General features: G+C 62.7%; 100 protein-coding genes and 1 tRNA gene (2 of these 101 running past the window's edge). 46 read left to right on the top strand and 55 right to left on the bottom strand.

Annotated elements, in window-relative coordinates; genetic code table 11:
• Positions 1-1,001 carry the 3' portion of a methionine adenosyltransferase gene (gene metK, locus BJ994_RS07595; RefSeq protein WP_167995917.1) on the top strand. Its footprint begins 199 nt before the window's first position, so only the last 1,001 of its 1,200 coding nucleotides appear in the window; its start codon lies off the left edge, out of view; it ends in the stop codon at positions 999-1,001.
• A gap of 16 nt (positions 1,002-1,017) precedes the next feature.
• Positions 1,018-3,150 carry a primosomal protein N' gene (locus BJ994_RS07590; RefSeq protein ID WP_167993021.1) on the top strand — a complete coding sequence of 711 codons (2,133 nt, stop codon included), beginning with the start codon at positions 1,018-1,020 and terminating at the stop codon, positions 3,148-3,150.
• 4 nt (positions 3,151-3,154) lie between these two features.
• Here the strand turns inward: BJ994_RS07590 and BJ994_RS07585 are convergent, their stop codons facing one another.
• From BJ994_RS07585 to BJ994_RS07570, 4 genes are all read right to left on the bottom strand, one after another.
• Positions 3,155-4,273 carry a glycosyltransferase gene (locus tag BJ994_RS07585; protein ID WP_167993020.1) on the bottom strand — a complete coding sequence of 373 codons (1,119 nt, stop codon included), beginning with the start codon at positions 4,271-4,273 and terminating at the stop codon, positions 3,155-3,157.
• Entirely contained in the window at positions 4,270-5,151 is an 882-nt protein-coding gene (locus tag BJ994_RS07580) for an alpha/beta fold hydrolase (protein ID WP_342450317.1), read from the bottom strand. Before BJ994_RS07580 ends, BJ994_RS07585 begins: the two co-directional genes overlap by 4 nt.
• Before the next feature lies 1 nt (position 5,152).
• The gene (locus BJ994_RS07575; RefSeq protein ID WP_167993019.1) at positions 5,153-5,989 is read right to left on the bottom strand and encodes an aldo/keto reductase; all 837 of its coding nucleotides are present in this window, start codon (positions 5,987-5,989) and stop codon (positions 5,153-5,155) included.
• Between the two features lie 66 nt (positions 5,990-6,055).
• Positions 6,056-7,054, bottom strand: coding sequence for a sugar-binding transcriptional regulator (locus BJ994_RS07570; protein ID WP_425339371.1), 999 nt, complete (start codon positions 7,052-7,054; stop codon positions 6,056-6,058).
• A 126-nt stretch (positions 7,055-7,180) separates the two neighbouring features.
• On the opposite strand from BJ994_RS07570, the gene BJ994_RS07565 reads away from it, so the two are divergent.
• From BJ994_RS07565 to glpK, 3 genes are all read left to right on the top strand, one after another.
• Entirely contained in the window at positions 7,181-8,929 is a 1,749-nt protein-coding gene (locus BJ994_RS07565) for a glycerol-3-phosphate dehydrogenase/oxidase (RefSeq protein WP_167993018.1), read from the top strand.
• A 136-nt stretch (positions 8,930-9,065) separates the two neighbouring features.
• A complete protein-coding gene (locus BJ994_RS07560) occupies positions 9,066-9,809 on the top strand; it encodes an MIP/aquaporin family protein (RefSeq protein WP_167993017.1) in 744 nt (247 codons plus the stop codon).
• Positions 9,810-9,861: 52 nt separating this feature from the next.
• Positions 9,862-11,379: a glycerol kinase GlpK gene (gene glpK / locus BJ994_RS07555; RefSeq protein WP_167993016.1), complete on the top strand. Its 1,518-nt coding sequence runs from the start codon at positions 9,862-9,864 to the stop codon at positions 11,377-11,379.
• A gap of 269 nt (positions 11,380-11,648) precedes the next feature.
• Here the strand turns inward: glpK and BJ994_RS07550 are convergent, their stop codons facing one another.
• Positions 11,649-15,107 (bottom strand): bifunctional proline dehydrogenase/L-glutamate gamma-semialdehyde dehydrogenase, encoded by a 3,459-nt coding sequence (locus BJ994_RS07550; RefSeq protein WP_167993015.1) that lies wholly within the window; start codon positions 15,105-15,107, stop codon positions 11,649-11,651.
• Positions 15,108-15,467: 360 nt separating this feature from the next.
• On the opposite strand from BJ994_RS07550, the gene leuS reads away from it, so the two are divergent.
• The 5 genes from leuS to holA all read left to right on the top strand — a co-directional run bounded on the left by leuS (position 15,468) and on the right by holA (position 23,638).
• Entirely contained in the window at positions 15,468-17,966 is a 2,499-nt protein-coding gene (gene leuS / locus BJ994_RS07545; protein WP_167993014.1) for a leucine--tRNA ligase, read from the top strand.
• A gap of 28 nt (positions 17,967-17,994) precedes the next feature.
• Positions 17,995-18,924 carry a DegV family protein gene (locus BJ994_RS07540; RefSeq protein WP_167993013.1) on the top strand — a complete coding sequence of 310 codons (930 nt, stop codon included), beginning with the start codon at positions 17,995-17,997 and terminating at the stop codon, positions 18,922-18,924.
• 119 nt (positions 18,925-19,043) lie between these two features.
• Positions 19,044-19,976, top strand: coding sequence for a ComEA family DNA-binding protein (locus BJ994_RS18115; protein ID WP_245192266.1), 933 nt, complete (start codon positions 19,044-19,046; stop codon positions 19,974-19,976).
• Positions 19,977-20,167: 191 nt separating this feature from the next.
• Positions 20,168-22,570, top strand: a complete 2,403-nt coding sequence (locus BJ994_RS07530; RefSeq protein ID WP_209066678.1) for a DNA internalization-related competence protein ComEC/Rec2 — start codon at positions 20,168-20,170, stop codon at positions 22,568-22,570.
• A 78-nt stretch (positions 22,571-22,648) separates the two neighbouring features.
• Positions 22,649-23,638, top strand: a complete 990-nt coding sequence (holA, locus tag BJ994_RS07525; RefSeq protein WP_342450316.1) for a DNA polymerase III subunit delta — start codon at positions 22,649-22,651, stop codon at positions 23,636-23,638.
• 64 nt (positions 23,639-23,702) lie between these two features.
• Here holA and rpsT read toward each other — a convergent pair whose 3' ends face one another.
• Positions 23,703-23,966 (bottom strand): 30S ribosomal protein S20, encoded by a 264-nt coding sequence (rpsT, locus tag BJ994_RS07520; RefSeq protein WP_167993011.1) that lies wholly within the window; start codon positions 23,964-23,966, stop codon positions 23,703-23,705.
• Between the two features lie 204 nt (positions 23,967-24,170).
• Positions 24,171-24,677, bottom strand: coding sequence for a type II toxin-antitoxin system PemK/MazF family toxin (locus BJ994_RS07515; RefSeq protein ID WP_167993010.1), 507 nt, complete (start codon positions 24,675-24,677; stop codon positions 24,171-24,173).
• A gap of 176 nt (positions 24,678-24,853) precedes the next feature.
• On the opposite strand from BJ994_RS07515, the gene lepA reads away from it, so the two are divergent.
• Positions 24,854-26,707 carry a translation elongation factor 4 gene (gene lepA, locus BJ994_RS07510; RefSeq protein WP_342450315.1) on the top strand — a complete coding sequence of 618 codons (1,854 nt, stop codon included), beginning with the start codon at positions 24,854-24,856 and terminating at the stop codon, positions 26,705-26,707.
• Positions 26,708-26,734: 27 nt separating this feature from the next.
• Positions 26,735-27,964, top strand: a complete 1,230-nt coding sequence (gene hemW / locus BJ994_RS07505) for a radical SAM family heme chaperone HemW (protein WP_167993007.1) — start codon at positions 26,735-26,737, stop codon at positions 27,962-27,964.
• A gap of 54 nt (positions 27,965-28,018) precedes the next feature.
• On the opposite strand, the gene BJ994_RS07500 is transcribed toward hemW, so the two are convergent.
• Together BJ994_RS07500 and BJ994_RS07495 are read right to left on the bottom strand one after the other, a co-directional pair.
• Positions 28,019-28,450 (bottom strand): DUF4870 domain-containing protein, encoded by a 432-nt coding sequence (locus tag BJ994_RS07500; RefSeq protein WP_167993006.1) that lies wholly within the window; start codon positions 28,448-28,450, stop codon positions 28,019-28,021.
• A 110-nt stretch (positions 28,451-28,560) separates the two neighbouring features.
• Positions 28,561-29,415: a DUF3097 domain-containing protein gene (locus tag BJ994_RS07495; protein WP_167993005.1), complete on the bottom strand. Its 855-nt coding sequence runs from the start codon at positions 29,413-29,415 to the stop codon at positions 28,561-28,563.
• Positions 29,416-29,557: 142 nt separating this feature from the next.
• Here BJ994_RS07495 and hrcA point away from each other — a divergent pair, with 142 nt between their 5' ends.
• From hrcA to BJ994_RS07480, 3 genes are all read left to right on the top strand, one after another.
• The gene (gene hrcA, locus BJ994_RS07490) at positions 29,558-30,574 is read left to right on the top strand and encodes a heat-inducible transcriptional repressor HrcA (RefSeq protein WP_167993004.1); all 1,017 of its coding nucleotides are present in this window, start codon (positions 29,558-29,560) and stop codon (positions 30,572-30,574) included.
• A gap of 67 nt (positions 30,575-30,641) precedes the next feature.
• Positions 30,642-31,769: a molecular chaperone DnaJ gene (dnaJ, locus tag BJ994_RS07485; RefSeq protein WP_167993003.1), complete on the top strand. Its 1,128-nt coding sequence runs from the start codon at positions 30,642-30,644 to the stop codon at positions 31,767-31,769.
• A gap of 15 nt (positions 31,770-31,784) precedes the next feature.
• The gene (locus BJ994_RS07480; RefSeq protein ID WP_167993002.1) at positions 31,785-32,540 is read left to right on the top strand and encodes a 16S rRNA (uracil(1498)-N(3))-methyltransferase; all 756 of its coding nucleotides are present in this window, start codon (positions 31,785-31,787) and stop codon (positions 32,538-32,540) included.
• A gap of 10 nt (positions 32,541-32,550) precedes the next feature.
• Here the strand turns inward: BJ994_RS07480 and BJ994_RS07475 are convergent, their stop codons facing one another.
• A complete protein-coding gene (locus tag BJ994_RS07475) occupies positions 32,551-33,504 on the bottom strand; it encodes a GerMN domain-containing protein (protein ID WP_167992999.1) in 954 nt (317 codons plus the stop codon).
• 390 nt (positions 33,505-33,894) lie between these two features.
• Here BJ994_RS07475 and BJ994_RS07470 point away from each other — a divergent pair, with 390 nt between their 5' ends.
• The 5 genes from BJ994_RS07470 (at position 33,895) to BJ994_RS07450 (ending at position 39,292) form a co-directional block, all read left to right on the top strand.
• Positions 33,895-34,941, top strand: coding sequence for a PhoH family protein (locus tag BJ994_RS07470; protein ID WP_167992997.1), 1,047 nt, complete (start codon positions 33,895-33,897; stop codon positions 34,939-34,941).
• On the top strand, positions 34,931-35,404 hold the full coding sequence (gene ybeY / locus BJ994_RS07465) for an rRNA maturation RNase YbeY (RefSeq protein WP_167992994.1): 474 nt from the start codon (positions 34,931-34,933) through the stop codon (positions 35,402-35,404). Before BJ994_RS07470 ends, ybeY begins: the two co-directional genes overlap by 11 nt.
• Before the next feature lie 17 nt (positions 35,405-35,421).
• A complete protein-coding gene (locus BJ994_RS07460) occupies positions 35,422-36,741 on the top strand; it encodes a hemolysin family protein (RefSeq protein WP_167992992.1) in 1,320 nt (439 codons plus the stop codon).
• Positions 36,738-37,667: a GTPase Era gene (era, locus tag BJ994_RS07455; RefSeq protein ID WP_167992990.1), complete on the top strand. Its 930-nt coding sequence runs from the start codon at positions 36,738-36,740 to the stop codon at positions 37,665-37,667. Before BJ994_RS07460 ends, era begins: the two co-directional genes overlap by 4 nt.
• 101 nt (positions 37,668-37,768) lie before the next feature.
• Positions 37,769-39,292, top strand: coding sequence for an LCP family protein (locus BJ994_RS07450; RefSeq protein WP_167992989.1), 1,524 nt, complete (start codon positions 37,769-37,771; stop codon positions 39,290-39,292).
• A gap of 6 nt (positions 39,293-39,298) precedes the next feature.
• Here BJ994_RS07450 and BJ994_RS07445 read toward each other — a convergent pair whose 3' ends face one another.
• Complete coding sequence (locus BJ994_RS07445; protein ID WP_167992988.1) at positions 39,299-41,248, bottom strand: M13 family metallopeptidase; 1,950 nt, start codon at positions 41,246-41,248, stop codon at positions 39,299-39,301.
• A 229-nt stretch (positions 41,249-41,477) separates the two neighbouring features.
• Between BJ994_RS07445 and leuA the strand changes: the two genes are divergently transcribed.
• From leuA to BJ994_RS07430, 3 genes are all read left to right on the top strand, one after another.
• Complete coding sequence (gene leuA, locus BJ994_RS07440; RefSeq protein ID WP_167992987.1) at positions 41,478-43,217, top strand: 2-isopropylmalate synthase; 1,740 nt, start codon at positions 41,478-41,480, stop codon at positions 43,215-43,217.
• A gap of 67 nt (positions 43,218-43,284) precedes the next feature.
• Complete coding sequence (recO, locus tag BJ994_RS07435) at positions 43,285-44,037, top strand: DNA repair protein RecO (RefSeq protein ID WP_167995912.1); 753 nt, start codon at positions 43,285-43,287, stop codon at positions 44,035-44,037.
• Positions 44,034-44,828 (top strand): isoprenyl transferase, encoded by a 795-nt coding sequence (locus BJ994_RS07430; RefSeq protein ID WP_167992986.1) that lies wholly within the window; start codon positions 44,034-44,036, stop codon positions 44,826-44,828. Before recO ends, BJ994_RS07430 begins: the two co-directional genes overlap by 4 nt.
• Here the strand turns inward: BJ994_RS07430 and BJ994_RS07425 are convergent.
• Positions 44,816-45,865: an alpha/beta hydrolase gene (locus tag BJ994_RS07425; RefSeq protein ID WP_167992985.1), complete on the bottom strand. Its 1,050-nt coding sequence runs from the start codon at positions 45,863-45,865 to the stop codon at positions 44,816-44,818. The genes BJ994_RS07430 and BJ994_RS07425 overlap by 13 nt on opposite strands.
• Before the next feature lie 66 nt (positions 45,866-45,931).
• On the opposite strand from BJ994_RS07425, the gene BJ994_RS07420 reads away from it, so the two are divergent.
• The gene (locus BJ994_RS07420) at positions 45,932-47,008 is read left to right on the top strand and encodes a quinone-dependent dihydroorotate dehydrogenase (RefSeq protein WP_167992983.1); all 1,077 of its coding nucleotides are present in this window, start codon (positions 45,932-45,934) and stop codon (positions 47,006-47,008) included.
• A gap of 34 nt (positions 47,009-47,042) precedes the next feature.
• Here BJ994_RS07420 and BJ994_RS18110 read toward each other — a convergent pair whose 3' ends face one another.
• Entirely contained in the window at positions 47,043-47,630 is a 588-nt protein-coding gene (locus BJ994_RS18110; RefSeq protein WP_167992981.1) for a DUF3043 domain-containing protein, read from the bottom strand.
• Between the two features lie 106 nt (positions 47,631-47,736).
• Between BJ994_RS18110 and BJ994_RS07410 the strand changes: the two genes are divergently transcribed.
• The 5 genes from BJ994_RS07410 (at position 47,737) to BJ994_RS07390 (ending at position 52,966) form a co-directional block, all read left to right on the top strand.
• Positions 47,737-49,140, top strand: a complete 1,404-nt coding sequence (locus tag BJ994_RS07410; protein ID WP_167992979.1) for a dipeptidase — start codon at positions 47,737-47,739, stop codon at positions 49,138-49,140.
• 212 nt (positions 49,141-49,352) lie between these two features.
• Positions 49,353-49,736, top strand: a complete 384-nt coding sequence (locus BJ994_RS07405) for a HesB/IscA family protein (RefSeq protein WP_167992977.1) — start codon at positions 49,353-49,355, stop codon at positions 49,734-49,736.
• A gap of 211 nt (positions 49,737-49,947) precedes the next feature.
• A complete protein-coding gene (ctaC, locus tag BJ994_RS07400) occupies positions 49,948-50,832 on the top strand; it encodes an aa3-type cytochrome oxidase subunit II (protein WP_167992975.1) in 885 nt (294 codons plus the stop codon).
• 4 nt (positions 50,833-50,836) lie between these two features.
• The gene (ctaD, locus tag BJ994_RS07395) at positions 50,837-52,564 is read left to right on the top strand and encodes an aa3-type cytochrome oxidase subunit I (RefSeq protein WP_167992974.1); all 1,728 of its coding nucleotides are present in this window, start codon (positions 50,837-50,839) and stop codon (positions 52,562-52,564) included.
• Positions 52,565-52,966: an aa3-type cytochrome oxidase subunit IV gene (locus BJ994_RS07390; RefSeq protein ID WP_167992973.1), complete on the top strand. Its 402-nt coding sequence runs from the start codon at positions 52,565-52,567 to the stop codon at positions 52,964-52,966.
• An 88-nt stretch (positions 52,967-53,054) separates the two neighbouring features.
• On the opposite strand, the gene ltrA is transcribed toward BJ994_RS07390, so the two are convergent.
• Complete coding sequence (gene ltrA / locus BJ994_RS07385; RefSeq protein ID WP_167992972.1) at positions 53,055-54,407, bottom strand: group II intron reverse transcriptase/maturase; 1,353 nt, start codon at positions 54,405-54,407, stop codon at positions 53,055-53,057.
• A 622-nt stretch (positions 54,408-55,029) separates the two neighbouring features.
• On the opposite strand from ltrA, the gene BJ994_RS07380 reads away from it, so the two are divergent.
• Positions 55,030-55,812 (top strand): GntR family transcriptional regulator, encoded by a 783-nt coding sequence (locus BJ994_RS07380; protein WP_167992971.1) that lies wholly within the window; start codon positions 55,030-55,032, stop codon positions 55,810-55,812.
• Positions 55,813-55,925: 113 nt separating this feature from the next.
• Here the strand turns inward: BJ994_RS07380 and qcrB are convergent, their stop codons facing one another.
• From qcrB to ctaE, 4 genes are all read right to left on the bottom strand, one after another.
• Entirely contained in the window at positions 55,926-57,611 is a 1,686-nt protein-coding gene (gene qcrB / locus BJ994_RS07375; protein WP_167992970.1) for a cytochrome bc1 complex cytochrome b subunit, read from the bottom strand.
• Between the two features lies 1 nt (position 57,612).
• Positions 57,613-58,638, bottom strand: coding sequence for a cytochrome bc1 complex Rieske iron-sulfur subunit (qcrA, locus tag BJ994_RS07370; protein ID WP_167992968.1), 1,026 nt, complete (start codon positions 58,636-58,638; stop codon positions 57,613-57,615).
• Between the two features lie 76 nt (positions 58,639-58,714).
• Entirely contained in the window at positions 58,715-59,509 is a 795-nt protein-coding gene (qcrC, locus tag BJ994_RS07365) for a cytochrome bc1 complex diheme cytochrome c subunit (RefSeq protein ID WP_167992966.1), read from the bottom strand.
• Positions 59,510-59,620: 111 nt separating this feature from the next.
• The gene (gene ctaE / locus BJ994_RS07360) at positions 59,621-60,259 is read right to left on the bottom strand and encodes an aa3-type cytochrome oxidase subunit III (protein ID WP_167992963.1); all 639 of its coding nucleotides are present in this window, start codon (positions 60,257-60,259) and stop codon (positions 59,621-59,623) included.
• Positions 60,260-60,408: 149 nt separating this feature from the next.
• Between ctaE and trpD the strand changes: the two genes are divergently transcribed.
• On the top strand, positions 60,409-61,467 hold the full coding sequence (trpD, locus tag BJ994_RS07355; protein ID WP_167992961.1) for an anthranilate phosphoribosyltransferase: 1,059 nt from the start codon (positions 60,409-60,411) through the stop codon (positions 61,465-61,467).
• Between the two features lie 15 nt (positions 61,468-61,482).
• Here trpD and BJ994_RS07350 read toward each other — a convergent pair whose 3' ends face one another.
• On the bottom strand, positions 61,483-61,764 hold the full coding sequence (locus BJ994_RS07350; RefSeq protein WP_167992958.1) for an Lrp/AsnC family transcriptional regulator: 282 nt from the start codon (positions 61,762-61,764) through the stop codon (positions 61,483-61,485).
• The gene (locus tag BJ994_RS07345; RefSeq protein WP_167992956.1) at positions 61,761-62,195 is read right to left on the bottom strand and encodes a DUF3054 domain-containing protein; all 435 of its coding nucleotides are present in this window, start codon (positions 62,193-62,195) and stop codon (positions 61,761-61,763) included. The genes BJ994_RS07350 and BJ994_RS07345 overlap by 4 nt, the downstream gene beginning before the upstream one ends.
• 84 nt (positions 62,196-62,279) lie before the next feature.
• Between BJ994_RS07345 and BJ994_RS07340 the strand changes: the two genes are divergently transcribed.
• Positions 62,280-62,552, top strand: coding sequence for a DUF2277 domain-containing protein (locus tag BJ994_RS07340; protein WP_167992953.1), 273 nt, complete (start codon positions 62,280-62,282; stop codon positions 62,550-62,552).
• A 136-nt stretch (positions 62,553-62,688) separates the two neighbouring features.
• Positions 62,689-63,111 (top strand): VOC family protein, encoded by a 423-nt coding sequence (locus BJ994_RS07335; protein ID WP_167992952.1) that lies wholly within the window; start codon positions 62,689-62,691, stop codon positions 63,109-63,111.
• A 510-nt stretch (positions 63,112-63,621) separates the two neighbouring features.
• On the opposite strand, the gene BJ994_RS07330 is transcribed toward BJ994_RS07335, so the two are convergent.
• The 4 genes from BJ994_RS07330 to BJ994_RS07315 all read right to left on the bottom strand — a co-directional run bounded on the left by BJ994_RS07330 (position 63,622) and on the right by BJ994_RS07315 (position 67,595).
• Positions 63,622-64,968 carry a hypothetical protein gene (locus BJ994_RS07330; protein WP_245192265.1) on the bottom strand — a complete coding sequence of 449 codons (1,347 nt, stop codon included), beginning with the start codon at positions 64,966-64,968 and terminating at the stop codon, positions 63,622-63,624.
• 139 nt (positions 64,969-65,107) lie between these two features.
• Positions 65,108-65,440 carry a helix-turn-helix domain-containing protein gene (locus BJ994_RS07325; protein ID WP_066275886.1) on the bottom strand — a complete coding sequence of 111 codons (333 nt, stop codon included), beginning with the start codon at positions 65,438-65,440 and terminating at the stop codon, positions 65,108-65,110.
• 5 nt (positions 65,441-65,445) lie between these two features.
• The gene (locus BJ994_RS07320; RefSeq protein ID WP_167992951.1) at positions 65,446-66,543 is read right to left on the bottom strand and encodes a tyrosine-type recombinase/integrase; all 1,098 of its coding nucleotides are present in this window, start codon (positions 66,541-66,543) and stop codon (positions 65,446-65,448) included.
• A 320-nt stretch (positions 66,544-66,863) separates the two neighbouring features.
• Positions 66,864-67,595, bottom strand: a complete 732-nt coding sequence (locus BJ994_RS07315; protein WP_167992950.1) for a DinB family protein — start codon at positions 67,593-67,595, stop codon at positions 66,864-66,866.
• Positions 67,596-67,716: 121 nt separating this feature from the next.
• Here BJ994_RS07315 and BJ994_RS07310 point away from each other — a divergent pair, with 121 nt between their 5' ends.
• Positions 67,717-68,346 carry a peptide deformylase gene (locus BJ994_RS07310; RefSeq protein ID WP_167992949.1) on the top strand — a complete coding sequence of 210 codons (630 nt, stop codon included), beginning with the start codon at positions 67,717-67,719 and terminating at the stop codon, positions 68,344-68,346.
• Between the two features lie 12 nt (positions 68,347-68,358).
• Here the strand turns inward: BJ994_RS07310 and BJ994_RS07305 are convergent, their stop codons facing one another.
• Complete coding sequence (locus tag BJ994_RS07305) at positions 68,359-70,371, bottom strand: prolyl oligopeptidase family serine peptidase (RefSeq protein ID WP_167992948.1); 2,013 nt, start codon at positions 70,369-70,371, stop codon at positions 68,359-68,361.
• A gap of 70 nt (positions 70,372-70,441) precedes the next feature.
• Between BJ994_RS07305 and BJ994_RS07300 the strand changes: the two genes are divergently transcribed.
• The 4 genes from BJ994_RS07300 to BJ994_RS07285 all read left to right on the top strand — a co-directional run bounded on the left by BJ994_RS07300 (position 70,442) and on the right by BJ994_RS07285 (position 73,491).
• On the top strand, positions 70,442-71,311 hold the full coding sequence (locus BJ994_RS07300; RefSeq protein ID WP_167992947.1) for a putative RNA methyltransferase: 870 nt from the start codon (positions 70,442-70,444) through the stop codon (positions 71,309-71,311).
• Positions 71,312-71,429: 118 nt separating this feature from the next.
• Positions 71,430-71,909: an NfeD family protein gene (locus BJ994_RS07295; protein WP_167992946.1), complete on the top strand. Its 480-nt coding sequence runs from the start codon at positions 71,430-71,432 to the stop codon at positions 71,907-71,909.
• 41 nt (positions 71,910-71,950) lie between these two features.
• On the top strand, positions 71,951-72,892 hold the full coding sequence (locus BJ994_RS07290; protein ID WP_167992943.1) for an SPFH domain-containing protein: 942 nt from the start codon (positions 71,951-71,953) through the stop codon (positions 72,890-72,892).
• Between the two features lie 251 nt (positions 72,893-73,143).
• Complete coding sequence (locus tag BJ994_RS07285; protein ID WP_026543576.1) at positions 73,144-73,491, top strand: RNA polymerase-binding protein RbpA; 348 nt, start codon at positions 73,144-73,146, stop codon at positions 73,489-73,491.
• A 115-nt stretch (positions 73,492-73,606) separates the two neighbouring features.
• Here BJ994_RS07285 and BJ994_RS07280 read toward each other — a convergent pair whose 3' ends face one another.
• The 18 genes from BJ994_RS07280 to BJ994_RS07195 all read right to left on the bottom strand — a co-directional run bounded on the left by BJ994_RS07280 (position 73,607) and on the right by BJ994_RS07195 (position 94,183).
• Positions 73,607-74,359: a glycosyltransferase gene (locus BJ994_RS07280; protein WP_167992941.1), complete on the bottom strand. Its 753-nt coding sequence runs from the start codon at positions 74,357-74,359 to the stop codon at positions 73,607-73,609.
• Between the two features lie 500 nt (positions 74,360-74,859).
• Complete coding sequence (locus tag BJ994_RS07275; RefSeq protein ID WP_167992939.1) at positions 74,860-76,473, bottom strand: amidohydrolase; 1,614 nt, start codon at positions 76,471-76,473, stop codon at positions 74,860-74,862.
• Between the two features lie 48 nt (positions 76,474-76,521).
• On the bottom strand, positions 76,522-79,335 hold the full coding sequence (locus BJ994_RS07270; protein WP_167992937.1) for a DEAD/DEAH box helicase: 2,814 nt from the start codon (positions 79,333-79,335) through the stop codon (positions 76,522-76,524).
• Positions 79,336-79,382: 47 nt separating this feature from the next.
• Positions 79,383-80,213, bottom strand: coding sequence for a twin-arginine translocase subunit TatC (gene tatC / locus BJ994_RS07265; RefSeq protein WP_167992934.1), 831 nt, complete (start codon positions 80,211-80,213; stop codon positions 79,383-79,385).
• Between the two features lie 5 nt (positions 80,214-80,218).
• A complete protein-coding gene (tatA, locus tag BJ994_RS07260) occupies positions 80,219-80,506 on the bottom strand; it encodes a Sec-independent protein translocase subunit TatA (RefSeq protein ID WP_167992932.1) in 288 nt (95 codons plus the stop codon).
• A gap of 38 nt (positions 80,507-80,544) precedes the next feature.
• Positions 80,545-80,877, bottom strand: a complete 333-nt coding sequence (locus BJ994_RS07255) for a hypothetical protein (protein ID WP_167992929.1) — start codon at positions 80,875-80,877, stop codon at positions 80,545-80,547.
• Between the two features lie 14 nt (positions 80,878-80,891).
• Complete coding sequence (locus BJ994_RS07250) at positions 80,892-82,877, bottom strand: WYL domain-containing protein (protein WP_167992927.1); 1,986 nt, start codon at positions 82,875-82,877, stop codon at positions 80,892-80,894.
• Between the two features lie 101 nt (positions 82,878-82,978).
• Positions 82,979-83,374, bottom strand: coding sequence for an FKBP-type peptidyl-prolyl cis-trans isomerase (locus BJ994_RS07245; protein ID WP_167992924.1), 396 nt, complete (start codon positions 83,372-83,374; stop codon positions 82,979-82,981).
• 9 nt (positions 83,375-83,383) lie between these two features.
• On the bottom strand, positions 83,384-84,319 hold the full coding sequence (locus BJ994_RS07240; protein WP_167992922.1) for an FKBP-type peptidyl-prolyl cis-trans isomerase: 936 nt from the start codon (positions 84,317-84,319) through the stop codon (positions 83,384-83,386).
• 122 nt (positions 84,320-84,441) lie between these two features.
• Positions 84,442-85,803 (bottom strand): Pup--protein ligase, encoded by a 1,362-nt coding sequence (pafA, locus tag BJ994_RS07235; RefSeq protein WP_167992919.1) that lies wholly within the window; start codon positions 85,801-85,803, stop codon positions 84,442-84,444.
• Positions 85,803-86,534 carry a proteasome subunit alpha gene (gene prcA / locus BJ994_RS07230; RefSeq protein ID WP_167992918.1) on the bottom strand — a complete coding sequence of 244 codons (732 nt, stop codon included), beginning with the start codon at positions 86,532-86,534 and terminating at the stop codon, positions 85,803-85,805. The genes pafA and prcA overlap by 1 nt, the downstream gene beginning before the upstream one ends.
• Positions 86,535-86,536: 2 nt before the next feature.
• Complete coding sequence (gene prcB, locus BJ994_RS07225; protein ID WP_425339405.1) at positions 86,537-87,358, bottom strand: proteasome subunit beta; 822 nt, start codon at positions 87,356-87,358, stop codon at positions 86,537-86,539.
• A gap of 6 nt (positions 87,359-87,364) precedes the next feature.
• The gene (locus BJ994_RS07220) at positions 87,365-87,574 is read right to left on the bottom strand and encodes a ubiquitin-like protein Pup (RefSeq protein ID WP_167992914.1); all 210 of its coding nucleotides are present in this window, start codon (positions 87,572-87,574) and stop codon (positions 87,365-87,367) included.
• A 38-nt stretch (positions 87,575-87,612) separates the two neighbouring features.
• Positions 87,613-89,196 carry a depupylase/deamidase Dop gene (gene dop / locus BJ994_RS07215; RefSeq protein ID WP_167995910.1) on the bottom strand — a complete coding sequence of 528 codons (1,584 nt, stop codon included), beginning with the start codon at positions 89,194-89,196 and terminating at the stop codon, positions 87,613-87,615.
• A 65-nt stretch (positions 89,197-89,261) separates the two neighbouring features.
• Positions 89,262-91,034 (bottom strand): proteasome ATPase, encoded by a 1,773-nt coding sequence (arc, locus tag BJ994_RS07210; RefSeq protein ID WP_167992911.1) that lies wholly within the window; start codon positions 91,032-91,034, stop codon positions 89,262-89,264.
• 99 nt (positions 91,035-91,133) lie between these two features.
• The gene (locus tag BJ994_RS07205; RefSeq protein ID WP_167992909.1) at positions 91,134-92,204 is read right to left on the bottom strand and encodes a tRNA (adenine-N1)-methyltransferase; all 1,071 of its coding nucleotides are present in this window, start codon (positions 92,202-92,204) and stop codon (positions 91,134-91,136) included.
• Positions 92,205-92,270: 66 nt separating this feature from the next.
• Positions 92,271-93,416: a site-2 protease family protein gene (locus tag BJ994_RS07200; protein ID WP_167992907.1), complete on the bottom strand. Its 1,146-nt coding sequence runs from the start codon at positions 93,414-93,416 to the stop codon at positions 92,271-92,273.
• Positions 93,413-94,183, bottom strand: coding sequence for an HAD family hydrolase (locus BJ994_RS07195; RefSeq protein ID WP_167992905.1), 771 nt, complete (start codon positions 94,181-94,183; stop codon positions 93,413-93,415). The genes BJ994_RS07200 and BJ994_RS07195 overlap by 4 nt, the downstream gene beginning before the upstream one ends.
• 147 nt (positions 94,184-94,330) lie before the next feature.
• Between BJ994_RS07195 and BJ994_RS07190 the strand changes: the two genes are divergently transcribed.
• Positions 94,331-95,173: a proteasome assembly chaperone family protein gene (locus BJ994_RS07190; RefSeq protein ID WP_167995909.1), complete on the top strand. Its 843-nt coding sequence runs from the start codon at positions 94,331-94,333 to the stop codon at positions 95,171-95,173.
• On the opposite strand, the gene mshC is transcribed toward BJ994_RS07190, so the two are convergent.
• Positions 95,170-96,453, bottom strand: coding sequence for a cysteine--1-D-myo-inosityl 2-amino-2-deoxy-alpha-D-glucopyranoside ligase (gene mshC, locus BJ994_RS07185; RefSeq protein ID WP_167992903.1), 1,284 nt, complete (start codon positions 96,451-96,453; stop codon positions 95,170-95,172). The genes BJ994_RS07190 and mshC overlap by 4 nt on opposite strands.
• Positions 96,454-96,510: 57 nt before the next feature.
• Positions 96,511-97,335, bottom strand: coding sequence for an undecaprenyl-diphosphate phosphatase (locus BJ994_RS07180; RefSeq protein WP_167992901.1), 825 nt, complete (start codon positions 97,333-97,335; stop codon positions 96,511-96,513).
• A 130-nt stretch (positions 97,336-97,465) separates the two neighbouring features.
• On the opposite strand from BJ994_RS07180, the gene BJ994_RS07175 reads away from it, so the two are divergent.
• Positions 97,466-98,401: an aldo/keto reductase gene (locus tag BJ994_RS07175; protein ID WP_167992899.1), complete on the top strand. Its 936-nt coding sequence runs from the start codon at positions 97,466-97,468 to the stop codon at positions 98,399-98,401.
• Position 98,402: 1 nt separating this feature from the next.
• On the opposite strand, the gene BJ994_RS07170 is transcribed toward BJ994_RS07175, so the two are convergent.
• Positions 98,403-98,651 (bottom strand): hypothetical protein, encoded by a 249-nt coding sequence (locus tag BJ994_RS07170; RefSeq protein WP_167992897.1) that lies wholly within the window; start codon positions 98,649-98,651, stop codon positions 98,403-98,405.
• Between the two features lie 41 nt (positions 98,652-98,692).
• Between BJ994_RS07170 and BJ994_RS07165 the strand changes: the two genes are divergently transcribed.
• Entirely contained in the window at positions 98,693-98,926 is a 234-nt protein-coding gene (locus BJ994_RS07165) for a DUF5703 family protein (RefSeq protein ID WP_167992895.1), read from the top strand.
• A gap of 36 nt (positions 98,927-98,962) precedes the next feature.
• On the opposite strand, the gene BJ994_RS07160 is transcribed toward BJ994_RS07165, so the two are convergent.
• Together BJ994_RS07160 and BJ994_RS07155 are read right to left on the bottom strand one after the other, a co-directional pair.
• Positions 98,963-100,108 (bottom strand): acyl-CoA dehydrogenase family protein, encoded by a 1,146-nt coding sequence (locus BJ994_RS07160; protein WP_167992893.1) that lies wholly within the window; start codon positions 100,106-100,108, stop codon positions 98,963-98,965.
• A complete protein-coding gene (locus BJ994_RS07155) occupies positions 100,108-101,409 on the bottom strand; it encodes a M20/M25/M40 family metallo-hydrolase (protein WP_167992891.1) in 1,302 nt (433 codons plus the stop codon). Before BJ994_RS07155 ends, BJ994_RS07160 begins: the two co-directional genes overlap by 1 nt.
• Positions 101,410-101,593: 184 nt before the next feature.
• Here BJ994_RS07155 and BJ994_RS07150 point away from each other — a divergent pair, with 184 nt between their 5' ends.
• Positions 101,594-102,196, top strand: coding sequence for a DUF6318 family protein (locus tag BJ994_RS07150; protein WP_167992889.1), 603 nt, complete (start codon positions 101,594-101,596; stop codon positions 102,194-102,196).
• A 114-nt stretch (positions 102,197-102,310) separates the two neighbouring features.
• Here BJ994_RS07150 and BJ994_RS07145 read toward each other — a convergent pair.
• The 6 genes from BJ994_RS07145 to BJ994_RS07120 form a co-directional block, all read right to left on the bottom strand.
• Positions 102,311-102,394, bottom strand: a tRNA-Leu gene (locus BJ994_RS07145).
• A gap of 97 nt (positions 102,395-102,491) precedes the next feature.
• Complete coding sequence (locus BJ994_RS07140) at positions 102,492-103,715, bottom strand: kynureninase (protein WP_167992887.1); 1,224 nt, start codon at positions 103,713-103,715, stop codon at positions 102,492-102,494.
• A 96-nt stretch (positions 103,716-103,811) separates the two neighbouring features.
• On the bottom strand, positions 103,812-104,780 hold the full coding sequence (locus BJ994_RS07135) for a trypsin-like serine peptidase (protein ID WP_167992884.1): 969 nt from the start codon (positions 104,778-104,780) through the stop codon (positions 103,812-103,814).
• Positions 104,781-104,949: 169 nt separating this feature from the next.
• Entirely contained in the window at positions 104,950-105,849 is a 900-nt protein-coding gene (locus BJ994_RS07130) for a MaoC family dehydratase (RefSeq protein ID WP_167995908.1), read from the bottom strand.
• Positions 105,849-107,189, bottom strand: coding sequence for a 3-oxoacyl-ACP reductase (locus tag BJ994_RS07125; RefSeq protein ID WP_167992883.1), 1,341 nt, complete (start codon positions 107,187-107,189; stop codon positions 105,849-105,851). The genes BJ994_RS07130 and BJ994_RS07125 overlap by 1 nt, the downstream gene beginning before the upstream one ends.
• Positions 107,190-107,191: 2 nt before the next feature.
• Positions 107,192-108,532: an acetyl-CoA C-acetyltransferase gene (locus BJ994_RS07120; RefSeq protein WP_167992882.1), complete on the bottom strand. Its 1,341-nt coding sequence runs from the start codon at positions 108,530-108,532 to the stop codon at positions 107,192-107,194.
• A 127-nt stretch (positions 108,533-108,659) separates the two neighbouring features.
• On the opposite strand from BJ994_RS07120, the gene BJ994_RS07115 reads away from it, so the two are divergent.
• Both BJ994_RS07115 and BJ994_RS07110 read left to right on the top strand, forming a co-directional pair.
• Positions 108,660-109,424: a TetR family transcriptional regulator gene (locus BJ994_RS07115; protein ID WP_342450314.1), complete on the top strand. Its 765-nt coding sequence runs from the start codon at positions 108,660-108,662 to the stop codon at positions 109,422-109,424.
• Complete coding sequence (locus tag BJ994_RS07110) at positions 109,421-111,526, top strand: acyl-CoA dehydrogenase family protein (RefSeq protein ID WP_167992881.1); 2,106 nt, start codon at positions 109,421-109,423, stop codon at positions 111,524-111,526. Before BJ994_RS07115 ends, BJ994_RS07110 begins: the two co-directional genes overlap by 4 nt.
• Positions 111,527-111,579: 53 nt before the next feature.
• Here BJ994_RS07110 and glgA read toward each other — a convergent pair whose 3' ends face one another.
• Positions 111,580-112,773, bottom strand: a complete 1,194-nt coding sequence (gene glgA, locus BJ994_RS07105; protein ID WP_167992880.1) for a glycogen synthase — start codon at positions 112,771-112,773, stop codon at positions 111,580-111,582.
• An 81-nt stretch (positions 112,774-112,854) separates the two neighbouring features.
• Between glgA and glgC the strand changes: the two genes are divergently transcribed.
• The gene (gene glgC, locus BJ994_RS07100; protein ID WP_167992879.1) at positions 112,855-114,102 is read left to right on the top strand and encodes a glucose-1-phosphate adenylyltransferase; all 1,248 of its coding nucleotides are present in this window, start codon (positions 112,855-112,857) and stop codon (positions 114,100-114,102) included.
• Between the two features lie 35 nt (positions 114,103-114,137).
• On the top strand, positions 114,138-115,343 hold the beginning of the coding sequence (gene pepN / locus BJ994_RS07095) for an aminopeptidase N (protein ID WP_167992878.1). The gene runs 1,419 nt beyond the window's last position; only the first 1,206 of its 2,625 coding nucleotides appear in the window; the start codon lies at positions 114,138-114,140; its stop codon lies off the right edge, out of view.

Here is a 115,343-nt window from a genome sequence, read left to right as displayed (position 1 = left end):
AGATTCCCGAGATTGTCCGGGAAACCATCCTCGGCATCGGCTATGACTCGTCCGCCAACGGCTTTGACGGTGCCCGGTGCGGTGTGTCCGTCTCGATCGGGCAGCAGTCCCCGGAGATCGCATCCGGTGTTTTCAACTCCCTGGAGAGCCGGCAGGGGACCGGCTCGGACGCTTATGACGCCCAGGGCGCCGGAGACCAGGGCATCATGTTCGGTTACGCCAGCGACGAGACGCCCGTCCTGATGCCCACTCCCATCTGGCTGGCCCATCGTTTGTCGGAGCGGTTGACGGAGGTCCGTAAGGACGGCACCCTTTCGTACCTGCGGCCGGACGGCAAGACACAGGTGACCGTCGGGTACGACGGCGACATCCCGGTCAGCGTGGACTCGATCGTCATTTCGTCGCAGCATGCGCAGGACGTAGGTCTCGATATGCTGCGTGGTGACCTGGTGGAGCACGTCATCAACCCTGTGCTTGCCACGTCCCCCCTGGACGCCTCGAACGTCCGCCATATCCTCAATCCGGGCGGCGAGTTTGTGATTGGCGGCCCGGTGGGTGACGCCGGTCTGACCGGGCGCAAGATCATCGTCGACACCTACGGCGGCATGGCCCGTCACGGCGGTGGTGCCTTCAGCGGCAAGGATCCTTCGAAGGTTGATCGGTCCGCCGCCTACGCGATGCGCTGGGTAGCCAAGAACGTGGTTGCGTCCGGCCTGGCCCGCCGCGCCGAGATCCAGATCGCCTATGCGATCGGCATGGCCCAGCCGGTGGGCATCTACGTGGAGACGTTCGGGACCGAGCAGGTTGATCCGGCGGCTATCGGCTCGGCCATCCGTGAAATCTTCGACCTCCGTCCGCTGGCCATCATCAACTCGCTGGACCTGCTGCGTCCGATCTACCAGAAGACTGCGGCGCACGGCCACTTCGGCCGCGAGGGCGAGGGCTTCAACTGGGAACTCACAGACCGGGTCGACGACCTCAAGAGCCACTTCAACGCGTAGGAGTTTTCCTTAACGCATGAGTTCCGACGATCTCGGTTCCGGCGGCGGAGCGCAGCTCTCCCTGCTGCAGGGGTTCACGGCGCCCGCTGCGCCGCGTGGAAAGTCCTCGACGGCCGCCCGGCTGCCGGTGGCCCGTGTGGTGCTTGACTCGCCCTTGCCGCATTTGGATCGTCCGTTCGATTACCTCGTGCCAGCGGAGTACGACGACGACGCCGTCCCGGGTGCGAGGGCGAAGGTGCGGTTCGCCGGTCGTGAGCACGCGGCGTTCATCGTTGAGAGGCGCGAGTTCTCTGACAGTCCCGCCCGCCTTCTGCCCCTCTCCCGCGTGGTCTCGGCGCAGCCCGTTGTCGCACCGGAAATCTTCTCGCTTGCCGCAGCAGTCGCGGCCCGCTACGCCGGTTCCACCAGTGACGTCCTGCGCTCGGCAGTACCGCCGCGCGTGGCGCGGGTGGAGAAGGAATTCGGGATCGATGGCCCGGCGACGTCACCCGAAACGGACACCGGCGACGCCCCGGAAACCGGTGGTGGAACCGGCGGCCGCGGCCTGTTCGCCCGGTACTCCCAGGGCGGTTCCTTCCTGACGCGGCTTGCCGGCGGGCAGAGCCCCAAGGCCATACTGACCAGTCTCGGGGGGTATGGTGCGGCCGGCTGGCCGGCGGAACTAGCTGTTGCGGTGGCAACTGTCTGGGCAACGGGACGCGGCGCCGTCGTCGTTGTTCCGGACCAACGGGACCTGGCACGGGTGGAGGTGGCGCTCACCGAAAGCATCGGCGGAAACCAGTTCGTGCGTCTCACCGCCGAGGACGGCCCGACCCCGCGGTACCGAAACTTCCTGAAGCTGCTGCACGGGCAGGTGCGCGTAGCGGTCGGAACCCGTTCTGCGGCGTATGCGCCGGTGCACGATCTCGGACTGGTCTGCCTATGGGACGACGGCGACGATTCCCATAGCGAACCGCGCGCACCATACCAGCATGTCCGTGACGTCCTGCTCCTGCGCAGCGAGCAGCAGGGATGCGCCCTGCTCTTCGGCTCCCTCTCCAGGAGCGTGGAATCCCAGCGCCTGATCGAGAGCGGCTGGGCACAGCCCATCCAGGCCGACCGTCCCACCATCCGGGTGTCGACACCGCGCATCCTCCATTCTGCAGACACCTTCCACACTGACCGTGAACCCTTGACCCACCGCGTGCGAATCCCGCCTGTGGCCTGGCGCGCGGCGCGGGAGGGGCTGGAGCGCGGTCCCGTCCTCATCCAGGTTGCGCGCACCGGGTTTTCCCCGGCCCTCGCCTGTGAGGACTGCCGCGAGTCCGCCCGCTGCCGGCACTGCGCGGGTCCGCTTGCGCAGTCCGGGCGCGCGGCCGCCGTCGCCTGCAGATGGTGCGGGCGGCCGGAGATTCTCTGGCGTTGCCCGAACTGCCGCAGCCCGCGTCTCAGGTCCACTGTCAGCGGCGCAGCACGCACTGCGGAGGAGCTCGGACGCGCGTTCCCGGGAACCGCCGTCGTCTCGTCCTCGGGTGATCACGTCCTCGACGTCGTCGATGACAAGCCCCGGGTTGTCGTTGCCACACCCGGCGCGGAACCGGTGGCGCCGGCGGGCTATGCGGCGGTCCTGCTCCTTGACGGCAACGCGCTGCTTGGACGGGAGTCCCTGCGCGCCCTCGAATCGACTCTGCAGCGCTGGTTCAGTGCTGCAGCGCTGGCACGCCCGGCAACGGCAGGCGGGGTGGTGGTGGTGACAGCCGACGACGACGCCGCTGCCGGCCACCTCGTCCGTTGGGATCCTTCCGGGGCAGCCGGGAGGGAACTCGCGGGCCGAACCGAACTGGGACTCCCTCCAGCTCTCCGGTATGCAGCCCTCACCGGCACGCTCGTTGCGATCGCCGCCTTCCTTGACGGTCTCGCGCTCCCGCCGTCGTGCAGGATTGTGGGACCGACCGTCGTCTCCGGCGCAGCGAATTCGCCGGATGGTCCGGGAGGCGCCGAGAAAACCGGACAGCAGTCGGCGGCAGGAACGCACCGTTCGCTGCTGTTCTTTAGCTACCGGGACGCGGCGGCCGTGGTCTCATCACTTCGCGCGCGCAAGGTTTCCCTGTCCGCAAAGCGGACAACCGAACCCGTCCATGTCCGGATCGACCCCTTTGACCTCCTGTAGCAGGCTAGGACGCAGACGCCTGGTTACGCACGCGATTCCCGGCATGGAGTTCCCTGGCCTCGACGAGGGCAGATAGGAGCGAGTCCGCGGAGGACTCCCAGGAGTATTCGGCCGCCTGGGCGAGACCTGCTGCGGACACAGATTCCCACCGGCCAGGCTCGGAGAGCGTGCGCACTGCGCCGGTGAAGGCAGCCGGCACACCCGGGTCGACGTAGAGGGCCGCCGTGCCGCCCACCTCCCGGAAAATCGGTGTGTCGGCAGCGATGACCGGCGTTCCGAGCGCCATGGCCTCGATCACGGGCAGCCCATATCCTTCGGCTCGGGAAAGCGTGACCAGCGCCGTCGATCCCAGCAGAAGCTCTTCGTACTCATCGTCGGTGACGCCGTCGTGGAAGATGACGGTCGCTCCAGCCGGAACCAGCGCCTCCAACTCCTGCCGCCGAACAGGCGTGATTCGGCTCAGCAGGTGAAGCGTGTAGTCGTCCAGACCCGCCATGCCGGCCAGCAGGGTCTCGACATTCTTGTACGGCATGAATGAACCCATGTAAAGCAGGGACTTTTCCGGCACCGGCCTTCGTGGGACTCCACTGGAGCCGTTGTGGGTCTTCTCCTGGGGGGCGTTCCCGACGATCCTGATCGGGCGACGGGTGAGCCGATGCTGTTTCATCAGCGTCCGGGTGGTCTGCGAAATGGTGGCGACGACGTCAGCGCGGTTGAGGAGCAGCCGTTGCGGCCAGTACGCCAGGTGGTAGAGCCGCCACAGCGCGCGCACAGGAAGCGGGAGGAAACCGGGCGGCGTAGGGTTCTGGTAGTAGATCAGGTCATGGAGCGTCAGAACCAGCGGATAATGCCGCCCGAACGACCCCATGGTCTGCATCGGACAGAAGACGACGTCGGGCTGCAGCCGGTTGATCCGCCGGGCAACAAACAACTCTGCCGGTGACAGCGGGCTGTTCACCAGCACGTGGGGCGCATCAGGAAGAAGTGCAAGTTGGCGGCGATCGTGAATCAGCATGGTCACCTCTGCCTTGCGGGAGAGCGCCTCGATCAGGCTGGCGCCATAACGGCTGATGCCGTCATGGTGGTCCAGCCGGGTGAACCTCGCATCTATCAGCACCTTCACGTCGCAATGTCCTCCAGGAATTGGGTGATCGTACGGGCAGCAATGTCGGGTGTCTCGTAATGGATCAGATGGCCAACGTCCTCAATGACGGCAAGCTTTGAATCAGGGATCAGTCCAGCGAGGGCCTGCTGTGTCGCGATCGAACCAAGGTCATCCTTTTCCGCGGCAATCAGAAGAACCGGCAGCGACAGGCGTGGCGCGGAGTCCCGGACCGTTCCGCTGATCGAAGCAGTAAAAGCCTGCAGGACCACGTCCCGTGAGGCGAAGGCACTGAAATATGCGCGGTGTTGCCCGTGGATCCAGCGGCGGAGGTCCCGGTTCCGGGTCTTGGCCATCAACTCGCTCATGGCACGGACAATCACCCTGTTCCGCAGCAACAGCTGTCCGGCGTTCTCGGGCAGAACGGCCCCCAGCCTGTAGTACAGCTCAGCGAGGCGCGTCGCGATTCGGCTGGAGCCTTCCAAGGCAGGAGCGCTGATGGGGTTGATGAGCACCAGCGCGCTGAATCTTCCCGGTGCATCCGCAGCGGCATGGCCGGCGATGATGGATCCGAAGGAATGGCCCACGAGCACCGTCTCCGGGCCGAGGCCGAGCGCACTGACGCTCGAGAGCACGAACTCGGCGTACGCCTCGACGTCGTGGTTTCCGGGCAGCGGCTCGGACTGGCCAAATCCGGGGAGATCGGGAGTGATGACCCGGTGCCCAGGCAGCGCCTCGACGATCCGAAGCAGCCCGTGGTGGTCTCCGCGGAATCCGTGCACCATGAACAATGGGGGGCGGACGGGCGCCCTTCGGTCTGCCTCGAAATCCCAGTAACGCTGAATTGTTCCGCGGTACCGCAGCGTGCGCACCGTGGCGGTGCGGTGAAGTTCTATCACGTCAGTTGACCAAATCCGGATGCGAGCCGAAGCGGGTGTCGGCGTTCAACTGGCCGATCGCTGTCATGTCGACCGCGTCCAGTTCGAAGTCGCCGATGTCCAGGTTGCTGGTGATGCGTTCGCGGCTGCTTGCTTTGGCGACCGCCGTAACGCCGGTCTGCAGGTGCCATCGAAGGATCACCTGGGCGGCGGAGCGGTGGTGCTTGGCCGCTATATGGGTGATGGTCGGGTTGCTGAGCAGCCTCCCGCGGCCAAGCGGGCTCCAGGCCTGCGTGATGATGCCGTGTGCCGCGTTGAACTCGCGGAGACTGTGCTGTTGGAGGAGGGGATGGAGTTCGACCTGGTTCAGCGCCGGTACCACTTCGGTTTCCGACAGGAGCCGCTCCAAGTGGTGGCGCTGGAAGTTCGAAACGCCGATCGCACGTACACGCCCGGTGTGGTAAAGCTCCTCCAACGCCCGCCAGGACTCGACATACAGGTCAGAGCCCGGACACGGCCAATGGATGAGGTAGAGATCCAGGTACTCCAGACCCAGTCTCGCAAGCGATTCGTCGAAAGCATCGCGCGTGCTGCGGTAACCGTGACAGTCATTCCAGACTTTCGAGGTCACGAAGATGTCGCTCCGGTCCAGATGACCGTCGCTCACGGCGTCGCGCACCGACTGGCCGACCCCTTCCTCGTTGCCGTAAAGCGCCGCGGTGTCCAGCAACCGGTAGCCCGCTTCCAGCGCGAGGGTGCAGAGACCGTGGGCATCCTCGGAAGAGACCTTGTAGAGGCCATAGCCCAGCCGGTCCATGAGGACCCCATTGGAGAAAGACACCGTGTCCGGTTTATGCATATACCGACTCTACCGAGCACCGCGTGCGATGGCGTTGCCTGTGGCTGCTGTGTTCGGAGCCGGCCGTCAGCTGTGCTGCACCAGGGTGCGTGCGGAACGCTCGTCCAGGATGAGGTCGGTGGCCAGCCCGGCTGCGAGCGCGCCGCGAAGGCCATTGATCTTGGTTTCTCCTGAGACAACGCAGATACGCCTGCTCACCTGTGCCAGGAGCTCAAGTTCGGGACCGGTGCTTCGTTCGTTGAGCACGATGTCGCTGTGCGAGCCGTCGGCCCGGAAGAAGACAGTTGCGACGTCGCCCACTACCCGGCTCTCGCTCAGGATGCGCATGTCATCCTCGTCCAGGTAGCCACCGGAGTACACGTGGCTCGGTATCCCGGCACCCACCGAACCCACGCCGAAGATCGCCATGGTCATCCGGTGCTGAAGATCCAGGATCCGCTTGACGCTACGTTCGGCCCACATAGCTGTCTTGGTTTCTGCGTGATCGAAGAACGCGGGTACCGGAAACTGCTCCACTCGCGCCCCATACGCTGCCCCGAAGCGACGAAGGATCTCACTCGCGTAGGTGATACCTGTGGTTTGCGTATTGCCGGCACCGTTGAGCTGCACAATCGTGCTGTCGTGGGTGACCTTGCGGGTGAGATGGTGGCTGACGGCGCTGATCGTCGAACCCCAGGCGACCCCGATGATCGCGTTCGAGTCAACCAGCGGGCCTAACGTTCGAGCAGCCTGAATGGCAACGCGGTCCAGCACATCGGAGTCGCTGACCAGGTCCGTCACGGGAACCACGTGTGCCTCGACCCCGTACCGGTACCGGATCTCACGTTCCAGCGCGGGGGCGCGGTCGAGCGGGTTGTTGATCTGGATCTGCACCAGCCCGGTTTCCCGTGCCATGGACAGCAGACGGGACACAGTGGACCGCGACGTGCGAAGCTCACGGGCAATGGCGTTCATGGTGAGGTCCTGCAGGTAGTACATCTGCGCGGCTCTCAGGGCGTCGCGGCTTCGCGGCGTGCCGGGCTCAGCCGAGCGCTTGCCGTTCCGGTCGGGCGACGTGCTCATCATCGTGTTCACAGTTTCCCTCGAGCTCTTCTGCACGTTTGTGCATTGCCATTGACGACTATTCCCAACCCTTCGAAGAATAGGGGTCAGATTCTGTTTTCGCCAACAAGCAGGGGAGCAAGTCAACTCGTGAGGAACAGCACCGACCCGGCGTCGTCGTCATCACCGCCAGCGCGCGCGCACCATGAACAAGTCCGGAAGTCCGTACGGCAATTGGAGGACTCGCCGAGAACCTCCGTTCTTATCATCGGCGGAGGAATAAACGGGGTAGGAACATTCCGTGACCTGGCGCTTCAGGACGTCGACGTCACCCTGGTGGAACGCGGCGACTACTGCCAGGGCGCGTCCGGAGCGTCCTCGCACATGATCCACGGAGGTATCCGGTACCTCGAGAATGGTGAGTTCCGGCTCGTCCGGGAGTCCGTGGTCGAACGGAACTCGTTGTTGCGGCTTGCACCCCACTACGTCAAGCCGCTCCAGACGACGATCCCGATCTTCAGCACCTTCGCCGGAATCCTCAGCGCACCGCTGAGGTTCCTCACCCATCGCCAGGGGGCGCCGGGGGAGCGCGGAGCGATCCTCATCAAAATGGGCCTCACGCTCTACGATGCGTTCTCCCGAGCGGGTGGAACGGTTCCCCGGCACAGGTTCGCTGGACGCTCCGCCTCCCTTTCACAGCTGCCGAAGCTTCGGCCGGACGTGAAGTATACGGCCACCTACTTTGATGCCTCGGTGCACAACCCGGAGCGGCTGACACTCGACGTCCTGCGCGACGGCCTTGCCGCGAATCCCGCAGCACGTGCGCTCAACTACGTAAGCGCGGTGGGAAGCAACGACGACGGCGTCATCCTCCGTGATGAACTCACCGGTCACACCTTCGAAGTAGCCGCCGACGTCGTCGTCAATGCCACCGGCGCCTGGGTTGACGGGACCAATACCGCGCTCGGGCAGCGGAGCAGCTTCATGGGTGGCACAAAGGGATCCCACATCGTGCTGGACCACCCCGAACTGCTCGTCGCCTGCGCCGGACGTGAAATCTTCTTCGAGCACTCTGACGGAAGGATCGTTCTCATCTATCCGATGGGGGAGCGGGTGCTGGTAGGGACCACGGATATCGAAACCGACCTGGACTCTCCGGCGGTGTGCACCGATGACGAGATGAAGTACTTCTTCGACCTCATTGGGCACGTGTTCCCCTCGATCTCCGTGGGACGCCAAAGCGTTGTCTACTCCTTCTCCGGTGTGCGGCCCCTGCCGCGCCATGACGATACCCAGCCCGGCTTCGTTTCCCGCGACTACCGGATCGAACACGGCAGCACCGGCGGGACCCCGCTTCTGAGCCTAGTCGGCGGAAAATGGACGACCTTCCGTGCACTGTCCGAACACCTGACCAACGAGGTGCTCTCCCTGCTTCAGCGGAGCAGAACAGTAACGACCTCGAAGCTGGCGATCGGGGGTGGACGGAACTTCCCGCAGAGTCCGAACGAAACAGCGGACTGGATTGCTGCGAACGGCGCGGGTCTACCTGCCGAACGTACGAAAACCCTACTTGGCCGTTATGGCACCCGCGCCGCGGATGTCGCTGCGTTCCTCACCTCCGGCGAAGACAGGACGCTGGGCTCAACGCATGAGCTTTCCGTCCGCGAACTCGCCTACATGGTGGAACACGAGCAGGTCCAGCACATTGACGATGTCCTGATCCGTCGCACGTCGCTGGCCTTCAACGGACTGATCAGCGAGGAGCTGATCGAGGAGGTGGCCGGAGTCCTGAGCGACCTCCTCGGTTGGTCCATTACGGAGCGCGAGAATGAGCTTACCCACGTCCGCCACGTGCTGGCCCAACAGCACCGGGTGGACGTCCATAGTCTGGTCGCGTAAGCATTCGCGATCAGCAGCAGTCCTTCCGGGCAGCTGCTACCAACGGCATCAGTTGCCGCAGGGAGTAACACGGTACCGCGACCCTCACGGTGCCGGGGCTCAACAGCCCACAGGTGAATAAATAGAGGAGTCAAAGATGTCTCTGGAAGTATTCGTCGCCGAAATGTTCGGCACGTTCATGCTGCTGTTGCTGGGCACCGGAGTCGTGGCGAACGTCGCGCTTGCCGGGACAAAGGGCAATAACGGCGGGTTCCTGATGGTCAACTTCGGATGGGGACTTGCCGTCTTCGCCGGTGTCTATGTGGCCGCGCTCTCTGGCGCCCACCTGAATTTCGCCGTGACGGTCGGTCTCTGGGCGAACGGGGATACCGCGGAGTTCGCTCCCGGCGTCGATAAGAACTTCGTGAACGCGCTCGGCTATCTTGCAGCCCAAATGATCGGGTCGATTCTGGGCGCGGTAGGTTGTTGGCTCGCCTACAAACAGCATTTCGACGATGAGCCGGATCCCGCCAACAAGCTCGGTGTCTTCTCGACCGGTCCTGCGATCCGTTCCAGCGCGTGGAACCTTATCACCGAGATCATCGGAACGTTTGTCCTGGTCTTCGTCATCATCTCCTTCGCTGGAACACCGACACAGATTGGGCCATTGGCCGTCGCACTTCTCGTCGTCGGAATCGGCGCCTCACTCGGCGGCCCCACCGGCTACGCCATCAACCCCAACCGCGACCTCGGGCCGCGCATCGCCCACGCCTTCCTCCCGATCAAGGGTAAGGGCAGCAGCGACTGGAGCTACGCCTGGGTTCCGGTAGTCGGACCAATCATCGGAGGCCTTCTCGGCGGACTGGTTGCCATGCTCATCACCTTCCCGACACCCGCCTGATAACCCGCAAGCGTCTACCAACCCAATTCCAACAACTCAACGAGGAGCAGCAATGCCGCAGCAGTACGTCATAGCCATCGACCAGGGAACCACATCAAGCCGCGCCATCGTGTTCGACCATCAGGGAAATATCGTCTCCTCCGGCCAGAAGGAACACGAACAGATCTTTCCCAAGGCAGGCTGGGTGGAGCACAACCCCATCGAGATCTGGGACAACACCCGAGAGGTCATCGGCAACGCCCTGTCGAAAGCCAACCTGACCCGCCACGACATCGCCGCTGTAGGCATCACCAACCAGCGGGAGACCGCCGTCGTCTGGGACAAGAACACCGGTCAGCCCGTTTACAACGCCATCGTCTGGCAGGACACACGCACCCAGCCCATCGTCGACGAACTCGCAGCCGACGGCGGAGTCGAACGCTTCAAGCAGCAGGTCGGCCTGCCGTTGGCCACCTACTTCTCCGGAACCAAGATCAAATGGATCCTCGACAACGTGGACGGCGCGCGCCAGAAAGCCGAATCCGGCGACCTGCTCTTCGGCAACACGGACTCATGGGTCACCTGGAACCTCACCGGCGGCACCGATGGCGGAGTGCACATCACCGACGTCACGAACGCCTCAAGAACGCTGTTCATGGACCTGGAGACGCTCAGCTGGGACACCTCTATCCTCGAGACTTTCGGCGTGCCGGCATCGATGATGCCGGCCATTAAATCCTCATCCGAGGTCTACGGGAACGTCCACAGCTCGCAATTGCTCCGCGAGGTTCCCGTCGCAGGTATCCTCGGCGACCAGCAGGCAGCCACCTTCGGCCAGGCCGCCTTCGACAAGGGCGGCGCAAAGAACACCTACGGCACCGGCAACTTCATGATCGTGAACACAGGAGAGGAGATGGTGCACTCCACCAACGGACTCCTCACCACCGTCTGCTACAAGCTCGGAGACGCCAAACCGGTGTACGCCCTCGAAGGATCCATTGCCGTCACCGGTTCACTGGTGCAGTGGCTCCGGGACAACCTGGGCATCATCAAATCCGCACCCGAGGTCGAACAACTCGCCGACACAGTGGAAGACAACGGCGGCGTCTACATTGTCCCGGCCTTCTCCGGCCTCTTCGCCCCCTACTGGCGCTCCGACGCCCGAGGCGCGATCGTCGGACTCACCCGCTTCGTCAACAAGGGACACATCGCCCGGGCAGCACTCGAAGCCACCGCCTTCCAGACACGGGAAGTCCTTGACGCAGCAAACGCGGACGCCGGCGTCAACATGGAGGACCTGAGAGTCGACGGCGGAATGGTCGCCAACGACGCACTGATGCAGTTCCAGGCCGACATCCTCGGCATCCCCGTCATCCGCCCCAAAGTCACCGAAACCACAGCGCTCGGCGCAGCCTACGCCGCCGGCCTCGCCGTCGACTTCTGGAAGGACACCGACGAACTCGCCGCCAACTGGTCCGAAGACAAGCGCTGGACTCCGGCGCTCGACGACGCCGAAAGGGAACGGCAGTTACGGAACTGGAAGAAGGCCGTCACGAAGACCTTCGACTGGGTGGACGAGGACGTTAAGTAGCTCCTCCTTCAGCGCGCGGCTGTCGCTTTCGGACCCGTTTGGTGCGCATGTTGCCTCCGCGCGGACTCGGCCACCGCGGGCCCTGCCCGCTCCGCGATGCCCAACCACTCCGGGGCATCGCGGTGGCCGACCCCACGCTTGAGGGTGTCCTCTAGCGGCACTCGGGCGGACAGATCATTCGCTGTTGCTCGCCTACATGAAAAGTCACGGACGCCCGCGTTGCTCAGGCGTCCGTGACTTTAGGTATTGGGTAAAGAGGAGGGGAGGGGTTAGCGGAGGACCTCTCCCGAGACGTTGTCAGGGTTGCCAAAACGGTGCGCCGTTATGGTGATCGCCTGCTCATGCAGGAACGGCAGAAGCTCCAGGCGCCCAGCCTCGGTGACAGGACCGGCGTAGATCGCCACATCCGGGTTACCGTCCGTCGCCCCACACAGCTCAGTGTACCCGCCACCGACCAGGCGGACCCTGGCGAGCTTCGCACCCGCAGCAGCAGCCAGCCACGCGGCGTCGTCCTCCACCCGGTGCGCAACACTGTGTGCTGAAAGAACTGCCGCCAGCGCGGGCGAGAGGGGCTCCGGCGTCGAAACCTGCATGGTCGAACCCGCACGGAGTCCCGCTCCGACAACGCGCACGAAATCGCTCGAATTGCCGGCCTCGTTCAGCCGGACAGTCACAGGTACCGGCAGGTACCGGAACTCGTTTCGTTCGACCCCGAGGCCCGAGACGTCCTCGTGCGTGGCGAAAGTACGGACCCAGTGACGCTGATCGTCTGCCGCGGCACGGGCCAGGAAGCCCTTGTCTGAATCCGGAACCTCGGCCGCATGCAATAGCTGACGCACCGGCCCGCACAGTGGTGCGTGCACATTCCCCGGATGCAGGTCCTCGCGCTCCCAGCTGCCGAGGTGGATCAGGTAATTCGGGCCACCAGCCTTGGCGCCGGGTCCAACGGAGGAGCGCTTCCAACCACCGAAAGGCTGACGCCGAACAATTGCGCCGGTAATCCCGCGGTTCACGTACAGGTTGCCCGCCTCGACTGACTCCAGCCACTGCGTGACCTCATCGGGATTCAGGGTATGGATACCGCCGGTGAGCCCGTAGGCGCTGGCGTTCTGCCATTCGATCGCCTGCTCCAGGGTGTCGGCATGCATCACGCCAAGGACCGGTCCGAAAAACTCGGTGAGATGGAAGTAACTGCCCGGCTTGACCCCGACGCGTACGCCAGGACTCCACAGCCGGCCGGAATCATCCAGCTGACGCGGCTCAACGAGCCATGACTCGCCCTCGCCGAGCGTCGTAAGCGCATCCTTGAGCTTCCCCTCGGCAGGCTCAACAATCGGCCCCATTTCGGTCTCCGGGTCTTGAGGATAACCGACCTTGAGGGACGCGGCAGCGTCGACGAGCTGGTTGCGGAAACGCGCAGACGACGCCGCCGAACCCACCAGGATCGCCAGTGATGCCGCTGAACACTTCTGTCCCGCATGTCCGAATGCCGACCTCACGACGTCGGCAGCAGCAAGGTCCAGATCGGAACTCGGGGTGACGATGAGCGAGTTCTTGCCGCTGGTCTCTGCCAGCAGCGGAAGATCCGTCCGCCAGGACCGGAACAGCTTCGCGGTGTCGTAGGCGCCGGTCAGGATTACGCGGTCCACGTCGGGATGGGAGATGAGGTGCTGACCGACTGGTCCCTCGGTGACATCGGCAAAGATCAGGACATCCTTCGGCACGCCTGCCTCCCACAGCGCTTCCACCAGAACCGCCCCGCTGCGCTTCGCCTGCGGAGCCGGCTTCAGGACGACGGCGCTGCCGGCAGCCAACGGAGCCAGCGCGGAACCAGCAGCTATTGCCACGGGGAAGTTCCACGGGGGCGTTGCCACCGTGAGCTTCGAGGGAACGAACCGCGCTCCCTCGACGGTGTCGAGTTCTTCGGCGAGCAATGCGTAGTAGTTCGCGAAGTCAATCGCCTCTGAAATCTCCGGGTCCGATTCGGCGATAGTCTTGCCGGTTTCGCTTGCGGAGACCTCCACCAGGTCCCCGCGCTTCGCCGCGAGCATCCCCGCCGCCTTGCGCAGCACCTTCGCGCGCTCGGCGCCCGTGAGGGAACCCCAGCCCTGCTGGGCGGCGCGGGCACGTGCGATGGCGGTGTCGACGTCGTCGTTCGTTTCAAGTCTCGAGGACTCGACCAACGCCACTCCGAGGGTGGATCCGGGCACGCGGCTGAGCACGTCCTTTGCCCACTCGCGGATAGCCGGCAGCGAAGGGTCCGAATCCGACTGGTTGTCGAATTCGCCCGCGACGGCTTTGGTGAAGCGGTCCGGAGTCTGGACGCGGTTCGGCGCGGGAACCCCGCCGTCAAGCTCCTTGAGCGATGCCAGGAAGCGGTTCTTCTCGCGCTCGAAGAGTTCCTCGTTTCGCGTGAGCTCGAAGACTGCGCTCATGAAGTTCTCCTGGCTGGCGTTCTCCTCGAGCCGGCGGATCAGGTAGCTGATGGCGACGTCGAATTGCTCGGGACGCACAACAGGTGTGTACAGGAGAAGGGAGCCGACATCCTTGCGGACTTCCGCGGCCTGGTCCTCGGCCATGCCGAGCAGCATCTCGAACTCGATCCGGTCCTGAACCCCGCGGGCCACAGACAGGCTTCGTGCCAGCGCGATGTCGAACAGGTTGTGGCCGGCAACGCCGATCCGGACGGCGTCTGCATTTTCGGGACGCAGCGCCCAGTCGAGGCAGCGCTTGTAGTTGGTGTCGGTCGCCTGCTTGCTGGGAAGGGTGGCAGGCTCCCAGTGGTGGATGGCGGCGTCAACGAGCTCCATGGCCAGGTTGGCGCCCTTCACCAGACGGACCTTGATCGCAGACCCACCCGCAGCGCGGCGGGCCTGCGCCCACTCCGTCAGGTCCTGCAGGGTGGCGAGGGCGTCCGGCAGGTAGGCCTGGAGCACGATGCCGGACTCCAGGTTCTTCAGCTCAGGAGTGTCCAGGATGCGCTTGAAGACAGCAACCGTGAGGTCGAGGTCGTGGTACTCCTCCATATCCAGGTTGATGAACTTCGGCGCAGGCGAGGAAGCGGCAAGCCTGTACAGCGGGATCAAGCGCTCCGTGACGCGGTCAACGGTGCCTTCGAAGTCCCACAGATTCAAAGTGCTGACCACCGAGGAGACCTTGATCGATACGTAGTCGACGTCGTCTCTTGCCAGGAGTTCGCGGGTGCCTGCCAGCCGCGCATCGGCTTCCTTATGTCCGAGAACGGCCTCACCGAGGAGATTGATGTTCAGCCGGATGCCTTCTCCGCGCAGCGATGCAATGGCCTTGCCCAGGCGCGCGGGCCGGGCGTCGACAATGAGGTGTCCCACCATTTCGCGTAGAACCCGCTGCGCCACGGGGACCACAACCCCGGGCAGCGCCGGAGCCATGACGCCGCCCAGCCGGACCGCGCCTTTCATATACCAGGGGAGGAACGACGGCGTCTTCCGCGCCAACTGGGCCAGGTTGCGGGCCGCGACGGCGGGGTCTTCCGGCCGGATTACGCGGTCAACGAACCCGATCGTGAAGTCGAGTCCATCCTGGTCCTTCAGCACTTCGGCCAGGAGCTGCGCGGACTTCGACCCGCGGGACGGCGTGGCGGCCGGCACGTATGCGGGGTCGTCCAGGTGCAACCAGCGGCGGACCAGTGCAACGGCGTCGTCGCCAAGGGTCTGCGGCGACGGATTTGCGGGAGGGAAGGTGTGTGTCATTGTCTCGTCTACCTAACGACGACGGGCCAGCGGACGCCTGGAGGTCCTCCGGAGGGGAGGCTGGCCGATCAGCCGTGGGCGCATTCCGCCTCGGCATCTTATGGGCGCGATAACAGATATCTTGCTCAATGGAAAATATGGTAACCCCTCCTGAGGGAAGCGCTGACCAAAGTGCGCTAAGGTGGAGCTATGTGCGCGCAACTGCTTCTTACCTAGCCGCGCTGACACGCGCGGCAGCCCCTCCCATGTCGAGGGGCTTTTGTGTGTCTGGGGGCCTCATTGCCGCTGGTACACAGGGTTGATGGCAGTTACACCACCACGAACGACGGTCACCAGTGATCAAGAGACAGGGCGAAAACAGTGAGCACCAATTCCACGGCCGAAGAGTCGGACGCCGGTACGTACAGCTTCGCGGACATTGAGGCGAAGTGGCAACCGGTGTGGGAACGGCTCAACACCTTCACGCCGGCCGACGACGGCACGAGGGAACGGCGCTACGTCCTCGACATGTTCCCTTACCCCTCCGGCGACCTGCACATGGGGCATGCCGAGGCTTTCGCGATGGGCGACGTCGTCGCGCGCTACTGGCGTCAGCTGGGACATGACGTTCTGCACCCGATCGGTTGGGACTCTTTCGGCCTGCCCGCGGAGAATGCGGCGATCAATCGCAACGCCCACCCCAGCGAGTGGACCTACGCGAACATCGACACCCAGGCGGCGTCCTTCAAGCGTTATGCGATCAGCGTCGACTGGTCACGGAGGCTGCACACCTCGGATCCCGAGTATTACCGCTGGACGCAGTGGCTGTTCCTGCGGTTCTTCGAGAAGGGTCTGGCCTACCGCAAGGACCATCCCGTCAACTGGTGCCCGAAGGACCAGACCGTCCTGGCGAATGAACAGGTGGTCAACGGGGCCTGTGAACGCTGCGGCAGCCCGGTGACGAAGAAGAGCCTGAACCAGTGGTACTTCCGCATCACTGAGTACGCGGACCGGCTGCTCGAGGACATGAAGCCGCTCTCCGGCCACTGGCCCGAGCGCGTGCTGGCGATGCAGCGCAACTGGATCGGCCGTTCAGAAGGCGCACACGTCACCTTCACCATCGAAGCCGACGGCGGTTCTGACGCCACAGACGTCACGGTGTTCACAACCCGGCCGGACACCCTGCACGGCGCTACGTTCTTCGTCGTCGCTGCTGACGCCCAGTTGGCGGTGGACCTGGTGACTGAAGAGCACGCCGCAGCCCTGGCCGAATACCGCGAACAGGTCAACGCGCTCAGCGATATCGAACGCCAGTCCACTGAACGTGAGAAGACCGGCGTCTTCACCGGCCGCTACGCGATCAACCCGCTCAATGGCGAGAGGCTGCCGGTGTGGGCCGCTGACTATGTGCTGGCGGACTACGGAACCGGCGCGATCATGGCAGTACCTGCCCACGACCAGCGCGACCTCGATTTCGCGCGCGCGTTCGACCTGCCTGTCCGCATGGTGGTCGATACCGGCGAGGATGATCCTGCGGTCACCGGGAAGGCGACGGCCGGCGAGGGAATCCTTGTAAACTCCGGTGAGCTGAACGGTCTGCCGAAGGAAGAAGCGATCCAGCGCGCCATCGAGCTGGTCACTGCGCAGGGGACGGGGGAGCGGACCGTCAACTACCGGTTGAGGGACTGGCTGCTGTCCCGCCAGCGGTTCTGGGGCACGCCGATTCCCATCATCCACTGTCCCGAGTGCGGTGAAATGGCCGTGCCGGACGAGCAGTTGCCGGTCCGGCTGCCCAGCAACCTGCGCGGGGAGGACTTGGCGCCCAAGGGAACCTCGCCCCTCGCCGCGGCATCGGACTGGGTCAACGTTCAGTGCCCGCAGTGCTCTGGGCCTGCCAAACGGGACACCGACACGATGGATACCTTCGTTGACTCGTCCTGGTACTACCTCCGGTTCGTGAACCCAGAGCTCACAGACGCGCCATTCGACACCGAGAAGGTGAACGAATGGCTGCCGGTCGGGCAGTATGTCGGGGGCGTTGAACACGCCATCCTGCACCTGCTGTACAGCCGGTTCTTCACCAAGGTGCTCTTCGACCTGGGTCTGGTTGGTTTCACGGAGCCGTTCTCGGCGCTGCTGAACCAGGGGCAGGTGCTCAACGGCGGAAAGGCCATGAGCAAGTCCTTGGGCAACGGCGTTGACCTGAGCGAACAGCTCGATCGCTACGGCGTGGATGCTGTTCGGCTTACCATGGTCTTTGCCTCGCCGCCGGAAGACGATGTCGACTGGGCCGACGTCTCGCCGTCGGGTTCGGCGAAGTTCCTGGCGCGGGCCTGGCGGCTCGGCGCGGATGTTACCTCCGAGCCTGGAACGCCTCCAGCCGGCGGCGACAGGGCACTGCGGACAGTAACGCACCGCACCGTTGCCGACGCCACCGAGCTGTTGGGTAACAACAAGTTCAATGTGGTCATCGCCAAGGTGATGGAGCTGGTGAACGCTACCCGAAAGGCGATCGACTCCGGCGCAGGCGGCGCTGACCCGGCTGTTCGCGAAGCGGTCGAAGCCACGGCCGTCATCCTGAGCCTGTTCGCCCCCTATACCGCGGAGGACCTCTGGGAGCGGCTGGGCCATCCGGCCTCGGTCGCCGCTGCCGGTTGGCCGGACGTTGATGACTCGCTGCTCGTGCAGGACACAGTCACCGCAGTAGTTCAGGTGCAGGGAAAGGTCCGCGACCGTCTGGAGGTGTCCGCCGACATTTCGGAGGACGAACTCAGGGAGTTGGCACTTGCCACCGAACAGGTGCAGCGAACCCTCGCGGGCAGGGACATCCGAACGGTCATTGTGCGTGCTCCCAAACTGGTGAATATCGTTCCCGCCTGATCGGGTACCCGACAAGGAGCGCTGAACCATGAGATGGTTCGAACGGCGTCCGGCGCCATGGTGGGTAACCAGGGATCCAGAGGCAGGACCGGGAACGACGACGGCGGTCGTCACCGACTCTGCCGCGGCGCTTCCGAATGAGTGGGTAACCGGGGACGGCCCCGCCGTGGGAGTCACCATCGTGCCGATGCCTGTGATCATCTCGGGCCGCCACTACGGGGAGGGCAGCGACAACCTGATCGAGCCATTGTCGGTTGCCCTGGCAGAGGGTGCCGACGTGCGCACATCCCGGCCCGCGCCAGGACAGTTCCAGAGCGTTTACCGGCGGCTGGAAGCTGAAGGTGCAGGGGAGATCGTCTCCATTCACCTGTCAGGCAAACTGTCCGGCACCGTGGACGCGGCCCGCTGGGCTGCGCGCTCGGTCTCCATTCCGGTGCATGTGGTGGACAGCGCGACGGTCGCCATGGCGCAGGGTGCCGGTGTTGCGTCCGCCTGCCTGGCACTGCGGAATGGTGCCGATGCCCAGGAGGCGGCAAAGCTGGCTGCAGAGACCTGCTCCCGCACAAGACTCCTTTTCTACGTGCCCAGCCTGGACCAGTTGCGCCGGGGCGGTCGGATCGGCCCCGCGGCGGGAATGATCGGGACCTTGCTCTCCGTGAAGCCGATCCTGACGGTGAAGGACGGCGCCATTGAGCCCTTGGAGCGTATTCGTACGGCCGCGCGCGCGAAACAACGCCTCGACGAACTGGTAGTGGCGGAGCTGCGGGACCGGCCAGAGGGCAGCATCGCGGCTTTCCACTACTTCGGAAACCGCGCCCAGGCGGAAGCGGCAGCGGCCCGTATCCTGGGCGACGCGGAACCAGTGTTGACCCGCTTGCCTGCCGTATTGGCTGCTCACACCGGTCTTGGCGTCCTTGCGGTCGCTGTCTGCGACCCACTTCGTCGGTTCGGCGGATAGTCTTCCGCGACGACTCCCCGCGAGCTCTGGTCCTCCACATCGGACGCTGTTTGGGCGGCTTATCCACATAGCGCGTACGGGACGGATGATCCCGGGGTGTGCCACCATACGCTCGTGCCATGGCAAGGCACCGCTGGGCGACGGGCACGTCCAACCGCAGTCCTGACCGGTTGGACCGAATACTCGCAGGTGCGGTTTCATTCGATCGCGAACCGGGTTCCGAAGGGAGCTCAGCCATCTCTCCGCAAGAACCAGGAGCCGACACAGAGCATATTGACCGGGTTTATGAAGAGGATTTTGGGGCTGAGGATCCGTCCGGTGCGGAAACCTCCGCGGGAACGGGCAGGCGCTGGGTGGCAACCCGTCGCGCCGCCCTCGTCGCCGCGGGGTGCGCACTCGCAGTGGGGGTGTGGGCGTTCACCTCGATCGACCGTAACCAGGGGGAGGTGATACCCATCGAAGCTTCACCGGTTAATTCGTCAGCGCCATCGACATCCAGCCAGGGCACGACCGGTGAGATGCCCGCCGAAGCTAAGGACGGCCCGCCGGCAGCAGATGCAGAGGGCGCGGGCGTTGCCACGAAGGATTCGGCTGGCCAGCCGGAGGCGGGCCGCGTGGTCGTGCATGTCGCCGGAGCTGTCCTTTCCCCGGGAGTCGTCGAGGCTGTTCCCGGCTCGCGGGTCTTTGAGGTTCTGGAATCGGCCGGCGGCGCCCTTGCCGAGGCTGATTTGTCCGCCGTGAACCTTGCTGCTGTCGTGGTGGACGGACAGCAGGTTGTAATCCCCCGGGTGGGCGAAGCCATTCCGCCCGTCGCTGCGAATGCCGGTCAGGCACCCAGCGGTTCGGCTCCGGACTCAGTGCCCCTCGTGAATCTGAACACGGCGGAGATTTCAGAGCTGGAGGAGTTGCCCAAGGTTGGTCCGGTCCTCGCCGAGCGGATTGTTCAATGGCGCACGGAGCACGGGGCCTTTACCCGCGCGGAGGAGCTCGACGCAATTCCAGGCATTGGCCCCGCCATGCTCGAAGCACTTCTGCCTCTGGTTACTATCTGATGACCGGACGGAGGGCCCGATGGGACCGATTCCTGGTTTCAGCTGCTGGACAGAGTCCGGCGCGGACTGGTTCGCATGGCCGTCCAACGGGCAATAATGCGTCAATAACGGCCAGCCGGGACCGGCGTATCGCCACGCACTTGGCGCAGAAGCTGTCGTGGCTGAAACGGCGAAGCCACGAGGACCGCAATGTGGAGCCCGACGAGACCGGGAGACCAGTCCGGGACCTGCGCCTGCTGCCGGCGGCCGTAGCGGCGTGGATCGCCGCCGTTCTGGCCGTGCGCCTCGATGCACCGGCGGCGCTCATGCTGGGATTTGTTCTCACGACCGTTGCGTTGGGTTGCATGGCGTTTGTCGGGTATCGAAGGAAGCACTGCCGCATTCTGCAGGTCATCCTGGTGGCAACGGGTGCTGCAGCGATGATTTGTCTGCCGACAGCGGCCCGGATCGACCAGCAGGGTTCTGAGCCCATGGAAGCCGCAATCGCGTCAGAAGGCCATATAACCGCGAAATTGCTCGCCACCGGGGATGCCTCGCGCGCTTCCGCGCCGGATCTGGACGGAAGTCCCCGCTGGATTCTTGAGGCAACGCTGCTCGAGGGTACCTTCGGCGGTGAGCGCTTTACCGCGAGCATCCCACTGGTGGTGCTGGGCGGGGACGACTGGAGTGCAGTGAAAGACGGCGACATGGTCCGGGCGGCGGGCAAGGTCACCGCCACGGATCCCGGGGAGCGTGCCCGGGCGCTGATGATCGGGTCAACCGCTCCGGACAGGCTGGAGCACGAGACTGAAACCGGACCAATGGAGCAGGTCCGGGAGCGTTTCCTGACGCTGGCGGGCAGCACAGGTGCCCCGGATGACGGGCTCATGGCGGGAATGGTGATCGGAGCCCGTTCGGTGGTGGCTGAGGATCTTGTCGTGAGGATGCAGTCCACTGGCCTGACTCACTTGACCGCCGTCTCCGGGGCGAACTGCAGCTACGTACTGGCGTTCGTCTTCCTCTCCTGCAGAGCATTCCGGCTCCCACGATGGGCGGCGGCTCTCGGCGGCATAGTCTCCCTCGTAGCCTTTGTTCTCCTCGTCCGACCGGAACCGAGTGTGCTGCGCGCGGCGGTCATGGGGTCAATAGGTGTGCTCGCTGTACTCACCGGGCGGGGCAGACTGTCCATGACTCTGCTGTTCCTCTCCATCGCCGCCCTGCTGGCAGTTGATCCCTGGCTCAGCGGGGAGTACGCCTTCATTCTTTCGGTCGCGGCCACCTCAGGTCTGGTACTTGCCGGACCGCTGCTTGTACAACGCCTCGAGACCCTGCTGCCACGCTGGATCGCCCAACTCCTGGCCGTGCCGCTCGCGGCGCAGCTCTTCTGCACGCCTATCCTCATTCTGATCCAACCTGCAATTCCGACTTACTCCCTGCTGGCAAACATCGCAGCGGCACCGGTAGTACCCTTCATCACCATCGCCGGGATGCTCGCGGTAATGCTCGTCTCCCTGCTGCCACTTGCAGCACTACCCTTCGCCGTTGCCGCAGGTTGGGGCGCATCGTGGGTGGCCGGCGTCGCTGGCTTCTTCGCATCGGCTCCGCTCGCCGTCATTCCGTGGCCCTCGGGGGCTGGAGGCGCCGCTCTCAGTGCCCTTTCCAGCCTGGCGGTACTTGCCGTCGCAGTGTGGTGGCAACCGCTGCGCGCAGTCGTCAGGTCAGCGGCTGCGAAGGCACGGTCAGCAGTCCGGGGTATACGCATCCGCGCGCTGAAATGGGTGGCTGCCGGATTCGCTCTCGGTTGTGCAGGTCTGTGGGCTGCCGCGGGCGCGGTGCATGAGACAGCGGAGTGGACAATCGCGGGTTGTGATGTGGGTCAGGGCGACGGGTTTGTTGTCAGGACGGGAGAACACAGCGCCATGGTGTTTGACGCAGGTCCCGACCCTGCACTGATCGACCGCTGCCTGGACGCCTTGCAGGTTGAGACTGTAGACCTCCTGGTCATCACGCATCTGCACCAGGATCACTACGGCGGGATAGAGGGAGTCTTCTCGGACCGTCCGGTGCGGCGGTTGCTCTACTCGACATCCGAAGCTGCGTTGCCGGATGAAGTGATCGAAGCAACAACGGACGCAGGTCTTGTCCCGGAACCGATTGTGGCTGGGGATACAGGCGCTCTCGGGAGTACCACTTGGACGGCACTTTGGCCCTTTCCAGACGTCACCGACGCCTCGGAGAACGACGCCTCAGCTGTGGTCCTTGTCACCACGGGTGGCACTGACGGCCGTTCACCGGTCGACGTCCTGTTCACCGGAGATATCGAAGAGGAAGCGGCTGACGAGATGTTGGTCGCCCACCGCGATCTCACACTCTCCGGTGTCGACATCCTAAAGGTCGCCCATCACGGCGCCCGCAACGGCGGACATCGCCTGATCGAGGCGACGTCGCCCTCCGTCGCGCTCATATCTGCGGGAAGGCACAACGACTACGGGCACCCACATCCGGCCACCCTCGATGCGCTGGACGCTGCCGGTGTATATGCCGCGCGCACGGACCAGCGCGGCTCGTTCTTCCTGTTCGCTGATGATGGCACCCTCCGGATCCGATCCCTGTGAGGGCCTTTGGCCTGTGACCGTCACCCATGGCAAAGTTGACCCAGCCACACCACCTTCCAGCGAGGAGTCCGAACCTACGTGAGCCCATCAGCGTCGAGCGCCACAAGCTGGCGTGAGGTGGCCCCCGCCCCGGTGATCCTGTTGTCGGGGCCCGAGGAGTATCTTGCAATGCGCAGCTTCGAGGCGGTGAGGACGCGGATGCGCGAGCTTGAACCTGACGTCGACACCGTCCGACTGGATGCGGCGCAGTATGAAGCCGGGGCGCTCATCGTCCTGGGCAGCCCTTCCCTGTTCGGTGGAACGAAGGTCATCGAGGCAACGGGGCTCTCCCAGATGAGCGATGCCTTCCTGCAGGACGCGCTGGCGTATCTCATCGACCCCGCGCCCGATGTTGTCCTCGTGATGCACCACAGCGGCGGAACCCGTGGCAAGAAACTTCTCGACCAGCTGAAGGCTGGAAAGGCGACAGTCGTTGATTGTCAGCCACTGAAGAAGGATTCAGAGAAGATTGACTTTGTCTCCGCCGAGTTCCGTGCCGCCAGGCGGCGCGCTGACCCTGACGCGGTGCGGGCACTCGTCGCTGCCGTCGGATCCAACCTCTCGGAGTTGGCGGCCTCCTGCCAGCAGTTGATTTCGGACACCGAAGGCGTGCTCGGTGCGGAAACGGTGGAGAAGTACTTTGGCGGACGGATTGAAGCCACAGGGTTCAAAGTTGCTGACGCCGCGCTAGCGGGTCGCGGAGGCCAGGCACTGGCCATGCTGCGCCATGCACTGTCCACGGGGGCCGATCCCGTACCGCTTGTGGCTGCTCTGGCCATGAAGCTGCGTGCAGTCGCGAAGGTCTATGGCGTGCGCGGCGGTTCGGCCCAGCTCGCCAAGGAATTGGGAATGGCTCCGTGGCAGGTGGACCAGGCACGGAGGGAAGCGCAGCGATGGACTCCGGAGGGGCTGAACTACTGCATCCAGGTCCTCGCGGAGGCCGACGCGCAGGTCAAGGGAGAGGCGAGGGATCCCGTGTACGCGGTGGAGCGTGCTGTGGCCGCTATTTCGCTCGGCGGTATCCGTTGACTGCAGATTGAACAAAAAAGTGGCCGGTCCCTTTGAGGGACCGGCCACTTCACCTTCAGCGCAGTTAGCTGAGCGCGTTTACGCGCTTCGCGATACCCGACTTGCGGTTGGCAGCGTTGTTCTTATGCAGAACGCCCTTGCTCACGGCCTTGTCCAGCTTGCGGCTGGCAACGGCGAGCGCGGCCGCAGCGGCGTCCTTATCGGTGGACTCCACGGCGGTGTTGACGGCGCGGATCGCAGTCTTCAACTCGGACTTGACCGAGTTATTGCGCTGACGAGCCTTCTCATTGGTGAGAATGCGCTTTTTTTGGGACTTGATATTTGCCACGTATAAGACTCTCTTTGTATTGCGGACTGGTCGGTGAGGGATTTTCGGTGCGGCCATTGACTGAGCGGCGTGGGGATGCCGTGGCGGCCGAGCCAAAGTGCCCGTCGACCTGCGCGGACACACAGCTATACAGGCTACCAGAAAGTGGGCACAATCTCCGGTCGGAACGACGACGGCGGTTCGCGGCACCGTCCGGTCGAAGCGCTATCGCCCTGCCCGCCTTTCCAGTCCGTCGATCACCTTCTCGAACCGGGAACGATGAAGCACCGCACCAATGCGGCGCACGGCCGGGGGATCGACTCGAAGCACGCGATCCAGGTAAACCTCACTCTCCCTGCCCTTTCTATCCCATGCCCCGGTACCAATGTCGATGTAGCCTTCGTCGCGGCCGGACTCGTTGTTGCGATCCCGCGACGTCAGCATCAGACCCAGCAGCACACTTCCCTCGGTTCCGATAATCAGGACGGGTCGGTCCTTGCCCTGTGAAGGGTCATCCTCGTAGGGAACCCATGTCCACACGATCTCGCCCGGGTCGGCGGTGTGACCGGGGGAGGGCGCATAGCCCAGTCGCGCGCCTCCGGCTTTGGGACGCGGATTGAGGGCATCGGGACGATGACCGTCCCTTGTACGTTTGCGGGACGCCTGTAGCTGAGTGAATTCCTTCAGGGCCGCTCCGGCCTTCCGGATGACGGCGCTTAGTCGTGAAGCCATGCCGTCAGATTACCTGCAGCCGGATGGACGGAATACTGCCCAGATTCCAAGGTCTGCCGGTGGGCGTGGGAGAATAAGAAACGCATGAGTCCGCGCCGACGGTGCGCCGCCGGCGTCGTCCGCGGTGACTGGAACGGAAGCATCCATCAACTGTCCCAAGAAGCAAGAGGTATCGAGTGTCTCCCATGGCCCGCACCGCCCCGGTGCCCGCTGCCACGGATCCGGCGATCATCAGGAACTTCTGCATCATCGCTCATATCGACCACGGCAAGTCCACCCTTGCGGACCGAATGCTCCAGCTCACAGGTGTCGTTGAGCAGCGAGACATGAAGGCGCAGTACCTGGACCGGATGGACATCGAGCGTGAGCGGGGCATCACCATCAAGTCCCAGGCAGTCAGGCTGCCCTGGGAACTCGATGGCGTGAGCTACGCGCTCAACATGATCGACACTCCAGGGCACGTTGACTTTACCTATGAGGTGTCCAGGTCCCTGGCAGCCTGTGAAGGTGCAATTCTTCTTGTCGACGCGGCTCAGGGAATCGAAGCCCAGACGCTCGCGAACCTGTACCTCGCGATGGAAAACGACCTGACGATCATCCCGGTCCTGAACAAGATCGACCTCCCTGCGGCACAGCCTGAAAAGTATGCCGCCGAACTTGCAAACCTGATCGGCGGCAATCCTGAGGACGTGCTGCTCGTTTCGGGAAAGACCGGAGTGGGCGTCGAGGCTCTTCTCGACAAGATCGTGAAGGATCTGCCGGCTCCGGTGGGAAACGCGGACGCTCCAGCGCGTGCGATGATCTTCGACTCCGTCTATGACACCTATCGCGGCGTTGTGACCTACGTCCGCGTGGTCGACGGGCACTTGAGCCCGCGCGAACGCATCCAGATGATGTCCACGCGCGCCAGCCATGAACTTCTCGAGATCGGTGTCAGCTCGCCCGAGCCCACGCCGTCCAAAGGGCTGGGTGTGGGAGAAGTGGGCTACCTCATAACCGGCGTCAAGGATGTGCGTCAGTCCAAGGTCGGCGATACCGTCACCAATCTCGCAAAGCCCGCATCGGCGTCGTTGAGCGGCTATGCGGATGCAAAGCCAATGGTCTTCTCCGGCCTGTACCCCCTCGAAGGCGCCGACTATCCGGTGCTTCGTGATGCGCTGGAGAAGCTCATGCTCAACGATGCGGCGCTGGTGTATGAGCCTGAGACATCCGCCGCGCTCGGATTCGGATTCCGCGTAGGGTTCCTCGGCCTGCTGCACCTCGAAATCACCCGTGAACGCCTCGAACGCGAGTACAACCTGAGCCTGATTTCCACTGCTCCGAACGTCGAGTACGAAGTGACGCTTGAGGACAAAAGCGTGGTCCACGTTACCAACCCCAGCGAGTACCCCATAGGCAAGATCGGCGAGGTCCGCGAGCCGATGGTCTCGGCGACTATCCTGGCCCCCAACGAGTTTGTCGGCACCATCATGGAACTGTGCCAGAGCCGCCGCGGCGTCATGGGCGGAATGGACTATCTTTCCGAGGATCGTGTGGAGATCCGCTACCGGCTCCCGTTGGCTGAGATTGTCTTCGACTTCTTCGACATGCTCAAATCCAGAACCCGAGGGTACGCTTCGCTGGACTGGAAGGCCGACGGCGACCAGATCGCCGATCTGGTCAAGGTGGACATCATGCTCCAGGGGGAGCAGGTGGACGCCTTCTCCGCAATCACACACCGCGATGAGGCCTATGCGTACGGGGTCATGATGACCGGGAAGCTGCGCGAGCTCATTCCGCGGCAGCAGTTCGAGGTACCCATCCAGGCCGCGATCGGCGCGCGCATTATCGCGAGGGAAAACATCCGGGCCATCCGCAAGGACGTGCTTGCCAAGTGCTACGGCGGTGACATCACCCGAAAGCGCAAGCTGCTGGAAAAGCAGAAGGAAGGCAAGAAGCGCATGAAGATGGTTGGCCGGGTGGAGGTTCCCCAGGAAGCGTTCATCGCCGCACTGTCTTCGGACGAGTCGAAGGACAAAGCCAAGAAGTGACGCACGTCCCAGTCGTTAGGCTCCTAAGTGCCTAGTGTCCTGCCTCTCAGCGATCCCGCCCCGTCGGATGGGCAGTTGCCGGCATCGGCGGCGGCCGGATCCCCGGACCGCCGGTTCGGGCTATATGTGCATATCCCTTTCTGCGCGGTACGGTGCGGCTACTGTGACTTCAACACCTACACAGCCGCCGAACTCGGCGGTGGTGCCTCGCAGGCGAATTACGCCCAGACGGTTTGCCGCGAACTGGATTTCGGGGCGAGTGTGCTGGAATCGTCGGGCGTCGCCGCGCGGCCGCTGGACACGGTGTTTTTCGGAGGCGGTACGCCAACCCTCTTGCCTGCGGCGGATCTTACCGGAGTGCTTCGCGCAGCGAGGGACATCTGGGGGCTGGAGCCGACGGCCGAGGTAACTACTGAGGCGAATCCCGATTCGGTCACTCCGGAGTCACTGGCGGCCCTCGCGGACGCCGGTTTCACCCGGATCTCATTTGGAATGCAGTCGGCGGTTCCGCACGTTCTTGCGGTGCTGGACCGCACCCACGCGCCGGAGCGGGTGCCACTGGCAGTGCGTTGGGCTCGCGAGGCAGGGCTCAAAGTCAGCCTCGACCTGATCTACGGCACACCCGGAGAGGGGCTCGAGGACTGGGCCTCGTCCGTCGATGCGGCGCTTTCGCTGGAACCCGATCATGTGTCCGCCTACGCGCTCATCATCGAAGAAGGAACCCGGTTGGCCGTCCGCATCCGGCGCGGCGAGGTGCCTGGTATCGACGACGATGACCACGCCGAAAAGTACGAACTGGCCGACTCCATGCTCAGCGCGGCCGGAATGTCATGGTATGAAGTGAGTAACTGGGCGCGGACCGAACAGGATCATTGCCGCCACAATCTCGCCTATTGGAAGGGCCACGATTGGTGGGGCGCCGGTCCGGGCGCACATTCACACATCGGGGGTGTCCGCTGGTGGAATGTCAAGCACCCGTCAGCTTACGCACAGCGGATGGAGGCGGGTTCTTCCCCGGCCGCGGGACGGGAAACGCTCGACGCGGATGCGCGTTACGTTGAGGATGTCCTGCTTCGCGTCAGACTCGCGGAAGGCTTCCCGACTGCGAGACTGAGGCCCGAGGGGCGTCAGGGGGTTGCAGGGCTGATTGCCGATGAGCTTATTGAGCCCGCTGCGGCGTTCCGCGGTGTTCTCGTCCTGAGCGACCGTGGACGCCTGCTGGCCGACGCCGTCGTCCGTCGTTTACTACCGGACTGAGACGCACCGCGCGTAGACCCCAGCAAGAAGTCTTGCGGGTCAGCGAAGCAATCCTCAGTGAAAGATGCGCAGGTTGAAGGGATACCGGTAGGGGCGCCCCCGGTTGACGTGGATTCCCGCGGCGACCGAGAAGGCAGCAAGCGTGACCCAAATCACGGCATTCAGTACCGCGAAGATGCCGCCGACAACGGGAAGCAGCGAAAGCAGCAACGAAATCGCAGCGAGGATGCTGGGTGGGAAGGTGAAGTTGAACGCTTCCTTCGATTCCTGCGCCGTAAATTGACCGCGATCACGGAAGATCAGGAAGATGATCAGGGAGGGCACAAAACCAAGAATGCCGAGGAAGTGTGCAAGGGTTGCCCACTGCCGGTCTTCGGAAGGTGTCAGCGGCAGGGCATCTGAGCTTGAGCCCTGAAACGCCCCGTCGCTGCCCCGAGAGACAGGACGTGACCGTGGTTCACGGTGCTGGTCTGCGTTGTTGGACAACGAAATATCCTTCGGAGATCGGAGCTCACCGCGGGCCTCACCGCGGAACTTACCTCCTAAGGGTACTGGCTACTTCACCAAAGCGCAGGTTGCACCCGGCGCGCACGCGGCTAGCCCCCGGCGCCTGGTGCGGTGAGGAAGTCGATGACCTCCTCAACCCGTCCAAGGAGCGACGGTTCGAGATCCGCGTAGGTACTGACACCTCCGAGAATGCGCTTCCAGCCATTGGCGATGTCCGCTTGTGAACGGTTCGCCCAACCCAGGCGGCCCAGTATCCCGGTTTTCCAGTCTTCGCCGCGAGGGATCTCGGGCCAGGTATCCATGCCTAGCGCCCTTGGTTTGACGGCTTGCCAGACGTCCACGTAAGGATGCCCGACGATCAGCACATTTCCCGGCGCTCCGGGAATCCGCATCGCTTCGTCGGCGATGCGGGCCTCCTTCGTGCCGGGCAGGAGGTGGTCTACAAGAATCCCAAGGCGTCGCGACTGGCCTGGCTGGAATGCCCGCACGACGGCGGCGAGGTCATCGACGCCGTGTAGAGGCTCGACGACAATGCCCTCCACCCGCAAGTCATCTCCCCAGACCTTTTCCACCAGTTCCGCGTCGTGTTTACCCTCGACCCAGATCCTGCCGGCGCGCGCGACCCGCGCCCGTTGATTCGATACCCGGACAGACCCTGAGGCAGTGCGTTGCGGGTAGTTGTCCGGGACACCGAGAGGTGCGATGACCTCGACTGGGGCACCGTCGACATGAAATCCAAAACCAATCGGAAAGGTGCGTCGTTTGCCGCGGCGGTCTTCGAGCACCATGACATGGAGCCCGCCGGACTTCTCCGTGCTGAGGATCGCTCCAACGAACCCACTCTGAACGTCCTCCAGGACGACGCCTGGTTGCGCCTCCACCTTCTCAAGGGGGGATGATCGTGGTGCTGAAAGATCCTGGGATCCCCACGGATGATGTGACATGTAAGAAAGCTCGCCTCCGGATTCCGCGTCCTTCGCGGGACCGCCCCAATGCTAACAATCGGTCGGAGCGTATTAGACTTGGCACTTAGGCGTGTTGAGTGCTAATTCGTTGATGATGCGGCTGAGGACATCGGAGGTGAACATGAGCGAGCCCAGAAGGCTTGAGGTGCTGCGTGCCATCGTCGAGGACTATGTGCATTCCCGGGAGCCCGTGGGATCCAAGGCCCTCGTCGAGCGCCACCGGCTTGGTGTGTCCTCGGCCACTATCAGGAACGACATGGCCCTCCTCGAAGAAGAGGGACTGATCACCGCTCCGCACACAAGTTCGGGGCGGATTCCGACTGACAAGGGGTACCGGCTTTTCGTTGACAGGATCGCCGAGGTGAAGCCGCTCTCCGGTCCCGAAAAGAAGGCGATTCAATCTCTGCTTGAGAGCGCCGAGGATCTCGACGACGTACTTGACCGGACTGTGAGACTGCTGGCACAGCTGACCAACCAGGTTGCGGTTGTGCAGTACCCGCATCTGGGCGGCGCTGCGGTCCGGCATATAGAGTTTGTATTGCTTGCTCCCGGACGCGTACTGGTCGTGTTGATCTCCACCAACGGCGCCGTACAACAGAGGGTGGAGGTGGTTCCTGCGGAGACAAAGGAATCCGACCTGGCGGACCTGCGCCAGCGCTTTCTTGAGAAGGTTGCAGGCGTTCGTCTCGCCGCCGTGCCCCAGGAGCTTGCCGTGTGTATCGCTGCGCTCCCGCAGGCGCTGCAGGGCATGGCACAATCGCTCGGGCAAAGTCTGGAACAACTTTCGGCTTCCAATAGGGAAGACAGGATCGTTCTGGCGGGCACGGCTAACCTTGCGCGTTCCACACTCGACTTCCCCTTGACCATCGGGCCGGTCCTTGAAGCGTTGGAGGAGCAGGTCGTTATGCTGCACCTTTTGTCCGAAATGAAGCAGGACGCGCTCGGCGTGTCCGTACGTATTGGACGCGAGAATCCGCACGGGGGCCTGTCCGAAGCTTCGGTAATTGCAACGGGTTACGGACCGGATGCATTGGCGAAGGTGGGGGTACTCGGTCCCACGAGAATGGATTACCCAACAACCATGGCCGCTGTACGAGCGGTTGCTCGTTATCTTTCCCGCATCCTCGATGAATCGTGACCGGATGACGGGGCCCATAATCCACAACCGTTTGCACGGTAAGAACCACAGGAAGTGATGTGCAGGAGTGAGTAATCACTACGAAGTCCTCGGCGTCGCACGCGATGCCAGCGGAGAAGAGATCAAGAAGGCGTACCGGAAGCTCGCCCGCAAGCTCCATCCGGATGTGAACCAGGGGCCGGAGGCTGCCGATCAGTTCAAGCTGGTCACACGCGCGTACGAGGTTCTTTCAGACCCGCAAAAGCGCCGCGTGTACGACACCACCGGCAATGAAAATGGTACTGATAACGGTTTCGGGAGCGGTTATTCAGGGTCCGGGTTTGCCTTCCAGGACATTTTCGAGACGTTCTTCGGTGGCGGCGGGCCGAGTGGCCCGCCGTCCCGCACGCAGCGCGGGCAGGATGCCTTGATCAATGTGCGTATCGACCTGAAGGACACGGTTTTCGGCACTAACAAGAAGATCGACGTTGACACCGCCGCCGTCTGCCCTACCTGTGACGGATCCTGCACTCAGCCGGGTACTTCCCCGAGAACCTGTGACATTTGCGGCGGTTCGGGGCAGGTTCAGCGTGCGGTACGGTCCATTCTTGGGCAGGTCATGACCACCGCCACGTGCGGGACGTGCCAGGGCTTCGGCACTGTCATTCCCCATCCCTGTTCAGAGTGCAACGGAGACGGCCGCGTACGTAGCCGCCGCAGCCTGACCATTAAAGTGCCCGCCGGTGTATCAACGGGAACACGCATCCAGTTGGCCGGGCAGGGGGAGGCCGGGACCGCCGGGGGACCGCAGGGCGACCTATACGTCGAGATCCGGGTCAACAGTGACCCAACGTTCCTGCGTGAGGGCGACGACCTCCACGCCACGCTGAGCGTGCCGATGACTGCTGCCGCCCTGGGCACGACCGTGAAGATGGCGAGCTTCGACGGAGACCAGGAAATCACCATCAAGCCGGGAACGCAGTCTGGTGAGGTGATCGCTCTGCGCGAGCTTGGAGTCACGCACCTTCGTGGCTACGGACGCGGGGACCTGCTGGTTCATCTCAGCGTCGAGACTCCCCGGAACATCGACGCTGGCCAGGAAGAGCTGCTCAGGCGCCTGGCGGAGTTGCGCGGCGAGGAATCCGCCGAAGGTCAGCTCGCGAGCACCGGGTCAGGCGTCTTTGCCCGCCTGCGCGAACGCCTCGGCAACTTCTAGCGGCATCGCGAACGCATGACCAACCAGGCATTCTTCGGCGAACCGGCTGAAATCGCATCGGCTGTAGTCGGCGCGTCCTTCACGCTGACGGGCCCCGAGGCCCACCACGCAGCCAGAGTTAAGAGGGTCGCAGCCGGTGAGTCGGTGGACATCCTGGACGGCGAAGGCTGCCGATTGAGCGGGACGGTCACTGTTGCGTCCGCCGAATCGGTAACGCTGACCGTGGATTCCATCGGTCGCGATCCGCTTCCCGAACACCGGATAGTGCTCGTTCAGGCGCTCGCGAAGGGGGACCGCGCCGAGCTCGCGGTGGAGGCGGCAACGGAACTCGGTGTTGACGCCGTTGTGCCGTGGCAGGCAGACCGAAGCATCGTTCGGTGGCGTGCCGAGAAGGTTCTGAAGGGCAAAGCGAAGTGGGAGTTCCTGGTCCGTGCTGCTTCGAAGCAGTCCAGGCGTACGAGGGTCCCCGACGTTCTCGATGTACAGGACGGCCGCGGGCTCGCCAGCTGGTTGGGCGGAATTGAGCAAGCGGTTGTCTTGCATGAAGGCGCAGCACAATCGCTTGCGGGCCACTGGTCGCGGAGCGCCCCAACCGCCCCTGGTACCCTCGCCGTCGTCGTCGGTCCGGAAGGCGGGGTGAGTCCTGAAGAAATTGAATTGTTCGCTGCGCACGGAGCCGTTGCGGTCAGCCTCGGCTCTAACATCCTGCGGACCTCGACAGCCGGGCCCGCCGCGATCTCCGTGCTCAACCACCTGGCTGGGCGATGGTAGGACGCGCTCCTCAGCGAATGCTGAACAGCTTGTTGTCGGCGCTGCCCGATTCAGTCGGCTCGCCCTCGCTCGGCACGTAGACCTCGACGAGGTACGTGCCAGGATCAAGTGAGGCGCTGAACTCGTACTGCCCAGTTGACCCCGCGCCGGCGTCCACGGCGACGGTCCCGCTGAGGACTTCCTCTGCGGGCGAACCACCTCCATCCACACGCCGGATACGCCACCCGAGTTCAGACCCGGTCTGCGTGGTACTGCCTTGGACGATGATTGTCGGGTCATTGCGGATGGAACTGTCCTGAGGATTGATGATCCACACAGGAGCCATCGCCTCGACATTCCGCCGTAGCTCTGTGCCGAGTTCGATCTCGCCGAAAGCCTCGTATCCGGCCTTGCCGTCGACCAGCAAACGCACGCTGCTTGGACTGCCGCTTGCAATAAGTCCCGCGTTGGCTGCAGCTGCCGTGGCGGTATATACCAGCTGCTGGATAGCGTTCGACGCGACCTCCGGCTCCAGGTCGCTCCCGAAGGCATCCGACGTCATGTCCACGGTGATGACGTTGTCTGGGGAGATCGATGTATTCACCGCCGTGGCCGTCTGCCAGGGACTGTAGTAATCGTCATCCAGCGGTTCTGTGCTGGTCATCGCCCAGATCGCCGCGGCAATCGGATCGCCCGTCGATTCGCCGGGCAGGAACTCCCGATAGAGTAATTGGTCCTGCTCGCCAAGCCAGTACACCGGGACAAGTGGTGCGCTTTCGGCTGGTGCGGTACTGGGCAGCTCAACGTCCGGCAGACGGCTGGTGGCGGACTCAAGGAGGAGGTCGGCTTCGCTGGCGGCTTGGGGGGCAGAGGCAGGCTCTTCGTCCGCTGTGCAGGCCTGAAGGGATACCAGCACGGCAAGGAAGGCTGCGCACCTCCAGGCGTATCCCCGCCTCCGCGCCGGGGGGAAACGAGAAGGCTTCATTGACGTTTCCTCTCCTTCCAGTCGCGGTGGGTGCAGGTTCGGGGCACCCAAAACCTGCACAGGACAAACAGGCGCAGAACCGACGGCCTGCGCAAGACCTCGGAATCCAGCTTCGCACAGGCCGCTCGCCTCCCAGCGCGGTTTCATCGAATCGGCGCACGACTGAGACGTGATTGATACCTGCTTGTTGCGGAGTTGAGACTTATGAAGCCGTCGGCGGACCGCCGTATCGTTCTGGATCGCTCACGCTGCACGCTACGAGCGGCCTCCGGCGGTACCCTAGAGAGGTGCTGTCAGCGCGGCACCCGAATGCATCGCAATCAGCCCGGACGGCTGATCAGGACAACTGATGGCGCTATAAGGAGAGATGGAAGGCCACGGGCCGCTACTATGACGGATTCTGCAGTGGGTATGGGTGCAGCGGGCCTGGACAGCCGGGTCATACACTTTGATTCGGCCGACCAGATGGTGCAGGCACTTGGCGCGAATGATGAAGCCCTCGCCCTGATCGAGGGGGCATTTCCGGGCATCAGTCTCCATGTGCGTGGCGATGAATTGTCCATTACCGGACCGGCGACGGACGTGGGACGGACAGCGAGCCTGATCGCCGAGGTGCGGACCCTGGCAGTAAACCGGACCCCCGTGACTCCCCAGGTTCTAGAGCAGCTGCTGTTCATGCTCAAGACCCAGGGTGCTGCGAAGCCGGCCGAGGTCCTGTCGATGAACATTCTGTCCTCAAGAGGGCGGACTATCCGGCCCAAGACGGTGAACCAGAAGAGCTACGTCGAGGCCATCGACTCCCACACCATCGTTTTCGGTATCGGTCCGGCCGGCACCGGCAAAACCTACCTGGCAATGGCGAAGGCCGTTCAGGCCCTGCAGCACAAGGAAGTCAACAGGATCATCCTTACCCGTCCCGCGGTTGAGGCAGGTGAGCGGCTTGGTTTCCTGCCCGGGACCCTGAATGACAAGATCGATCCATACCTGCGTCCGCTCTATGACGCTCTGCACGACATGATGGACCCCGATTCGATCCCACGACTGATGGCTGCCGGGACGATCGAAGTGGCGCCCCTTGCCTATATGCGGGGAAGAACGCTAAATGACGCCTTCATTATCCTCGACGAAGCCCAGAACACCACTCCGGAACAGATGAAGATGTTCCTGACGCGTCTTGGATTCGGTTCGCGGATGGTGGTCACCGGCGACGTCACCCAGGTTGATCTCCCCGGTGGAACCAGTTCGGGTCTTCGAATCGTGAGCGAGATCCTTCGGGGCGTCGAGGACGTTGCCTTCTCCCGGCTGGAAGCGACTGACGTCGTCCGGCACCGTCTGGTGGGCGATATCGTGTCCGCCTATAGCAGGTGGGACGAGTCGCAGCGCGCTTCCCCCGATGGCCGCAGGCCCGCAGGAAGGGGCCCACGCCGTGAGCATTGAGGTCAACAACGAATCAGGCGTAGAGGTAGCGGACGAATCTCTGGTGCGTGTGGGACGTCACGTGCTGGAGCGCCTCTATGTTCATCCAGAATCGGATGTGTCGATCATCCTGGTGGATGTCGATGCCATGGAAAAGCTGCACATCGAGTGGATGGACGAACCTGGGCCTACTGATGTCCTTTCCTTTCCCATGGACGAACTTCGCCCCGGCACCGCGGCGCGACCCACAGCCTCCGGCATACTCGGCGATATTGTGCTGTGCCCTGAGGTGGCTCGAACGCAGGCCGCTAACGCAGGGCACGGCATGGCGGAAGAACTTCTGCTCCTGACCGTGCACGGTATGTTGCATCTGCTCGGGTTCGATCACGCGGAGCCCGAGGAGGAGAAGGAAATGTTCGCATTGCAGAGGCAACTTCTTGCAGATTTCCTGGGCCGCGAGGCACCTCGGGAGACGACGCAGTGAAGAAACTTTTCTGATCCATGGTCGTCTTTCTCCTGGCCCTGATGGCCATCGTATTCGTCCTCATCGCAGCGCTCGTGACGGCCGCCGAAGCAGCGTTCAGCTTCCTGCCGCGCCAGGATGCCGAAGTGCATCTGCGAAGCCCAAAGGGCGGTTCGATCCGGCGTATCCTGGACTCTCCGATTGCCCACATGCACGCGCTGCGGTTCTGGCGGGTGTGGTTCGAAATGGCCGCCGCTGTGGCGGTGGCTCTGCTGTTCTTCGATTTGCTCGGCAATATCTGGACTGCCGGGCTGCTTGCGACGGTGACCATGGCCGGTCTCGGTTTCGTACTCGTGGGAGTCTCGCCGCGCCAGCTTGGGCGCACCCACGCGAACACCCTCGTTCCCCTGACCGCACGCCTGGTCCGGATATTGCGTTCCGTCCTTGGACCGATTCCGCGCTGGCTCGTGGGTATCGGCAGCGCGCTGGCCCCCGGCGCGGCCCGCGCGGAAGCAGCCTTCTTCACGGAGGAGGAATTCCGTGAGTTGCTCTCGCGCGCCAGCGAAGCCGAGATGATCGAGGACAGTGAAGCCGAGCTGATTCACTCCGTATTCGAACTCGGCGACACCAAGGTCCGATCCGTGATGGTCCCGCGAACTGACATGGTTTCCATTGAGGCAGGATCCACCCTCAAGCAGGCTATGTCCCTTTTCCTCCGCTCCGGTTACTCGCGGGTTCCAGTTATCGGGGACAGTGCGGACGATGTACGCGGCATCCTCTACCTGAAGGACGTGGTTGCGATCCTGAACGGCGGAGATCAGAGCGAACAGGATGCCGTAGACGGCGTGAGCCGGGATGTGCGTTACGTCCCGGAGTCGAAGCCCGTAGGGGACTTCCTGCAGGAACTGCAGCGGGAATCGACGCATGTTGCCATCGTCATCGACGAATACGGCGGCACAGCGGGCCTGGTCACCCTCGAAGACCTGATTGAAGAAATCGTTGGTGAAATAGTAGATGAATACGACTCCGAAATGCCCGAGATGGAGCAGCTTCCCGACGGCGGCTTCCGTGTGAGGGCTCGAATGAGCATTGATGACCTGGGCGAGCTTTTCAATCTGAACCTCGAAGATGACGAGGTGGACACAGTCGGCGGATTACTCGCTAAGACACTGGGCCGAGTGCCGATCGTAGGGAGCGAAGTCCAGGTTGGAGCGATCGCCCTGAGGGCGGAACGGCTCGAAGGCCGGCGCAACCGCGTCTCACACATCCTTGCCTGGAAGGTCCAGGATTCGGGCGGCGACTGGGAACATGCGGACCGGGCTCATGAAGTCACGAAGGAAACGGTGGAGAACCTATGAGCACGGAACAGTACCGGGCGGGTTTCATTTCGCTCGTCGGTCGGCCAAACGCAGGCAAGTCGACCCTGACCAACGCGTTGGTGGGCCAAAAGGTGGCCATCACGTCCGCCAAGCCGCAGACAACCAGACACACCATCCGGGGCATCGTGCATAGGGAAGACGCCCAACTCATACTCGTTGACACCCCGGGGCTGCACCGCCCCCGGACGCTGCTGGGACAGCGCCTCAACGATCTCGTCGCAGACACCCTCGCCGAAGTGGACGCTATCGGCTTCTGCCTCCCTGCCAACGAAAAAGTCGGACCCGGGGACCGCTATATCGCGGCGCAGCTCGGTCAGCTGAAAGGCAAGCCGGTGATTGCCGTCGTGACCAAAGCCGACCTCGTAAGCCGGGAGTTGTTGGCGAAGCAACTCCTGGAAGTGACCGCCCTCGGAGTCGAGATCCTCGGTGAAGAGGGTTGGGCCGATATCGTGCCAGTTTCCGCGGTGGATGGGTTCCAGGTAGCGACGGTTGCCGATGTTTTCGCTGCCCACATGCCCGAGTCACCGCCGCTCTACCCCGACGGCGAGTTGACGGACGAGCCGGAGGCCGTCATGGTCGCCGAGCTGGTACGCGAAGCCGCGCTCGAAGGGGTTCGTGACGAACTTCCGCACTCGCTCGCGGTCGTCGTAGAGGAGATCGTGCCGCGGGAGGGCAGGCCGGAGGGTAAGCCCCTGCTCGACGTAAGGGTCAACCTCTACGTCGAACGACCCTCGCAGAAGGCCATCATCATCGGCAAGGGCGGTGCGCGCCTGCGCGAGGTGGGTACTGCCGCCAGGAAGAGCATCGAAGCCCTGCTGGGAACCAGGGTTTACCTTGACCTGCATGTCAAGATCGCCAAGGACTGGCAGCGCGATCCAAAGCAGCTGGTCCGTCTCGGCTTCTAGGCCCGGGCACTTCGGCGGCCCGTTGCTCGTTGTGCCAAAGATGCTCCGTGTTAGGGCAATGCAATGCAAAATACTACTTCCTGCGAAAGGGCTAAAGCGTCATGACTCGATCCGGCGACGAGCCGGCGGCACCCCCGGAGGGCATCCGCGTGGGAACCGGCGGCCGCCATCTAGGCCGGCGTACCAGACCGCGCGCCCTCGCGGTCGTGGCGCTTGCACTCGTGGCGGTACTGGTGGGCGGTGCAGGGTTCGCTGCGGTCTCGGTATTGCGGCTGAAGTCAAACGTTGAAACCCAGCCGCTGAACCTCTCAACCGATGGCGAAGAGCAACTTCCTGTAGACCTGAGCAGGGATCCCGTCCAGATCCTGATCATCGGAAGCGATACACGCGCCGGGCAGGCAGGTACAACCGAGCCGGTTACAGAAGAAGGCAAGGCGGACGTCATGATGCTCATGACGATGTCCGGTGACCGCAGCAACGTCACCATGGTGAGTTTCCCCCGCGATCTCCTTGTTCCCCTTCCAGCCTGTGTAGACCCCGAGACAGGGGAAACAAGCGAGCCAATGGCCCTTGGCCAGTTGAACGACTCCCTGTCAAACGGCGGGCCGGGATGTACCGTTGCGGCGATCAACGAATTGACCGGCCTGCAGATTGACCACTTCATGATGGCCGACTTCAACGCGGTTACCGAGCTGTCCGAGGCCGTCGGCGGCGTCGAAGTATGTGTGAACCAGCCGGTAGACGACGAGTATTCAGGGCTGCAGCTCCCTGCGGGAACCAGCGAGGTCGAAGGAGAGCAGGCGCTTGCCTTCCTGCGGACCCGTCACTCTTTCGGCAGCGGCGGCGATGAGGGCCGCATTCGGGCCCAGCAGTCCTTTATGGCATCGCTCGCGCGGAAGATCAAGGAAGAGGGCACGCTGAGCAATATCCCGCGGCTTTACTCGATTGCCGAAGCCGTAACGAAGAACCTCACTGTTGACGACGGCCTGGCCGAGATTCCAGAACTGCTGAAACTTGCCGGCCGCCTCCAGGAGGTGGATCTCGGGAACGTCGCATTCGTCACCGTCCCGGTTGTGCCGTATGAACCGGATATCAACAGACTGGTGCTCGATGAGCAGAAGGCCGGTGAGTTGTTCGCGGACCTTCGCGCGGACCGCGATATCACCGCGGAAGATTCCGAGCCGGAGCCGTCCGCGTCGGCGAGTACCACGCCATCAGCCTCAGCTGAACCATCCGCCGAGCCCTCTGAGTCGGCGACTGCGGAGACACTGGGCTTCGATCCTGCGCTGGTGCCGATCTCTGTGCTCAATGCATCGGGTGATGCCGGCAGGGGAGACGAGCTTCAGGAAATTCTGCTCGACGAGGGCTACTCGCAGGCTGCAGTCGCGGACACGGCAGACCGTCCCGCCACACAGCTGTTCGTGGGACCGGGCTATGAGGGAATCGCGCCGGCGATCGCGGACATCTTCGGCCTGAGCGACGTGCAGCTGATTCCGAGCGCAACCACCGTTGGGCTTGAGCTGTCCGTCGGCAGCGATTTCACGGACGGCGACTCCATGGACACCCAGGGCGTGGCTGGGGACCTGAGCGGCCAGACCGCCGCACAGGTCACCTGCCAGTCCTGAGTACGCCTACCAGATCCGGACCCTGCCGGCGGGGGCGAGCCATAGTCCGTCTCTCTCCGCTACATCGAACGCGGCATGGAACTCGTCCAGGTTGCGCACCACCTGATTACACCGGAACTCGTTCGGTGCGTGCGGGTCGATGGCAATGCGGCGCGTCGCTTCCTCAGGGCGCATGTTCTGCCGCCAGCACTCCGCCCATGAGAAGAAGAAGCGCTGGATGCCGGTCAGCCCGTCGACAACGGGCGGCTCCTCGCCATCGAGGCTGATCAGGTATGCGGCAAGGCTGATACCGAGCCCGCCCAGGTCCCCGATGTTCTCGCCGAGGGTGAGCTTGCCGTTGACAGGATGCTCGGGCGCTTCGGTTGGCGCCAGGTCGGCATACTGGTCAACAAGTCGCTGCGTCAGCGACTCGAACGCGGACCTGTCCGCTTCAGTCCACCAGTTGTTCAATGCACCGGTGCCGTCAAACTGTGAGCCCTGGTCGTCGAAACCGTGGCCGATCTCGTGGCCGATGACCGCACCAATTGCCCCGTAGTTGGCGGCAGGGTCCGCATCCGCGTCAAAGAACGGCGGCTGCAGGATTGCGGCGGGGAATACGATCTCGTTCATCGTCGGCATATAGTAGGCGTTCACGGTTTGCGGGGTGAGGTGCCACTCATGACGGTCGATGGGTCCTCCCAGCTTGCCGAGCTGGCGCCCCGTTTCGAACACTGTTGCACGACGGACGTTGCCGTACAGGTCCCCGGGAACGAGTTCCAGTCTGGAATAGTCGATCCATTGATCCGGGTAGCCGATCTTCGTGGTAAACAGCCTGAGCTTCTCCAGGGCCCGTTCCCGGGTTTCGGTGCTCATCCACTGCAGGTTACTGATCCGCTCGTGATAGGCGGCGATCAGGTTATCCACCAGTTGGCGCATGATCGCCTTGTGGGACTCGGGGAAGTGACGCGCAACGTACTCGCGGCCGACTGCTTCCCCGAGGGCGCCCTCGACGACGGCGACGCCTCTCTTCCAGCGTTCCTTCAGTTGCGGTGTACCGCTGAGGTGCGTTCCGTAGAAAGCGAAATGCACATTGACGAAGTTCTCGCTCAGGAAGGGCGCGGCGTGCAGGAGCACTCTGGCCGCAAGCCAGTGTTTCCACACCGACACTGGAGTCTCGATCAGCGCGGCTGCAAGGGCGTCGAGGTACGAGGGCTGGTTGACAATCACCTCGGACGGAAGACCGGCGCCACTGGTCAGCTCCTCGAGCCACCCTGCCACGAACGGCGCGTCGACCGCTAGGTCGCTGACTGGCCTCAGGTTGTAGGTGGCCTGCGGGTTCCTGCGGGTGACGGAATCCATGTGCGACGACGCAAGTCGTGACTCGAGGTCGAGAACGGATGCCGCCGCAGCACGCGCATCGTTGCGCCCTGCCAGCTCGAAAAGTCGCTCCAGCAGTGCTGCGTACTCGGTTCGGGTGAGCGCGAACTTATCTTCCCGGTAGTACGATTCGTCCGGAAGGCCGAGGCCGGACTGGTACAGATGCAGTAGGTATCGCTCCGGATTCCCGGCGTCGTTGCTGACATAGGGCAAGAGCAGACCTGCCGCCCCCGTACGGGTCAACTGAGCGTCCAGCCGCACAAGCTCGTCAACCGATGCGATGGCGTCGATGGTGCTGAGCAGCGACCGTACGGGAGCGCTTCCTTCGCTGTTCAACCGGTCCGTGTCCATGAAGTCCGCGAACAGGGTGCCGATGCGGAACCTGTCGCCGTCGTCGTCGTGGTTCAGCGCGGCTTCCTCGATGATCGTCCGGACGGAGCCTTCCGCTGCGTCGGCAAGCTGCGAGAAGGACCCCTCCCGCGCGCGGTCGTCCGGAATAGGCGTGGATTTGAGCCAGCCGCCGTTGACGTGGCGGAAGAGATCGTCCTGTGGGCGAACGGTTGGGTCGACGTTGGCAAGATTGATGCCGGCTGCGCTCATGTGGGCTCCTTCGTTGGTGCGTCTTCTCATCCTAGGGGCCGTGTTAGGGTGGGATCGTGCGCGCAGAGCTGCTTCTTCTTAGCTGCCGTGGCGGGGCCCAACCGACTATCTAGTCACGAACTGACTTCTGTCGCAGGCCGAATCCCCGCCGCGGAGTCTGTGTTGCCGGCCACCATTTCGCAAAGCCAGTGCTTGAGACAAGCTTGAAAAGGGAAAGGCCACCATCGCCATGCGCAACGCACAGACCTCCTCCGGAATGCCGTTCAACAAATATGTTCCGTTCCAGGATCAGATCACGGTGGAACTGCCAGACCGCACCTGGCCAGACAGGGTGATCTCGAAGGCGCCCCGGTGGTGCGCAGTGGATCTGCGCGACGGAAACCAAGCGCTCATTGATCCAATGAGCCCCGAGCGCAAGCACAAGATGTTCGACCTCCTGGTCAAGATGGGATACAAGGAGATTGAGGTCGGGTTCCCCTCAGCTTCCCAGACCGACTTCGACTTCGTCCGGCAGTTGATCGAGGGCGACCGCATCCCGGATGACGTCACCATTCAAGTCCTGACCCAGGCGCGCGAACACCTCATCGAGCGGACTTATGAGTCCCTCGAGGGAGCGGACCGCGCGATCGTCCACCTCTATAATTCGACGTCGGTCCTCCAGCGACGCGTCGTCTTCAACCAGGATATGGACGGTATTGTGGACATCGCGCTGACCGGGGCACGGTTGTGCCGCAAGTTTGAAGAAAACATGGGTGACACCCAGATCACCTACGAATACTCGCCGGAGTCCTTCACCGGAACCGAGCTTGAGTTCGCGGCGCGCATCTCGAATGAGGTTGCTGCCGTATTCGAAGCCTCCTCCGACCGGCAGATGATCCTGAACCTGCCGGCGACGGTCGAAATGGCAACGCCGAACGTTTATGCCGATTCCATCGAGTGGATGTGTCGCAATCTGGACAACCGGGACAACATCATTCTTTCGCTGCATCCCCATAATGACCGCGGAACCGGTGTTGCGGCCGCAGAGCTGGGATACCTTGCGGGCGCTGACCGCATCGAGGGCTGCCTGTTCGGCAATGGGGAGCGGACCGGGAACGTTGACCTGGTAACGCTTGGCATGAATCTGTACGGGCAGGGTATCGATCCGCAGATTGACTTCTCCGACATGGACCACATCCGCCGCACCGCGGAGTACTGCAACCAATTGAGCGTCCCGGAGCGCTCCCCGTACGGCGGCGATCTCGTCTTCACCGCTTTCTCGGGATCGCACCAGGACGCCATCAAGAAGGGTTTCGAGCGGATGGAGGCCGACGCCTCGTCCGCGGGAAAGACCGTCGAGGACATCCCGTGGGCCGTGCCGTACCTGCCGATCGACCCGAAGGACATCGGACGTTCCTACGAAGCGGTCATTCGCGTCAATTCGCAATCGGGTAAGGGCGGCGTTGCCTACCTGCTCAAGCACGAGCACAGCCTGGATCTTCCCCGCCGCGCGCAGATCGAATTCTCGGGGGTCGTCCAGCGCCGCACCGAGACGGTGGGCGGTGAAGTGAGTGGTACGCAGCTGTGGGAGGTGTTCCAGGACGAGTACCTTCCGTCCAGGGCAGGGGCTTCCCCCGCGTGGGGCCACTATGCGCTGACGTCCACCAACACCGACACCGCCGAGGACGGGCGGTTCAACCTGACTGCGACTCTCATGGTGGACGGAATCCAGCAGCGGCGCACGGCGCAGGGCAACGGGCCAATTGATGCACTGGTGGCAATCCTCGGGCAGGACGGAGTGGATGTCCGGGTCCTTGACTACACCGAGCATGCGCTCTCCTCCGGAGGTAATGCCCGCGCCGCGGCATACGTGGAGTGTGCCGTGGGCGAGCGGGTCCTGTGGGGCGTCGGCATCGACTCCAACTCGACGATGGCATCGCTGAAGGCCGTCATCTCCGCAGTCAATCGCGCCATCCGGGACCGCGGCTGATCCTTCCCGGTTCCTGGAGCTCACTGGCGCGGCTTTGGCCCGATCGGATTCTGGAGTGGGAAAATAGATCGTGGCCAGATCATTTGCATCCCGCACCTACCGGGCAGAGGGCGTTGTACTGCGCACCTACAAGCTCGGGGAGGCGGACCGGATTATCGTGCTGCTGACGCGCGAGCACGGGCAGGTGCGGGCTGTGGCAAAAGGTGTCCGGCGTACGAGCAGCAAGTTCGGTGCGCGGCTTGAGCCGTTCATGACAGTTGACCTGCAACTTGTCTCCGGTCGAACACTCGATGTCGTCACACAGGCGCAAACCCGCGGCGCTTACGGTCAGGGGATCGCTGCTGACTATTCCCGCTACACGGCCGCTGCGGCGATCGCGGAGACGGCGGAGAAGCTCACCGATGCCGACGGCGAGTCTGCGGGAGCGCAGTACGCGCTGGTGATCGGTGCGCTCTCCGCATTGAGTCGGGGGCTCCATGCAGCGGAGTTGATCCTGGACTCGTATCTGCTGCGTGCCCTTGCCACTGCAGGCTGGGCACCGAGCTTCACGGACTGTGCCCGCTGCGGTGCGACAGGTCCGCATTCTGCTTTCTCAGCGGCCCTCGGGGGAGCCGTCTGCGCGGCTTGCCGCCCGCCCGGCTCCGCCTCTCCGTCCTCGGGAACGATGGCGCTCCTTGGCGCACTCCTTTCAGGGAACTGGGAGGTGGCTGATGCGTCCGATGACCTTGCACGGCGGGAGAGTGCCGGCCTTGTCGCGGCGTTCCTGCAGTGGCATCTGGAACGAGCAATCAAGTCCCTCAAACATGTGGAGCGTGTGTGAGCAAGTCCAAGAGCGGGCCGACAGTACCCTGGCCCCATCCAAGCGGAGCCTTGCCGCCCGCGCTTCCGCCGGAACTGGTTCCTGCGCACGTCGCAATTGTGATGGACGGCAACGGCCGGTGGGCCAACCAGCGGGGACTGCCGCGGACCGAGGGTCACCGCGCGGGTGAGACCGCACTTCTTGACGTGCTGGCTGGGGCGATTGACATCGGTGTGCGCTATGTGTCCGTCTACGCTTTCTCCACCGAGAACTGGAAACGCTCTCCCGACGAAGTGCGGTTCCTGATGGGGTTTAGCCGCGACGTACTGCGCCGCCAGCGGGACCAGCTGAATGAATGGGGTGTGCGCATACGCTGGGCAGGACGGCGTCCGCGCCTGTGGAGCTCAGTTATCAAGGAACTTGAGATCGCAGAGGATCACACCAGGACCAACTCCACCTGCACGCTCACCATGTGCGTCAACTATGGGGGGCGTGCCGAGATTGCCGACGCCGCCCGCGCAATCGCCGAAGACGTGGCTGCCGGGATGCTGAAGGCGTCATCGGTTTCGGAGAAAACCGTCCAACGCTATCTGGACGAACCGGATCTGCCCGACGTCGACCTGTTCCTGCGCACCTCCGGGGAGCAGCGGACATCCAACTTCATGCTGTGGCAGTCCGCCTACGCGGAGATGGTGTTCATGGACGTGCTCTGGCCCGATGTTGACCGTCGCACGCTGTGGAAAGCCGTCGAGGAGTATGCTTCGCGGGACCGACGCTACGGCGGCGCGGTGGATCAGGCTCAATCCGGGTAAGCCGGCCTGCTGTAGCAGTTGATCCACCGCTCCAGCTCCGCGTAGACCTGTTGCCGGACCGGGGGAGGGGACAGCAGGGTGTCGTGGAGGGCGCCGTCGAACCTGCACACGGTGACGTGCGAACCGAGCTGCATGGCGCGGTGCGTCATGACAGTGACATCCAGGACGCTGTCGGAGGAGAGCATCGCGTCATTCCAGACCGGGCTGACCGTCGACCTGGACGAGGCCAGGACGAGCACCGGCACGTCAATAGCCAGCCCCCGGCGGACCTGTGCGTGTCCTGCCAGCACCGCCGTCAGCCAGCCTGCCCGAATCGGAAACCCGAACTGGGGCCGCCACTGCGGATTCAGTTCCCACTCGCCGTCGGCCTGATTGCTGATACTGCGCCAGTAGAATCCGAACTCCGGCAGCTTCAGGCGTGCTTTCGGCCTGAAACGGGTAATGGGTTCCAGAAGCCCCTGCGTAGTTGTCCGCAGAATCGCGCTGCCCTGGGTGTCCAGCCACGGACTGTTCAGAATCAGGCTGTCCACCCGTCCCGGGAACCGGTGCGCCCAGAGAGCCGCAACGAGCGCGCCGGCAGAGTGCGCCATCAAGGTTACGTTCGCCGGCTGGAGACCCGTCCTGGAGAGAATATCCGTGGTGAGCGCATCGAGCGCCGCGGTGATGTCGGCGTCGTACTCTGACAGATCCGTGACATAGCCGGGCGTCTGCCAGTCCCGCAGACTCCGCCCGTACTTGCGCAGATCGAGTGCATAGAAGGCTACGCCGCGGTCCGCAAAGAAGCGCGCGAGCTCCTGCTGGAAAAAATAGTCACTCCAGCCGTGGACATAGAGGACAGCTGAAGCAGGTTTATTCGCTGGAGGCTCAATCCGTATCCACCTTCGCAGGATCGAACGCCAATCAGTTGCCGCGGGGCGGGCCGGCGGCGCGTACGAGACAAGGGTCGCGACGCACGGACCCTCTTCGTCAGGATCGAGCTCCAACTCGGTGAGGGCAAAACCGTCCCCCAGATGATCCGGCCGCCATTCGATTCCCATTGACCGAGAATATCCATGTCGCTCACGAAGTTGGTGAAGGGGCTGCGGCCGTGGCAACTTTGGATCATGCGAATTTACCCCACCTTCTTCCGCGTCGTTTTCAGTGGTATGGACGCTGAGCGGGCGCACCGCATCGGCTTTCGGTTGATTCGGTGGACGGGAAAGACTCCGGCGGGGGCCGTGCTTCGCAAGCTCACCCAGCCTTCGAAGGAACTGCAGACCACAGCTTTCGGAATTTCCTTCCCTTCGCCGTTCGGATTGGCTGCGGGCTTTGACAAGGAGGGCCACGGCATAGCTTCGCTGTCGGACCTTGGCTTCGGCCATATCGAAGTCGGAACGATCACCGGGCAGGCGCAACCCGGCAACCCGAAACCCCGCCTCTTCCGTCTGGTCAAGGACCGCGCCGTCATCAACCGGATGGGGTTCAATAACGACGGCGCCGCCGCCGTGGCACCCCGAATCGCGGCCGCCCGGCGGACTCTCGAACGCCGCTACCCGGGGCAGCGCCCGGTCATCGGCGTGAACATCGGCAAGACCAAATCGGTGGACCTTTCCGATGCCGTGGAGGATTACCGTGTCTCCGCCCGGGCGTTGGCTCCGGTCGCCGACTACCTGGTGGTGAATGTCAGTTCACCGAACACCCCGGGCCTGCGGCTCCTGCAGAGCGTTCGATCCCTGAGACCACTTCTCACGGCCGTGCGGGAGACTGCCGATGAAAGCGCCGGCCGCCACCTACCGCTTCTGGTCAAGATTGCGCCGGACCTCACGGACGAGGACATCGACGAGGTCGCATCGCTCGCGATCGAGCTGAAGCTGGACGGGATCATCGCGACCAACACAACGATCACACGTACCGGGCTGGCGACCGACCCCGAGGAGGTGCTCGCCTGCGGTGTCGGCGGACTCAGCGGCGCCCCGCTGAAAGAACGCTCCCTCGAAGTGCTGACACGGCTACGGCAGGCTGCAGGCCCCGATCTGGCACTGGTTTCAGTGGGAGGAGTGGAGACAGCTGACGACGTCGTTTGCCGGCTCGACGCCGGCGCCACCCTGGTGCAGGGCTACACCGCTTTCCTGTATGAGGGGCCGTTCTGGGCTGCTCGCATTAACCGGTCATTGCGGCAGCGGAATCGCGGGGTGCGCTGAGGGCGGGAGTACCTGCTGTCAGGCTCCGGGTTCCCTAGGCCGGATATTCGCCGCGCGCGACCTGCGGTTTTGGAAGTCGCAGCCGCCGGATCTGCATGGCACGGGTAATCCCGTACCAGAGGTCTCCGCGGGCTGGGGCATCAAACTTTTCAGTAAGCCGCTTCTTGAGCTTTCCCCGCAGGATCACGCAATCGATGATGACCGCGACAATAACCACCCAGAACGTCATCATCACGTAACCCTGCACGGTCAGATTCGGGATGAAGCTCATGAAGACAAAGACCAGCGCAGCGAACATCAGAAACTCTGCAATATTCCAGCGGGCATCGACGTAGTCCCTGACGTAGCGGCGGGCAGGACCCTTGTCGCGAAGCGGAAGGTAACGCTCATCTCCGGTGTCCAGCGCCTTCCGCATACGGAGCTGTTCCTCACGGCGCGCGGTCCGGTTAGCCTCGCGGGCGGCTTTGCGGTCATTGGGAACCAGCGGACGCTTACGTGCGGCAACCTGGACGTTGCGCTTGGGCGTCGGAGCACCCTTACCCACCGTCCTCACAGCCTGCTCCCCGGAATCGGGGGTGACAGGGGCATCGGCAACGGCAGCATCTTTTTTTCGTCCAAACACTCTTCAAGGATACCCGCCGCCCGCCCGCCGCGCTGACCCGGTTCGAGCCCACTCCAGGCGCTTGCGGGAACTTACCTGCCGCGCACGCGTGTGTAGTCTCGGACGTATGAACAACCTAACTACTGACGCACTGCCGGCGGCTACCGTCACCGCTCTGCGGGCCAGCGTCGAATCGTCCTTCGGGCAAACAATCACAGACCTGAAGTCACTTGTAGCCATACCTGGTATCGCCTGGGAAGCATTCGATTCGGCCGAACTCGACCGCAGCGCCGAAGCCGTCGCTGCCCTCATCCGCTCAACCGGCATTGACGACGTGCGCATCCTCAGCGTCGACAACGACGGAATGCCGGGCGGCCCCGCCGTCGTCGCCCGCCGGCCCGCTGCTGCGGGTAAGCCGACCATCCTGCTGTACGCCCATCACGATGTACAGCCGCCCGGCGCGCGGGAGCTTTGGCAGAGCGGGCCATTCGACGCTGAGGAGCGCAACGGCAGGCTATACGGCAGGGGAGCGGCAGACGACAAGGCCGGGATCCTTGCCCATATCGGCGCGTTTCGGGCCGTTCAGGAAGTCCTCGGGGACGAATTCGGGGTCGGCGTGACCCTTTTCATCGAGGGGGAGGAGGAGGCAGGTTCGCCGACCTTCCGCCGGTTCCTTGAGACGCACCGCGACCTGCTGGAGTCAGACGTCATAGTCGTCGCTGACTCGAGCAACTGGAAGGTCGGAGTACCCGCACTGACCACCAGCCTGAGGGGCCTCGTGGACGGCACCATCGAAGTGCGGGTCCTGGAGCACGCTGTTCACTCCGGCATGTTCGGCGGACCTGTCCTCGACGCCCCGACACTGCTGGCTCGTCTCATCGCTACCCTGCATGACGACGACGGAAACGTCGCCATTGAGGGGCTCATCGAAGAGGACACCGCCGAGGTCGAGTACCCCGAAGCGGACTACCGGGCGGACGCGTCCGTCCTCGATGGCGTCCAGCTTGCAGGGACTGGTTCAATCGCCTCCCGCCTCTGGACCAAGCCAGCCCTATCCATCATTGGGATGGATATTCCGAGCGTTGCCGTCTCATCCAACACACTGCTGCCGTCGGCGCGGGCGAAATTCAGCATGCGACTGGCTCCCGGGCAGGATCCGCAGGCCGCGATGGCTGCTGTTGAGCGGCATGTGCTGAAGAACGCCCCCTTCGGCGCCAGGGTGAGCTTCACTCCCGGCGAATCCGGCAACCCCTTCTCGACCGACACCTCGGAGCCTGCGGCGCAGCTTGCGCTCTGGTCCCTCCATCAGGCGTGGGGAACCGAGGCGGTAGAAGCAGGAATCGGCGGTTCCATCCCCTTCATCGCCGATTTGACGGAGGTCTATCCCGAAGCCCAGATCCTGGTCACCGGCGTCGAGGATCCGGACTCCCGCGCACACAGTGCCAACGAATCGCTGCACCTTGAGGAGTTCAGCCGCGCAGTACTTGCCGAGGCGCTCCTGCTCGCCGGGCTGAACACCGAAACACGTTAGTTGCCTCGGGCGGACCCGCCGCTGTCTGAAGCGTCGAGGAATTCTCGCGACGTATGGTTCGTTACATAGCTGGGCACTGCGCAAGTACCGGACGTACCATGGATAGTGGCCGGTGCCGCAAGGTACTGGAGGCCATCTGCTGCTTGAGCCCGCACACCTGATCGGGTGTGAGCCGAAGCGGTCGGCACGAAGCTAAGGAGAACGCACAACTTATGAGCACATCAACCAGCGAACCGACCACCGACACGGTGGCAGCGAACGAGCTGCCGGTTCACGAGGTAGCCCTGTCCGACGTCGCTGCGAATAAGGTCCGCAGCTTACTTGAGCAGGAAGGGCGCACCGACCTCCGGCTCCGGGTGGCTGTGCAGCCCGGCGGGTGCTCGGGACTCATCTACCAGCTTTATTTCGATGAGCGGGTCCTCGACGGCGACGCGGTGCGCGAATTCGACGGCGTGGAAGTCATCGTCGACCGAATGAGCGTACCCTACCTCGCGGGGGCCTCAATTGACTTCGAGGACACCATTTCCAAACAGGGTTTCACTATCGATAATCCCAACGCGGGCGGGTCCTGCGCCTGCGGCGATTCGTTCCACTAGAGTTTCGACTTCGAAGCCTCCGCAGGGTCCTGAAACAGGTCCCTGCGGAGGCTTTGTTGTCACATGATGGCTGCCGTTGCGGGTAAGCTCTACAGTGAGTAGTAAAACTGAAAGTGCACCGCGATTCTCGATCACAGATTGTGTAATTGGTGTGCACGGGAGATGCTGTCACCGTCGGTGACACCGCACGTAAGAAAAGGAAGGGCCGTCTGTGAGTTCGCAGGACCGAACCGGCAGCCGACGCGCAAGGATTCTCAAAGTCTCAAGCCTCGTAGTAGTGGCTGCGCTGTTCTTGTCTGGTTGTTCATCGGAAGTCCAAAAGGGTTGGTTGCCTGCTGAACGCGACAACACCAACCACACCGGCCGGATCATTGACCTCTGGGTCAATTCCTGGATCGCCGCGTTGATTGTCGGCATTATCACCTGGGGTCTGATCATCTGGTGCATCGTTGCCTACCGCCGTCGTCGCAACGAGACTGGGTATCCCCGGCAGATCAGCTACAACCTTCCGCTGGAAGTGTTCTACCTGACCATTCCGCTCTTCATGGTGCTGGTGTTCTTCTACTTCACCGACCGCGACCAGCAGGCGATTGACGCCCGTGTGGAAGACCCTGACGTCATCATTGACGTCCGTGGCAAGCAGTGGTCCTGGGACTTCAATTACGTGTTGGAGAACAAGTACGACGCCGGAGTCCAGGCACAGCTCGACGGCGAGCCGGGCGTACCGGAAACGCTGCCAACGTTGTATCTGCCCGTGAATCAGACCGTCGAGTTCCGCCTCAATGCTCGCGACGTGCTGCATTCCTTCTGGATCCCTGCGTTCCTCCAGAAACGGGACATGATTCCCGAGCGGGAAAACTACATCACGCTGACCCCCACCCGTGAGGGTGTGTTCGAGGGCAAGTGCGCAGAGCTTTGCGGCGAGTACCACTCCGAGATGCTGTTCAACGTAGCGGTCGTTTCCGAAGAGGAGTACGAGGCGCATCTTGAAACCCTTGAGGACGGGCAGCTCGGCGAAGAGTACGACCGCAACCCGCAAGGTGTGGAAGAAGGCGAAAGCCCGAGCAGTGTCAACGATCAAATTGGGCAGGATTAGTTAGATGTCTACTTACGAATACACCGCAGAGGAAGCCGGCACCACCGTCGCGCCGCGCGTTGTGCCCCGGTCCAAGGGTCGGATCGTCGTCAACTGGATCACCTCGACCGACCACAAGACCATCGGGTACATGTACCTGATCGCTTCTTTCGTCTTTTTCTGCCTCGCCGGCGTGATGGCGCTGGTCATCCGCGCTGAACTGTTTGAGCCGGGTATGCAGATCCTGCAGACGAAGGAGCAGTACAACCAGCTCTTCACGATGCACGGCACGGTCATGCTGTTGATGTTCGCTACCCCGCTGTTTGCCGGGTTCACAAACGTCATCATGCCGCTGCAGATCGGCGCACCGGATGTCGCGTTCCCACGGCTGAACGCACTGGCCTTCTGGTTCTTCCTGTTCGGCAGCACCATCGCCGTGTCCGGCTTCATCACACCGCAGGGTGCAGCCTCATTCGGCTGGTTCGCGTATGCGCCACTCTCGAATACTACGTTCTCGCCCGGTGTCGGCGGTGACTTATGGGTCTTTGGACTTGCACTATCGGGCTTCGGAACAATCCTTGGCGCGGTGAACTTCATCACCACCATCATCTGTATGCGTGCCCCCGGCATGACTATGTGGCGTATGCCGATCTTCACGTGGAACGCTTTGGTCACCTCGATTCTTGTCCTAATGGCATTCCCGCCGCTGGCAGCCGCCCTCTTCGCACTCGGTGCCGACAGACGGTTCGGAGCCCACATCTTCGATCCGGACAACGGCGGAGCCATTCTCTGGCAGCACCTCTTCTGGTTCTTCGGTCATCCGGAGGTGTACATCATTGCCCTGCCGTTCTTCGGCATCGTCTCCGAGATCTTCCCGGTCTTCAGCCGCAAGCCGATCTTCGGTTACAAGGGCCTGGTATACGCCACCATCGCGATCGCCGCGCTGTCCGTCACCGTGTGGGCGCACCACATGTACGTGACCGGTGCCGTGCTGCTGCCGTTCTTCGCCTTCATGACAATGCTCATCGCTGTACCGACCGGCGTGAAGTTCTTCAACTGGATAGGCACCATGTGGCGGGGCTCAATCACGTTCGAAACCCCGATGCTCTGGAGCCTTGGCTTCCTCGTCACCTTCCTCTTCGGCGGTCTGACGGGAATCATCCTCGCGTCTCCACCGCTGGACTTCCACGTCTCCGACACCTACTTCGTGGTTGCGCACTTCCACTACGTGGTCTTCGGAACCGTTGTCTTCGCGATGTTCGCCGGCTTCTACTTCTGGTGGCCGAAGTGGACAGGAAAGATGCTCAACGAGCGCCTGGGCAAGATCCACTTCTGGATGCTTTTCCTCGGCTTCCACGGAACCTTCCTGATCCAGCACTGGCTTGGAGTCATCGGTATGCCTCGGCGGTACGCCGACTACCTTCCCGAGGACATGTTCACCGCGATGAACCAGTTCTCCACCATTGCATCCTTCGTTTTGGGCGCATCACTCATCCCATTCTTCTGGAATGTGTACGTCACGTGGAGAAGCGGCACCAAGGTCGAGGTCGATGATCCGTGGGGTTTCGGAGCATCGCTTGAGTGGGCGACTTCCTGCCCGCCTCCGCGTCACAACTTCACCTCTTTGCCGCGCATTCGGTCAGAGCGCCCTGCGCTTGACCTGCATCACCCCGAACTGGCGCAATGGCATACACCAAGCTCGCCGGCACCGGCAGCCCAGCTGCTCGGATCCGCTGATCGGAAGGACGGTTAGGTGAAAGTCGAAACACGGCTCTTTTTCTACGGCGTGCCCTTTTTCGTTCCCGTGGCGTTGATTTACGGGTTCCTCACCAACTGGTCCGAGTGGGTCGGCATCATCGGCATCCTTCTGGTGGGTGGGCTTTCCCTCATGATCGGCTTCTACCTCGGCTTCACCGGACGCCGGGTTGGACTGCGTCCTGAAGACCGTCGCGACGCCGAGATCCACGAGGGTTCCGGTGAGCAGGGACACTTCAGCCCATGGAGCTGGTGGCCCCTTGTACTTGGGCTCTCGGCAGCAGGCGGCTTCCTGGGCCTGGCTGTCGGCTGGTGGATTCTCTACATCTCGGCAGGTCTGGCCGCTATCGCCCTAGTCGGCTGGGTCTACGAATACAGCAGGGGAGACCACGCTCACTAGCCAATAGCCCGAAATCGAGTAGGTGGGCCGGGTTTCCCGGCCCACCTCTCACACCACCGTACGTGCGGGCCTCGCATACGGCGGTTCGTCAGGGTGTCCTGTAGCGATACCAGGCATCGTGAAGGAATATCAGCCCGAGTGTGTTCCAGTGCTCGTTGGGCAATGCCCGCTGAAGGATTGGGGATCCGGCGACCCGCCAGTAGCCCTTGCTGCTCATGCCCCACTCCCGGGCCTGTTGAGGCCGGATGCCGAGCTTTCGCAGGTTAGCCACGCGCGCCCGTCCGCGTTTCCATTCCTTCCAGCGGATCTGACGCATCCGCCGCCGGAACCATTCATCCATATCCGCAAACTTCCGCGGAGTCTCGGCCAGACGGAAATATCCCATCCAGCCCCGGATATACCGGTTCAGCAGTGTGATGCGCTCACCCATCGAGATGCTCCACTTCCGCGACGTCAACTGCTTGATCCGCGCCTTGGCCCGTTTCAGGGCCTTCGGCGCGACGCGCAGCTTCGCCCCGGAAGCGGTGAAGAAGAAGGCATAGCCCAGCAATGTAGCTACGCTTGCCGGACTGCTCTTCGACTTCTGGCGGTTCACCCTCAGTTTCAGGTCCTGCTCCAGTACTTTCGTGCACTGGTCCAGCACCCTCCCGGCTGCCCGTTTGCTCCGAACGAAGACCCTGATGTCATCGGCGTACCGGACGAACCGGTGGCCGCGCGACCACATCAACTGGTCAAAGTCATCGAGCATGATGTTGCTCAGCAACGGCGACAGCGGCGACCCCTGCGGGGTGCCTTCCTCCGTCGGCTGTTTCACACCATCGGCCATGATCCCCGCCTCAAGATAACGGCGGATCAGGCGCAGCAGCCGCTTGTCCTTCACTTTCCGCGCAATCCGGGCCATCAAAGCGTCATGGTTGACCCGATCGAAGAACGTATCCAGATCAACCTCGATCACCCACTTATAGCCCTGTCCGATCACGGTCCGGGCAACCCGGACCGCATCATGGGCGCTCTTGTTCGGCCGGAACCCATACGAAACCGGCACGAACCCCGGATCAAAGACCGGAACAAGCACCTGCGCGATCGCCTGCTGGATCAACCGATCCAGCACGGCCGGCACGCCCAACCTCCGCTCACCCCCGTCAGGCTTGGGAATCAAAACCTGACGCACCGGTTGCGGGCGGTACGTGCCCGAATCAAGACTCTCCCGAACACCTTCCCAGTGTCCTAAGCACCACGAACGGAGCTCGTCCGTACGCAGTCCGTCAGCACCAGGGGCACCCCGGTTCGCCTCGACACGGCGTAACGCAACCAACAGGTTCTCCCGCGAAAACACACGTTCCCACAGATCCCCCGCCTGGCCGCTGACAGTATTACCGACATCCGCCGGGACATCACTACGCTCAGGCAGGGGCACTCTCGGATTCACCGATACCTCCATCTACTCTGGCCCGCGCACGGCGGGATGGCTGCGATCAACGTAATGTCCACGAGCGATGCCCGTTCAACACGTCATCTCCTAACGTTCGGCCCTTCCCAGCAACCATCACTGATTCCCGCCGGTACTATGGCCTCGGCTGACTTCTGCCCCATCAACACAGCCCTTAAAGCAATGTCGCCCCACCCATTGACAGCGGTAGAGCACTGGGACAGACCTCCCCGGATAAGAACATTTACTTTCCCCCTGCCGCCGCCGCATTTACACCCCGACCGTTTCGGTGGAACGGGCTTCAGCTTCGCGTGCAGCCTTACCCCGATCGGAATGCCTTCTATGCGGTTCGTGTCCCTCGGTGCAGGGATTCGCCTCCGGCTTCCTTCCCACCCCACCTCGCGATGACGCAGTTGCCATCGGCTAAGAGTTAAACCACCTTCTCCTCCAGAGGACTTCCACCTCCAAGCAAATGCCCATGCCGGGCGTACACGCTGAAGAGGTTCCACACCGCAGGGTGTGGAACCTCTTCACGGTTCAGGTGGTACGGATGTGCCGATCCAAAGGAATGCACACTGTCCGCAATAGAATGGACGCGGTAGTACTCAGACCGAATTGGTCCTCGGGAGGAACGATGGCGGATCCGCTGCGCGGTATGCAGACCTCCCTGGGAGGTGACGGGGCGAAGCACGTCCAGCTTCGTGAAGTGCTCAGGGAATATATCCTCCAGCACGCCGAGCCGGGGACAGCTATTCCCTCCGAGCGCAAACTGACCGAGCACTTCGGTGTTGCGCGCATGACTGTGCGTCACGCAATAGACGCGCTCGTGGCAGAAGAGGTACTGGAGCGGATCGTCGGGCTGGGAACGTTTGTCTCACACAGCAAACTGGACCTGCAGATGAAGCTCACCTCGTACAGCGAGGAGATGCACCGCCGCGGGATGGTTCCGGATGCGAGAGTGCTCAGCTTCGAGCAGATGGCTGCCACTCCGCTCATCGCCCGTGAGCTTCAGATCGAACAGGGCACCCAGGTGATCCGGTTTCGGCGGCAACTGCTCGCGGACAAGGAACCGATGAGCGTAGACGAGAACTTCATTCCGGCGCACCGGGTTCCGGGCATACTCGAGGACGATCCACCGACATCGCTGTACAACGTGCTCAGCGAGCGTTTCGGGCTGGTGATGGAGTGGGGCGAGGATACCGTGGAGGCGACTGCGGCGTCACCCTCTATTGCCCGCTTGTTGAACGTGGAAATGGGAGCTCCGCTGCTCAAGATCCAACGCCATGCGTACGTTGCTCGCGCGATGGTTGACTACTCGGTTTCCTACTACCGTGCGGACCGCTACAAGCTGTGGGTGCCGCTTCAGCGGCCCGGAGTGCGTACCCCCAGAACCTACACACCAAAGCGCTTGTCCTGAATCTTGAAGCACTGCCGATCAAATTTCAACGGGGAGGGCTACTTCGCATAAGAGAGGAGCGGGCCGCCCAATGCCCGGGCGACCCGCTCCTTCTTTATGACGAATCTTGCCAATTAGTGGCTCGAGATCGACGCCTTGTCATGCTCATTCGCAACCTCGCCGTGGTGGCCGTGCGAGTGTGCCTCTTCAAGCTCAGCCGGAGTAACGGGCGCAACGCGATCCTCGAAGAAGAACCTGGAAGCCCAGGCACGGCGCTTCTCACCCTTCGTGATGTGTCCGTTGACGTCAGCCTGGGCCGGCAGCACCTGCGGAGAGTCAAACGTGGTCAACTTGTAGCGCTTGTACTCGTCGACCGGCTCGTGAACCTCGATGAACTCACCGTGAGGCAGTCGAACGATGCGTCCGGTCTCACGACCGTGCAGAACGATCTCCCGATCCTTCCGCTGCAGCGCCAGAGCGATGCGGCGCGCCACGATGAAGCCAATCACTGGGCCGATGAAGAACAGCGCACGGAGCCAATACGTGACGTCGTTCAGGGACACCATAAAGTGCGTAGCAATGAGGTCGGAACTCGCTGCCGCCCACATCACGCAGTAGAACACGACGCCAGCTACTCCGACACCGGTGCGGGTCGGCGCATTGCGCGGGCGGTCCAGCAGGTGGCGCTCCCGCCGATCCTTGGTTACCCAGGCTTCAATCCACGGCCATGCGAAGAGCATGGTGAACACAATGCCGGCGGGCACAAGAGCCGGCAGCAGGACGTTCAGCGACAGTGTGTTAACACCCCATGGGAAGGGAATCTCCCATTCGAACGGGAATCCGGCGATGATTCCCGGCATGAGGCGCAACGCACCGTCAACCCATCCGATATACCAGTCCGGCTGGGTACCTGCAGACACCGGGGAGGGGTCGTAGGGTCCGTAGTTCCAGATCGGGTTGATCGTGAAGGCCGCCGAGATAGCGGCAACCACGCCGAACACGATGAAGAAGAAGCCACCGGCTTTGGCCGCGTAGACCGGACCAACCGGGAAACCCACCACATTGTCGTTTGTGCGGCCCGGGCCGGGGAACTGCGTGTGCTTGTGAACCACCACCAGGAAGAGATGGATCGCGATCAACAAAAGAATGAGGGCAGGAATCAAAAGGATGTGCAGAACATACAACCGCGGAATGATTTCCGTGCCTGGAAACTCGCCTCCGAAAAGGAAGAAACTGATGTACGTGCCCACAACGGGAATGGACTTGATAACGCCGTCGATGATGCGCAGCCCGTTGCCGGAGAGGAGATCGTCAGGCAGTGAATAACCAGTGAACCCCGCTGCCATGGCCAGGATAAGCAGTACGCCGCCGATCACCCAGTTGAGCTCGCGGGGTTTGCGGAATGCACCTGTGAAGAACACGCGGAGCATATGTACTGAGACAGCAGCCACAAAGAGCAGCGCTGACCAGTGATGCACCTGCCGCATGAAGAGGCCACCGCGGATATCAAAGGAGATATCCAGTGATGAGGAGTACGCCACGGACATCTCAATCCCGCGAAGCGGCACGTAGCTGCCGTCGTAGTGGGTCTCTGCCATCGAAGGGTCGAAGAAAAAAGTCAGAAAGGTACCCGAAAGCAGGAGGATCACAAACGAGTAGAGTGCAACCTCGCCGAACATGAACGTCCAGTGATCGGGAAATATCTTGCGGCCGAACTCCTTGACCATGGCGGAACCGCCCACCCGGGTGTCAACGAAGTTGGTGATCTTACCGACGCTTGTTTTGGGCTGGTATTCGCGCCCAGCTGCCGAGCTGCTCATCTCAGCCACGCTCCCAGTAACTTGGTCCTACGGGTTCTTGGAAGTCGCTCGTCGCCACCAGATAGCCCTCATCATCCACTGAGATGGGTAGCTGGGGGAGCGGACGGACGGCCGGGCCGAAGATAACCTTACACTCCTGCGTGAGGTCGAAGGTCGACTGGTGGCACGGACACAGCAGGTGGTGCGTCTGCTGCTCGTAAAGGGCTACCGGACAGCCCACATGTGTACAGATCTTGGAGTAGGCAACGATGCCTTCGAAGCCCCAATCTTCGCGTCCTGGCGACGGGTTGAGGGACTCCGGCTTCAAACGCATGAGGAGAACAACAGCCTTGGCCTTCTCTTCAAGTTTGTGCTCGGACTCGTTGAGTCCCTCCGGAATGACGTGGAAAGCAGAGCCGATGGTTACATCGGAAGCCTTGATCGGAGTGCCGCTCGGGTCGCGGGTGAGGCGTACGCCCTCATCCCACATGGTCTGACGAAGTACGTCGCCGGGAAGCGGTCCCAGGTCCCGGAAGATGGCAATCGCGGGGAAGATCGCCAAAATGCTGGCACCCAGGAGAGTGTTCCTGATTAGCGGGCGGCGCTTGATCCCCGATTCTTCGAGAATGTCTCCGACAATCTTTTCGGCGTCGGCGCGGTCTGCCTCGGGCCTGATTTCGTGCCGGTCTTCTGAAATTTCGTGATCCGGCATCAGGGTCTTGGCCCAGTGCACAATTCCCACTCCGATGCCCAGCATCGCGAACGCTGTGCCGAGGCCGAGCAGCAGGTTCTGCAGACGGAGCGTCCCGATTGTCTGGTCCAACGGGATGGCGAAGTACCCGAAGAAGAAGAGGACTGTTCCGAATATCGAAACGAGGAACAGCACTCCGACCTGACGCTCTGCGCGCTTCTCCGCGCGGGGATCGGTGTCAGCCAAACGAGGCCGGTGCGGCGGGAGCCCAGGATCCTGGAACTTCTGCACGCCGCCCTGACCGGGCTTAGCTACGGTGCCCGTTTGTTCCGGGCTGCCGTGACTATGGTCGGCCATGATCCCTCTCATCCTTCTTTAGAAACTTCACTCATCAATCCTGTGTATTTAGTTCTTACGGTTTCCGCTGCCGCGCCTACGACGAGCGCGAAGTGAGCCAGACAGTGAATGCGATGATTACGCCCAGGCCTGCGACCCAGATAAACAGCCCCTCGGAAACTGGTCCCAGCGATCCCAGGTCAGCTCCGCCGGGGGAGCCCTGTTCCTCGATGATGTTCAGGAACGCAATGATGTCCTGCTTGTCTTCGGGCGTGATGTTTGCGTCACTGAAGACCGGCATGTTCTGCGGCCCGGTGACCATGGCCTCGTAGATGTGCTTGTTGCTCACGCCTTCAAGCGACGGAGCGAACTTTCCGCGCGTGAGCGCACCGCCAGCGGCAGCCGCGTTATGACACATGGCGCAGTTGATACGGAAGAGCTCACCGCCGTTGGCGGGATCGACATCCTCGCCGGAAACGTCCAGCAGTTCCTCTCCGGGTATAGCCGGCCCGGCGCCAAGAGAAGCGACGTACGCGGCCATCTGGCTGATCTGCTCGTCAGTGAACTGGACTGGCTTCTCGAGTGCTTGCGGCCCTTGCATCTGAAGAGGCATGCGTCCTGTTCCGACCTGGAAGTCGACGGCTGCGGCTCCGACACCGACCAGGGAGGGGCCGTCCTCGGTGCCCGCCGCTCCCATTCCGTGACAGGTGGCGCAGTTGGCGACGAAGAGCTTTTCCCCTTCTTCAATGTCGCTTGCAGAAACGGCTGTCTGCGCTTTGGCTTCATTCGCGTTGCTCGCAATGGCATAGATGCCGCCGGTTAACAACAGCCCCATCAGCAGCAGCGCTATTGCTGCAAGGGGGTGGCGCCGCCTCTGCGAAAGTGCCTTCACGTCCTGATTCCTGCCTTCTGTATTGCCTTTGTACGTTGCACAGTTGGTGCCAGTCCCGGTCGCGACCGCCACGCTAATTCTACCCCGGGTAGAAAAGGGTTCAAGAGAAATCTACTTCAAGAAGTAGATGATGATGAACAGGCCGATCCAGACCACGTCCACGAAGTGCCAGTAATAGGAAGTGACGATGGCTGATGTGGCTTCGAAGTGGCCGAAACGTTTGGCGGCATAAGCGCGGCCAATGATGAAGAGGAACGCAATCAGCCCTCCGATGACATGAAGTCCGTGGAAGCCGGTAGTGATGTAGAACGAGGAGCCATAGGCATTGGAGGAGAGGGATACGCCCTCTGCAACAAGTTCGGCGTATTCGTAAGCCTGCACAGCAACAAAGACTGCTCCCATGAGGAAGGTCAGCAGGTACCACTCGACCATGCCCCACCTGGCCATGTTGAACATCCCGCCGATCCGCCGCGGCTGGAGGCGCTCGGCCGCGAAGACGCCCATCTGGCAGGTGAAGGAACTTGACACCAGGATGATGGTGTTGACCAGTGCGAACGGTACGTTCAGCTTCTCCGTCTCGGCAGCCCAGAGCTCGCCCGAAGTGGAGCGCAATGTGAAATACATGGCGAAGAGGCCGGCAAAGAACATGAGTTCACTGGAAAGCCACACAACCGTGCCGACCGAAACCATGTTCGGCCTGTTCAGAGTTGGATGCGCAGTGGAGTTTGGGGCATGGGTCGCTGTCGTCACCCTGACATTATGTCTCTAAAGATGCCCAGTTCACCAATGCGAAACCGCCTCGGCGTGGCCCGTCTGCACGCGTGATGACCTTCCCGGCCAATAACGGCGCGGGAGTAATAACGTCATGACTTTCTACATTTCGTAGATAACCTAGGTGAGTGACTCCGATTTCCGCACCGGCGCCAAGTTCCACTACCTGGCCGAAACTGATTTCCGCCCTCATCGCAGGCAGGGATCTCACGGCATCACAGACCCGCTGGGCGATGGAATCCATTATGGAGGGCGAGGCAACTCATGCGCAGGTGGCCGGCTTCCTGGTCGGCCTGCAGAGCAAAGGGGAGTCCGTTCAGGAACTGCTTGGCCTTGTCGAAGCGATGCTCGCACGCGCGCATCGCATTCAGGTTTCGGGAAGAACCCTGGACATCGTCGGCACAGGCGGTGACGGTCTCGACACGCTGAATATTTCCACGATGTCTTCCCTCGTGGCTGTTGGCGCGGGTGCGCGGGTGGTTAAGCACGGGAACCGCAGTGCGTCGTCGTCGGCCGGAGCCGCTGATGTGATCGAAGCGCTGGGCGTGCGCCTTGACCTGTCGATTGAGGACGTCGCACGTTCAGCGGAGGAGGCGAGCATCACTTTCTGCTTCGCCCAGGTTTTTCATCCCTCGATGCGCCACGTTGCAGTGCCGCGCCGGGAACTTGGCGTTCCGACAGCTTTCAACTTCCTGGGTCCGTTGAGCAACCCGGCCGGTGTCGAGGCCCAGGCGATGGGGTGCGCCAATGAACGAATGGCTCCGCTGATGGCGGGTGTACTGGCTGCACGGGGCATCCGGGCTCTCGTTTTCCGTGGCAGCGATGGCCGGGACAAGTTAACGACCAGCGGATCGTCGACTATCTGGGAGGTGCGCGCGGGTGAAGTCACCGAACACACCGTTCACCCGGAGGAATTCGGCATCTCTGTTGTGCCCGTCGAAGCGCTCAAAGGCTCCGATGCGCAAAGCAATGCAAAGGTAGTACGCGATGTCCTTGCAGGTGCGCGCGGACCGGTGCGTGACGCCGTCGTTCTCAACGCGGCGGCAGGGCTGGTGGCCCTTGACACCGACCATTCCGCGGCGCTGACGGACAGGATTAACCGTCAGATGGTCCGGGCCGCCGCGTCGATCGATTCGGGTGCGGCGCAGGCAGCCCTTGACCGCTGGGTTGCGGTGACCGGGCAATAGCGGGCCCGCCCGCTGCTATCCCTCGAAACCGAGGGAGAAAGCGGCATCGAGGTCGTGCTTCGAGTAGGACCTGAACGCTATCTGCGTTGTGGTCGATTCGACGCCCTCGATCTTGGAGAGGCGGTCGGCGATGACATCTGCGAGGTCTTCGTGGCGGTTGACACGGGCTATCGCGATGAGATCCCACTCACCGGTCACCGAATACACCTCGCTGATCCCGTCGATCTCCGAAATTTCCTGGGCGGACTCGGGGATGCGGGAGGCATCGGTCTGGATAAGCACGAACGCTGTGATCATGAGGCTGCTCCTTGATTCTGGGCGGGGGAGTGGTGGGCAGAAGATTGCCGACGACGACGACGGCGCACGGCACCCAGCGTCGCGGCCACGAGCCGGGGGAAGACGAGGAACAGCGCCAGAACGACCACGGCGACGATCTGGAAGGCCGGTGCTGCGCTTTCACCGAACCAAACCCGAAGCATCAGACCGCCCACGGCGGTTCCGAGCCACATCGGGACGCCCGTACGCAGCGGCGCCGCGGGCCGACGCCAGGCTAGGCAGGCGAGATACGTCATGGAGTACGCAGCGAGGAACGGGGCAGCGGTCGCTAATGCTCCGGGCAGGGATACCGCATCGTAGTGCGAAGCCTGTCCAAGGAAAGCGAAGACCAGGATGAGGGCGATGTCCACAAGCGCCCACACCAGTCGAATCTGTGCCGGTGCCCTTGTCATGGAATCAGCCTACTGGCACAGCGCTTCTGGATCCGTACCCGCCGAACCGTTTCCCCTCGTCGCTTCGAGGCCTACCCTTGGAACATGTGCAGGAATATCAGAACACTTCACAACTTTGAGCCCGCTGCCACCAGCGACGAAGTGCAGGCCGCCGCGCTCCAGTATGTGCGTAAGGTCAGCGGTGCCACGAAGCCCTCGAAGGCGAATCAGGAAGTCTTCGACAGGGCTGTAGCGGACATCACAGCCATCACTGAGCGCCTATTGGCTGACCTCGTCACCTCCGCTCCGCCCAAGGACCGGGACGAGGAAGCAGCAAAGGCGAAGGAACGCTCAGCGAAGCGGTTCGCGACGGCCTAGGGGAGTACTGCCCAACAGAAAAAGATGCTGGGCAGATCGGTTCATGTGGGGCAGTATTATCACGTGGCGCGCCGTAGACGTGCATCTGGGTTCACCAGGCACCGGCCGCTACAGCCGAAGTACCAGGAGATCAACCATGAGCGCTCGTTTGAATCCCTATCTTGGTTTTCGCGATACTGCCAAGGATGCGATGACCTATTACCAGTCAGTCTTTGGTGGCGAACTCACGCTCAGCACGTTCCGCGACTTCCATGCGAGCGAGGACGAAGCCGAACTCGACAAGATCATGCACGGGATGCTCACCACCGATAACGGCATGGTCCTCATGGCCGCCGACACACCGAACAGCATGGATTACAACCCGGGCAACACTTTCTCCATCTCACTCAGCGGTGAGGACGAGAATGAACTGCAGGGCTACTGGGACCGGCTCGCCGGCGAGGGCACGGTTACCGTCCCACTCGAGGTGGCTCCGTGGGGAGATCGCTTCGGCATGTGCACAGACAAGTTCGGCGTTGCCTGGCTGATCAACATCGCGGGAACATCCCCGCAGCAGTAGCGGATTCGAGCAGGCAGAGGATCTGGGGACGCACTCTCAACCGTTTACTGGTAACGGTGCATATTTGTTTTCGAACTATTCGGCGTCGGGCCAGGAAGTATCTTCCGCTCGGCCGGGAGCTTTTTAGTGGGCGCGTACTTGTTGCCGTAACTGCTGAGAAGGGGTCGACTACTTTGGTTCGCGACGTCGTCTCTTCCGCTCCGTCACAAACAGAGCCCCCAGAGCTACGAAAACCACAACAGGCATAGCGAACGTCAGCGGTCTGAGGAGGTCTGGAAAGGAAGCGGCAAGTATCGCCAGGACCAGGATGAGTGCCACCGCTGGCAAAATGAAGGCGGCTCGCAGCTTCATATCGATGCCATTCTGACCGGCCATGGGCTTTTCCTTTCCTACTGCGCTGGCGCCAATTGGGGAAGCCTTCAGCAATTCGCCCCGAAGCATGTGGAATGGGGCGGCTTCAGTCGTAGTGAAGGCTCCCGGTCCTACGGTGTCAGCCATTATCCGCGCTGGTTAGCTTCTTGGATAGCGGGACCAAGGTTCTGCTGCTGCGGTGGCATGTTTTTGGGTGACTTGATAGCTGTAGCCGAGCATTTCTGCGACGAGCGGGGCGGGCACCTCGTTGACGAGAGCGCGGAGGGCTGCGTTGCGTGCGCCTAGGAGGTTGATGCCGGTTTCCCGGAGCCGTTCCATGAGGGTGTTGGGGTGGATGTGCTGCCCTGCGCGGTAGCCGGGGAACAGCCATTCGCTGCCCGAGCTGCTGCCGGTGCGCATGTTGGGCCGTGAGGCCAGGTGATCTGTGAGCAGTGAGGCGAAAGGTTCCGGTACTGGCGCTGGATCTCCGTCGCCGAGTGACAGTCGCAGGCCATCGGGCGTGAGGATCACATCTGTGCTTTTCATCGCGGCGATCTTCACGACTGGCTGGGCGTAGAGCAGCAGGAAGGCGACAGCGACGCGGTAAGGCAGGGTATCTATATTGTCGATCAGGCAGGCTTTGAGCATTGCGAGCCGCTGTGCCTGGCCTAGAACTGGCACGGTCCTGGCTTGTCGGAATCCGATGGTGATGTTGGTGCAGGTCCGGTTCTTTACCGCCCAGACGAAGAAGGTTCTGATGGCGTGTCTGGTGGTGGGGCCGTCGGCCAGCCATGCGTCGACGTCAGCTTGGACGCAGGAGGCGGCGGTCCGTCCGTCGGTGAGCTTGAGCCAGGTGAGGAATTTGATGGTTTCGGTGATTTCCTGCTTCGCGCTGTGTACTGGGCCGCGGGTGGGTTTCCCGTCTGCAGAGAGGCTCCGGATGCGTCGCAGGTGGTGCCACCGGGCAAAGGATTCAACGGGTCGTCTGATGTCGGCGTCGTCAACGTCCGCGAGCTTGTTGGTGAGCCATCGTTCGAAGAGGGCGAGGTAGTGGTCCCTGTTTGGGAGTAGCTTGTGGTGGGTGAGCAGGCTGCGCATGTGTTCCACCCGCAGGCTGTTTGGTTCCTTGTCCAGCGCTTCATTGCTGAGGGGGATCTCGCCGGTGGCAAGCCGGGCGAGCAAATCGCGGACACCGGGTTTGCGCAGCCAGGTGAGGATGCTTTCGGGTCGTTGGGCTCCGCAGAGCGCGCCGAGCATTTTCGTCGCCGTCGTTTCCGATCCCCGGGCCTCATCGACGCGCAGCAGGGCGGTGAGGTCGTCCCGAAGTGAGCACCCCGCGCAAGTGTTCTGGCGGTAGTGCTCGGTTTCCGTGCCGCAGTGGGAGCAGTGGTAATCCTGGGTGATACCTGTGCAATCGACGCAGACCGGTTGGTCGCCGTGGGCAGCGGACCGCCCGGGAAGCATGCGTTCGGTTCGGCAGCTGGGGCAGGTCCCGTGCGTGCGCATGGCGACGGTGAAGCAGGTCCCGCAGATCCTGCCTTCTGGCCAGCTGGCGCGGTGCCTGCTGGCTGCCCTGGAGCATCTGTCGCAGGTGAACGCCCCTGTCGTGCGGGGCCGGCCGCGGACGACAATCCGCGGTGTAATTTCAGCCGTCATCGCGGATCACGCGGGCCCGTTTGGGCCGGATGGTCTTGTTCAGGTCCACGACGTTGGCGTCGGAGGCGACCTTGCGGACCTTGGCATCCGTTGCCGTGACGGTCACGAGGTCCTCGGGTCCGCAGGAGAAGATGTCGCAGAGCGCAGCGATCATCATCAGTGAAACGCGTTCCGGGCGCTGGGTGACGAGCCGATAGACCTGGGAGGCAGAGAGTTCGATGCCGCGTTCCTTCAGCAACGGGCTCAGGTCGGTGCTGTTGTGCATTCCTCGGGCTGCCATGAGTTCCGCAAGCCGCCACCGGTAGTCGATCTCTCGTTTCATGAGGTTCAGTCTTTCATTCCGGCCAGTGCATCCCTGATGGTCGAGTCCAGGGCGCGGCGCAGTGTTTTGACGCGGTAGTCGCTGGAAACGGACGTGTAGAGGGCCGTGGTCGAGGCGTGTTCGTGCCCGGCCTGGTGCTGAACAAACAGAGGGTCCATGCCGGCCTCAATCAGGTGGGTGACGTAGGAGCGGCGCAACGAGTGGATGTCCAGTCCGGGGGAGAGGCCCAGGTCTTCGCAGTAGCGGTTGAACCTGCGGTTCAGCGCCGTCTCGGAAACCAGGGTTCCGCGCTCGGAGGGGAATAGGTCCAGCCCGTCAATCATGTGTGGGCGGCCGCGTTCGAGCCAATCGGCGACAATCTCCGCCGACCAGTCAAAAACCGTTAGGACGCTGCGGCGTTTCGGGGGAGAACCCCGCATGGCCTTCCCATAGCGGACCTGCAGCACCCCGTACTTGCCGAACTCCCGGGCGTGCGGGTTCCGGGCAAAATCCGCGGACTGGAGATGCCTGACCTCATTGCGTCGTAGACCCCAGCTATAGGCCACCTTGAACAGAACGGCATCGCGGTAGGCCGGCAGCCAGCCCTTGCGACCCAGGGCCGCGATCCGGTCCACCTCGTCATCGGCCCGGTCAAAGAAGGCCTGCAGTTCCTGCCGGGTGAAGGGGCGCCGGACAGGAGCTGACTCTGTTGCCTGGGCATGGACCGCGGTGTTCCAGTCAAAGCAGACCTGAGCAGGGTGCGTTCCGAAGTACTGTTCGCAGACCCGGTCCCAGCCATACTCAGGCGACGCTGCATATGCGCAGAACGCCCTCAGTGCTGCCTGATAGCTCCGGATGGTGGACTGCGCGGCGTGCTTCACGCTGCGCAGATCCCCGAAGAACTCGTCCACGTGGGCCGGCGTCCACTGCCATGGATATTCGTTCGTAGGCTCCTGGAACCGCGTCACCAGCCGTTCCCGGCCCTCGATGGTGCCAAACGCCAGGTTGCGGCTCAACTGCTGGTTGCGCCAGCCAGTGAGCATCTGGGTGAACACGTGGTCCTCCAGGTGAAGGAAACGCACAGCGCCGAAGTCGAGCACCCGTCCCGCTGAATCGACCGCCACCAAGCCTCCTGATACACTGCATTTGATGCAAGAATCATGCAATTAATGCGAAACCCGTGCAAATCCACGGATCAGAAGGCTGTTCCAGCCTGACGCACACCAGCTCTTGAAGGCTGCGCGATGGGTTCACGGGTAGACCCCGGTTGACCCTTTGCACGCTGATTCCGCAGGTCATAAGCACATTTCGGCTTCAAGCGACGCGACGCCGGATGGCAATGCGTGGAGGAGGAGCGATCGTGCATCAGATGCAATAATCACTATTCTACCTGACATAATGTAGATTATCGGCGATTCAGACTGGCGTGCCGAAGCAGAGAAGGTCACCGCAAACGCGCGAGATCCCGACGAATGTAGCGCAGGTGCGCCCATTCCTCCTCCAGGATCACTCGAATGCAATCACCGACGCTGGGACGCCAGTCATCGCCGCCCCACGGGTTTTCGCGTTCTTCTGTGAGCGTCTCCGCCGTGGCTGTGGCCAGGAAGTCCGTCACGAGTTGCTGTCGCTCGGCGCGCACGGTGAGTATCTCCTCGTAAGTCGGCGAATCCGTGCGGAAGATTGACATGTCGAAACCGATCTGGTCGGCACCGGTGAAGATCTGGCCGATCTCGTGGAATGGCTGCTTCATCCGCAGGATCCCACCGCGGAGCCAGGCGTCGGTCGCCAGAATCAGGTGACGCAGGGTTTGGGCCAGGGACCACTCGTCCTCGACGTGGGCGTCCACCAGGTCCAGCGGCGTGCCTGCCACCGTTGCCTGCCACGCCGACTGCACAACGACCCAACCCTCGCGCAGACCTTCGGGCGTCTGAGCCTTCTGCAGCTCGCGGCCCGGGAACTGCCGGTTGAGCTCGGCGTCCACGAGCGGCACAACGTCGACCCCGTTTACAAGAAGACTGCCGAAGAACAGGTCGTGGCTGTCGATATCGAGTCCGTCTAGATCGACGCCGCGCATCGTCACACCGCTGACGTCGGAGAATCGCAGGGTGGCACCCTTGAAGCTGGCCTTGACGAAGGTCGCGCCTTCGAAATTCTTTGCGCCGGAATAGGTTGTCATCGCTTCATCATCTCACCGCTGTTGGGGACGCACCCGGGCTGACAGGACCGCGAGCCGTGTCAGGGCTGACCCGTTCGAGGGGTGCCAGCCCTTGGCTGAGGACTCTGCCTAGGATGAGACAGTGCCAACCGACAACAGCCAGAACATCAAAAACCTCGTTCAGCGCTTACTCGAACAGGACAGACCGACCATTGTTCAGCTGGGGCATCCGGCACTGCGAATTCCGGCTGAGGAACTCGACGGTCAGCTCGACACGGAAGAACTTACTGCGTTGCTTGCCGCAATGCGCCAGGTCATGCATGATGCGCCCGGCGTCGGACTGGCCGCGCCGCAGCTCGGCATCCCGCTTCGCCTGGCAGTCATCGAGGATGTCGGAGTTCAGCCCCAGGAGATTGTCCGCGTTCGCGAGCGCACCCCGGTGCCATTCTTCGCCGTTGTCAATCCGCGATACACGCCGGTCGACAACGAAACGGCCGCGTTCTTCGAGGGATGCCTGTCGTTCAGCGGATGGCAGGCCGTCGTCGAACGCTATCGCCGGGTACAGCTTGACTACCTCGAGCCCGACGGGACGCGTGTAATCCGCCAGTTCACCGGGTGGCCCGCGCGTATTGTCCAGCACGAGACGGATCATCTCAACGGAACCATCTATATCGACAAGGCGAACCCGCGGTCACTTGTCAGCGGCGCTGAATACAGCGAACGCTGGGCGCAGCCTGATATCGAACTGGCCCAGCGTTCGCTCGGCTTCTAGGACGCTCCGCTACTAAGCAGGCTGGTTCTTCTTGCTCGGGAGCTTTTCGGCCCACCAGCGAAGAATGTGCTCGAAGCGTTGGCGGCGGTGCCAGGGCGTTCCGGAACGCGAGAGCTCGTGGGTCTCCCCGGGGAAAATCAGCATCTCGGTATCCACGCCGTTACGCTTCAGCGCCGTATAGTACCGCTGCGCCTGCTCGAGCGGGCATCGTAGGTCCTCTTCCGAATGGACCACGAACGTTGGAGTCTTCACCTTGTCGGTATGCGCATAGGGACTCTGCGCCCGGACCTTGTCGGGATCCGCGCCCGTGTATGCCTCCGAGAAGAACCAACCGATATCAGATGAGCCGATGAACGATTCCGGGTCCAAGAAGCCGCGTTCCACGATCGCGCCCTGGAAGCGGTGATCGTTCGCCACGAGCCAGGCGGTCAGATATCCGCCGTATGAACCGCCCATGACGCCCAACCGGTCGCCGTCGAGCTGGCCGTACTGCGCCACAGCGCCCTCAAGGAAGGCCAGCACGTCCTGCATATCGACCGTGCCCATCGCCTCCTTGATCACCCGGCCGTGGTCCTGACCGTAGCCGGCGGCTCCGCGGGGGTTGCACATGACGACGGCGTATCCCGCCTCGACGTAGACCTGCGCTTCATCGAAGTAGCCCCAGCCGTACTGGGCGAATGGCCCACCGTGAATATTCAGGAGAACAGGGTGCGGACCCTCCCCCTCGGGTACAAGTACCCAGCCGTGCACGGGATAGCCGTCCGGTGCGTTGAACGTCGCTTCATGCATTTCGGCCACTGCCGTTTCGGCCCGCAGCCTTTCCGAGAAGTCCGTCAACCGGTTGAGGACTCCCCCGTCGACGCGCGCCACGTCGCCGGCAGTCCGGGGGTCGGTGAAGGCGACGACGATGTCGTCGTCGGCTGCTGCTGCGCCGGTCACGATGAATTCGCCGTCGACGAGCGTCCGCACGCCGCCAACGGGCGTGACGGCAAGCAGCTGACCCGTGCCCCTGGCACGGTTGAAGACAAGCACCCCGTCACGGTAAGGAACAATGTCGCCTACTTCGCCAAGGTCCTGCGTTTCGGGATCGGTGAGCAGGCGGACGTCAGCCGGATTGTCGATGGGCGCGGCATACAGCGCAGTGTTCCGCGCGACGAAGTCAAGGCCGCTGGCTGAAAGTGGACTGCCAAGATAGTAAAGCCAGCGGCCGTCTGCACTGCTGACTGGCCTGCCGCAACCGATCAATTCGTCTGAAAGATTGCTCAATCGCTGCCTGTCAGAACCGTCCAGGGCAATCGAATAGATATCCGTGCGCAGGTTCGAGTCCGATCCCGGTTCAAGCGAGGCTGCGAAGAGGATCAGCGATCCGTCGCTTGAGAAGGAGGGCGATGACGAGTCCGCGTCCGCGTGTGTGAGCTGGCGCGCCTCCGGATAAAGTGACGGAGCGTCATCGCCGGCAGCTTTCTTGGCACGTCCCACGGGTTCAACGGCCGGTTCTTCGTCCACCGCCGGGACATCGATGAGGAACAACTGCGTCCGTTTGTCGGCGGTGTACCCCACACCATTCATCTGGTACTTGAAGCCCGTGATGAGACGCGGATCTTCCTGGCCGCCGGCCACACCGTCGACTGTGCCGTACCGGCCCTCGTCGGGAACGCGTGCCGTGAAGACGATGCGCCGGGAATCAGGCGACCATTCGAACCCGGACACGCCAAGCTTCTGGTCCGTCACCTGTCGGGGCTCCCCTCCCCCGCTTTCTGTGATGAAGATCTGTGGTTTTCCGCCCTGGCTCGCACGCAGGAATGCCAGCACAGCGCCGTCGGGTGAGTATCGGGGCGAGACATCCCTGAAGCCGCGGGTCAGGCGGCGTGGTTCAGCACCATCCAATGGCACCTCCCACAGTTGACCAACGTAGGTGTCGGCGTCGTAGTCCGGTCGGGTGACCGAGACAACGCAGCGCCGGGATTGCGGGTGGAGCGATGGTGTGCTCACGTCGCTCAGCAGATTCAGTGTGTTTGGTTTCACACTGACGAGACTATGCCCGAGGGCGGCGCCGCCCAAAGTCTCGGCAGGCCGTTGGACCTACCATGGTCCAATGACCGCCGCCCTCGAAGAGATTCTTGCCTGCCCTGTCTGCGGGACCGCCCTCGCCCTGAGTACAGACGATGACGGCGGCGTCCTGCACTGCGCCCAGGGCCACCGGTTCGATGCGGCACGACAGGGATACTTCAACCTTCTGACCGGCAAGGGGACATCCCTGCAACCGGACACCGCATCGATGGTTCAAGCGCGCATCGATTTCCTCAGCCGCGGCCACTACGACGCCCTGGTGGAGGCCGTGTGCGCCGCGGCTCAGGAACATTCCGCTCCGGATCCGGTGATTCTGGACGCAGGAGCCGGCACCGGATTCTATCTCGCGGCCCTGCGGAACCGCCTCCCTTCTTCCACCGGAATTGCAATCGATATCTCGAAGTACGCCCTCAGGAGGGCAACCGCCCTCCTGCCTGGAATGCCCTGTTTGGTCTGGGACGTGTGGCGTCGCCTGCCGCTCCAGGACGGCAGCGTCGACGTCATCCTCAACATCTTCGCCCCCCGCAACCCGGGCGAGTTCCACCGCGTCCTGGGCGAAACCGGGACGCTGATCGTAGTCACACCTTTGGCAGCGCATCTCAGCGAAGTTGCTGAGGTTGCCGGACTTCTCGAGATTCAGCCGGACAAGCACGACGCCGTCGCCGCCGGTCTCGCCGGCACTTTCCAGGAGCTCGGGTCATCGACCGTGGAATTCTCGATGAGGCTCTCGTCGGAGGACATCGCCGACGTGGCCGGGATGGGGCCCGCCGGCCATCATCGGCCCCGTCCCGATCCCCGGGTACTGCCGACTGATGTTTTGGTTACCGGCGCGTTTACGGTACAGGCCTTCCGTCCGCTCGCAGCTGACCGGGTGCGGATCCTTCCAAACGGATAACGGTGGTCCGCATCAGCGGCCAAGTGCTATATTCCCCGGCCCCGATTTGGCATGATGGAGAAAGGCAAGTGCGCCATCGGGAGATCCTGCGGGCTAGCGGCCGGAACGTGAGGGAACAATGTTCGATTGGCTGATACAAAACACCTGGGTTCTGTGGCTGGTTCTGCTTCTGGGGCTTGCCGCAGTCGAAACCATCACGCTCGATCTCTTCTTCATCATGCTGTCCATGGGCGCTCTCGCCGCCCTGATTGCTTCCCTCGCTGAAGCGGCATTTTTCATCCAGGTGCTTTTATTCTGCGTGGTTTCACTGCTGATGGTGCTGCTCGTCCGGCCGGTCGCCCTGAGACACCTCAAGCTCGGCACCAAGGATCAACGTACTAATATCGACCGGCTGGTAGGCGAAGACGCCCTCACGCTGGAACCTGTCAGCGGCTTGTCCGGTACGGTCAAAATCGGTGGTGACACGTGGACGGCCCGCACCGCGGACGGTTCGTCACTTCCGGCAGGTGAGAGGGTTTCCGTGTCGCGCATCGATGGCGCCACTGCCGTCGTCACCGGTGTCCGTCAGCCCGATCCCGGGACCACCGCGGCCCCGTAACCACGGTCTTATTCCGTATCCAAAACCAATAAAGGGGAAACATGCCTACAGACGCAGGAGCAATCGGGTTGACGATTGTTCTGATCGTTCTGATCATTTTCGTTCTGATCATTCTGGTGAAGTCTGTGCGGATCATCCCGCAGGCCCGAGCCGGAGTGGTCGAACGGCTCGGTAAGTACCAGCGGACGCTTCAGCCCGGATTGACGATCCTCATTCCCTTCGTCGACCGGCTGCTCCCGCTGCTCGACTTGCGCGAACAGGTTGTGTCCTTCCCGCCTCAGCCCGTCATCACCGAGGACAACCTCGTTGTATCCATCGACACCGTCGTTTACTTCCAGGTCACCGATCCGCGGGCGGCGACTTACGAGATCGCCAACTACATCCAGGCCGTCGAGCAGTTGACCACCACAACACTTCGTAACGTGGTCGGCGGGTTGAACCTTGAGGAGGCGCTGACCTCCCGTGACCAGATCAACGGTCAACTTCGCGGTGTACTTGACGACGCCACTGGTCGCTGGGGCATCCGCGTCTCGCGTGTCGAGCTGAAAGCCATCGATCCACCGCTCTCCATCCAGGACTCCATGGAGAAGCAGATGCGCGCGGAACGCGACCGCCGGGCGGCCATCCTTACTGCAGAGGGGACCAAGCAGTCCCAGATTCTTACTGCCGAGGGCCAGCGCCAGGCAGCAATCCTGGCCGCTGAGGGTGATGCGAAAGCTGCCATCCTCAGGGCGGACGGTGAATCCCAGGCGATCCAGAAGGTATTCGACGCCATCCACAAGGGAAACCCAACCCAGAAGCTGTTGGCCTACCAGTATCTGCAGACCCTGCCCAAGCTGGCTGAGGGCAACTCGAACAAACTGTGGATCATCCCCAGTGAAGTTGGCGAAGCACTCAAGGGTATAGGTAGCGTCCTGGGCGCCACCACACCGGAGGACCAGGACCCATCCCCTGCTGCGCCGGGTGGCCCTGCCCGCTCCTGACCAACGACGACGACGGCCGCCTCCTTCGTGAGGCGGCCGTCGCCGTTTCTGTGGCTGTCGATTGGGCGCTGAGGCCGGTCGATGAGTATAGTTGGGTGTTTGCCGGATTACCACACCGCCGGGAACACGCCGCGTTCGCCCTGCGTTATACGTGGTGGAACGCGGTGTAGCAGCCGCTGTGTTGCGCACCAACTGAAAGCGCAGCAGAGGTATCTGGAAGTCCAGGATGCCATACGTAGTAGGGAGAAATGATGAGCGACCGTAGCCTGCGGGGTATGCGCCTTGGCGCCCAGAGCATGGAAACCGAATCCGGCGTCGAGCCCGCACCCCGGCAACGTATCGAATATCGTTGCGAGGACGGAGAGCGCGTGTTCGTGACCTTTGCCGCGGAGGCCGAGATCCCTCCCGTGTGGGTTTCGAAGACAGGCAAGGAGGCGCTGCTGGTGGACGGTGAGCGTCCTGACACTTCGGGCGACAAGCCCGTACGAACCCACTGGGATATGTTGCTGGAGCGCCGTTCCATGGAGGAACTGGAGCAGATCCTCGAGGATCGGCTGAACATCCTGCGGGAACGCCGCGGAGAGCGCCGTTCCGCCTGAATAATCGACGAACGCCCGGGCGCTTCAAGAGAAGTGCCCGGGCATTTTTGCATGTCGAGACGGCCGGAGGTCAGTCCTCGCGCAGGTTGTATGGAACTGCGCCAGTTACCCGCCGCTACTTCACGTTCGCGTTTGAGCGTCGCTGGAAGGCTCGCTGAATCGCCGCAAGGCGGGCAGACAGTCCCCACCGGGTCACGTTAGCCATGGCCTCGAAGACGATGTTTCCACTCATTTTGGAATCACCGTACTCCCGCTCAACAAAGGTAATTGGGACCTCGACGATCCGCATGCCCTGGCTCGCAACACGGAACGTCATATCCACCTGGAACCCGTAGCCTACGGACTCAATACTGCCAAGATCGATGCTTCGCAGGGTCTCGCTGCGGAAGGCCCGGTATCCTGCTGTGATATCACGGACGGGAAGCCCCAACATTGTGCGCGAATAAAGGCTTCCCGCGCGCGAAAGAAGCTTGCGGTGTGCCGGCCAGTTCACAACTGAGCCACCTGGGACCCAGCGTGAACCAATGACAAGATGCGCATCCTTGACCGCTTCGAGCAGGGCGGGAAGCTCTTCCGGCCGATGCGAGCCGTCAGCGTCCATCTCAACCAGGACTTCATACCCCCGTTCCAATGCCCATCGGAATCCTGCGATGTAGGCGGCGCCCAGTCCTTCCTTGCCCTGCCTGTGCAGCACGTGCACGGCGGCGTCCTGGGCCGCGATGTCGTCCGCAAGCTTCCCGGTACCGTCCGGACTGTTGTCATCGACCACCAGTACATCCGAATCCGGAACTGCGTCCCGCAGTCTGCCCAGCGTCAAGGGGAGGGAAACACGCTCGTTGTAAGTGGGAATGATGGTGACAGTGCGCACTCAGGAGACCTTTCAGCGGGTAGCGGTGCGCAAAGGCGCAGCGGAGGATCGGATCGACTACCCAGTATAGGCTGATGCGTTCCTAGGTTGAGCGTGCCACGAGCGTTGGGCGTGAAAGCAGGAAGGTGCTGACAGCTCTCAGCCGGAACGCCGGCTCAAACGGAGCCAGGAGATATGTGGATACGGGTAGGTTCGCACGCCTTCGGGCCAGCAGTGATCAATCGATCGGCGCTGTTTTCTACTGGCGTGCGAACCTACCCGTTATCAGTACCGAGCCTTCGACCACGCAGAAGAACACAACGTCCATATGACTGGCCCCCCTGGCATCGCTGCATGCGCTGACTCGGTCAGGTCTATCCGAAGCATGGATCCCGACCCGTAGATCTAAAAGCTTACGGGTTGTGGAGGAAGTGTCAACAGCTCGCTGACCTGCAGTTTTGAGTGTTTCCGCAGGTCAGGGCCATAACGGTTATGGGACAGCTATTTTTCCATCCGATGGATCAAGCTATGTCTCCCAGTTCACCGCTGGAGAACAGTAGTCGGCCGTGGTGAACGGTCTGCAGGCAGCGCGGTTCACGGCCTGTGTCCAGCGCCGGCAGGAGTGGAGTACCCGCTCTTGGATCGGTACTCCAGGATTGAACCCTGCTGTCGGGCGTCTGGACCATGAGCTCGTCCACTTCCCAGATGGCGTAAGACGCCGGCGCGCCAGGAACAAGTTGCCCCAGCAAAGGATGTCCTGCCCCCGCTGCACGCCACCCTGCCCGTGTATGTGCTATGAAGGCGGCCCGGGCCGAGATTCGTTCGGCCGGACTGAAGTGGTTGATGGAAGCGCGGATCGACTGCCAGGGCGACACGCGCGTTACTGGCGAATCGGAACCGAGGCAAACTGGTATGCCCTGTCCCAGCATGCTGCCCACACGGTTCATCGGGCGATAGCGGGCACTGCCCAGACGTTGCTCATACAACCCGCCTGATGCGCCCCACAGGGCGTCAAACCCTGGCTGCGCGCTGACCGTGATCCCGAAGTGGGCGAGGCTGCTGATCGCGCCGTCGTCTGCCATTTCTACATGTTCCAGGCGATGGCGTGCACCTCTTACCTTCTCTAAGCCATGTGCGGCCGCAGTCTTCTCAAGACCGGCAAGAACGGTATCGAGTCCTTCGTCCCCGATGACATGAAAGCCGGCCTGCACCCCTGCCGACGTAGCTGCGCCAAGGTGAGCCGCGACGTCGTCAGCCTGCAGAAAAGCGGTTCCGCAGGAACGTGGAGCATCCGCATAGGGCACCCGCATGCGGGCGGTATGCGAGCCAATTGAGCCGTCGACGTTCAGGTCGCCGCCCAGACCGAGAACGCGCCCGTCGAATTCGTCGAGAATCGCCCGCAGTTCGTCCTCGGATCCGGCAGCCTGCCCCCAGTAGGCGAGGACCTCGGGGAAACCACCGTCTAGCGACAGTAGGGACAGGACATCCTCCCGCGGGGCGATGTGAGGAGCCGCCATCTCGACGACCGCAACGATGCCAACGGACGCAGCCGCGCCCAGCGCCACACGCTGCAGGTCCTCCCTTTCGGGCACGCTCAGTGCACGTACAGCCGTCCGCACAGCGAAGTGGGCGTCACGGACAACGAACCCGTCATCCCAGCCGTCAAGGGCGGAGAGCGAGAGTTTATGCGCGAGCGAAGCGGACACGACGGCCGAATGCACGTCTGCACGAACCAGGTAGACGTCACGTCCCTTCGACGCATTCTCAAGCTCGAGCGCAGACGGTGGCCGACGTTCGGGCCAGCGTGACTCGTCCCACCCATTGCCCAGTATCGTTCCAGTCGAGGTCTCGGCAGCACGCGCTACCAACTCGAGTAGTGCATCGAGGCTATTGACCTGGGTTAGATCCAGGGAGGTGAGCGCAAGTCCCGTCTCCGTGGTGTGAACGTGGGAGTCAACGAAACCCGGCGCGATGAGGGCACCCTGCAGATCCACCACCAACATGCTGCTGTCCGCCAGGGCGGCCGCGGCATGCTCGGAGCCAACCCACGCAACGGTATCGCCGATTACCAGCATGGCGGTTGCGAAAGGATCAGCTGCGCTATAGACGGATCCATTACGGTATAGGACGGGCATAGGGTTGGGACTGGGCACGGCTGACGCAGCTTTCAGGTAGGGAGACGGTTACTCGGTGACGGCGGAGTACGCTACAACACCGCGACGGATCAGGTCGATCGAATCAAGGCACCGGCGTCGGAAGCCGGCCGGAAGATCGGGAACCTTGGCCAGCTGATCAATGAGATCAATCACCTGCTTGGCCCAGCGCACAAAATCGCCTGCGGCCAGTTCCGTGCCCTGCAGGGCGTTCTGCAGCCCCCTGCCGCGTGCCCACTTGTACATCGGCCACATCAGGCCGAAGTCAGGCTCGCTCGTGACAGCGAGGCGGTGCTGTTCTTCGAAGTCGGTAAGGCGGGACCACTGCCGAATGACGACGTCGATCGAGGTCTCCAGCGAAACACTCGGCATCCGTGGGCGAAGTCCGCGCTCCTCCCGTTTGGCCTGATACACGAGGGCCGAGGCGAGGGCAGCGAGCTCAGCCGCCTCGAGGTCTTCGAACGCGCCGTGCTGCAGCGACAGGGCGATCAGTAGATCTTTCTCGCCGTAGATGCGCCGGAGATTTTGCCCTGCCGGTGTGATCGTGAGCCCCTGGTCCTCGTCCGGCTGCAGGTAGCCGTACTCGAGCAGCACCTCTGAAACCCGGTCGAAGATCTTCGCGATGGTATTGGTGCGGCCCTGGATCTGCTGAGCCAGCCTGTCGGTTTCCCGGCGCAGCTTCCACCAGCGTTCAGCCCACCGCGCATGGTTCTCCCGGTCACTGCAGCCATGGCATGGGTGCGCCCGAAGGCGTCCCCTCAGCTCCGCGATAGCCTTTTCCTGACGGTCGGTACCGGCGGTCGCGAATGCCCGGGTACGTCGCGTGGTCGGTGGTCGGTTCTCGTTCAGCGCATTGCGAAGTGATGCGGCGAGGTCGCGGCGGTCCTTCGGCTTGCGGGCATCAAATTGCTTGGGTATCCGAACTCGCGAGAGGACCTCCACCGGCCCATCCAGGTCCTGGACCCCGAGGCGGCGAACATGCTTCTCCATGGTCAGCACCGTTGGACGCGGTTCACGCGAGGAATCCCCCGCCAGGACTACAGCGAAGCCCGCGATCCTGCCTGCGGGAACATCGATGACGTCCCCGGGGCGAAGCGACTCAAGCGACTCAGCGGCCGCGCTCCGCAAGCTCCGGGCGCCGGCCTTTGATGCAGCCGTTTCCAGATCCGACAGTTCACGCCGAATGCCCGAGTACTCCGAGAAATCTCCCAGATGGCAGGTCATCGACTCTGCATAACCCTGCAAGGATTCTTCCCTGGCGCGGACCTGCCGTGCCAGGCCAACCACCGATCGGTCTGCCTGAAACTGGGCAAACGAGGTCTCCAGGATCTCCCTCGTGCGGTGCTGCCCGAACTGTGAGATGAGGTTGACACTCATGTTGTAGGTCGGCCGGAAGCTCGAGTTCAGCGGATAGGTGCGCCGGGAGGCCAACCCGGCCACGGCGCCCGGATCTGTCCCGGGTCGCCACAGCACTACCGCGTGTCCTTCGACGTCGATTCCCCGGCGTCCGGCGCGGCCGGTGAGCTGTGTGTACTCCCCCGCCGTGATGTTCACATGGGATTCTCCGTTGAACTTATCGAGCTTCTCCAGGACAACCGAGCGCGCCGGCATGTTGACGCCGAGTGCGAGTGTCTCCGTCGCGAAAACTGCCTTTACAAGCCCCTCCTCGAAGAGTTTCTCAACGACCTCCTTGAAGGTGGGCAGCATGCCCGCGTGGTGGGCAGCGAATCCGCGGATGAGACCTTCACGCCATGCCCAATATCCGAGTATTTCAAGGTCCTCCTCCGGGATGTCCAGCGTTGCCTCGTCAATGCGGGAACTGACGATGCTCCGCTCGTACTCCGTGGTGAGCCATAGCCCGGCATCCAGGCACTGGCTGACGGCGGCTTCGCAGCCGTTGCGCGAGAAGATGAAAGTGATTGCGGGCAGCAGGCCCTCACGATCGAGCGCCGATATGACCTGTGGTCGGTTCGCCCTGGCCACCGCGGTGTGCGGACGCTGATAGCGGTTGGGCCCTCCGCGCCCGCGCCGATTACCAGACCCCCAGCGCGCCCGCTGGTTCAGCCGGGTCTCACTGGTCGCGAGCTCCAGCAGCTCGGGGTTGACAGCGAACTTTTCCTCGGCTCCCGTTGTGCCGACCGGCGCAGCCTCATCGAATGCGACTTCCCCAGCGAAAAGATCCAGCAGCTCCTGACCGACCATGACGTGCTGCCATAGCGGAACGGGGCGGTGCTCGGATACGACGACGTCGGTATCCCCGCGCACCGTGTGCAGCCACGCGCCGAACTCTTCGGCGTTCGAGACGGTCGCGCTCAGCGACACGACTTTCACCTCGGTGGGCAGGTGAATGATCACTTCCTCCCACACGGCGCCGCGGAAACGGTCCGCGAGATAATGCACTTCGTCCATGACCACATAGCCGAGACCGGCGAGCGTATCCGAATCCGCGTACAGCATGTTCCGCAGGACCTCTGTGGTCATTACGACGACGGCGGCTTCCGGGTTGATGCTCGTGTCGCCCGTGAGCAGGCCCACCTGGTCCGCGCCGTGCACTGCTGCTAGTTCGGCATACTTCTGGTTGGACAGTGCCTTGATGGGGGTCGTGTAAAAAGCCTTGAGCCCGTTCGAGAGCGCCATGAAGATTGCGAACTCCCCAACGACGGTCTTCCCCGCCCCCGTGGGTGCCGCGACGAGCACCCCCCGGCCGGACTCAAGCGATGTGCAGGCGTCCCGTTGGAATTCATCCAGTTCAAAGCCGAGGGTTTGCTCAAACTCGTGTAGCCGGGTCTTCGCATACCGATTACGCGCCCGCGCTGCCTGGTACTGCTCGGCTGGGGTGGTCATGGTCTAAGCCTATCGGCAGGGACCCGAGGCGAGCGTCAGCGGGGGTCTCAGAGCCCTTCAAGGCTTGAGGCGCGGTCTGCGTTCGTCTCGATATCGGCGTCGCGTTCGGCATTCCTCTTCTCGCGTCGCTTGTCGTTGAGCAGGCACAGGGCTATGGCAACGAAGAAGAGCAGCAGGAGGGGGACGGCGAGGTAAAACATACTCATGGCATCGCCGCCTGGAGCCGCCATAGCGGCGAACAGGCAGACCAGGAACACTGTGATCCGCCACGATTTGAGGATCTGCTTGCCTTTGACGATTCCGACCATGTTGAGGCCAAAGAGCACGACCGGCAGCAGGAACGCAATCCCGAAGGCCAACATCAACCGGAGCATGAAGGTGATGTACACAGGAACGGTTATGAAGTTGGCGAAACCTTCAGGCGTGAAGTCCGTCAGCACACGAACGGCGCTCGGCAGGATGAGCCACGCCAGCGCGAGCCCGGCGAGGAACAGGGGAACCGCAACGGCAATGAAGCCGAGGGTTATCCGGCGTTCCTTGACCCGTAGACCTGGGGTGATGAAAGCCCACAGCTGATAGAGCCATACCGGACTTGCAATGACCAGGCCCAGGAAAACCGAGATCTGAATCATGAGGTCGAACGGAGAACCAACGCCATCGAAATTCAGTGCAGCATTGCGACCGTCAATCGTATTGATGGTTCGGATTGGCTGCGAGAGTGCTTGAAGCACCGGGTTGTAGATGAAGAAACCAATAACAGTGCCGACAACCAAAGCGATCGCGGACTTGAACAGTCTGTTACGGGCTTCCTTCAGGTGCTCTTTGAGCGCCATCCGCCCTTCAGGATTGGCGGCCTTGCGCCCTTTGACCCGTGGCATGCCTGTCAGGTGCTGGAGGAGGTGCTACCAGGCCCGGACGCACGGGGCGTTCCGTGTTGGGAATCGTGCTCCTGGGTTCCGTCCCTGCGCGGCTCGTCGACTACACGACCTTCGACCGGCGATGATCCATCGGTGTCGTTCGGGCCGTTCTCTTCCTTCATCTGGCGGACTTCCGACTTGAAGATGCGCAGAGATTGCCCCACGCTCCGGGCAAGTCCGGGAAGTTTGGGCGCACCAAACAGGAGTATCGCGATTGCGATGATGATAAGTATGTGCCAACCCTGGATCTGCATGACGGAATTCCTCTCGATGAGTCTTCTTCAAGTCTAGGTCATAAGTGGGGCAGATCACGAAGAAGTTGGGGCTGTCGGCGTAATACCCGCCGACGGACCCGCCGCTGCAACCGTGCCCAACGCCGGAGCCGGGTGTTGAGGGCGTTCTCTGCTCTCACCTCTGTGGGGGCTCTGAACACAGACGAAACGAAGTGCCGGCTCTCCGCCGTCTCCGTACCAGTGAATGAGGGAGTCAGTGCTTCTGAGGCCCGCCCGGTCTCCTCCATGAGCGCTGTGAAGCCACGGAAAAGGCGCCACGCCAGGAAACCGAAGAAGAGCAGGGAGACAGCGATGAGTGCCACCCACAGGAGAATCCATGTCCACCAGACCATGGAGCCAGCCTAACTCAGGCTTCCCCAGGCCCTGTATAGCTCTCAAGCGCGGTTTCGGTGAAGGCGACCGCCGCCCATCTGACGGCGTCCGGTGCGGCGACCACGCAGTCCCCGCCAAGACTTGCAATAAGGCCGGGGAGCCAGCCCGTGGCGGCCACCCTGATTTCGACGGCCAATCGTCCATCCGGCAGTTCAGCAGTGTGCTGCGCTGCGTACCGCTGGGCGATCCAGCGGGCGTGCGGCGCGAGAATCAGCACGACTGTTTCGTCCGCCTCGGATGGATCGAACAGCCTGGTGGCGCCGTCGTCGTGCTGTGGTCCGATAGTGGCAGGACGGTCGGTGAGGCGGGCGCTCCCAATGCGGTCAAGGCGGAAATGCCGCCGCCCTTGCGCGCTGTGGCACCATGCATCGAGATACCACACATCGTCCTGGAGGAACGTTCTCAGCGGCTCCACGAAGCGGTCTGTGATTTCATCCCGTGCCGCGACGACGTAGCTCAAGCGCAGCTGCCGCTGTTGGTCCATTGCGGTTCGGATGAGCTTCAACGTCGGCGCAACGCTGTCTTCGGTAAGGAGGGTAGCGATGGAACGGTCCGGCCGCCCAATTTCGCCAGTGGCTTCGCGGAGCTTGTTACGTGCGGACACAACCGCCGAACGCTCGGGCAGGCCCGGGAGTGCGCTGAGGGTTTCCAAACCAACAAGGAGCGCGCACACCTCGTCGAGGCCGAACCGGATAGGCTCGCTGAGCTCCTGCGGATCGCTTACGTGTATACGGCCGTCCTCGAGGTGGATATCGATTAAGCCGTCTGGGTAGTAGCGCGGCCCGCTGACGAATAACAGTTCCAGATCCCGCAGAAGCTGCGTTTCGGAAATTTTGAAGTCCCGGGCGGCTGTGGCAACGTCCACTCCAGGCTTGCCCAAAAAGTAGGGGACCAGGTCGAGCAGCCTCAGGAGCCGGTCCTCCGTCGACGCACCAGGAGACGAACCGGTGGCGGCCGGCCGGGCACTCAGGATGAACGACGGCGGTTCCTGGATGAGCGCTTCCAGGGCACCTGCAAGCCGCCCCCGGACGTCGTTCACCAGCAAGGGCGGCGCCATGGCGCGGGCATTCGGTCCAAGCGACGCAACTTCCCCGCTCGCGGCGGCTTGGTCAGAGAAGCTGTAAGTGACTCTCTGCCACCCTTCGGGACCTTCCATGATGGTTGCGCCGGGCCGTGCACGGAGGATCTGTGATGTTCCCGGTCGAATATCAACGGCAGCAATTGCGGGTGGCGAGGCGGTGTCCAGCGAAGCCAAAGAGCGCGCCATGGAAAAGTCCGCGGGGGCTTCGTAGGTGCCCTCGACAAACGTCGGTTCAGAGGTGATGCGCGTGAGCCGGAACCATCGTTCGGCCTGTCGATCCACATCGAAACCGACGAGGTACCAATGCCCGAAGCGGCTGCCCATCCCCCACGGCTGAACGGTACGCACACGTTCATCCCCAGTACTGGCAGCGCGGTAGCTGAACCTGACGCCGCGGCGGCCGGTGGTGGCGCGCCAGAGCAGATCCCAGAATGGCTCGTTCGTCTGGATTCGCGCGGCAACCGGAAGTGCCGCAGTCCCGCCAGTGTCCACTCCCCTACCACGTAGCTTGCGCAGGGCGCGTGACGCTGCAGATCCGAGGGAGGCTTCATCCCACATGCCGGCCGCCACTGTGAGGGCAGCTGATTCAGCCGGGGTGAAGCTCATCCCCGGAAGCCGGTAGTCCTCGGCGTCTATCCTGTACCGGACGTTGGCGTTGTCACTGTCGAAGAATGGATCATCGGTAAAGGACTCCACAGGTATGCCCTGCTCGCGAAGCGTGGCCTTGTCCCGGTCGAAGAGCTTCTCCCGTGCCGCTGTCGTTGGCGCCTGGGCGTACTGTTCGACCTCGCGGAACAGTTCCTCCTTGGTCCAACCCCGGCGGCCGGAAAGAAGCAGCATCACCAAGGTAAGAAGGCGTTCCGTTCGTTTCGCAGACACGATGGCTAGGATACCCGTTCCCCCTCATTGGAACGGCAACAGGGCGGGTGCTACACGTCGGTGTAGCACCCGCCCTGCGAATCCCTGCGCAAGCGTTCCGGTTATCGGACGCCCATCAGGTCCACCACGAATATGAGTGATTCTCCGGGCGCTATGGCGGACCCCGCGCCGCTGTCGCCGTAGGCGAGGTGCGGCGGGATCTCAAGGCGGCGGCGGCCACCGACCTTCATTCCCGGGATGCCCTGATCCCAGCCCTGAATGACCTGTCCCACACCGATCCTGAAATCGAGGGGCGTGCCACGGTTCCAGGAGGAATCGAACTCTTCGCCCGTCGAGAATGCAACGCCCACATAATGTGCGGACACTGTGTCTCCGGCTTGTGCCTCACGGCCGTTGCCTTCGATGAGGTCCTTGACTACGAGGTCCTCGGGCAGGTCCTGCCCAGGAAAATCGACTTCAGGCTTGTTGCGGTCATACTCTCGCGCTCCAAACGACATGGGTGCTCCTTAGTTCTGGGGTACTTTTTCGACGATCTCAACGTAGAAGGCAAGTGGCCCGGCGGGCTGGCCTTGCGCGGGAGCATCCCCGTATGCCATCTCCGACGGAATGACCAGCAGCACCTTCGCGCCCACCTTCAGACCGGAAAGGCCTTGAGTCCATCCCGGAATGACTCCACTGAGCGGGAACTCGCTCGGCTCCCCGCGCTCGAAGCTGGAATCGAACTGCTCGCCCTGCCAGCTCCATCCGGTGTAGTTTGCCGCAATTGTGTCGGCTTCGGTGACTTCCTCACCGGTACCTTCCTCGATCACCTTGACCACGAGGTCCGAGGGCGCTTCATTCTCGGGGAACTCGATCGAGGGTACACCCTCGTCGTCGAGGGTAACGGTGGGCAGCTGGCCGGCTTCCTCAAGCTCAGCCACCTCTTCCGAGGAGAGCTTCTTCGCCGGACTCTCGGCGCTGAGTACTTTGAGGACGAGCAAAGTGTTCTGGGACTGCGGCTGTTCAGGGTCCGCCGGAATGGCGAAGGCGATCTGTGAACCGACCTTCGATCCTACGAGCACTTCGTATAGGGGCGGGTAGACTTCTTTGAGTTGGTCATCGACCGGAAGTGTTTGGGGCGTGCCAGCCGCGTAGGAATCCTGAATTGGGCTGCCGTCCTCCGGGTTGAGGGACACAACGTGCACGTTGATGTTCTGACCGACCTCGATCACATCGCCGTCGCCCTCCGTCACGGTGCGCACGCCCTGTTCTGTAATCTCCAGCGGGGCGTCGAATTCAACTTCCGGTGCGGTGTCAGTTCCCGCGTCAGTAACCTCCACGGACTCAAGGGTTTCAGCGGCTCCGGCGGACTTGCCATCCTCGAAGTCTGCGGGCGTGCTGGCTCCGCCGCATGCACTGAGGAATAGCATCGCGGGCAGCAGGATAGCTAGTACTTTTCGCACGGTGGTTCTTTCAGGTGGGATGGAGAAGGATTCGCGATCGTGTCGGCCACCCTCACGGCGGCGGACTTACCTACCCTAACGGGTTGGGCGCGAAAGTTTCTCCCGGGATTGCACCGTAAAACTTAGAGATGTTCCAGCAACGCACTGACGCGCTCGTCCTCGAATGCGAAGGGATCCTTGCAGAGAATGGTCTGCTGAGCCCTGTCATTGAGCTTCAGATGGACCCAGTCCACGGTGAAGTCGCGGTTCGCTTCCTTAGCGCGCCGGACAAATTCTCCACGCAACTTGGCACGCGTCGTCTGGGGCGGAATGTCGACTGCTGCCTTGATGTCGACATCGTCAACCACGCGCTCGGTCTCGCCGCGGGCCTGCAGCATGAAGAACAGCCCGCGCCCCGGCGAGATGTCGTGGTAGGTCAGATCGAGCTGGGCGACGCGGGCCGACTCGAGGTCCAAGCCGTTCCTGTCCATATAGCGATCGAGGAGCTTCTTCTTGATCGCCCAGTCGATCTCGCGCTCAACCAGGGAATGATTGCCCGTTTCGACCGCTGTGAGCGTGCGTTCCCATAATTCCAGCACCCGCTCGAGGTGTGGTGTGTGGGCGCCCTCCGTTTCGACGAATGACCGGGCGCGGCCAAGATATTCGCGCTGGATGTCGAGCGCCGAAACACGGCGTCCGTTAGCGAGCTTCAGCGGCAGGCGGCCCGTCAGGTCGTGGGATATCTCCCGGATGCTCCTGATCGGATTCTCCAACCGGAAATCCCGCATGATCACACCGGCCTCGATCATGCGCAGAATGAGGTCCACGGAGGCCACCTTCAGCAGAGTGGTGGTCTCGGACATGTTGGAATCGCCGGCGATCACATGCAGGCGCCGATAGTACTCGGCATCCGCGTGCGGTTCATCGCGGGTGTTGATGATTGGCCTGGAGCGGGTGGTGGCCGAAGATACACCCTCCCAGATGTGGTCCGCGCGCTGGGAGAAGGCGTAGATGGAACCCGACTGAGTCTTTAGTACCTTCCCCGCGCCGACCAGCAACTGCCGCGTCACGAGGAACGGGATGAGAATATCCGAGAGGCGGGAAAACTCCAGCTTGCGCGGGATCAGATAGTTCTCGTGGGATCCGTAGGAGTTACCGGCTGAGTCCGTATTGTTCTTGAAGAGGTAGACCCGACCGTCGTAACCCTCCTGTCCAAGCTTTCGCTGAGCCTCGGTAATGAGGTCTTCCAGGATGAGCTCGCCGGCGCGGTCATGGGCGATCAGCTGCGCGACGTCGTCGCACTCGGCTGTTGCGTACTCGGGGTGGGACCCGACATCGAGGTAGAGGCGGGATCCGTTTGTGAGGAAGACATTAGAGGACCTCCCCCAGCTCACCACCTTGCGGAACAAGTAGCGGGCCACTTCCTCGGGCGATAAGGGGCGAGAGTTGGGGCCCGAGTACGCGATCCCGAACTCCGTCTCGATGCCGTAGATGCGTCTGTCCATTACGAGGAGGTCCTGTCCGTTGCCAGTACAACATCAACCTCTGCTGCCGGTAGGCGCCTGAACGCGCGCGCGCTTCCCCGGGCCGCTAAGGGATCACGGTCCAGAACGGCGACCTCCAGGGTCGCGGAATCCAGACGAGCCCGCGGCTCGCCGGAAGTCCCGGCGTCGTAGCTGAGGGAATCCACGGCCGCGCGAATGACCTGCGCGAAATCAAGCTCTGCCTCCCATCGTCCGGACAAGGCTTCAACGACCGCATCTGCCTGACCGCCCATCACAATGAAGCCGGTCTCGTCCGCGATGGAACCGTCGAAGGTCAACCGGTAGATGTGGTCCTGGCCCGGGTGAAGACCAACTTCGGCGACCGCGAGCTCAACTTCGAACGGCTTGCTCTCCGCCGTGAACACAGCGCCGAGGCTTTGCGCATACACACTGGCAAGCCCCCTTGCCGTCACGTCCTCCCGATCGTATGAGTATCCGCGAACGTCGGCGTAGCGCACTCCTGCCTGACGCAGGCTCTCAAATTCGTTGTACTTACCGACGGCCGCGAAGGCGATGCGGTCGTAGATCTCACCGAGCTTATGAAGTGACGGAGAGGGATTTTCAGCCACGAGCGCTATACCCTCCCGACAGCTGAGGACCACTACTGAGCGTCCGCGCGCGATCCCCTTGCGGGCAAAATCCGCGCGGTCCTTCATCAGCTGTTCCGGCGATACATAAAACTGTTGTGTCATGGCTACGCCTCCCGCCCTGATACCGAGCGGGAGGCGATAATCTCCTGAGCCGCCTGGGCCAGGCTGCGCTCCGGGATGCGCCTATTCCCGGCCCCGTTGACGGTGTAGACAACGGGCCATAACTGGCGAACGACGTCGGGGCCACCTGTTGCGGAGTCGTCATCTGCCGCATCGTAGAGCGCTTCGACTGCTACCTTCACGGCCTCATCCTCGCCGAGGTTCGGCTTCCAGAGTTTCTTCAGGGCTCCCCGGGCGAAGACGGATCCGGAGCCCACCGAGTGGTGCTCCTGTTCCTCGTAACGGCCGCCGGTCACGTCGTAGGAGAAGAGCCGGCCGATCCTGCGGGTGGTGTCGAATCCCGCGAAGAGGGGAACGACTGCGAGGCCCTGCAGGGCGAGCGGCAGATTGGCCCGAACCATGGCGGCCAGACGATTGGCCTTGCCATCCAGGCTCATGCGGGTACCCTCGATCTTCTCGTAATGCTCAAGTTCAACCTGAAACAGCCGAGTGACATCAAGGGCGATCCCGGCGCTGCCGGCAATGCCGAGAACCGAGAACATGTCGGCCGGAAAGACCTTCTCGATATGGCGGCTCGCGATCACGTTTCCCATGGTGGCCCTGCGATCTCCGGCCATAAGAACGCCGCCCGCATAGGTCAGCGAGACGATGGTAGTGGCGTGTGGGGCCAGTTCGGTGCTGCTGCCGGACCCGTTGCTTCCCACGTTACGTGCCGAGGGCAGGGCCGTTGGATTCTGGGAAGCTATGTAGTCGGAAAAGGAGGTGGATGCCGCCCGGCCGATGGCCGCAGCGGCGTCTTCCGGCAGCATGCGTTACTGTCCGCCCTTCTGTACGAATCCGCGAACGAATTCCTCGGCGTTCGATTCAAGGACGCCGTCGATCTCATCGAGGAGATCATCGACGCCTTCGGTCTGGGTGGTCTCCTGGGGCTGGCCGGCCGACTCCGGAGGCGTTGGATCCTGCTCTGCCTCCTCCTGATCTTGCGGGCGTGATCCGGTATTCCGCTGATCCTGTGTTGCCATGGTGAGAGCCCTTCTCTTCGGCCTGTTATCCGCTACTTCTATGGTGCCATGCTGGGTTCCGGACCGCCCTGCAGCCGGGAGACAAATTCCTCAGCCGTCCGCGAACCCGCGAACAGTTCCTCCGTCAGTTCGGCTGTACCACGCAGGGGCTCACGGGTCTGGATTCGCTGGAGCCGCCGCTGGGACGGCAGCTCGAATATAATCGAATCCCAGCTCGCCCCAACCACCTCCTTGGGGAAGCGCGAGATGCAGTGACCTCGGAAGTACGCCCGCGTGTCGCGAGGGGGCTCGCTGACAGCGCGGACGACGTCGTCGTCGGTGATGAGCCGCTCCATCGCACCCCTGGCCGCCAGCCGGTAGTAGATGCCCTTCCCGGGGCGAAGATCCGCGTACTGGAGGTCCACCAGCGCGAGTCGTGGATCTTTCCAATCCAACGCGTCGCGGTCCCGGTAGGCCTGCAAGACTTTCAGCTTGGCGATCCAGTCCACCTGCCGTGCGCCATCCATTGGGTCGCCGCGCAGGACGTCCAGCAACGTCCCCCAGCGTTGAAGAATATCCGCTGTCTGCGGGTCCGTTGAACCCTGCGTAGCCACTGCCTTGCTCGCTGCCTCGAAGTAGATCGCCTGCAGGTCGACAGCGGTGACCTGGCGCCCGTCCGTCAAACGGATCAGATGGCGCAGGGACGGATCATGGCTCACTGCCTGCAGTTCGCGTACCGGATCGGCTACTTCCGGGACCGGCACAAGTTCCTGCTCAATGAGTGAAAGCACCAGTGACGTGGTTCCAAGCTTGAGGTAGTTCGATACCTCACTGAGATTCGCGTCGCCGATGATGACGTGCAACCGGCGATACTTCTCCGCCACGGCATGCGGCTCATCGCGGGTATTAATGATGGGACGCCGGACGGTGGTCTCCAGGCCCACCTCGTTCTCAAAGAAGTCGGCCCGTTGGCTGAGTTGGAAACCCGGCTGCTGGTTAAGCGCGCCGATGCCCACCCTGCCTGCACCACAGATCACTTGCCGGGAAACGAAGAACGGAATCAGCGCAGCAGCGATCCTGTTGAAGGGAACCGCGCGGGGCACCAGGTAGTTCTCGTGGGAACCATAGGACACGCTCTTGCTATCCGTGTTGTTTTTGTACAGGTTGACGGGCGAGAACCCCGGGGTGGAGGCGATACGCTGCATCGCCCGCTGCACGACGACGTCGCCCGCCCGGTCCCAGCGCACGGCATCCAGCGGGCTGGTCACCTCCGGAGAGGAGTACTCGGGGTGCGCGTGGTCGACGTAGAGCCGCGCCCCGTTGCCGAGAACAAGGTTCATCAGGACTGTGGCGTCTTCGGAGGGATCGCTCAGCCCCTGGTCCACGAGGGCGATCTGCTCAGCAGACAACACCGGCGCTTCATCAGTCAGCTGGCTGGGGTCCGCGGCCAATCGCCCCATCTGCCAGCCACGGGCATCGGACAGCGGTGCTTCATCGGTGTAGTCCCAGCGCGTTCCGGTGAGGTTCCCCAGCCCTTCGCGCAAGGTTGCTGCGTACGCATTGACCACCTGGGTGGAAAGTACCGTTGCATTGGCGTCTGCCACTCCAGGGGCGATGATGCCGTATTCGGTCTCCGTGCCCATGACCCGGTGCACCGTCAATGGCGTCCCGTCGCGCCTGGCGGGACTTGGCGCGTGTGAATTCTCTGTCAAAGATATTGTCCTGTATTGGCCGTAGTCTCGATGGTCTTCCCTGGCTCCTGGCCCGCCTTACCCTGCACAATCGTGCGGATGTACGTGATCCTCTCACCCTTCTTGCCTGAGATCCGTGCCCAGTCATCGGGGTTCGTGGTGTTGGGAAGATCTTCGTGCTCACGGAATTCATCCACGACGGCCTGCAGCAGATGCTCGATGCGCAGGCCCTTCTGTCCATCGAGCAGCAGATCCTTGATGGCATTTTTCTTCGCGCGGTCCACCACGTTCTGGATGACTGCTCCCGAGTTGAAATCCTTGAAATACAGCATCTCCGTGTCGCCATTGGCATAGGTGACTTCGAGGTACTCATTGGACTTCTCCGTGGAGTACATCTTCTCCACAGTGCGATCAACCATCGCCTGGATGGTCGCCGGAACGCTGCCACCGTATTCAGCCAGGTCATCGCGATGCAGCGGCAGGTCATCGGTGATGTACTTCGCAAAAATCTCCGCGGCGCCCTCCGCATCGGGACGGTGAATCTTGATCTTGACGTCCAGCCTCCCCGGCCGCAGTATCGCAGGATCGATCATGTCCTCGCGGTTGGAAGCTCCGATGACAATCACGTTCTCCAGCTTCTCGACACCGTCGATCTCACTGAGCAGCTGCGGAACAATGGTGGTCTCGACATCGGAGGACACACCGGTTCCCCGGGTGCGGAACAGCGAATCCATCTCATCGAAGAAAACAACCACAGGCGAGCCGTCCGATGCCTTCTCACGTGCCCTCGCAAAGATGAGTCGGATATGCCGCTCCGTCTCCCCGACATACTTGTCGAGCAGTTCGGGCCCCTTGATGTTTAGGAAGTAGCTACGCGTCTCCTCGGATCCGGTACGCTCTATGGCCCGCGCAGCTAGTGAATTGGCCACGGCCTTCGCGATCAGGGTTTTGCCGCACCCGGGCGGGCCGTAGAGAAGAATGCCCTTCGGGGCTTTGAGACCATGTTCCCGGTACAGGTCCGGGTGCAGGAACGGAAGCTCCACGGCATCGCGGATCTGCTCGATCTGCGGACCCAACCCTCCGATGTCTTCATAGGCAATGTCCGGCACTTCCTCAAGCACCAGGTTTTCCACTTCGCTCCGCGCGATCTTCTCGAGCGCGTAGCCGGTCCGGTTGTCAACCGACAGGGCATCACCGACCCTGATCCGCTCCAACTGGAGCGGTCCGCTCAACCGGACAACGCGTTCCTCATCGGCCCGGCCGATCACCAGTACGCGGTCCTTACCGAGCAACTCCTTGATTGTGACGAGTTCACCCGTGCGTTCGAATGAGAGGGCCGCAACGATGGTCAGCGATTCATTCAGCAGCACTTCCTGACCGGGCATCAATTGTTCGACGTTGACGAGCGGACTGACGGAAACCCGGAGTTTGCGGCCGGACTGAAAGATGTCGGCGCTGTCCTGGAGTGCCGCTTGGGCCCCGCTGCCTGGCACCGCCGATCCTCTGGCGTTCACCTGGATGATTGTTGCGAAGCTGAAGGGCGTGGCGCCCTCTTTCTCAAGCGCCGCTTTCAACCGGATGATTTCGGTCCGCGCGTTTTCAAGCGCCGAGACCAACTTGGCATTGTTTGAGGTGGCGGAGGCGAGCTGCCGGTCGATATGCCGCAGCTTGTCGCGGAGGACGTTGAGCTGGCGTTGGGCGACCGCGAGCTGGCTGTCCGTATTCGCGCGGGCCGGATCCGGCGCAGGTTGCCCGGTTCCGGAGCCGTTATCTGCTGTATCCAACGTCATCGCCACCTTCACCGTTGTCTGATGCTTGCTCTTTGACCATAGCGCAGAGGGGATCGGATTACGGCGAAAGTGACCACTTCGTCATCTTGGCCGAGGCGCTCAGCCGGGTGAGCCGTTCTGCTCAGCTTCCCTGCGAGTCTGTGCTTCGTCCGCGGGGAGTGCCCCGCGTTGAACAGTTGAACTTGCGTCCCGGGCAACGCGGCGGAGCCGCTTGTCGGAAACTGCTCGTTCCCCAACCGCCCGCGGCGTCCATGCGTTGAGGTCCTCCTCGCTGAACCCTGTCTTGGACGGCCGTCGCTTGGTGCTGATTCCCGTAACGCCGTGTGCCAGGCGGCGCGTAGTCAGCAGGAAGCCGGTATGGGCGACCATCCGGTGATCCGGGCGTACCGCGAGTCCTTCCAGATGCCAGCCACGAACCATCGATTCCCAAGCCTCAGGCTCTGTAAACCGGCCGTCTGCGCGGATTGCCTCGGCCGTCCGGGAGAGCTGTGTCACGGTGGCAACATAGTTGATCCACACACCGCCGGGAGCGAGAACCGTTGCTACGGATTCGAGGCATTCCCAGGGCGCGAGCATGTCCAGCACAACCCTGTCCACACTGCCGGGCGCCTCCTGTTCGAGGACCTGTTCCTGGAAATCCCCAAGCGTTATTTTCCAGGCGGGGTGCTTGCCGCCGAATATGGTTTCAACATTGCCTTTCGCAATATCTGCGAACTCCTCGCGGCGCTCGAAGGAGTGCAGGTACCCGTTGTCACCCACGGCCCGGAGCAATGAGATAGAGAGTGCGCCTGACCCTACACCGGCTTCGACAACACGGGAACCGGGATAGATGTCGGCCATGGTGACTATCTGGCCGGCGTCCTTCGGGTAAACAACCGCAGCTCCGCGGGGCATCGACAACACGAAGTCCGAGAGCAGCGGTCGCAGCGCCTGGTATGGAGCCCCGGTGGTATTAGTGACGATGGTGCCCTCGGATGCACCGATCAGCTGGTCGTGGTTAAGGAAACCCTTATGGGTATGGAAAGCGCCGCCGGGTGTAAGGGTGATGGTGTTCATTCGCCCTTTCTCGTCCGTGAGCTGCACCCGTTCACCGGGCCGAAACGGTCCACGGCGGGCAGCGGCACCGTGAGGCTGCTGCCCGGTCTCGGTGTCGGGGTGACTTGTGTTCATGAAGAATCCTCCGGGGTTCCTTCGGACAGTTGTTTGCCGTCCGATGCTTCTGTTGAAGAAATGCCGCTAGAGGTGCGAGCGACCGGTGATTGCAGCTATGACAACGGCCTGCTGCAGCAAACCTGTGACTGTCCCCTGCCGGTCCGTAACGGCGTATTCGCTCCCGGCCAGGCGCGCAAGGTACTGAACGAGTTCCTGGCCCTCAGCGATTTCGGGTACGTAGGCTCCCGGCGCGAGCGCTCGGGCAACGGCATTGGCAGGTGTCGCTGCGGCCTGCGATTCAGGAACCGCCATCAGCGCACCTGAATCCACGACTGCTTCCGGCAGACCCGCCGGACTTGTCAGGACCACCGCGACTCCCGGGCGGTCACCAAGCACCCGACGGACCTGCTGCACGGAGCTACCGGCGAGCATGCCGACCGCGGGATGCTTCAGTCTGCCGGCGCTTACTTCAGGCAGGCGTAGACGCATCCGGGCATTAGTGATGGCTGAGCTCGCGCCGAGCCAAAGAAAACCGCCCATGACGACGGCTACCAGCACGGTGGTGGCGCTGGGTTGAGCACCGCGGATCAGCGGTACAAGAACGACGACCACGATCAACCCGACGGCGATCACACGCCCGGTCCAGCCTGCTGCGACCGTGCCCTTCTCCTGACTACCCGTTGCTTGCCAGACGGCCGACTCGACGATCCGGCCGCCGTCGAGCGGTAGCCCTGGTAGCACGTTGAAGAGCGCCACGAGGAAGTTCGCCCAGACGAGAATGTTCGCGAGGAGATTCGCTACTCCGGAGGGCTCTATGAGGAGCAGAGCCACCCAACCGATCAACGCGATCACGAAGTTGGCGGCGGGCCCGGCTAGCGCCACGATGAGCGACCGTCCGGGGCTGGCCGCGAAATTCTCGAACTGGGTATGCCCGCCCCAGAGGTTCAGGACGATCCGTGTGGTTGGCCAGCCGAAGACCCGCGCCGAGAGTGCATGCGCGAGTTCATGGACCAGGACCGAGGCCGCCAGCAGTACCGCATATGCCAGTGCCACCCCATACGCGCCCAAGCCGATACCCGGATATAGCTCTGCCACCTGCGGGCCGAACACGATGACGACAAACGCAGCGATGATGAACCAGGACCAGGCGAGGACTACGGGGATGTCCCAGAGCCGACCGAGCGGGATGCCTTCGCGTCGGGCAGCTCCGTGCTGGGCGGGCCGACTCATGCTTTGCGTCCTCTCGACGATACCGCCGGTGACGAAGACTGGACGAGATCCTCAAGATCACCAACGGTTCGCCCAGCCAACGTCGCCCACTCATGGTCCGCCGAATCTGTCGGCAGGGCGACCATGTGCGGAACGCCGAGCGCAACAAGACCCGCGGCTCTTGCGGAGGCGATTCCAGGGATTGAATCTTCGATCGCGACAACACGCGATTTATCCAGCGACCGTGAGTTCCCCAGACCGTCGAACGCGAGTTGGTACGCCTCGGGATCCGGTTTGCCGCGGGTAACCATGTCCCCTGTCACGAGTAATTCGAACGTACCAACGGGGAGCTGGCGTGCAACTTCTTGCGCGAGAAGCTGTTCGGACATGGTGACCATTGCGCACGGTATGCCGTTCTCACGAAGGGCAAGAAGCAATTCCCGGGCTCCCGGCCGCCATGGCACTGATACGCGCACCCGCTCGGTCACCCGCCCGATGAGATGGTCGATGATCTCACGCACGCTCAGGCTTACCCCGGCAGCTTGCAGCACACCGGCGGAGAATGTGAGCGATTGGCCGACCAGGCCGGTAGCCTCCTCATCGGACCAGGAACCGCCGTGGGCGTTAACCAGTTCGTGCTCCGCCTCGATCCAGTACGGCTCAGTGTCAACGATTGTTCCGTCCATGTCCCATAGGACAGCCTGTAGATACTCCAACGCTGGCCCTCGTCCGACCGTCCCGCCAGCACTGTTTGAGGGCGCAGTTGTATTGCCGGGAGGGGTGACCATACCTCAAGTCTACGTGCCCTCTTGTCTGCATTCGGCGGGTCCGCTCTCCGCGAAGCCGTCCCGTATCGCCTGACAGGGCTATGGGCAGAGGTTTAGGGTGAAACGGTGAGTACCTTTGATGACGCCCAGCCCGCGGGCATACGCGGTATGTTCGCCGAGAACGGTGGTGAGCGCCGGGTCACTGTGATGCTCGCCGCATTCGAGGGGTGGAATGACGCCGGTGAGGCTGCGAGCGATGCATTGAAGTTTCTCGGCAAGCATTGGAACGGCGAGAAAATCTCCACCATCGACGCCGACGAATTCTACGACTTCCAGTTCACCCGTCCCGCCATCAAGCGCAACAGCTCGGGCCAACGTCGTATCGAGTGGCCCACCACAAGGATCAGCCGGGCATCGGTATCTCAAAGTAACCTTGACATCATCCTCGTTCACGGCGTTGAGCCATCCTACAAATGGCGCGCCTATACGGCGGAGCTCGTGGGCATGGCAAAAGAACTCGAAGTGGATTGCCTTGTGCTGGTGGGAGCGCTGTTGGCAGATGTGCCGCACACCCGTCCTATCCCCGTGACAGTCTCAACAGATGACGATCAGGTGCGCACCACACTCAACGTCGAGTCATCCACTTATGAGGGGCCCATCGGCATCGTCGGTGTCCTGGCCGAAGTGGGACAGTTGGCAGACATTCCCACCCTTTCGATGTGGGCTGCCGTGCCTCACTATGTCGGTCAGTCACCTTCGCCCAAAGCCCAGCTGGCGCTCCTGAACCGGCTTGAGGAACTTCTGCATGTCAGTCTTGATACCCATGTCCTTGCCGAAGAGTCGGAGGCTTGGGAGCGAGGCGTGGATGAATTGTCCACTGAAGACCCCGAGGTAGCGGCGTACGTTCGCCAGCTCGAAGAGGCCAAGGACACCGCGGACCTGCCTGAAGCGAGTGGGGAGTCGATAGCCAGGGAGTTTGAACGCTATCTGAAGAAGCGGCGGAAGGATTAGTCCTTCAGCCTGACCCCCAACAGGGCGTCGAACGCCGCTGCTGCCAACCGGGCGCCGTCGTCGGTTCCTTTTTGATGCGCGGTCAGGGTGCACCATTTATCCACCGCAAGCAGCGCGCCGGGTGCATCAAGGTCGTTCGCCAGTGCGCCCCTGATACTTCCCAGCAGGTCCTCGACTGACCCTACTGTTGCTGTGCCTAAAGCAGCACGCCACGCATCGAGACGCGCTCCGGCGGCGCGGAGGCCCTCGGCGGTCCAGGACCAGTCGGAACGGTAGTGGTTGGCAAGGATGGCAAGACGGATGGCAGCGGGATCGGTACCTGCCTGGCGGAGCGCCGAAACCAGAACGAGGTTGCCCTTCGACTTGCTCATCTTCTCGCCGTCGAGGCCGACCATTCCCGCGTGCGCGTAATGCCCTGCAAGAGGCCGCCCCGAGATGGCCTGGGCGTGACCTGAACTCATCTCGTGGTGGGGAAACATGAGGTCTGCTCCCCCGCCCTGTACGGCGAACGGCGTCTTGAGGAACTGCAGCGCGATGACTGAACACTCAATATGCCACCCCGGCCTCCCCCTACCGAGGGATGCAGCTTCCCAGGACGGCTCTGATTCCCTGGCCATCCGCCACAGGAGTGGATCCAGCGGGTTTCGCTTGCCGGGCCGATCGGGATCACCACCACGCTCTCGGAAGAGCGGAAGCATCTGATCCGTGGTCAGGTGTGAAATGAACCCCGGCCTCCACTCCGCCTCTGACGACTCGCTGGTTCTCGCGGCCGCGCCATCAACGGAGAAGTAGATATCGCCGTCGGGCTCGGAGTCGGAGCCTGGAACGCGGTAGGCGAGATTCGCTGCCAGGAGGGATTCGATCACTGGGACGATTGAACCTATTGATTCGACGGCGCCAACGTAGTGCGCAGGGGCCAACACGTTCAGGGCCTCCATGTCCGTGCGGAACAGGTCAGTCTGCGATTGCGCCAGTTCGGTCCACTCGACGCCGGTGGCCGCGGCACGCTCCAGCAGGGGGTCGTCAATGTCCGTGACATTCTGCACGTAGTTGACCTCGGCGCCGGCATCCCGCCATAACCGGTTCAACAGGTCGAAAGCGACATACGTGGCCGCATGGCCCATATGCGTGGCGTCATACGGTGTTATGCCGCACACGTAGAGGCCCTGCTGCGGATCATGGGGAAGCTCGACCAGCGTCTCCTTCGCGCTGTCCCACAGGCAAATGGCGGCTGAAGAGCCGGGCAGATTGGGTACGGAGCGGGAGTTCCAAGAAATCACGGTTCTACCTTACGGGCTGGCAGATCAGTGATCGTGTCCCAATGAGGGTGGGACATATCACGCACTGATGACGTTGAACCCCAGCAGAAGAAAGAGAACCAGCCCCAGACCGATCCGATACCACACAAAGACTCCATAGCTGCGGGTGGAAACGAACTTGAGGAACCAACCGATGATGACGTAACCCACCGCAAATGCGATCACCGTCGCCAGCAGGGTCTCACCGGCACCGTAGGGTCCGGGCGTACCGGCGCTCTTGTAGAGCTGATACAGCCCGCTGCCGAAGACAGCCGGAATCGCCAAAAGGAAGGAATATCGAGCAGCGGCTTCCCTGGTATAGCCCATGAGCAGGCCTGCCGTAATGGTCCCCCCGGACCGCGACACGCCGGGGACCAGCGCCAGCGCCTGGGCTAGACCGTAGAAAATGCCGTGCCGGTACGTCAGCCGGTCCAGAGTCAGCTGCTGCCGGCCGTAGGCATCGGCGATCGCGAGAAAGACACCGAAGACCACGAGCATGGTCGCGACCAACCACATACTCCTGAAGGTGCTCTCGATCTGGTCCTGGAAGAGCAGCCCGAGGATCACGATCGGGACACTGCCGAGAATGACAAGCCAGCCCATCCGGGCGTCAGGGTTGTTACGCGGCACGGATCCGGTCAGGGAGCCGAACCATGCGCGGATGATTCTCATGATGTCCCGCCAGAAGAAAACGACGACGGCGGTTTCAGTACCCAATTGGGTGATCGCAGTGAACGCCGCACCCGGATCCTGTGCCCCGGGCATCAGCTCCCCGACAATGCGCAGATGCGCACTCGATGAGATTGGCAGGAACTCGGTAAGGCCCTGAACAAGGCCCAGGACGGCCGCTTCAATCCAATTCACAGATAAGACCCTACGTCACGTGGAAGGGTCCGCTGACGCTCGGCGCGGGACCCTCGGCCAGTAGCGCCCACCGGCCTCCCACCCCTCGCTGACGCTCGGCGCGGGACCCTCGGCCAGTAGGCTTAGGCGTATGCAGTCGCGAAATGTGGGCAGTAGCGGACAGCCGGTATCCGTGCTTGGTCTCGGAACGATGACCTGGGGAATAGACGCGGATGAGGAAAGCGCCCGAGAACAGCTCAGGGTATTCGCCGAGGCAGGCGGCACACTACTGAGTACCGCCGCGCGGTACTCAGACGGCCGGTCGGAAGCAATCCTCGGTTCGCTGCTCGGAGACGTCGTGGCGCGATCAGAAGTAGTGCTGGCCGTACTCGGAGGAACACCACGACGCTGGGCAAACGGACAGAGCGACGCATCGCGAAAAGGTCTGCTCGATTCACTGGACGCCTCACTGTCGCGGCTGGGAACTGACAGTGTCGACTTCTGGATGGCCCCTTCGGGAGGCGCCGACGTACCGGTCGAAGAGACCCTTTCAGCCCTCGAAAGCGCCTACCGCTCCGGGCGTGCGCGGTATGTCGGGCTGACCAATCATGCAGGCTGGGAAATCGCGCGGCTGTGTGCCACGGCCGGGTTTCCGGTGACGGTGCACGAGACTGAGTACTCCCTGTTGAACCGGCGCGTTGAAGCGGAAGTGCTGCCGGCGTCGTCGGCCCTTGGCGTCGGTACCTTTGCCTGGGCGCCGCTCGGGCGTGGGGCCCTGACCGGCAAGTACCGATCGCAACTCCCCTCTGATTCGCGGGCAGCATCCGATACCTGGGCACCCTACGTCGAGACCTACCTGAGCGGACGGGCCCCGCGCATCACCGACGCAGTGTGCACGGCTGCGCGTGGACTGGAGCTCACTGCGCATGAGGTTGCGCTTCGATGGCTGGCGCATCGTCCGACGGTTGCGGCGGTCCTGCTGGGAGCGCGAACGGGCCAGCAACTCAAGGAGCTGCTCGGATCTTCTCTCGCTGCGCTGCCCGCACAGATTTCAGACGTTCTGGACGAGGTTTCGGCTCCGCGCTGAGTCACCTCGCGGCGCGCGGTACTTGCTCGTCTTCCTCTTCCTCGTCGTCGTCCTCATAGATGACGAGAGGAGTGACTTCACCATGGGCTTCGTACAGCGATTCCTCATAGGATTCGAACGCGTCAGCGATAGATAGGTAAGCGGCTTCGACCGCCGGATCGTCGTCTCCGCGCCTGGATGCAGCGGCAGCGAGATGTTCTTCGAGGGCGGACACGAGCGATTGCAATGCGACACGCGGATCGATGCTCATGCTCTAGACGTTATCGGTAAAGTGAAGCAAATTGGAGGGAAATGCGCGAACAATTTCTGAACTCGACCGCCATCCGGAAGCGCGATTACGGGCGCCAGTATGAGTATCTGGTGGTCACGGTCAACGCGGGCGAACCGCTGTCTGCCGCGCGCCAGCTTCTGACCGAACACGCCGAATACGGCAAGTGGGAACTCGAGCGCAGCTGCATTTACACCGGCGGGCACAGACGTTTCTGGCTCAGGCGCAAAGTCCTGCGGGTACAGCGCACAGCCTGAACTCGCTGCCCAGTCCCGGGATGCCTACGGCGGGTTTCAGTCGAGCCACGCACTTGCCACGGTGCGCCGGGCAGATTCCCGGGACGAAGGGTGGTAGCGCCCTGCCGCCACATCGCGCGCCAATCGACTGAGTTCGCTGCCGCGGGAATAACCCTGACCTCCTGCCAGTGTGCGCGCCCCCTCGACGAGGTCCTGCGCGGAACCAGTCGCGTGAAGCTTGAGCGCGACCAGCTTCGCGAACCAGCGCCCGTTGTGTTCCATCTGGTTGTCGATGTCTTGCGCGAGCAGGCGAAGATGGGCATCGAGTGCTTCCCAGTCGATCGCTGCATCCGCCACCGCAGCCCTGATTTCCGGGCGATCAACCATTGGGGTGCCGTCCATGCCGGGATTTCGATCCTCCACAGCAGAGACAGCCAGCTCCAACGCCCTGTCCGCTATGCCCGTGTACACGGCACTGATTAGTGTTTCGAAGGCAGCGAAGATCGCGAAGATGAGCGGATCGCGGTTGGGACCTACGGGCAGGTGCCGGAAAATCTGCTCTGCAGGTACGACGACGGCGTTCAGCCGCGTGGTATGGGATTGCGTGGCGCGCATGCCGAGCGTGTCCCAGTCCTCGAGGATCTCCACGCCTGGGGTGCCGCGAGTGATGAAGCCGTGTACCAGCTCTTCATCTTCCGAACCAATGGACTTTCCGAACACGCCGAGGCGGGTCCAGACGGGCGAAAGGCTCGTGAAGATCTTCGTACCGGTGAACTCATACGCGCCGTCATCGCGTTGCTGGGCCAGCGTCCTGGAATCGAACAGCACGGAGTCATTTCCCGGCTCCGAAAGGCCGAACGCGAATACTTCGCCGGCAGCGGCCTCGCGCAGGATGAAATCCAGGGACGGATCCCCGCCCTGCCGGAGCAGCCTTGCGACCGCCGTCCAGACAAGGTGCATGTTGACAGCCAGCGCCGTCGCCGGGGCCGCCGCGGCCAGGCGCCGCTGGCAGGCGACGGCCCCCGCCATCCCCAGCGCCGCGCCGTCGTCGTCCTTGTCACAGAACAGGCGCAGGTAACCGCGGTCCACCAGCTCGTCGAAATCTTCCTGGCAGAACACGTTCCGGGCGTCATAATCTGCCGCCCGCCCCCGGAACCGCTCGAGAAGTCCGTCGGGCAGGATGTCCTCGGGGAGGGCGGTCATCAGCTGGTGCGAAGCAGACGGTGGAGTACCCGTGAGCCGAAACGCAGTGAGTCAGTGGGCACCCGCTCATCAACGCCGTGGAACATGCCGGTGAAGTCCAGCTCGTCCGGGAGCCTGAGCGGCGCGAACCCGTAACCGGTGATCCCCAACCGGCTCAGGGATTTGTTGTCCGTACCGCCCGAAAGCGTATACGGGAGAACCTTCGCTTCCGGATCCTCGGCCAGCAGCGCGTCGACCATCGAATCAACGAGGTTGCCCGCGAAGGGCACCTCCAGCGAAACGTCCTTGTGCTCGTACGTGACATCGACTCCCTCGCCGGCGAGTTCCTTGATGGTTGCCAGCACGTGCTCCTCCTGGCCGGGAAGCGTGCGAACGTCGATCAGGGCTTCGGCAGTTCCCGGGATGACGTTGTGCTTGTACCCGCTCTTCAGCATTGTCGGGTTGGAGGTGTTCTGCAGCGTTGCCCCGACGAATCGCGCAACGGTGCCGAGTTCCTTCAGGAGACGTTCGGGGTTCTCGGCGTCGAATTCGACGCCGGTCAGTTCGGTAACACCATCGAGGAACTGCCGGGTGGTCGGCGTCAGCTCGATTGGCCATGGGTGTTCACCGACACGCGCAACCGCCCGCGCCAGCCTGGTTACCGCATTGTCGGTATTGATTTGGGATCCATGCCCTGCACGCCCATGCGCCACGAGGCGCAGCCAGGAGATTCCCTTTTCGGCTGTCTGCAGCAAATAGGTTCGCTGACCGCCGATGTTCGCGGAGAATCCGCCGACCTCGGAGATGGCCTCGGTTGCACCGTCGAACAGTTCGGGTTTGTTGTCGACCAGCCAGGAAGCGCCGTAATTACCTCCCGCCTCCTCGTCTGCGAAGAAAGCGAAGATAAGGTCCCGTTTGGGGCGGGTGCCGTCGCGCTGCATCGAGCGCAGGACGGAAAGGATCATGGCGTCCATGTCCTTCATATCCACCGCTCCCCTCCCCCAGATCAGCCCGTCCTTCTCCTCCGCGCTGAAGGGATCGACGCTCCAATCCTCTTTCTGGGCTGGAACGACGTCGAGATGGCCGTGGACTACCAGTGCGGGCAAGCTGGGATCGGTACCCTCCATGCGTGTGAGCACTGAGGCGCGTCCAGGAGCAGACTCGAACAGTTGCGCGTCCAGGCCCACCTCCTCGATCAGACCGGCGGTGTATTCGGCAGCTTCCCGTTCGCCGGGGCCCTCGTTGTTCCCGAAGTTCGAGGTGTCGATTCGGATAAGGTCTCGGCAGATGCGGACTACTTCATCTTCGGGGGCGATGCCCATCTCGGAACCTCCATAGGTAGTGGCTGTCCTCCCAGCGTACCTACCCCGAATGGCGCAGTCCGCGCGGCCGTGTGATCTCGCGCACAGCGCGCTGGTTTTCGACCATTGTTGCCCCAGGCCATGGCTAATCTTGAAGCTGTCAGCGCCATCCAGGCGCCGAGCATCCAACTTCGCTGGGGAGAACATGAAGATCACCAAGCTTGCGGCTGTTGCCGCCGTCGCCATTGCTGCCCTTACCGGGTGTGGCGGGTCAACCGAATCGTCCGACTCGACGTCGAACACGGCGCCCACCCCTGCAAGCTCCACCGCGCCCGCGCAGAACATCGCAGCGCCGTCCACTAATGACCTCATGAGCGAGCCCACGGCCGCAGGCGCGAAGGCTTTCCTGCACCACGCTTTCGAATTGAAGTCCTACGCGCAGCAAACCGGAGACATCGAGCCCCTTCTGGCCTCACTCGACGGCGCTGAGGCGGCTGCTGCGGATGCTGAAGCCATCAAAGCTATTTACGACGACGGCGGCTGGATTCTCGGCGGTCAGCCCAAGGTGAAGCAGATCGTCATCACCACCCCTGCCGAAGAGGTTGCCGAGGGCACGGAAGTTGACGCGCTTATTCCTGTCAATCCTGATGCCTACACGTCCTTCAACGAGGCGGGCGAAGTGCAGGAAACACGCCCGTTTGACCCAGCCGGTTCAATGTACTCAGCCACCGTTGTCTACTCGGACGGTGCGTGGAAGGCCACCTACCTGGAAGAAACACCGGACGCGGAGCTACCGGCCACCGAGTAGCCCTCTGCTCCAATGACGAGCGCCTGCCCTCCTCGAGGGCAGGCGCTCTTTGTTTAGGGCGCGGAGCAGTGGAAAGACACAAAAAAACCCCGGGAAACCCGGGGTTTTTCGTTGTGCGCGGAGGGGGACTTGAACCCCCACCCTCAATAAGAGGACTAGCACCTCAAGCTAGCGCGTCTGCCATTCCGCCACCCGCGCAGGTGGTGTTTTCGAAGCGAAATTTCCTTGGGAAACGCTCGAAAGCAGCGAGAAAAACTCTAACACGAGAGCGCCTCAAGAACTTAATCGGGGACGCTCATCGCAGCAGATCTGCGATTGCGCGGATGCCCGTGTACGTCTCCTCGAACGACGTCGACAGGGGCGAAAGACCGAGGCGGAGGCCATCGGGGTTTCGGAAGTCGGGAATGACCCCGTCGTTCCATAGTTCAGGCAGCATTGTCTTGAACGCCGGGTGGTCGATCGTGATGTGGCTACCGCGCTGCTCTGGGTCCAGGGGCGACGCGATCCGCACGCCATGGGCACCCATCAGTTCCTCCACGCTCTCGACGGCGAACGCCGTCAACTGCAACGATTTTTCCCGGACTCTAGTCATGCCCACCTCTTCCAGGAGGTCCAGCATGTCCTGCATGGCCACCATGCCGAGGATCGGCGGAGTTCCGGAAACCAGGCGACGGATCCCCTCTGCCGGCTCGTACGCGGTTCCCATGCCGAACGGGTCGGCGCTTCCAAGCCAGCCATGGATCGGCTGCTGTAGGTCGCCAAGGTGACGGTGCGCCACATACGCCCACGCGGGAGCACCTGGACCGCCATTGAGGTACTTGTAGCTGCAACCCACCGCGAAATCGACATCCCACGCATCCAGCTCCACGGGAACCGATCCCACGGAATGGCTCAGGTCCCACACAACCAGCGCTCCAGCCTCGTGGATGGCACGGGTAATGCCTTCCATGTCCGCTATATGTGCCGACCGATAGGCGACATGGCTCAGTACGGCGACGGCGGTATCCGGGCTTAGTGCCGCAGCCACACCGGCAGAGGTGGGACCGGCGTCGTGCTCTGCTTCCACCCAGCGCACGTTCAATCCGCGGTCGGCCGCTATCCCCTCGACGATGAAGCGGTCCGTGGGGAAATTGTCCCGGTCGATCACAATTTCAGTTCGGCCAGGGCGGGCCGCGAGGGCTGCTCGGACCACCTTGTACAACATGACGCTGGTGGAGTCTGCGACGACGCACTGGCCTGCCGCGGCACCGAGCGCCACGCGACCTATCTGGTCGCCGAGCCGTGCCGGGAGTTCCAACCAGCCCTCATCCCAGCCGCGGATAAGGCGCCCGCCCCACTGGCTCCGAACGAAGTCCGCCAGGCGGTCCGCGGTTGCCGTCAACGGCCGCCCAAGGGAGTTACCGTCGAGGTAGGCAGGGATCCCGCCGTCGTCGTGCCCTTGAAAAAGCCGGCGATACCGCGCGAGCGGATCCTGTGCGTCCAGGGACCGGGCGAGCGTGAGCCGTGAGTCGGAATGCATGGCTTCAGTCTAGGTCGCGCTCATGAAACCGGGCGTACCAAAGGAGCCCCCTCCCGCTGCTGTTCGGGAGGCGGCTCCTGGCTTCCTGCGATGAAGTTACCGGTTCGAAGCGGTGGTGTAGGCCGTCTGGATCGACGATCCGAAGTACGGTCCGTACATCACGTTCTTCTGGATGTTGTAGCCGAAGCTGTTCACGGAGTTCTGGGTACCGCCCGAACCGGAGCCCACGAACCACGGGCCGCCGGAGGAACCACCGGTCATGTCGCAAGGGATCCCCTGCGACTGCGTGCCGCCGAATCGGTCAGCTGAGGCACGGCCGGCGCAGCTCTTCAGCGTCTCGCCGTTGAAGGGGCTGGCGGCCGGGTAGCCGTAAGCGGTGTAGGAGAGCCCGCGTGCGAGGTTGAAACCGATCTTCGATGCGCCGACGGCTGCTGCCAGGGTCTTGCCGTCCTGCGGCCCGACAACGGCGAAGGCACCGTCATAGCTGATGTCGTTGCGTGAGATCCACTCGCTGGTGGAATGGAGCGATGTGGCAGACCACATCCCGTATGGCGCGTCTCCGTTGTTGTAGGCCGGTACGAAGACGAACTTGCTGGCCCAGCCCGCGTTGATGTCATACGTGCAGTGGCCGGCCGTGGCAACTGTGCTCTGGTTGGCGCTCTGGACTGAATTGGCTGAGCACACGTAGTTCTGGCCGCCGAGGGTGAAGAACACCTTCCCGATGTGTGAGACCGGAGCAGGGCTCCCTGCCCGCTTGCTTGGTGCTGCCTTCTTCTCGGGTGTCGCCTTGAGCGTGCCTGCACCGGCCTTGGGCATGACCGAGCGACCCTGCTCAGCCCATCCCTGCGAGTTGATGGTGTTGCCCGGCTTGGCGTTCTTCATCCGTTCGGGCGTCCAGTAAGCCTCAAGGGATTCCTGCGTTTCGACCTGGACGTGGGTAACCGTGGCGCCCTGTGCCTCCAGCGGTGCCTGCGGGGCTGCGTTGGCAGCACCACCGGACATGAGAGCCGTTGCGACCAGCGTCGATGCTGCCAGCACGGTTGCCTTCAAACCTCGTGAATTCACGAAATTCCTCATTTCGATCGTATGAAGCGTCAGCGGTAACTGACCCCTGGAGTCTGCCCTCTTCGAGACAAAGATCACAATTTGAAAACAACATCTGGCTCAAAATAACCCGAAACCGGAAACGCGCTATGGACTTTCCAGAACGGTCATGCAATTATCTCCGCCGCGCTCACCCCAGACTCTCCATCCGCCCAGTGAAATGCGTACGACGACGGCGGGGATCCCACGCCGTGACATTGGCCCCCTCCCACTCACTTCCCGGGCGATCGACATCGAGGGCGAGAAAAACCTTCGAAGGAAGCGGAACGGGCGAGTGGAAGTCGACCGTCCAACGCATTGGTGTCCACTCGCGGGGACCGGCTTCGGCAACCATCCGCGAAGCCAGGTACATCCCGTGGGCAATGGGTTTCCTCATCCCGAGCAGCCGTGCAGACGGGCCGCTGAGATGGATCGGATTGTAGTCACCGGAGATGGCCGCATAGCGGCGGCCCGCATCCGGTCCAAGAGTCCACACAGTGGTCGGGTAGTCCGGCAGGACGCCGTCCGATGCCGCGTCCGAAGCAGGCGCCTGCTCCGTTGAGTCCGGTAGGTAGGTTCCCTTGGCCAGATACGTCGACCGGCCTCGCCAGGCCAGCCCGGTGCTGTTTTCGAGCTCGACGACCGCGTCGACCGTGGTGCCGCTCCGGTGACGCTTCAGGTTTTCCACCCACGCGGTTACCGAGAGTTCCTCGCTGACTTTCACCGGGCTGAAGTCCTCAACGTCGTTGCGAAGATGGATCATGCCGAGCAACGGCAATGGGAAGTCATCCCTGGCGAGAACGCTCATCGCGACGGGAAACGCGAGTACATGTTGGTAGCCCGACGGCATGAACTCCCCCGCCGGCTGCCCCATCAGGGCCTGGAAGGCCCGCACGTGTTCGGGGCGCGCTGACACCGGTTCGACCCGATGTCGGGCCGCAGGCAGCGTCTGCTGCCTTTTGCCACCGGGCATTCGCGCCCCGATCGCGTGGGTGAGCGCCTTCCCGTAGAGAGCACTGAGGGTCGGAACGCTTTCAAGCCGGGTCTCCATCACGCACCCACCAGATTCTGACCACAGACCCTTAACGTCTGCCCGCTGATTCCGGCGGCGGCACCCGTTGCAAGGAAGGCGACAGTCTCAGCAACATCAACCGGCAGCCCACCCTGCTGGAGGCTGCTCAGTCGCCTGGCCACCTCCCTGGTGGCGAACGGCATCCTGGCTGTCATCTCCGTCTCGATGAACCCGGGCGCAACCGCGTTGATCGTCCGTCCCGAGTCCTGCAGCGCAGCCGCGGTCGAACGGACCATCCCGATCACTCCCGCCTTCGACGCCGCGTAGTTGGTCTGCCCCCTGTTCCCGGCAATACCGCTGGTAGAGGCGAGGCTGACAATCCGTCCATCGGCACTGAAGTCCGGGGAAGCGAGAAGCGCTTCATTGATGCGCAACTGCGACTCAAGGTTCACTGCCAGCACCGAGTTCCAGCGGCCCGCATCCATATTTGCGAGCAGTTTGTCCCGGGTGATCCCAGCGTTGTGCACGACGATATCCAGGCTGCCGTATCGGGTAGCCGCATGGTTCAGGATGAGCTCGCCAGCATCGGGAGCGGTGACGTCAGCGTGCAGGGCGGTGCCGCCGACGCCGTTCACAACCCGCGTCAGTTGCTCTCCCGCAGCCGGAACATCAACGGCGATCACGCGCGCGCCATCCCTCGCCAGTACCCTGACGATCTCCGCGCCGATTCCACGCGCAGCTCCGGTGACCACCGCCGTACGGCCGGCAAGGGGTGTATCCCAGCTCTGCGGCTCGGAACCGCCACTGGTTCTCACGCTGATGAACTGGCCGTTCACATAAGCGCTACGACCCGAGAGCAGGAAGCGCAACGCGGCGCGGACGCTCACCGCGTCCACGTCAACGGTCTCCCCCAGGACAACCCCGTTTGCTGTCGCACCGCCGCGGAGCTCCTTCGCCACGCTGCGCAGCGCGCCTGCGATGCCTTGCCGTGCTGCCGTGACGGCGGGTTCGACCTGCGCTTCGGCGGTGCGGGAGACAGTAATCACCCGTCCGCCCGGCAACAGCTGCCGCAGGACGCCACCGAGCTCCAGGAACGTGGCGGACAAATCGCCGGGGCTCGCTATGTCATCGAGAACGACGACGACGGCGCCGGCCTTTTCCTTCGGCCGCAGGTGCCGCCGCACATCCAGGTTCCATGCAAGGAGCGTTGATGCGAGCCCGTCGGCGCCGGCTGAAGCGCCCAGAACGAGTACCGGGCCCGGAACCATCGGAGCGCCCGGCTCGTATCGGCGCAAAGGTACAGGGCGAGGCAGGCCGATCGCCTTGGCAACCTTCTTCAATGGCCCGGAGTTGACGAGGTTGAGGTAGGTGTCCGTCACGGTTATCGTGCCTCCAGGATGGCAACCACACCCTGCCCGCCGGCGGCACAGACTGAGATAAGCCCACGGCCCGAGCCCTTCTCCGAGAGCGACTTGGCAAGGGAGGCGACAATCCGCGCACCGGTGGCGGCGAACGGATGGCCGGCCGCCAGGGAGGATCCGTTAACGTTCAGCTTGCTCCGGTCCACGGTTCCCAGCGCTCCCTGCAGCCCGAGCTGGTTCCGGCAGAAGTCCTCGTCCTCCCAGGCAGCCAGTGAAGTCAGCACGGTACTGGCGAACGCCTCATGGATCTCGAAGAAGTCGAAATCGGCGAACGTCATGTTGTTACGCGCGAGCAGGCGCGGCATGGCATAAACCGGAGCCATCAGCAGGCCCTCCTTACCGTGGACGAAGTCGACTGCTGCAGCCTCAGCGTCGACTACGTTCGCGAGCATCGGAAGACTGTATTGACGGGCGTACTCCTCTGAGCCGAGCAGAACCACAGCGGCGCCGTCCGTCAACGGCGTGGAGTTACCGGCTGTCATGGTTGCCTCGGCCGTGAGGCTGCGCCCGAAGACAGGTTTCAGGGACCCGAGTTTCTCCAGTGAGGTGTCTGCACGGAGGTTGCCATCCCGCACTACGCCGCGGAAGGGCGTCACCAGGTCGTCGAAGAAACCGCGGTCGTAAGCAGCAGCCATGTTCGTGTGGCTCGCCAACGCGATCTCGTCCTGTGCGCGCCGGTCGATGTTCCAGCGCGCCGTCGTTATCGCTTGATGCTCCCCCATCGAGAGGCCGGTGCGGGGTTCTGCCGTTCCGGGTGCGTTCGGTTTGAGGTGGGCAGGCCGCAAATTCCTTAGCGCGGCGAGCTTTTGTGGCGTACTGCGCGCACGGGACAGGTCAAGGAGTACCCGCCGCAGGCCCTCGCTCACGGCTATCGGTGCATCAGAGGCGGAATCCACGCCCCCGGCGATCCCCGAGTCGATCTGTCCGAGCTTGATCTTGTTCGACAGCCCGACAACCGTCTCAAGGCCCGTGGCACACGCCTGCTGCAGGTCATAGGCCGGTGTGTCGGGAGCCAGCGCGGAACCGAGGACCGACTCGCGCGTCAGGTTGAAATCGCGGGAGTGCTTCAGAACGGCTCCGGCCGCGACCTCACCTACCCGCTGCCCCTGAAGTCCGAACCGGGCCACCAGTCCGTTCAAGGCTGCCGTCAGCATCTCCTGGTTGGGCGCGTAGGCGTAGGGCCCGCCGGAGCGCGCGAAAGGGATACGGTTCCCTCCGATAACGACGGCGGGACGCGCCTTGGCTCCCGATGGTTGGCTGGTTCCCGCTGCGGGATTCTGCTGTGCTTCGTCGGTATTCATGAACGCTCCTTGATTGGCACACGGACATATCTACTGGACGTCCACTGAGGATGCCCGGCTGACCACGGCAGAACAACCGCGCGGTCACAAGTGTTTGATACCCAGCGTACCTGATACGCTGGGTATCGTGAATCGCCCACTCATTGCCCGCAACCGGGACGCGTCGCCGAACGCCGGTGGCAACCCTGCGCCGGAGAAGTCGGCGGACGGACGCTCCAGCCGATGGGAGAAGCATCGCGAGAACCGGCGGCACGCCCTGATCAAGACAGCCCGCAAAGCCGTGCACAGGATCGGCCCGGGCGCTTCCATGGAAGACATCGCTTCCGCTGCGGACACGTCCAAATCCGTCTTCTACCGTTATTTCGGCGACAAAGCCGGCCTGCAGCGAGCAATGGGCGAGGTAGTCGTAAGGCAGATGCAGGAGCAACTGTTCGACGCCGCCCGTAAAGCAACCACCCCGCGTGAAGGGCTGCATGCCATGGTTTCGGCCTATCTGCAGATGGCAGGGACCTCACCGAATGTCTACGTGTTTGTCACCCAGCCAAATCAGGAGGGCGTCGCCCCCTCCTTGGAGGGATCCGCAACCCTCAGCAGCTTCTTCGACGCGGTCTCCACCATGCTTGCCCGGCCATTGGAGGAGTATCTCCGTCACAGCCCGCCGGGCAGCGCGAAGACACGGACACTGACGCTCTGGCCGCGCGCGGCAATCGGCATGGTGCGTGCCGCGGGTGAGCAATGGCTATCCACCCCTCATGGTGAACACCGGCCAACCGAGGCTGATCTCGCGGACGCGCTCACCGGCTGGCTGCTAGATGGCATCGCAACGTCCATCCCCCACGCTTCCCATGCGCTTGCCCCAGGCGCAGCTCAACATTCAAAGGACCAATCATGACCCAAACCGCAACCCGCCCTGAGCTTTCAGTACCCGCAACAGTCGCAATTCAGGACAACGACGCCGCTGTCGTGGATGTGGCGGCCCTTGGGGAGCAACTGCTGGGGCGCTGGGCCGCCTCGCGGCGGACAGCCCGCGCGCTCGCGGGCGACCCGGCAGTACACAAGATCGAAGGGCTCTCCTCTTCTGAACATCGTGCCCGTTGCCTCGAACAGCTTCACCACCTCGTCAAAAGTAAGGCTGTTCACAGGGCATTTCCGGAGGAACTCGGTGGCTCCGATGACCACGGCGGGAACATCGCCGGGTTCGAGGAGTTGGTGGTCGCCGATCCCTCACTTCAGATCAAGGCAGGTGTCCAGTGGGGCCTTTTCGGTGCCGCTGTCCTGCATCTTGGCAGCGAGGAACACCATCGCGCGTGGCTGCCCGGCATCATGAACATGGACATCCCTGGCTGCTTCGCAATGACGGAAACCGGACACGGGTCCGACGTCGCAAGTATCGCGACCACTGCGACCTTCGATCCCGATGCAGACGAATTCGTCTTGCACACGCCCTTCCGCGCCGCATGGAAGGACTACATCGGCAATGCCGCCCAGGACGGGCGTGCCGCCGTCGTCTTCGCACAGCTGATTACCCGGGGCGTTAATCACGGCGTGCATGCCTTCTACGTGGAGCTTCGTGACGAGTTGGGCAATTTTCTGAACGGCATAGGTGGCGAGGATGACGGGCTGAAGGGAGGACTCAACGGCATCGACAACGGCCGGCTGCACTTCACACAGGTGCGCGTGCCCAGGACCAACCTCCTCAACCGCTACGGCAACGTTGCGACGGACGGCACCTACACGTCCCCCATCGACTCCCCTGGGCGTCGCTTCTTCACCATGCTCGGGACCCTTGTACAGGGCAGGGTTTCCCTCGACGGAGCTGCGGTGGCCGCCAGCAAGCTGGCGCTCAAGACCGCCATCCAGTACTCCGTCGAACGTCGCCAGTTCACCACCGCCTCAGAGCTCTCGGAGGAAGTCCTTCTGGACTATCAGCTGCACCAGCGGCGCCTCCTGCCGCGTCTCGCGGCAACGTATGCGGCTTCCTTCGCACACGAGGAACTGCTGGAGAAGTTCGACGGCGTCTTCTCCGGCGAGCACGACACGGACGAGGACCGACAGGACCTCGAAACCCTCGCCGCAGCGCTGAAGCCGCTCTCAACGTGGCTCGCGCTCGACACCCTGCAGGAGTGTCGCGAGGCCTGCGGCGGTGCGGGCTTCCTGACAGAGAACAGGTTCACCTCCCTGCGGGCGGACCTCGATGTCTACACCACATTCGAAGGTGACAACAACGTTCTGCTGCAACTGGTGGCAAAGCGACTGCTCGCCGACTACGCCAAGGAATTCCAGGGGGTTGATTTCGGCGTGCTCGCCCGGTTCGTCGTCACCCAGGCAGCGGAGCGGACCCTGCACCGAACCGGTCTGCGCCAGGTGCTTCAATCCGTTGTCGACACAGGTTCGGAGCGGAAATCGGCCATCGCGTTGCGGGACGAGCGGACACAGCACGAGCTGTTGTGCGGACGCGTGGATTCCATGGTCGGGGAGCTTGCCGGGGCGCTGCGCGGGGCGCGCCGCCTGCCGCCCGCGGATGCAGCCGCCGTCTTCAACCAGCACCAGCAGGAGCTGATCCAGGCCGCCCGCGCCCATGCAGAACTGCTTCAGTGGGAAGCGTTCACGGCCGCACTCGCGAACACGTTGGATGCCGGCACGCGGCAGGTCCTCACTTGGCTCAGGGACTTGTTCGGGCTCTGCCTGATCGAGGAAAATCTCTCCTGGTACCTCATGAACGGTCGGCTTTCGGCCCAGCGTGCACGCACACTCGGTCCTTACATCAACCGTCTGTTGCTCAAGATCCGTCCGCACGCGGTAGACCTTGTGAACGCATTCGGCTACGGTCCGGAGCACCTGCGGGCCGCAATCGCAACAGGGGCGGAGCAGAAGCGCCAGGACGAGGCGCGCGAGAACGCACGTGCGATGCGGGCCAGCGGGCACGCACCGGTCGATGAGAAAACCGTCATCCTGCGGAAAGCGGAAGCGGACAAACGGTCGCAGCGGGCCTAGGAGCGCCCGGCAGTCACCGCTCGGTGCTCTGAACTTCACCGGCTCGGTGAAGTTCAGAGCACCGAGCGGTAGATGCCGAGTGTCAAGTCGGCGATAGTATCCCAGGAGAAGTGCTGCTCGGCCCGCTTACGCCCCAGTTCGCCCATGGTGCGGGCACGTGCCGGGTCGGCCAGTAGGGCGTTGAGCGCATCCGCGAAGTCACTAACGAACGAGTCGGGATCCAACGGGGTTCCGGTTCCGTCCTGCACCTGCTCAAGTGGAACGAGCGTGCCCGTAACGCCGTCGTCGACCACCTCCGGTATGCCCCCCGTCGCGCTGGCGACCACCGCCGCGCCGCAGGCCATCGCCTCAAGGTTGACGATACCCAGCGGTTCGTAGATCGACGGACAGGCGAAGACCGTCGCATGGCTGAGTACCTGGATCAGCTCCCGCCGCGGGAGCATCCGCTCGATGAGGATCACTGAGCCGCGCTCTGCTGTCAGGTCGTCGATCAGGCGCGACGTCTCGGCAGCGAGTTCCGGGGTATCCGCGGCACCCAAACAAAGCACCAGTTGAACGTCACCGGGCAGCTTGGCCGCCGCCCGCAACAGGTACGGCACGCCCTTCTGCCGGGTGTTTCTTCCGACGAAGACCACGCTGGGCCGAGCCGGATCGATCCCAAGCGCGCGCACGGCGTCGTCGTCCGCGTCCGGACTCCAGGCGACGGTGTCCACACCGTTATGCACCACATGGACCCGCGAGGGGTCCACCGCCGGATAGCAGCGCAGGATGTCCTCGCGCATGCCGGCGGACACAGCGATAACGGCGGCGGCAGCCTCATAGGCGGTCTTCTCAACCCAGGAGGAAAGCGCGTAGCCACCGCCTAGCTGCTCGGCCTTCCACGGCCGCAGCGGCTCCAGGCTGTGGGCGCTGAGGACATGGGGAATCCCGTGCAGTAATGAGGCGAGGTGGCCCGCCATATTGGCGTACCACGTGTGCGAGTGCACAACGTCGGAACCGGAAATCCCACTCAGCATCGACAGATCGGTGCCGAGGGTCTGGACAGCGGCGTTCGCCTCCGTCAGCTCGGCCGGCACCCCATAGTTCCGGACTGTGGCGCCGTGGAACTCTTCCGGCCGTTCACCCCCGAAGCAGTGGACCATGAGGTCAATGCGGTTTGCGAGCACCCGGCTCAGCTCCGCTACATGGACGCCCGCGCCCCCATAAATCTCCGGCGGGAATTCTTTTGTCACAATGTCTACTCGCACCTTCCCAACGTAGTGCAGCGGTTGCCGGTCCTCTAGTGTGAGTTGCAGGACGTAACACTCGGTCGAAAGTGCAGGGAGGGGTTGTCCGTGGCTGTCAAGAAGGTGCTCGCGGTTGTTCTGGCAGGCGGTGAGGGCAAGCGGTTGATGCCGCTCACAGCGGATCGTGCGAAGCCCGCGGTCCCTTTTGCGGGCAGCTACCGGCTGATCGACTTCGCGTTATCGAACGTGGTCAACTCCGGCTATCTGCAGATCGTCGTCCTCACCCAATACAAATCCCACAGCCTGGACCGGCACATCTCCGAGACCTGGCGCATGTCCACCCAGCTGCAGCAGTACATTGCCTCCGTTCCAGCCCAGCAGCGCCGCGGCAAGAGCTGGTTCCTCGGCAGCGCGAATGCAATCTACCAGTCCCTGAACCTCATCCATGACGCACGTCCGGACATCGTGGTCGTCATCGGTGCCGACCACGTGTACCGCATGGATTTCGAGCAAATGGTGCAGGCGCACGTCGACTCGGGCGCGTCGGTGAGCGTCGCGGCTGTCCGGCAGCCGCTCCACCTCGCGGACCAGTTCGGGGTGATCGAGGTGGACCCCGCGGACCCCGGCCGGATCTCGGCGTTTGTGGAGAAGCCCCAGTCAACACCCGGCCTGCCGGATGACCCGCACAGTTTCCTTGCATCCATGGGGAACTACGTGTTCAACACCGATGCACTGCTGCAAGCTCTGGAGGCGGACGCCGCGCGGCTGAACACCAAGCACGACATGGGCGGCGACATCATCCCCTACTTCGTGGAGCGCGGCGATGCCGCTGTCTACGACTTCACCACCAATGAGATTCCCGGCTCCACCGAACGGGACAGCCAGTACTGGCGCGATGTCGGCACCCTCGACTCTTATTACGACGCCAACATGGACCTCATCACCCCGCTGCCGCTATTCAACCTCTACAACCTCCAGTGGCCCATCTACACGCGGCAGAGCATCTCGCCGCCCGCGAAGTTCGTGCGCAGCGCATCCGGGGTTTCAGGAGTCGCCCACGATTCGGTGGTCTCCAACGGGGTGGTGATCTCGGGTGGGTCGGTCCAGAGTTCAATCCTTGCCACGGATGTCTTCGTGGATGAAGGCGCCGACGTGAGCGGATCTGTCCTCCTCGACAGCGTGAGCGTCGGCTCGGGTGCAGTGATTCGGAAGGCGATCATTGACAAGAATGTCCACGTTCCGCCGGGTGCGAAGATCGGCGTGGACCGGGAACTCGACCTGAGCCGTGGCTTTACCGTGACGGATTCAGGGCTGACTATCCTCAGCAAAGGCCAGGAGGTTGAGCCCTGAAACCCGGCGCGGCGCCGTCGTGATTGAATGGGCCGGTGCATAACGAGAATCTCCGTCGCGACGAAGCGGCAAGCCGGTCCGCCATCATCAACGTCCTGGGATACGACGTAAGCCTGGACCTCAGCAACGCACGGGATGCACGATCCCTCGGCTTCCCCTCAAGGTCAGTGGTGACCTTCGAATGCTCCAGGGCAGGCGCTGAGACCTTTCTCGATTTCATCCACGGCGGAGTGGAGAGCGTCACCCACAACGGGATTGCCCTCGACGTGGATAAGGTTGTATCCGGCGCCCGAATCACCTTTGAAGACCTCGCGGCGCACAATACCGTCGTGATCGAGGGCATCGCCCTCTACAGCCGCAGCGGTGAAGGAATGCACCGGTTCCAGGACCCCGCCGACGGCGAAACCTACCTTTACACGCAATACGAACCCGCGGACGCCCGCCGGGTTTTCGCCTGCTTTGAGCAGCCGGACCTCAAAGCGCCCTTCACCTTCCATGTACGGGCGGCGGAGGCGTGGTCCGTCGCCTCGAACGCCGCGGAATGCGGGCTGGACCGACACGACGACGGCACCGCCACCAGGCACTTCGAGCCGACGATGCGCATCTCGACCTACATCACCACCGTGTTGGCTGGCCCATACGCGGTCACGCGTGATGAGTGGACGGGAATTGTCGGCGACGGCGACGTACTGCGAATCCCGCTGGCAACCTACTGCCGCCGTTCCCTGGCGGAGAACCTGGATGCTGAACGAATCTTCGAGACAACGCGGCGCGGCCTGACGTACTTCCACGATCTCTTCAAATACCCCTACCCGTTCGGGAAGTATGACCAGGCATTCGTACCCGAGTACAACCTCGGTGCCATGGAGAACCCGGGGCTGGTGACCTTCACGGAGTCCTATGTCTTCCGGTCCCGCGCCACCCACGCGCAGTACGAGTCGCGTGACAACACAATCATGCACGAGATGGCGCACATGTGGTTCGGCGATCTGGTGACCATGACCTGGTGGAACGATCTCTGGCTCAAGGAGTCCTTCGCCGACTTCTCGGGCGCCCTTGCCGTAGCCGAAGCGATGGGTTCGGAAACGTCCTGGATCACGTTCGCCAACAGGCGGAAGGCCTGGGCCTACCTACAGGACCAACTGCCCTCCACGCACCCCATCGTCGCGGATATCCCGGATCTCGAAGCAGCCAAACTCAACTTCGACGGCATTACCTACGCAAAGGGCGCGTCCGTCCTG

This window comes from Arthrobacter pigmenti (assembly GCF_011927905.1).
GTDB lineage: Bacteria > Actinomycetota > Actinomycetes > Actinomycetales > Micrococcaceae > Arthrobacter_D > Arthrobacter_D pigmenti.
The sequence above is the reverse complement of the archived record's forward strand: the minus strand, read 5'-3'. Positions and strand labels throughout refer to the sequence as shown.

Excerpts from the sequence above, each read along its gene's own strand:
- BJ994_RS07590 (WP_167993021.1), top strand. The coding sequence starts at position 1,018 with ATGAGTTCCGACGATCTCGGTTCCGGCGGCGGAGCGCAGCTCTCCCTG.
- BJ994_RS07575 (WP_167993019.1), bottom strand. The coding sequence starts at position 5,989 with ATGCATAAACCGGACACGGTGTCTTTCTCCAATGGGGTCCTCATGGAC.
- BJ994_RS07570 (WP_425339371.1), bottom strand. The coding sequence starts at position 7,054 with ATGATGAGCACGTCGCCCGACCGGAACGGCAAGCGCTCGGCTGAGCCC.
- BJ994_RS07560 (WP_167993017.1), top strand. The coding sequence starts at position 9,066 with ATGTCTCTGGAAGTATTCGTCGCCGAAATGTTCGGCACGTTCATGCTG.
- glpK (WP_167993016.1), top strand. The coding sequence starts at position 9,862 with ATGCCGCAGCAGTACGTCATAGCCATCGACCAGGGAACCACATCAAGC.
- BJ994_RS07550 (WP_167993015.1), bottom strand. The coding sequence starts at position 15,107 with ATGACACACACCTTCCCTCCCGCAAATCCGTCGCCGCAGACCCTTGGC.
- BJ994_RS07540 (WP_167993013.1), top strand. The coding sequence starts at position 17,995 with ATGAGATGGTTCGAACGGCGTCCGGCGCCATGGTGGGTAACCAGGGAT.
- BJ994_RS18115 (WP_245192266.1), top strand. The coding sequence starts at position 19,044 with ATGGCAAGGCACCGCTGGGCGACGGGCACGTCCAACCGCAGTCCTGAC.
- BJ994_RS07515 (WP_167993010.1), bottom strand. The coding sequence starts at position 24,677 with ATGGCTTCACGACTAAGCGCCGTCATCCGGAAGGCCGGAGCGGCCCTG.
- BJ994_RS07495 (WP_167993005.1), bottom strand. The coding sequence starts at position 29,415 with ATGTCACATCATCCGTGGGGATCCCAGGATCTTTCAGCACCACGATCA.
- hrcA (WP_167993004.1), top strand. The coding sequence starts at position 29,558 with ATGAGCGAGCCCAGAAGGCTTGAGGTGCTGCGTGCCATCGTCGAGGAC.
- BJ994_RS07480 (WP_167993002.1), top strand. The coding sequence starts at position 31,785 with ATGACCAACCAGGCATTCTTCGGCGAACCGGCTGAAATCGCATCGGCT.
- BJ994_RS07475 (WP_167992999.1), bottom strand. The coding sequence starts at position 33,504 with ATGAAGCCTTCTCGTTTCCCCCCGGCGCGGAGGCGGGGATACGCCTGG.
- BJ994_RS07470 (WP_167992997.1), top strand. The coding sequence starts at position 33,895 with ATGACGGATTCTGCAGTGGGTATGGGTGCAGCGGGCCTGGACAGCCGG.
- BJ994_RS07460 (WP_167992992.1), top strand. The coding sequence starts at position 35,422 with ATGGTCGTCTTTCTCCTGGCCCTGATGGCCATCGTATTCGTCCTCATC.
- era (WP_167992990.1), top strand. The coding sequence starts at position 36,738 with ATGAGCACGGAACAGTACCGGGCGGGTTTCATTTCGCTCGTCGGTCGG.
- BJ994_RS07450 (WP_167992989.1), top strand. The coding sequence starts at position 37,769 with ATGACTCGATCCGGCGACGAGCCGGCGGCACCCCCGGAGGGCATCCGC.
- BJ994_RS07445 (WP_167992988.1), bottom strand. The coding sequence starts at position 41,248 with ATGAGCGCAGCCGGCATCAATCTTGCCAACGTCGACCCAACCGTTCGC.
- leuA (WP_167992987.1), top strand. The coding sequence starts at position 41,478 with ATGCGCAACGCACAGACCTCCTCCGGAATGCCGTTCAACAAATATGTT.
- BJ994_RS07425 (WP_167992985.1), bottom strand. The coding sequence starts at position 45,865 with ATGGGAATCGAATGGCGGCCGGATCATCTGGGGGACGGTTTTGCCCTC.
- BJ994_RS07420 (WP_167992983.1), top strand. The coding sequence starts at position 45,932 with ATGCGAATTTACCCCACCTTCTTCCGCGTCGTTTTCAGTGGTATGGAC.
- BJ994_RS07410 (WP_167992979.1), top strand. The coding sequence starts at position 47,737 with ATGAACAACCTAACTACTGACGCACTGCCGGCGGCTACCGTCACCGCT.
- BJ994_RS07405 (WP_167992977.1), top strand. The coding sequence starts at position 49,353 with ATGAGCACATCAACCAGCGAACCGACCACCGACACGGTGGCAGCGAAC.
- ctaD (WP_167992974.1), top strand. The coding sequence starts at position 50,837 with ATGTCTACTTACGAATACACCGCAGAGGAAGCCGGCACCACCGTCGCG.
- ltrA (WP_167992972.1), bottom strand. The coding sequence starts at position 54,407 with ATGGAGGTATCGGTGAATCCGAGAGTGCCCCTGCCTGAGCGTAGTGAT.
- BJ994_RS07380 (WP_167992971.1), top strand. The coding sequence starts at position 55,030 with ATGGCGGATCCGCTGCGCGGTATGCAGACCTCCCTGGGAGGTGACGGG.
- qcrB (WP_167992970.1), bottom strand. The coding sequence starts at position 57,611 with ATGAGCAGCTCGGCAGCTGGGCGCGAATACCAGCCCAAAACAAGCGTC.
- qcrA (WP_167992968.1), bottom strand. The coding sequence starts at position 58,638 with ATGGCCGACCATAGTCACGGCAGCCCGGAACAAACGGGCACCGTAGCT.
- BJ994_RS07350 (WP_167992958.1), bottom strand. The coding sequence starts at position 61,764 with ATGATCACAGCGTTCGTGCTTATCCAGACCGATGCCTCCCGCATCCCC.
- BJ994_RS07345 (WP_167992956.1), bottom strand. The coding sequence starts at position 62,195 with ATGACAAGGGCACCGGCACAGATTCGACTGGTGTGGGCGCTTGTGGAC.
- BJ994_RS07340 (WP_167992953.1), top strand. The coding sequence starts at position 62,280 with ATGTGCAGGAATATCAGAACACTTCACAACTTTGAGCCCGCTGCCACC.
- BJ994_RS07335 (WP_167992952.1), top strand. The coding sequence starts at position 62,689 with ATGAGCGCTCGTTTGAATCCCTATCTTGGTTTTCGCGATACTGCCAAG.
- BJ994_RS07330 (WP_245192265.1), bottom strand. The coding sequence starts at position 64,968 with ATGCGCACGCACGGGACCTGCCCCAGCTGCCGAACCGAACGCATGCTT.
- BJ994_RS07325 (WP_066275886.1), bottom strand. The coding sequence starts at position 65,440 with ATGAAACGAGAGATCGACTACCGGTGGCGGCTTGCGGAACTCATGGCA.
- BJ994_RS07315 (WP_167992950.1), bottom strand. The coding sequence starts at position 67,595 with ATGACAACCTATTCCGGCGCAAAGAATTTCGAAGGCGCGACCTTCGTC.
- BJ994_RS07300 (WP_167992947.1), top strand. The coding sequence starts at position 70,442 with ATGACCGCCGCCCTCGAAGAGATTCTTGCCTGCCCTGTCTGCGGGACC.
- BJ994_RS07295 (WP_167992946.1), top strand. The coding sequence starts at position 71,430 with ATGTTCGATTGGCTGATACAAAACACCTGGGTTCTGTGGCTGGTTCTG.
- BJ994_RS07290 (WP_167992943.1), top strand. The coding sequence starts at position 71,951 with ATGCCTACAGACGCAGGAGCAATCGGGTTGACGATTGTTCTGATCGTT.
- BJ994_RS07285 (WP_026543576.1), top strand. The coding sequence starts at position 73,144 with ATGAGCGACCGTAGCCTGCGGGGTATGCGCCTTGGCGCCCAGAGCATG.
- BJ994_RS07275 (WP_167992939.1), bottom strand. The coding sequence starts at position 76,473 with ATGCCCGTCCTATACCGTAATGGATCCGTCTATAGCGCAGCTGATCCT.
- BJ994_RS07270 (WP_167992937.1), bottom strand. The coding sequence starts at position 79,335 with ATGACCACCCCAGCCGAGCAGTACCAGGCAGCGCGGGCGCGTAATCGG.
- tatC (WP_167992934.1), bottom strand. The coding sequence starts at position 80,213 with ATGCCACGGGTCAAAGGGCGCAAGGCCGCCAATCCTGAAGGGCGGATG.
- tatA (WP_167992932.1), bottom strand. The coding sequence starts at position 80,506 with ATGCAGATCCAGGGTTGGCACATACTTATCATCATCGCAATCGCGATA.
- BJ994_RS07255 (WP_167992929.1), bottom strand. The coding sequence starts at position 80,877 with ATGGTCTGGTGGACATGGATTCTCCTGTGGGTGGCACTCATCGCTGTC.
- BJ994_RS07245 (WP_167992924.1), bottom strand. The coding sequence starts at position 83,374 with ATGTCGTTTGGAGCGCGAGAGTATGACCGCAACAAGCCTGAAGTCGAT.
- pafA (WP_167992919.1), bottom strand. The coding sequence starts at position 85,803 with ATGGACAGACGCATCTACGGCATCGAGACGGAGTTCGGGATCGCGTAC.
- prcA (WP_167992918.1), bottom strand. The coding sequence starts at position 86,534 with ATGACACAACAGTTTTATGTATCGCCGGAACAGCTGATGAAGGACCGC.
- BJ994_RS07220 (WP_167992914.1), bottom strand. The coding sequence starts at position 87,574 with ATGGCAACACAGGATCAGCGGAATACCGGATCACGCCCGCAAGATCAG.
- dop (WP_167995910.1), bottom strand. The coding sequence starts at position 89,196 with ATGGGCACGGAGACCGAATACGGCATCATCGCCCCTGGAGTGGCAGAC.
- arc (WP_167992911.1), bottom strand. The coding sequence starts at position 91,034 with ATGACGTTGGATACAGCAGATAACGGCTCCGGAACCGGGCAACCTGCG.
- BJ994_RS07205 (WP_167992909.1), bottom strand. The coding sequence starts at position 92,204 with ATGAACACAAGTCACCCCGACACCGAGACCGGGCAGCAGCCTCACGGT.
- BJ994_RS07200 (WP_167992907.1), bottom strand. The coding sequence starts at position 93,416 with ATGAGTCGGCCCGCCCAGCACGGAGCTGCCCGACGCGAAGGCATCCCG.
- BJ994_RS07195 (WP_167992905.1), bottom strand. The coding sequence starts at position 94,183 with ATGGTCACCCCTCCCGGCAATACAACTGCGCCCTCAAACAGTGCTGGC.
- BJ994_RS07190 (WP_167995909.1), top strand. The coding sequence starts at position 94,331 with ATGTTCGCCGAGAACGGTGGTGAGCGCCGGGTCACTGTGATGCTCGCC.
- BJ994_RS07175 (WP_167992899.1), top strand. The coding sequence starts at position 97,466 with ATGCAGTCGCGAAATGTGGGCAGTAGCGGACAGCCGGTATCCGTGCTT.
- BJ994_RS07170 (WP_167992897.1), bottom strand. The coding sequence starts at position 98,651 with ATGAGCATCGATCCGCGTGTCGCATTGCAATCGCTCGTGTCCGCCCTC.
- BJ994_RS07165 (WP_167992895.1), top strand. The coding sequence starts at position 98,693 with ATGCGCGAACAATTTCTGAACTCGACCGCCATCCGGAAGCGCGATTAC.
- BJ994_RS07160 (WP_167992893.1), bottom strand. The coding sequence starts at position 100,108 with ATGACCGCCCTCCCCGAGGACATCCTGCCCGACGGACTTCTCGAGCGG.
- BJ994_RS07155 (WP_167992891.1), bottom strand. The coding sequence starts at position 101,409 with ATGGGCATCGCCCCCGAAGATGAAGTAGTCCGCATCTGCCGAGACCTT.
- BJ994_RS07150 (WP_167992889.1), top strand. The coding sequence starts at position 101,594 with ATGAAGATCACCAAGCTTGCGGCTGTTGCCGCCGTCGCCATTGCTGCC.
- BJ994_RS07140 (WP_167992887.1), bottom strand. The coding sequence starts at position 103,715 with ATGCATTCCGACTCACGGCTCACGCTCGCCCGGTCCCTGGACGCACAG.
- BJ994_RS07130 (WP_167995908.1), bottom strand. The coding sequence starts at position 105,849 with ATGGAGACCCGGCTTGAAAGCGTTCCGACCCTCAGTGCTCTCTACGGG.
- BJ994_RS07120 (WP_167992882.1), bottom strand. The coding sequence starts at position 108,532 with ATGAATACCGACGAAGCACAGCAGAATCCCGCAGCGGGAACCAGCCAA.
- BJ994_RS07110 (WP_167992881.1), top strand. The coding sequence starts at position 109,421 with ATGACCCAAACCGCAACCCGCCCTGAGCTTTCAGTACCCGCAACAGTC.